The sequence below is a fragment of the Flavobacterium hercynium genome, assembly GCF_002217285.1.
GTDB classification, from domain to species: Bacteria; Bacteroidota; Bacteroidia; order Flavobacteriales; family Flavobacteriaceae; genus Flavobacterium; species Flavobacterium hercynium.
The window spans coordinates 1-115,343 of record NZ_MUGW01000026.1 but is presented as its reverse complement, the minus strand read 5'-3'; the positions used below and the strand labels follow the sequence as shown (position 1 = coordinate 115,343).

Annotated in this window: 66 protein-coding genes (1 of these 66 running past the window's edge); 34 read left to right on the top strand and 32 right to left on the bottom strand. The window is 35.6% G+C overall.

All coding sequences use genetic code 11. The annotated features are described in order from the left end of the window. The 13 genes from B0A66_RS13390 to B0A66_RS13330 all read right to left on the bottom strand — a co-directional run. Positions 1-1,734, bottom strand: the 5' portion of a protein-coding gene (locus B0A66_RS13390) for a non-ribosomal peptide synthetase (RefSeq protein ID WP_089050352.1). 2,724 nt of this gene lie to the left of the window's left edge; only the first 1,734 of its 4,458 coding nucleotides appear in the window; it begins with the start codon at positions 1,732-1,734; its stop codon lies beyond the left edge, outside the window. A 15-nt stretch (positions 1,735-1,749) separates the two neighbouring features. Continuing rightward, positions 1,750-3,390, bottom strand: a complete 1,641-nt coding sequence (locus B0A66_RS13385; RefSeq protein WP_089050351.1) for a cyclic peptide export ABC transporter — start codon at positions 3,388-3,390, stop codon at positions 1,750-1,752. Positions 3,391-3,397: 7 nt separating this feature from the next. After that, positions 3,398-4,150, bottom strand: coding sequence for a thioesterase II family protein (locus tag B0A66_RS13380; protein ID WP_244283481.1), 753 nt, complete (start codon positions 4,148-4,150; stop codon positions 3,398-3,400). A 33-nt stretch (positions 4,151-4,183) separates the two neighbouring features. Beyond that, positions 4,184-4,603 carry a nuclear transport factor 2 family protein gene (locus tag B0A66_RS13375; RefSeq protein WP_089050350.1) on the bottom strand — a complete coding sequence of 140 codons (420 nt, stop codon included), beginning with the start codon at positions 4,601-4,603 and terminating at the stop codon, positions 4,184-4,186. 50 nt (positions 4,604-4,653) lie between these two features. Continuing rightward, complete coding sequence (locus tag B0A66_RS13370; RefSeq protein ID WP_089050349.1) at positions 4,654-6,456, bottom strand: outer membrane beta-barrel family protein; 1,803 nt, start codon at positions 6,454-6,456, stop codon at positions 4,654-4,656. Positions 6,457-6,658: 202 nt separating this feature from the next. Beyond that, a complete protein-coding gene (locus B0A66_RS13365) occupies positions 6,659-19,930 on the bottom strand; it encodes a non-ribosomal peptide synthetase (RefSeq protein ID WP_089050348.1) in 13,272 nt (4,423 codons plus the stop codon). Between the two features lie 340 nt (positions 19,931-20,270). Next, complete coding sequence (locus B0A66_RS13360; RefSeq protein WP_089050347.1) at positions 20,271-22,655, bottom strand: outer membrane beta-barrel family protein; 2,385 nt, start codon at positions 22,653-22,655, stop codon at positions 20,271-20,273. 41 nt (positions 22,656-22,696) lie between these two features. Beyond that, the gene (locus B0A66_RS13355) at positions 22,697-28,261 is read right to left on the bottom strand and encodes a non-ribosomal peptide synthetase (RefSeq protein ID WP_089050346.1); all 5,565 of its coding nucleotides are present in this window, start codon (positions 28,259-28,261) and stop codon (positions 22,697-22,699) included. 13 nt (positions 28,262-28,274) lie between these two features. Continuing rightward, positions 28,275-40,211: a non-ribosomal peptide synthetase gene (locus B0A66_RS13350; protein ID WP_089050345.1), complete on the bottom strand. Its 11,937-nt coding sequence runs from the start codon at positions 40,209-40,211 to the stop codon at positions 28,275-28,277. A 21-nt stretch (positions 40,212-40,232) separates the two neighbouring features. Beyond that, a complete protein-coding gene (locus B0A66_RS13345) occupies positions 40,233-49,880 on the bottom strand; it encodes a non-ribosomal peptide synthetase (RefSeq protein ID WP_089050344.1) in 9,648 nt (3,215 codons plus the stop codon). Continuing rightward, entirely contained in the window at positions 49,877-53,107 is a 3,231-nt protein-coding gene (locus tag B0A66_RS13340) for a type I polyketide synthase (protein WP_089050343.1), read from the bottom strand. The genes B0A66_RS13345 and B0A66_RS13340 overlap by 4 nt, the downstream gene beginning before the upstream one ends. Before the next feature lie 13 nt (positions 53,108-53,120). Beyond that, positions 53,121-58,595 carry a MupA/Atu3671 family FMN-dependent luciferase-like monooxygenase gene (locus tag B0A66_RS13335; RefSeq protein ID WP_089050342.1) on the bottom strand — a complete coding sequence of 1,825 codons (5,475 nt, stop codon included), beginning with the start codon at positions 58,593-58,595 and terminating at the stop codon, positions 53,121-53,123. Further along, a complete protein-coding gene (locus tag B0A66_RS13330; RefSeq protein WP_165766616.1) occupies positions 58,583-61,099 on the bottom strand; it encodes a non-ribosomal peptide synthetase in 2,517 nt (838 codons plus the stop codon). Before B0A66_RS13330 ends, B0A66_RS13335 begins: the two co-directional genes overlap by 13 nt. Before the next feature lie 1,392 nt (positions 61,100-62,491). Between B0A66_RS13330 and B0A66_RS13325 the strand changes: the two genes are divergently transcribed. Beyond that, complete coding sequence (locus B0A66_RS13325) at positions 62,492-62,698, top strand: hypothetical protein (RefSeq protein WP_089050340.1); 207 nt, start codon at positions 62,492-62,494, stop codon at positions 62,696-62,698. Between the two features lie 172 nt (positions 62,699-62,870). Here the strand turns inward: B0A66_RS13325 and B0A66_RS13320 are convergent, their stop codons facing one another. From B0A66_RS13320 to B0A66_RS13295, 6 genes are all read right to left on the bottom strand, one after another. After that, positions 62,871-63,485: an arsenate-mycothiol transferase ArsC gene (locus B0A66_RS13320; RefSeq protein WP_089050339.1), complete on the bottom strand. Its 615-nt coding sequence runs from the start codon at positions 63,483-63,485 to the stop codon at positions 62,871-62,873. Positions 63,486-63,502: 17 nt separating this feature from the next. After that, a complete protein-coding gene (locus tag B0A66_RS13315; RefSeq protein WP_089050338.1) occupies positions 63,503-63,976 on the bottom strand; it encodes a DUF6428 family protein in 474 nt (157 codons plus the stop codon). Positions 63,977-64,065: 89 nt separating this feature from the next. Further along, positions 64,066-64,395: an ArsR/SmtB family transcription factor gene (locus B0A66_RS13310; protein WP_089050337.1), complete on the bottom strand. Its 330-nt coding sequence runs from the start codon at positions 64,393-64,395 to the stop codon at positions 64,066-64,068. A gap of 183 nt (positions 64,396-64,578) precedes the next feature. Beyond that, complete coding sequence (locus B0A66_RS13305; protein ID WP_208862582.1) at positions 64,579-65,997, bottom strand: sugar MFS transporter; 1,419 nt, start codon at positions 65,995-65,997, stop codon at positions 64,579-64,581. A 235-nt stretch (positions 65,998-66,232) separates the two neighbouring features. After that, positions 66,233-67,594 carry a HAMP domain-containing sensor histidine kinase gene (locus B0A66_RS13300; RefSeq protein ID WP_089050336.1) on the bottom strand — a complete coding sequence of 454 codons (1,362 nt, stop codon included), beginning with the start codon at positions 67,592-67,594 and terminating at the stop codon, positions 66,233-66,235. Continuing rightward, positions 67,591-68,280: a response regulator transcription factor gene (locus B0A66_RS13295; protein ID WP_208862581.1), complete on the bottom strand. Its 690-nt coding sequence runs from the start codon at positions 68,278-68,280 to the stop codon at positions 67,591-67,593. The genes B0A66_RS13300 and B0A66_RS13295 overlap by 4 nt, the downstream gene beginning before the upstream one ends. A 263-nt stretch (positions 68,281-68,543) precedes the next feature. Between B0A66_RS13295 and B0A66_RS13290 the strand changes: the two genes are divergently transcribed. Genes B0A66_RS13290 through B0A66_RS13280 form a run of 3 tightly spaced genes read left to right on the top strand, consistent with a single transcriptional unit; the run spans position 68,544 to position 70,816 of the window. Further along, positions 68,544-69,872 (top strand): hypothetical protein, encoded by a 1,329-nt coding sequence (locus B0A66_RS13290; protein WP_089050334.1) that lies wholly within the window; start codon positions 68,544-68,546, stop codon positions 69,870-69,872. Positions 69,873-69,884: 12 nt separating this feature from the next. Next, positions 69,885-70,310: a Dabb family protein gene (locus tag B0A66_RS13285; RefSeq protein ID WP_089050333.1), complete on the top strand. Its 426-nt coding sequence runs from the start codon at positions 69,885-69,887 to the stop codon at positions 70,308-70,310. A 35-nt stretch (positions 70,311-70,345) separates the two neighbouring features. Next, positions 70,346-70,816, top strand: a complete 471-nt coding sequence (locus B0A66_RS13280) for a cupin domain-containing protein (RefSeq protein ID WP_244283480.1) — start codon at positions 70,346-70,348, stop codon at positions 70,814-70,816. Positions 70,817-70,884: 68 nt separating this feature from the next. Here B0A66_RS13280 and B0A66_RS13275 read toward each other — a convergent pair whose 3' ends face one another. From B0A66_RS13275 to B0A66_RS13260, 4 genes are all read right to left on the bottom strand, one after another. Then, complete coding sequence (locus B0A66_RS13275) at positions 70,885-71,451, bottom strand: Crp/Fnr family transcriptional regulator (protein WP_089050332.1); 567 nt, start codon at positions 71,449-71,451, stop codon at positions 70,885-70,887. 4 nt (positions 71,452-71,455) lie between these two features. Further along, positions 71,456-72,265, bottom strand: coding sequence for an oxidoreductase (locus B0A66_RS13270; protein ID WP_089050331.1), 810 nt, complete (start codon positions 72,263-72,265; stop codon positions 71,456-71,458). Positions 72,266-72,364: 99 nt separating this feature from the next. Next, entirely contained in the window at positions 72,365-72,778 is a 414-nt protein-coding gene (locus tag B0A66_RS13265; RefSeq protein WP_089050330.1) for a putative quinol monooxygenase, read from the bottom strand. Between the two features lie 131 nt (positions 72,779-72,909). Then, entirely contained in the window at positions 72,910-73,350 is a 441-nt protein-coding gene (locus B0A66_RS13260; RefSeq protein WP_089050329.1) for a nuclear transport factor 2 family protein, read from the bottom strand. A gap of 129 nt (positions 73,351-73,479) precedes the next feature. On the opposite strand from B0A66_RS13260, the gene B0A66_RS13255 reads away from it, so the two are divergent. After that, positions 73,480-73,854: a winged helix-turn-helix transcriptional regulator gene (locus tag B0A66_RS13255; protein ID WP_089050328.1), complete on the top strand. Its 375-nt coding sequence runs from the start codon at positions 73,480-73,482 to the stop codon at positions 73,852-73,854. 88 nt (positions 73,855-73,942) lie between these two features. On the opposite strand, the gene B0A66_RS13250 is transcribed toward B0A66_RS13255, so the two are convergent. Both B0A66_RS13250 and B0A66_RS13245 read right to left on the bottom strand, forming a co-directional pair. After that, positions 73,943-74,353: a hypothetical protein gene (locus B0A66_RS13250; RefSeq protein ID WP_089050327.1), complete on the bottom strand. Its 411-nt coding sequence runs from the start codon at positions 74,351-74,353 to the stop codon at positions 73,943-73,945. Positions 74,354-74,425: 72 nt separating this feature from the next. Then, on the bottom strand, positions 74,426-74,824 hold the full coding sequence (locus tag B0A66_RS13245) for a hypothetical protein (protein WP_089050326.1): 399 nt from the start codon (positions 74,822-74,824) through the stop codon (positions 74,426-74,428). Between the two features lie 226 nt (positions 74,825-75,050). On the opposite strand from B0A66_RS13245, the gene B0A66_RS13240 reads away from it, so the two are divergent. Both B0A66_RS13240 and B0A66_RS13235 read left to right on the top strand, forming a co-directional pair. Next, positions 75,051-75,617: a Crp/Fnr family transcriptional regulator gene (locus tag B0A66_RS13240; RefSeq protein WP_089050325.1), complete on the top strand. Its 567-nt coding sequence runs from the start codon at positions 75,051-75,053 to the stop codon at positions 75,615-75,617. Between the two features lie 79 nt (positions 75,618-75,696). Further along, positions 75,697-76,434, top strand: coding sequence for an SDR family oxidoreductase (locus B0A66_RS13235; protein ID WP_089050440.1), 738 nt, complete (start codon positions 75,697-75,699; stop codon positions 76,432-76,434). Between the two features lie 72 nt (positions 76,435-76,506). On the opposite strand, the gene B0A66_RS13230 is transcribed toward B0A66_RS13235, so the two are convergent. Next, positions 76,507-77,139 (bottom strand): NAD(P)H-dependent oxidoreductase, encoded by a 633-nt coding sequence (locus tag B0A66_RS13230; protein WP_089050324.1) that lies wholly within the window; start codon positions 77,137-77,139, stop codon positions 76,507-76,509. Between the two features lie 203 nt (positions 77,140-77,342). On the opposite strand from B0A66_RS13230, the gene B0A66_RS13225 reads away from it, so the two are divergent. From B0A66_RS13225 to B0A66_RS13185, 9 genes are all read left to right on the top strand, one after another. Then, positions 77,343-78,464 carry an NAD(P)/FAD-dependent oxidoreductase gene (locus B0A66_RS13225; protein ID WP_089050323.1) on the top strand — a complete coding sequence of 374 codons (1,122 nt, stop codon included), beginning with the start codon at positions 77,343-77,345 and terminating at the stop codon, positions 78,462-78,464. Beyond that, positions 78,465-79,178 carry a methyltransferase domain-containing protein gene (locus B0A66_RS13220; RefSeq protein ID WP_089050322.1) on the top strand — a complete coding sequence of 238 codons (714 nt, stop codon included), beginning with the start codon at positions 78,465-78,467 and terminating at the stop codon, positions 79,176-79,178. Beyond that, positions 79,175-80,227, top strand: coding sequence for a type III polyketide synthase (locus B0A66_RS13215; RefSeq protein ID WP_089050321.1), 1,053 nt, complete (start codon positions 79,175-79,177; stop codon positions 80,225-80,227). Before B0A66_RS13220 ends, B0A66_RS13215 begins: the two co-directional genes overlap by 4 nt. 20 nt (positions 80,228-80,247) lie before the next feature. After that, positions 80,248-80,685, top strand: coding sequence for a 3-hydroxyacyl-ACP dehydratase FabZ family protein (locus tag B0A66_RS13210; RefSeq protein WP_089050320.1), 438 nt, complete (start codon positions 80,248-80,250; stop codon positions 80,683-80,685). Further along, a complete protein-coding gene (locus B0A66_RS13205; protein ID WP_089050319.1) occupies positions 80,682-81,956 on the top strand; it encodes a beta-ketoacyl-[acyl-carrier-protein] synthase family protein in 1,275 nt (424 codons plus the stop codon). Before B0A66_RS13210 ends, B0A66_RS13205 begins: the two co-directional genes overlap by 4 nt. 14 nt (positions 81,957-81,970) lie before the next feature. Next, on the top strand, positions 81,971-82,225 hold the full coding sequence (locus B0A66_RS13200) for an acyl carrier protein (RefSeq protein WP_089050318.1): 255 nt from the start codon (positions 81,971-81,973) through the stop codon (positions 82,223-82,225). Between the two features lie 7 nt (positions 82,226-82,232). Beyond that, entirely contained in the window at positions 82,233-82,733 is a 501-nt protein-coding gene (locus tag B0A66_RS13195; RefSeq protein WP_089050317.1) for a 4'-phosphopantetheinyl transferase superfamily protein, read from the top strand. 93 nt (positions 82,734-82,826) lie between these two features. Beyond that, positions 82,827-83,021 (top strand): hypothetical protein, encoded by a 195-nt coding sequence (locus tag B0A66_RS13190; RefSeq protein WP_089050316.1) that lies wholly within the window; start codon positions 82,827-82,829, stop codon positions 83,019-83,021. Positions 83,022-83,260: 239 nt separating this feature from the next. Beyond that, complete coding sequence (locus tag B0A66_RS13185; RefSeq protein WP_089050439.1) at positions 83,261-84,670, top strand: FAD-dependent oxidoreductase; 1,410 nt, start codon at positions 83,261-83,263, stop codon at positions 84,668-84,670. 132 nt (positions 84,671-84,802) lie between these two features. Here B0A66_RS13185 and B0A66_RS13180 read toward each other — a convergent pair whose 3' ends face one another. Next, a complete protein-coding gene (locus B0A66_RS13180) occupies positions 84,803-85,693 on the bottom strand; it encodes a LysR family transcriptional regulator (protein ID WP_244283478.1) in 891 nt (296 codons plus the stop codon). 59 nt (positions 85,694-85,752) lie between these two features. Here B0A66_RS13180 and B0A66_RS13175 point away from each other — a divergent pair, with 59 nt between their 5' ends. The 14 genes from B0A66_RS13175 (at position 85,753) to B0A66_RS13110 (ending at position 100,656) form a co-directional block, all read left to right on the top strand. Beyond that, positions 85,753-86,721 carry an alpha/beta fold hydrolase gene (locus B0A66_RS13175; protein WP_089050314.1) on the top strand — a complete coding sequence of 323 codons (969 nt, stop codon included), beginning with the start codon at positions 85,753-85,755 and terminating at the stop codon, positions 86,719-86,721. 311 nt (positions 86,722-87,032) lie between these two features. After that, positions 87,033-89,012 (top strand): GAF domain-containing hybrid sensor histidine kinase/response regulator, encoded by a 1,980-nt coding sequence (locus B0A66_RS13170; RefSeq protein ID WP_089050313.1) that lies wholly within the window; start codon positions 87,033-87,035, stop codon positions 89,010-89,012. A gap of 227 nt (positions 89,013-89,239) precedes the next feature. Then, positions 89,240-89,872, top strand: a complete 633-nt coding sequence (locus B0A66_RS13165; RefSeq protein WP_089050312.1) for a hydrolase — start codon at positions 89,240-89,242, stop codon at positions 89,870-89,872. 38 nt (positions 89,873-89,910) lie between these two features. Continuing rightward, complete coding sequence (locus B0A66_RS13160; protein ID WP_089050311.1) at positions 89,911-91,299, top strand: alginate export family protein; 1,389 nt, start codon at positions 89,911-89,913, stop codon at positions 91,297-91,299. Positions 91,300-91,317: 18 nt separating this feature from the next. Next, complete coding sequence (locus tag B0A66_RS13155; protein ID WP_089050310.1) at positions 91,318-92,061, top strand: M17 family peptidase N-terminal domain-containing protein; 744 nt, start codon at positions 91,318-91,320, stop codon at positions 92,059-92,061. 2 nt (positions 92,062-92,063) lie between these two features. Further along, positions 92,064-93,950 carry an amidohydrolase gene (locus B0A66_RS13150; RefSeq protein ID WP_089050309.1) on the top strand — a complete coding sequence of 629 codons (1,887 nt, stop codon included), beginning with the start codon at positions 92,064-92,066 and terminating at the stop codon, positions 93,948-93,950. A gap of 11 nt (positions 93,951-93,961) precedes the next feature. Next, the gene (locus B0A66_RS13145) at positions 93,962-94,390 is read left to right on the top strand and encodes a DoxX family protein (protein ID WP_089050308.1); all 429 of its coding nucleotides are present in this window, start codon (positions 93,962-93,964) and stop codon (positions 94,388-94,390) included. A gap of 3 nt (positions 94,391-94,393) precedes the next feature. Beyond that, positions 94,394-95,059, top strand: coding sequence for a YoaK family protein (locus tag B0A66_RS13140; protein ID WP_089050307.1), 666 nt, complete (start codon positions 94,394-94,396; stop codon positions 95,057-95,059). A 52-nt stretch (positions 95,060-95,111) separates the two neighbouring features. Next, the gene (locus B0A66_RS13135) at positions 95,112-97,388 is read left to right on the top strand and encodes a tetratricopeptide repeat-containing sensor histidine kinase (protein WP_089050306.1); all 2,277 of its coding nucleotides are present in this window, start codon (positions 95,112-95,114) and stop codon (positions 97,386-97,388) included. Between the two features lie 10 nt (positions 97,389-97,398). Continuing rightward, positions 97,399-98,754 (top strand): sigma-54-dependent transcriptional regulator, encoded by a 1,356-nt coding sequence (locus B0A66_RS13130; protein WP_089050305.1) that lies wholly within the window; start codon positions 97,399-97,401, stop codon positions 98,752-98,754. Positions 98,755-98,757: 3 nt separating this feature from the next. Next, the gene (locus B0A66_RS13125) at positions 98,758-99,048 is read left to right on the top strand and encodes a GNAT family N-acetyltransferase (RefSeq protein WP_089050304.1); all 291 of its coding nucleotides are present in this window, start codon (positions 98,758-98,760) and stop codon (positions 99,046-99,048) included. After that, positions 98,948-99,685, top strand: coding sequence for an alpha/beta hydrolase (locus tag B0A66_RS13120; RefSeq protein WP_346771154.1), 738 nt, complete (start codon positions 98,948-98,950; stop codon positions 99,683-99,685). Before B0A66_RS13125 ends, B0A66_RS13120 begins: the two co-directional genes overlap by 101 nt. After that, positions 99,685-100,035 (top strand): cupin domain-containing protein, encoded by a 351-nt coding sequence (locus B0A66_RS13115; protein WP_089050302.1) that lies wholly within the window; start codon positions 99,685-99,687, stop codon positions 100,033-100,035. The genes B0A66_RS13120 and B0A66_RS13115 overlap by 1 nt, the downstream gene beginning before the upstream one ends. Before the next feature lie 3 nt (positions 100,036-100,038). Continuing rightward, positions 100,039-100,656, top strand: coding sequence for a TMEM175 family protein (locus tag B0A66_RS13110; protein ID WP_089050301.1), 618 nt, complete (start codon positions 100,039-100,041; stop codon positions 100,654-100,656). A 5-nt stretch (positions 100,657-100,661) separates the two neighbouring features. Here B0A66_RS13110 and B0A66_RS13105 read toward each other — a convergent pair whose 3' ends face one another. Continuing rightward, positions 100,662-102,245, bottom strand: coding sequence for a sigma-54 interaction domain-containing protein (locus B0A66_RS13105; protein WP_089050300.1), 1,584 nt, complete (start codon positions 102,243-102,245; stop codon positions 100,662-100,664). Between the two features lie 313 nt (positions 102,246-102,558). On the opposite strand from B0A66_RS13105, the gene B0A66_RS13100 reads away from it, so the two are divergent. Further along, positions 102,559-103,497: a ring-cleaving dioxygenase gene (locus B0A66_RS13100; RefSeq protein WP_089050299.1), complete on the top strand. Its 939-nt coding sequence runs from the start codon at positions 102,559-102,561 to the stop codon at positions 103,495-103,497. A 51-nt stretch (positions 103,498-103,548) separates the two neighbouring features. Then, entirely contained in the window at positions 103,549-104,367 is an 819-nt protein-coding gene (locus tag B0A66_RS13095; protein ID WP_089050298.1) for an alpha/beta fold hydrolase, read from the top strand. A 92-nt stretch (positions 104,368-104,459) separates the two neighbouring features. On the opposite strand, the gene B0A66_RS13090 is transcribed toward B0A66_RS13095, so the two are convergent. Next, entirely contained in the window at positions 104,460-104,915 is a 456-nt protein-coding gene (locus B0A66_RS13090; RefSeq protein ID WP_089050297.1) for a response regulator, read from the bottom strand. Positions 104,916-104,917: 2 nt separating this feature from the next. Then, a complete protein-coding gene (locus B0A66_RS13085) occupies positions 104,918-107,605 on the bottom strand; it encodes a PAS domain S-box protein (protein ID WP_089050296.1) in 2,688 nt (895 codons plus the stop codon). A 408-nt stretch (positions 107,606-108,013) separates the two neighbouring features. Here B0A66_RS13085 and B0A66_RS13080 point away from each other — a divergent pair, with 408 nt between their 5' ends. Further along, the gene (locus B0A66_RS13080) at positions 108,014-109,108 is read left to right on the top strand and encodes an acyltransferase family protein (protein WP_089050295.1); all 1,095 of its coding nucleotides are present in this window, start codon (positions 108,014-108,016) and stop codon (positions 109,106-109,108) included. 59 nt (positions 109,109-109,167) lie between these two features. Continuing rightward, entirely contained in the window at positions 109,168-109,827 is a 660-nt protein-coding gene (locus B0A66_RS13075; RefSeq protein WP_089050294.1) for an HAD family hydrolase, read from the top strand. A gap of 107 nt (positions 109,828-109,934) precedes the next feature. Here B0A66_RS13075 and B0A66_RS13070 read toward each other — a convergent pair whose 3' ends face one another. Both B0A66_RS13070 and B0A66_RS13065 read right to left on the bottom strand, forming a co-directional pair. Continuing rightward, positions 109,935-110,906: a PorP/SprF family type IX secretion system membrane protein gene (locus B0A66_RS13070; protein ID WP_089050293.1), complete on the bottom strand. Its 972-nt coding sequence runs from the start codon at positions 110,904-110,906 to the stop codon at positions 109,935-109,937. 55 nt (positions 110,907-110,961) lie between these two features. Then, on the bottom strand, positions 110,962-115,343 hold a 4,382-nt coding region (locus B0A66_RS13065), incomplete at its 5' end, for a T9SS type B sorting domain-containing protein (protein ID WP_133063744.1).

Below are 115,343 nucleotides of genomic sequence, written 5' to 3'. Positions count from 1 at the left end.
TGCCGATATTACAACTTCATCATTCGCAGTGTTTAAGCTGTATTCTTTTTCATTAATCAATAGCTTACTTTGACTGTTCCCGATAATGTAATTGAGCCTTTCTTCAGGAAATGTGGGATCCAGCGGAATATAAGGTCTGCCCGATTTTAGTATTCCTAATAAAATGACCACCATGTTGGCAGATCGTTCTAATAATACGGCAATGGGAGATTTGTCTTTCTTACCATGAGAAGCGATCAAATATTCTGCTATTTGATTGGATACTTTGTTAAGCTCCGCATAAGAATACGAACGTAAATCATCACACAAAGCTTCTTTTCCCGGGAATTGCTCCACTTGTTGATGAAACAAATCCAAAAAGGTTTTATCTTTAGGGTAAGCGGTTTCAGTATCATTGAATCCTACCAAAATTTGATTGTTTTCTTCTGCTGTTAAGTAAGTAAACTCTTTTAGTTTTTTATCAGGATGTGCTAAAACGTGTTTCAATAGATTCTGAAAATGACTTACTACTTGTTTGATTTCTAAATCATTGAAGTAGTTTACATTGTAATCAAAATCAATTTTCACGTCTTCCTGCTCGTCAAACTCACGTATGTAAATTGCCAAAGCAACACGTTCCGATTCATGTGTTAGCGGAATAACTCGTGTTTGTGTATGGGCAAAATTGGTTGCGTAATTTTGCTTTTCGTAGGAAAGTGTGATGTTAAATATCTTTTCTTTTTCCTTAAAAGCCTGAAGTTCCTGAATCAGTTTCCCCAAAGGAAAGCGTTGATGACGGTAGTCCTGTCGCAACTGATTTTTTATCTGAAGGACTAAATCTTCGAAAGTTGCCTCAAAATCAAGTGGAATCCTCAAAGGTGAAACGCCCATAAAAAGACCTACCGTTTTTTTGTAAATCGCTTTACTTCTGTTTAATACCGGCAAACCTATCGCAAAATCATTGTTCTGGTGTTTTCTACCAAAATAGGTGTACAAAACCGCCAGAATCAAATGAAAGGAAGATGATTTGTACGCTGCCGCCAATTGATTTAATTCATTGTATAGTTCTCTTTTGATGATGAGTTCTTTGCGGGAACTTTTATTGACTTGATTTATATTTTTTATACTTGCTGATTCTTTTTCTAATAAAGCTTCCGGCAATGCTGCAAACTTTTCAACCCAATACGCTTTGTCTTCGGCAAAAGATACTGAGTTTTGGTAATCAAAATCATCTTCGGCAAAATCCTTATAACTAAACGGATATGCTGTTTTAACCTCACCAAATTCCAAAATCTCGTTGTAATTCTGTACCAGTCTTTGAAACATCAATGAAGTTCCCCAACCATCGGTTATGATGTGATGGTATACTGAAAACAAGTAATGGAAACTGTCGCTTACTTTTACCAATGTAAAAACATGCAGCAGTTTTTCATCAAACAAATCAAAAGGCTTTGTAAACTCCTTTCGCATATAAACAGCGGCTTGTTCTGCGGCATTATCAGCTGTAGAAAAGTCAACCCAGCCTAATTCAGACTGGTGCTCTTCTATTACTTTCATGCTAACATCTTCCTGATTTTTCAGCAAAATACTTCTATAGGTATCGTGCTGGTCAATCAGTTTTTTATATGCTTCCTTAAATACCGCGACATTTATGGCTCCTTTGATTTCGATCTTAGCGCCAATATTGTAAATTGGATCATTTGGAAACAGTAATTGTTCGAAATAAACATCTTGTTGAGAAAGTGTAAGTTTCATGCTAAAATGATGTTTTTAATTGTTAGTAATTTCTTTATGCCATAAACTTTCGGCATGCAGGATTTCGCCGTTTACTTTAAAATCATTTACTATTTCGCCATAATCGAATTTTAGAATTCGGTCTGCATATCTAAAATAAGCATCATCGTGTGTTACTGCAATAATGGTTTTGCCTTGTTGTTTTAACTTTGGCAATAAGTTTTCGTAAAAATACTTTCTGAAATGAGGATCCTGATCTGCCGCCCATTCATCTAAAACTAAAATTGGTTTGTCTTCTAAGAGTGCAAAAATCAAAGACATTCTCTTGCTTTGTCCTTTAGAAAAAGGTCGTCTTGCAGAATCTTCTTTGTCATCCAGAATCACCTTGTCCAATTCCATTATGCGTAACAATTCCTGATATTCTTTGTTGTTCTCCAGCGCATAATTATCATAGTTCTGAGAAAAGATATGATTGTCTGTAAAAACTGCAGAAATCAGATGTTGTACAGTACTATTGCTCTTATCATTTACTACAACTGTTCCTTCTGAAGGCTGATACAAACCTGTCAGGATGTTGATAAAAGTACTTTTTCCACTTCCGTTTCCACCAATTATAAAAATAGTTTCTCCTTTTTCAATAGAAAGATTTACAGGACCTAAAGCAAAAGACTTTTCGCTACTCTCATTTTCATAAGCAAAGGCAATATCTTTAAAAATCAATGAATTAAATACTTCTGATGTTGTGTTATCAATTACAGCAACTTCTTCAATGGCATCAAAATCTTTTAGAAAGTCTTTTATTCTGGTATTAGCTACAGCTAATCTTGTATAAATATTCTGCATGTTGATCAGGTTATTGATAGGTCCTGAAATGAATAACAGAATAACTACATACGAAATGACATCTGCTCTATCAAGCAAGCCTATTACCGGTAATAAAAACAATACAACACCAATTACTAAATACAATCCGTATTGGCTTATCAAATTGATCGATAAAAAAACATAATTGATTTTGAAATCCAAAACTTTAGCATCTTCTCTGTTAGGAGACAGGTGTTTTTTCATCAAATTTTCTCTTCTTTGTCTGCTTAGTTTAAATCCTTTAAATCCTTTTATCACATCATCTACATACTCGTAATAAAACTCATTGTACTTTCTCAGAATTTCTACTTTACTTGTCATCGTACTGATCACAAGGAAATAGGTAACGGCAATAACTACAATCAATGCAATAACGGTTAAAGCTCCTGAAACCGACAGTGTAAACAAATACGCCATGCAAAGCAACAGCATAAGTAAGGAGTTTATAGAATGTGTGACTACCTCGGGAAAAGTGGCGAACATTCTTAAATCTTCGATTACGGTGTAGAAACGCTGTGATCCTAGCTTTTCGAGCGTAATTAAGGGCGTTTTTAATATTTTGTCGAATATCTTTTTTTCATTTTCATACAATATCTCAAAAGAGTGCTCATTGATTTTCTTTTGGAAAATAATGTTGAGCAAATACGTATAAATTACTACCGATACGAATACGATACCCATGTAATCTGTCAAAAAACCTTCTGTTCCTGATATCACATTGTTCATGATATAAATAATTCCGAAACTTAGAACGGTATTGGGAATAGCGTAGAGCAAAAGGTAAAGGGCTTGTGAAAATTTTAGCTTTAGCATAGTCGTTTTAGTAGGTTAATTGTTTTTTAAATTCGTTTGCAAAAATATTTGCCAGTTCTGCTGCATTGTTATGGATGAAAAAATGATTTCCAGTCAATATCTGATGCGTAAATCTTGTATGCGTATACTTATTCCAATTCTCAATTTGATCAAAATTCTCTTCGTTAGTTCCCATCAAGGCGCAGATAGCGGTTTTTACTTTTTGATGCTCTTCTGAAAAAGGATCTTTCTCGAGACATTCAAAATCGGCTCTGATAATCGGTGAAAAATAATTGAAGAGTTCCTCGTTTTCAATAACTTCTGTTGGAATTCCGCCTAATTCTAAGAGCTCTTCTTTAAATCGTGCATCATTCAATTCGTGATACAAAAAATCTTTAGTGCTCTTAATGCCTGGTCCTGCGTTTCCAGAAACAATAAGCAATTCAGGAGCATCTTCTGCTGTTTCTAATTTTGCAGCCACAGAGAGCCCTAAAATGGCTCCCATGCTGTGACCGTAAATAATATAAGGCTCGCCGTTTCGTAAGGCTTTTATTTGATTGTAATAATCGTCTATCGCTTCACTTTTATTCTTTATGAGCGCTTCCCTATGTCTTTTTCCTCTCCCCGGTAATTCGAGTGGAATAAAATCGACATTGGGCATCTCTTTTTTAAGAAATTCAAATGAATATCGGTTCCCTCCTGCAAAGTGAAGTAAAAACAACTGGTATTTGGTTTGGTTATTCATGGTTAGCCTTGTTTTTATTCCGTTCTGTTTGTTCATTCAGTACTTGGTTGAGTACTTGTTTTACTCCGCTTATTTCACTTCGGCTCTGCCGTAAATTTTATCTACAATGTACCATTGATCTTTTAGCTTCAATAAATTAAAGTAATCTGTAATCACTACTTCCGGTGTTCTGATTTCAGATTTTACCGCTGCCGTATTTCCTGTTATATCGATGGCAAGAACTTTTCCTTCTACACCTTTTGCTTTAGGATGTGGCTGAAACCTGCTCAAATAGGTTTTTCTGTCTGTTACTACAATTTGGTCGTCTACAATATTTTTTAGCTTACAAGTAGCATGTATTACTTTTCCCAGCTTAATTGTGTCTCCAGTTTGCCAGCCATCAAGATAGGATTGCATTGCTTTTTCGATAAGGGCTTTTTCCTGACTTTGTGCGTTGATACTTGAAAATAAAGCAATAAGTACTACTAATAATGTTGTTCTAGTTCTCATTTTAAATTGGTTTTATGTATTAATAAATAGTTTAAATTTTTATACGGTTTCTATCTGTAGTAATCGTTTATGTTTTGTGATGTTCTTTCGGAGTACTCTAATTTTTTATTACCAAACTTGTAGGATATAGCGATTTTAAAAGATCTTGGGTCCCAATAATTTCTAAATTTCTGGTGCACATTATCAACCGTAGAAACCGCATACTCATTCAGAGATCTCAGGGCGTCAGTTGCGCTAAGATTAATCGTTAAATTTTGTTTAGGTAATAAGATCTTCATTCCTAAATCCAGAGCATAGCGCTCCTCATACAAAAACTCTGCATCGTTGGTTTTAGATTTGTACCAGAAATTCAAATTCGCTGATATTGTTTTGGATTTGTTTAGATTAAACTGATTGTTGAGCATTCCGTACCATCCCCAAATCCAATTATCATTAATCTCAGGAATAAGCGATTCGTTGGTTTTATAAAAACCCTGTAGCTGAGCGCTGGATTCCATAAAATCAAGAACCGTAAAACTGGCATTTGCAGTAAGCTGATAAGTACTTATATCAAAATAATTACGGATCTTATGACGTATGACATAATCGGTATCAAAAGTTGCCAGTCCACCAGTATTGTCCTTTATCTTTGTATACGCAAAACCGACATTGTATTTTGATTTGAAAGTATAGACCAAATTCAAAATATCTACGAATGATGGTTTTACAAGTGGGCTTCCCTGATAAGTTTCATAAGCATTATAAACTCCCAAAGCCGGACTTAAAAACCTGAAAGGAGGTCTGTTGATGCTTTTTTCATAACCTAAAGCCAAATTATTCTGCTCGCTAAAGCTGTATTTAACATTCGCAGAAGGAAACAGGTTGTTAAACTTACTGTCGTAATTTTGCTTTGCTACATCCAGAACGGAGCTTTTTATGATGGTATTTTCAAATTTCAATCCTGCCTGAAGCTCCCACTTCCCTACTGTTTTTTTGAAATCCGTAAAAACAGATTGTCTGTTTTCATTGTAGTCAAAAAGCGGTGAAAATGCTAAATCCAGAATATAATCGGCATCGAACTTTTGAGCTAAAGTTGTGTGAGCATCTACATCGATAAACGCCCATTTACCCCCAATAGTAAAATCAAACCATTTGGTAGGCGTACTAAATAACACGTTTGCTGTGTACACATCAAAATCAAAAGTACCATTATTGAATACGTCATAATTACGATTTGGAACCGCTGCTCCCGTTGCATCGTAATCCTGCCCGTACGTGTATTGGTAATAGGATCCTGCTTTTTGCACCCAATCTGCTTCGGCAGTAAAATATTTATTTGGCGTTTCGAAATCATGTCGCAATAAAGCATTAACTGCGTTTCGGTTATAATCGGAGTCGGATCTTCTGTTTCCTGCATAATTTCCAGTATATACATTTGAATAATTGTACATTCTGATATCATCTGTAGAACTCAATACGTCACGATTCCTATCATTAATGGTATATACATTAATTTTTGTCCTATCCGAAATCTGATACTGAACATCAACGAAAGAGTTCAGCAAATTAGAATCTAAATAGCTTTTTTTTCTCCCCACAAACAGCCTGTCAGCGTAATACGTATCTCTGTCATTTTCCCAAAAGCTTTCTTCATAATTGTAAGCCAGATTGGCGTTAATCTTCCACTTTTTATAATCGTATACGATATTTACATTGTTGTTGTAACTTGAATATCTACTTTGCTGTCTATAACTTGAATTTAAAGTAACACTATAGCGATCCTCTGTAGTATTCTGCAAAGAATCTGCTGTATTTATCTGCGAAAAACTCACAAATGGCACTAGGAGTAATAGGTATATGAAAATGCTTCTCATTATTTTTTTGTTTAATCGTTTATTTGTTGAAACCGTTTATTTGTTGGAATCGTTTATTTGTTAAATCGTGGAATCGGTTAATCGTTTGTTGTTGGATCGTTTATTTGTTTAATCGTTGAAGGCATTAATTGTTAAATCAGTTAAAATTTTCAAGTCACAACTAACATTTTCAATTCACAATTCACAATTCACAACTCACATTTCACAATCCAGAACTCATTAAATCTTTCAATTTTTCAATCTTTAAATTAGTATTCAACATCTTATTCAACACTTTCTTATTGTATTTTAGGTTATCGTCTTTTAGCATTTGATAGTGCTCTCCTTGTCCTTCCGTGTAGATAACATTTTCAAAGAATTCTTCCCATCTTTCGTGTGGAGCATCGCTTACTTTAACGAGTTCAAGGTTTACGTTTAGTTTTTGTTTGTATTCTACGGTTTTTAAATAGTTGATGTAACTCATTAGTTTTTCTTCGGCTTTTATTAATATTTCCTTCATATAGTCTTCGGTTTTTTCATCGGGATCTTGTATGGCAAAAAGAAAATCATCGTTGATTGTTTCCTTGTCGATAACAATAGAATCAAACATGATTATTCTGGATACTTTTCTATTCAATTTAGTAGTCAGCTGATTGGCAACTTCATAAGATAAAATTCCTCCTGCTGACCAGCCAAACAAAACGATATCGCCCTTTGGCTGCATTTCGTTAATTCTATTCGCGTAATATGTTGCCGGACTATTTTCGTTTTCTATGAAATTGAAGGCAATAAATTTCCAGTCGTCATTGTTGTGGAATAAATCTCTGTACCCATTTCCAAAACCTGATATTGGAGGAAATGCAAAAAGTACATTCTCCGATTTATTGTTGCCAAACTCAAAGTAATCCTTGTTTAGCGTAGCGTTTACGTGGTATTTTACCAATTCTGCAATACTGTTGTAATGAAATAAGGAATCCAGCGGATAATTGATTGAAAACTCTTTATTGATTCTGGTTGTCACATTGATTGCCGAAATACTGTGTCCGCCCAGCTCAAAGAAGTTATCTGTAATTCCTACCTGATCTACACACAGAACTTCTTGCCAGATTTCTGCCATTCTTTGCTCCGTTTTATCTCTCGGCGCTACATATTCATTGTGAATGGTATCTTCTCCTGAAATGCCTGGTAAAGCTTTTCGGTCTATTTTTCCGTTTGGTGTTAATGGCAAGCTTTCTAAGGCAACATAGAAGGTTGGCACCATGTATTCCGGTAGTTTGCTTTGAAGATAAGCTCTGATTTCGCTTTTACTGATTTCATTCTCAGAAGCAAAATAAGCAACTAACAACTTTTCACCTTTTACTTCCTTAGGCTCTACCACCACTTGTTTGATCTGCTCAGAGAACTGTAAAAGTCGGGCTTCTATCTCTCCTAATTCGATTCTGAATCCTCTTATTTTTACCTGATGATCTTTTCTCCCTAAAAATTCAATTGTTCCATCCGGTAACCAGCGACCTAGATCACCTGTATCGTACATGATACCGTTTGATTGAAACGGATTAGTAACAAATTTCTCCGCTGTTAATTCCGGTTTATTTAAATATCCTCTTGCAACGCCATCTCCTGCAACATAAATTTTACCAAATACACCACGCGAAACGACTTGCAGTTGTGCATCTAAAATATATACCTGACTGTTTGTAATTGGTTTTCCAATTGGAATTGATGGATATTCTTTTTGTTTGATTTTAAAGTACGTGCTGTACGTCGTATCTTCTGAAGGTCCGTATAAATTGTACACTTCTATCTGATCGACTGGTAATCTTTGAATTATATTTGGAGCAATTGGTTCTCCTGCCATATTTAGAATTCCCACTGAATCAAAAGAAACATTATCATCTAAAAGTTGACTTACCACAGATGGAACGGTATTGATTAAGGTATTTTTATCTTTTTCAATGTGATTTTTAAGTTCTAATCCGTTCTTTAAAATCTTAATTTTCTTGCCTATTGAAAGCGTGTAAAAGATCTCAAAAACTGACAAATCAAAGCAATACGACGTTACGGCATAAACAGTATCAAACCTTGTGGAGTCAAACTCTGCCTGCGACCAATGAATTAATGCTACAGCGTTGCTATGTTCAATCATGACACCTTTTGGATTTCCTGTTGTTCCCGAAGTGTAAATGATATACGCTAAATCATTCGCAGAATTGATTTTCTTTAAATTCGTTGTATCGTATTGATTTTGAGCAGCGTAAAATTGTTCTAAAACCTGCTGATCGATAACAATTTTAGCATTACTGTCTTTCTCGATGTATTCGATTCTTTCTTGTGGATACGCCAAATCAATTGGCACATACGCCGCTCCTGATTTTAAAATCCCAAGCAAAGTCACAATCATGTTCTCGCTTCGCTCTAACTTGATTCCGATTAAATCATCGGTTTTTATAGCATGATTGGCGCGTAAATAATGTCCTAACTGATTGGCTTTTTCATTTAATTCCTGATATGTAAGTGTTGTCTCTTCAAAAAGAACGGCGATATTGTTTGGTGTTTTCGCAACCTGTTCTTCGAACAAATCGATCATTGTTTTATCCTTTGGATATTGGGCTTGTGTGTTGTTAAGACCTTCTATTATTCCTGTTTTCTCTCCAATAGTTAAATAATCTAAGACATCTTTGGATTGCGTTGGATCACTGATTATCTGATCATACACATTTTCAAGATGCTCAAATATACTTTCTGTAAATTCAGCATCGTAGATATCCGTATTGTAAGTGATATTCAGTAGTAATTGTTCTGCTTCCACGAAAGTGAAACTCAAATCAAACTTTGCTGTATTGTTTTCAAAATCAAAACCTTCTACCTGCAATCCTGCTAAATTCGTGTCATTGTTTACATTATTCAGCTGTGCCTGGTTTTGAAGCACGACCATGACATCAAACAAAGCAGAACGGCTTAAATCTCTTTTTAGATTTAAATTCCCAACCAATTCATCAAATGGATAATTCTGATGTTGATACGCATTGAGAAGGGTTTCTTTTTCTTTGTTTAAAAGCGTTAAAAAATTGTCACTTTCTTCGAATTTTGTTCTAATAACCAGTGTGTTAAGATACAATCCGATTTGGTTTTCCAAATCCGGATGCTCTCTTCCTGCGATTGGTGTTCCGATGATAATATCGTCCTGACCTGCATATTTGCTCAATAAAACTTTGATTCCTGTCATCAAAGTCATAAACAAAGTCAGATCGTGATTTTTAGAGAAAGTCTTTACTTTTTCTAAAAATTCACTAGAAAACTGATATGCTGTGTCTGCACCGTTGTAAGTCTGCACCAAAGGTCGTTTCTTGAAAGTTGGCAGTTCCAGTGCAGGCAATTCTCCTGAAAACTGATTCAGCCAATACATTTTTGACTTTTGGTATTTTTCCTGCTGAATCGCCTCGTTCATCCAAACTGCATAATCTTTGTAATGAATGTTCAATTTTGGTAAAGCAGCTTCATTACCTTCGATTATGGCATTGTAGATTTTTACAATTTCTGAAACTAAAAGCTCCATCGACCAGCCATCGCCAATAATATGGTGAATGTTCAAGTAAAAAACATATTCGTTTTCCTTCAATTTGATCAAAGAAGCTCGTACTAAAGGCGCTTGTTCGAGATTAAAAACGATGTTATTTTGTTCCTGTAAATAGTCTAAAACGGCTTGTTTCTGTCCTGTTTTATTAGTAAAATCTTTCTCTTTTACTTTGAAAATAATAGAGTCCGAAGCTGTTATGTATTGACGAATTTGTTCGTTTTCGTCGTTTTTAAAGCTTGTTCGTAAGATTTCGTGTCTTTGTATCAGGTGTTTGAAACTTTCTTCAAATTTTTGAGTATTTAATTTCCCTTTCAATTTTATAGCCGATGGCATATTGTACGCCAAAGAACTGCCTTCCAACTGACTCAAAATCCAGAATCGGTATTGAGATGGTGTCAAAGGATAGCTTTCCATGCCAATTGCTTGTGGAATCGCTACATATTCATTTTGATTTAAAACTGTAAAAAGCGATTCAATTGTTGGATTTGCAAAGAAATCTTTGAATGAGATCGTATGATTTAATTGTTTGCTGAATCGGTTAATGACCTGCGCTACAAGCAAACTATGTCCGCCCAAATCAAAGAAATTGTCTGTTATTCCCACTTGCTCCACACCTAAAACTTCCTGCCAAATAGCTGCAATTTGCTGCTCAGTTTCATTTCTTGGTGCTGTATATTCTTTTCTAATCGTATCTTCTCCTGAAATGCCTGGTAAAGCTTTTCGGTCTATTTTTCCATTTGGAGTTAATGGCAAACTTTCTAAGTCAACATAGAATGTTGGCACCATGTATTCCGGCAGTTTACTTTGAAGATAAGTTCTGATTTCACTTTTACTAAGTTCATTTTCAGAAGCAAAATAAGCGACTAATAACTTTTCTCCTTTAACTTCCTTAGGCTCCACCACGACTTGCTTGATCTGCTCAGAAAATTGTAAAAGCCTTGCTTCGATCTCGCCTAATTCGATTCTAAACCCTCTGATTTTTACCTGATGGTCTTTTCGTCCTAAAAATTCTATTGTTCCATCTGGCAACCAACGACCTAAATCGCCTGTGTCGTACATGATCTTACCAGATTTAAATGGATTGGCAACAAATTTCTCTGCTGTTAATTCGGGTTTGTTCAAATATCCTCTGGCTACTCCGTCACCTGCAACATAGATTTTACCGAATACACCACGCGAAACGACTTGCAGCTGCGCATCTAAAATATATACCTGACTGTTCGTAATCGGTTTCCCAATTGGAATTGATGGATATTCTTTTTGCGTGATTTTAAAGTAGGTGCTGTACGTCGTATCTTCTGAAGGTCCATACAAATTGTACACTTCTATCTTATCAACCGGTAATCTTTGAATGATGTTTGGCGCAATTGGTTCTCCTGCCATATTCAGAATTCCTACTGAATCAAAAGACACATTATCATCTAAAAGCTGACTCACCACAGACGGAACGGTGTTGATTAAAGTGTTTTTATCTTCTTCAATGTGATTTTTAAGTTCCAGACCGTTCTTTAAAATCTTGATTTTCTTGCCTATCGAAAGGGTATAAAAGATCTCAAAAACTGACAAATCAAAGCAATATGATGTTACCGCATAAACAGTATCGAACCTTGTGGTGTCAAACTCTGCTTGCGACCAATGAATTAATGCAACAGCGTTGCTATGTTCGATCATTACCCCTTTTGGATTTCCTGTCGTTCCAGATGTGTAAATGATATACGCCAAATCATTCGGTGAATTGATCTTCGTTAAATTCGTTGTATCGTATTGCTCACGAACTTTAAAAAAAGATTCCAAAACCTGCTGATCGATAACAATTTTGGCATTACTGTCTTTCTCGATGTATTCGATTCTTTCCTGTGGATAGGCTAAATCAATTGGCACATAAGCTGCACCTGATTTCAAGATTCCAAGCAAAGTCGCAATCATATTCTCGCTTCGCTCCAGCTTAATTCCAATTAAATCATCAGTTTTTATAGCATGATTCGATCGCAAATAATGTCCTAACTGATTGGCTTTTTTGTTTAATTCCTTATATGTAAGTGTATTTTCTTCAAAAAGAACGGCAATATTGTTTGGTGTTTTCTCTACTTGTTCTTCGAACAAATCGATCATCGATTTATCCTTTGGATATTCGGCTTTGGTTTTATTAAATTCCAATAACAATTGCAATTCTTCAGCAATCGTTAAGTAGTCTAATGTTTCAATAGCCAATGTAGGATCATCCAACACTTCATTAAATACATTTTCCAAGTGGTTGAATATAGAAGCCACAAAAACAGCATCATACACATCCGGATTAAAGTCGATATTAAGCATTAAAGCTTCTGTTTCTACAAAAGTAAAACTAATATCTAATTTGGATGTTTTGTCCTCAAATTCAAACGGTTCTACTTGTAAACCTGTCAAACTTGTAGTGTTGTCAATATTGTTTAACTGTGCCTGATTTTGAAGCACGAGCATGACATCAAACAAAGCAGAACGGCTTAAATCGCGTTTCAAATTTAAACTTCCTACTAATTCATCAAAAGGATAAATCTGATGTTGATACGCATTCAAAAGTGTTTCTTTTTCTTTGCTTAAAACAGTGAGAAAGTCGTCTCCTTCTTCAAATTTTGTTCTAATAGCCAACGTGTTAAGATACAATCCGATTTGGTTTTCCAGATCCGGATGCTCTCTTCCTGCTATAGGCGTTCCAATGATAATATCGTTTTGCCCTGTGTAGCGTTGCAATAATGTTTTTATACCCGCCATTAGTGTCATAAACAAGGTAACGTCCTGCGCTTTAGAGAATGCTTTTAGTTTTTCTAAAAATACGCCAGAGAATTCACGGGACTGATTTTCACCATTATAAGTTTGAACCAACGGTCGTTTCTTGAAGCTAGGAAGCTCTAAAACAGGCATTTCTCCTGAAAATTGATTCAGCCAATATGCTTTTGACTTTTGGTATTTTTCCTGCTGAATCGCCTCATTCATCCAGACTGCATAATCTTTGTAATGAATTTTTAGAGGTTGTAAATCAGCATCATTTTCTTCAATTACAGCGTTATAGGTTTTTACAATTTCGGAAACCAAAAGCTCCATCGACCAGCCATCGCCAATGATGTGGTGGATGTTCAGGTAAAAAACATGTTCGTTTTCATTAAGTTTTATCAAAGAAGCACGCAACAAAGGTGCTTGTTCCAAATCAAACGTAATGCTGTTTTGTTGTTCCAGATACTGTAAAACAGCCTCTTTCTGCTGCTCCTGATTGGTAAAATCTTTTTGAGTTACTTCAAAGTTTATTTCATTTGAAGGTGTAATGTATTGGCGAATTTGCCCTTTTTCGTTGTTTTTAAAGCTTGTTCTTAAGATTTCGTGTCTCTGTGTCAAAAGTCTTAAAATCTCTTCAAATTTGCGCGTATTTAAAGCTCCCTTCAGTTTTATAGCTGCTGGCATGTTGTATGCCAAAGAACTGCCTTCCAACTGATTCAAAATCCAGAATCGGTATTGAGAAGGTGTCAAAGGATAACTTTCCATCGCAACTGCTTGCGGGATAGCCATATACTCATCCTGATTTAAAGCTGTAAAAAGCGATTCGATTGTTGGATTTGCAAAGAAATCTTTGAATGAGATCGTTTGATTCAATTGTTTACTGAATCGGTTAATGACCTGTGCGACAAGCAAACTATGTCCGCCCAAATCAAAGAAATTATCTGTAATACCCACTTGATCTACGCCTAAAACTTCCTGCCAAATAGCCGCAATTTGCTGTTCTGTCTCGTTTCTTGGTGCTATATATTCTTTTCGAATCGTATCTTCTCCTGAAATGCCAGGCAAAGCTTTTCGGTCTATTTTTCCATTTGGAGTCAATGGTAAACTTTCTAAAGCAACATAGAAGATTGGTACCATGTATTCCGGTAGTTTGCTTTGCAGATAAGCTCTGATTTCGCTTTTACTAAGTTCATTATCAGAAGCAAAATAAGCGACTAACAGCTTTTCTCCTTTAACTTCTTTAGGCTCTACCACTACTTGCTTGATCTGCTCAGAAAATTGTAAAAGCCTTGCTTCTATCTCGCCTAATTCGATTCTAAACCCTCTGATTTTTACCTGATGGTCTTTTCGTCCTAAAAACTCAATTGTTCCATCTGGCAACCAACGACCTAAATCGCCTGTATCGTACATGATACCGTTGGATTGAAACGGATTAGCAACAAATTTCTCCGCTGTTAATTCCGGTTTGTTTAAATATCCTCTGGCTACACCATCTCCTGCAACATAAATTTTACCAAATACGCCACGTGAAACGACTTGCAATTGATTATCAAGAATATACACCTGACTGTTCGTAATCGGTTTACCAATTGGGATTGATGGATATTCTTTTTGTGTGATCTTAAAGTATGTGCTATAAGTCGTGTCTTCTGAAGGTCCGTACAAGTTGTACACTTCGATCTGATCGACCGGTAAACGTTGAATGATATTGGGCGCGATTGGTTCACCAGCCATGTTCAAAATACCAACAGCATCAAAAGAAACATTATCATCTAAAAGTTGACTTACCACAGATGGAACGGTATTAATCAACGTATTTTTATCTTTTCCGATATGATTTTTAAGTTCCAGACCGTTCTTTAAAATCTTGATTTTCTTGCCTATAGAAAGCGTATAAAAGATCTCAAAAACCGACAAATCAAAACAATACGATGTTACCGCATAAACAGTATCAAACCTTGTGGCGTCAAATTCTGCCTGCGACCAGTGAATTAATGCAACAGCGTTGCTATGTTCGATCATTACCCCTTTTGGATTCCCTGTTGTTCCCGAAGTATAAATGATATAAGCCAAATCATTCACTGAATTAATCTTTTCTAAATTCGTTGTATCGTATTGATTTTGAACAGCGTAAAATTGTTCTAAGACCTGCTGATCGATAACAATTTTAGCATTACTGTCTTTCTCGATGTATTCAATTCTTTCCTGCGGATATGCTAAATCAATTGGCACATAAGCGGCTCCTGATTTCAAGATTCCAAGCAAAGTCACAATCATATTCTCGCTTCGCTCTAATTTGATACCGATTAAATCATCGGTTTTTATAGCGTGATTCGCTCTTAAATAATGCCCTAACTGATTGGCTTTTTCATTTAGTTGCTGATATGTCAGTGTTGTTTCTTCAAAAAGAACGGCGATGTTGTTTGGTGTTTTCGCTACTTGTTCTTCGAACAAATCGATTATGGTTTTATCCTTTGGATATTCAGCGTGAGTGTTGTTAAGACCTTCAATTATCCTTGTTTTCTCCGCAATAGTCAAATAATCTATGGAGTCTTTGGATTGCGCTGGATTGCTGATTATCTGATCGTAAACATTTTCAAGGTGCTCAAATATACTTTCTACAAATTCAGCATCGTAGATATCCGTATTGTAGGTGATATTCAGCATCAATTGTTCTGCTTCCACGAAAGTGAAATTCAAATCAAACTTTGCTGTATTGTTTTCAAAATCAAAACCTTCTACCTGCAATCCGGCTAAATTGGTGTCATTTGTCACATTATTCAGCTGTGCCTGATTTTGAAGCACTACCATAACATCAAACAAGGCAGAACGGCTTAAATCTCTCTTTAAATTTAAATTCCCAACCAACTCATCAAAAGGATAATTCTGGTGCTGATACGCATTGAGAAGCGTTTCTTTTTCCTTGTTTAAAAGCATTGAGAAATTGTCGCCTTCTTCAAATGTTGTTCTAATAGCCAATGTATTCAGATACAATCCGATTTGGTTTTCCAAATCCGGATGCTCTCTTCCAGCGATTGGTGTACCAATGATAATATCGTCCTGACCAGCATATTTGCTCAACAAAACTTTAATTCCTGTCATCAAAGTCATGAACAAAGTCAGATCGTGGTTTTTAGAAAAAGTCTTTATTTTTTCTAAAAACGAAGCCGAAAATGCATGTGCTATATCAGCTCCATTGTACGTTTGTGCTAAAGGTCTTTTTTTGAAAGTTGGCAGTTCCAGCGCAGGCAATTGTCCTGTAAACTGATTTAACCAAAATTCTTTTGATTTTTGGAATTCTTCTTCCTTTGTTTTCTCATTTATCCAGACTGCATAATCCTTGTACTGTATATTTAACCTAGGCAGGTCAACAGCTTGATTTTCAATACCTGCATTGTAAATCTTTACTATCTCATTAACAATCAATTCCATAGACCATCCATCACCAATAATATGGTGCATAGAAAGGAAAAACACATGCTCTTTTTCATTTAATTTTAGCAATGAAGCCCGAATCAAAGGCGCTTTTTCAAGATCAAAAGCGAAGCTATTTTGTTCATTCAAATACTCTAAAACCGCTACTTCCTGATTGCTTACATGGGTAAAATCTTTTTCGCTTACGCTAAAGTTAATTTCCTCTGTTGGAGTTATAAATTGACGCACGTTTCCTGCTGCATCAGATTTAAAACTGGTTCTTAATATTTCGTGTCTTTGAATTAATTGGGTGAAGGTTTCATTGAATTTAACTTTATCCAAATCTCCTTTTAATTTTACAACAGAAGGCATGTTATAGGCTACCGAACCATTTTCTAACTGGCTCATAATCCACAATCTGTATTGTGAACCTGTTAACGGATAACTTTCACTAATAACAGCCTGAGGGATAACCAAATACTCAACCTGACTTAAAACCTTACACAAAGTTTCTATTGTAGGGTTTGCAAAGAAATTTTTAAACGAAACGGTCTGATTTAATTGTTTGTTGATTCTGTTTATGATCTGTGCAACCATTAAACTGTGCCCACCCAATTCAAAGAAATTATCGGTGATCCCTACTCTTTCAATACCAAAAACTTCCTGCCATATCTCGGCTACTTTTTGTTCTGTTGGGTTACGTGGCGCTACATATTCTTTTCGAATACTGTCTTCTCCCGAAATTCCAGGCAAAGCTTTTCGATCGACTTTTCCATTTGGTGTCAATGGCAAACTTTCTAAGGCTACATAAAAAGAAGGTACCATGTATTCCGGTAACTTGCTTTGAAGATAGTTTCTTATTTCGCTTTTATCCAATTCAACCTCAGCGATATAATACGCCACTAATGTTTTTTCTTGATGTAATTCTTTTACCTCAACAACAACTTCTTTTATGTCTGCAGAGAATTGTAAAAGGCTGGTTTCAATTTCTCCCAGTTCGATTCTATATCCTCTAACTTTTACCTGATGATCGTTTCTGCCTAAAAATTCGATCGTTCCATCAGGCAACCAACGTCCTAAATCGCCTGTATCATACATTTTAGTGCCCAATTCAAACGGATTTTCAATGAATTTTTCTGCTGTAAGCTCCGGTTTATTCAGATATCCTCTGGTAACTCCTGCTCCGGAAATGTATATTTTGCCCCAAACATTTACTGGTGTTGGCTGTAACGTATTGGCAAGTATGTAAACCTGTGTATTGCCAATTGGACGACCAATGCTGAAAGGTGCTTTTGAATCGTATAAAAATTCTATCGAAGTAACGGTTGTTTCTGTTGGACCGTATTCGTTATAAAAATCACAAATGGTTTCCCAAGATGCTGCCAGTTTTTCTGAGCACGTATCACCACCGGACACAACACGCTTTAAACTGAATTTATCCGAAGGTTTTAATTTACTTACTACGGAAGGAACGGAATGAAAGTGCGTGATTTTATTTTCAAATATAAAATGCTCTAATGCCGTATCATCCACCAAGACTCTTTTCGGTAAAATATACAAAGCAGCTCCGTTACAAAGGGCTAAAAATATTTGCTCGACAGAAGCATCAAAGGAAAGATTGGAAACCTGCAGAATGCGCTCGGTTTCATCAATTTTAAATTCCTCTGTTTGTGTTTTTATTAAGTTGACCACGTTTCGGTGCTCGACCATTACTCCTTTTGGATTTCCTGTGGTTCCTGAAGTGTAAATGATATACGCCAGATCGTTTAGCTGAATGTTAGTCTCAGGATTTGATGCTGCATATTCGTTGCGAACCTGCTCAAATTGTTCAAAGCTATCGGCATCAATTATAATTTTGCATGCGGCATCTTTTTCTATATACTCAATTCTTTCTTGCGGATATGTAGGATCAATAGGCACATAAGCTGCTCCGGATTTTAGAATTCCTAATAAGGCCACAATCATTTTTTCGCTGCGATCTAATTTTATTCCAACCAAATTGTCTGCTGCAATAGCATAATTCTTTTTTAAATAATGCCCTAATTGATTTGTGATTTCGTTAAGCTCTTTATACGTAAGTTCCGTATCCTCATAAACAACTGCAACTGCATTAGGCGTTTTTAGTGCCTGATCGTTTAATAGATCAACAATTGTTTTGTTTTGAGGGTAATTTAGGTTTGTTGCATTAAAATCGCTTAAAAGCTGTTTTGTTTCATTCGGAGCTAAATAGTCCAATTCTGAAACTGGAATATCCGATTCTTCAATTACATTTTGCAGGATATTACTAAAATGCGTGGCGATGTTCTCTGCAAACTCAAACGTGTAGATTTCAGTATTGAAGGTCAGATTAAAATTTAATTCGCTATTGAACTCATTAAACGTTAATTCCAGATCGAACTTGCTTAGTATTTTTTCTTCAACAGCATAATCCTGAATTTGCAAACCTCCTGTCTGATGTGATTTGGTTTCGAAATTATCTATATTTTGTAACGTTAAAAGGCTTTCAAACAAAGGATTTTTGTTGGGTTCTCTTTTTAAGTTTATGTTTTCTATTAACTCGTCAAATGGGTAAATCTGATGTTCGAATGCTCCCAACGTAACAGTTCTGACCTTAGACAATATTTCGCTAAAACTGTTTTTTTCTTCAAACTGGGTGCGTAGTGCTAAGGTATTTACGTAAAATCCAATCTGATTTTGTAAATCGGCATGTACTCTTCCCGCAATCGGACTTCCAATAATAATATCCGTTTGGCTGGTATATTTGTAAAACAAGATGTTCCATACGCTTACTAATCCCATAAAGAGTGTAGCGTCCTGCGATTGGCATAAACCTGAGAACTTCTTTAGTACCTCAGCCTCAATTTTTGTATTAATTGAATTGCCTTTAGCAGAGTTGTTCAATAACTTCGAATGGCTTACTGGTAAATCTACTCTGGAAACTTCTCCTTCAAATTGTTTTAACCAAAACTTTTTATGCGCCTGATTGTCTTCTTGTGTAATCTGGTTTTGTTGCCATAAAGCGTAATCTTTGTATTGTATCGGCAAAGGTAGTAACGGGTTTTCGTAACCACTCAAAAACACATTGTATAACGTAAACAATTCGTTGACCATGATTTCCATAGACCAGCCATCGCTTACGATATGATGAATTACTAAAACAAAAACAAAATGATCTTCTGCCTTTTCCAGTAAACTTACGCGCACTAAACAATCTTCTGCCAAATCAAACGGACGCTGTATTTCTTTTTCAATAGACTCTTTCAGCATTGCTTCTGGCTGATTGCTGTAATCGATTTGGGCAATCTTAAAATTAAGATCATTCACAGCCACAATTCGTTGTCTGATTTCAGCTGATGGTGTTTCTACAAACACGGTTCTTAAGGATTCATGTCGTTCCAATAAAGCTGCAAATGCTTTTTGGAGTACTTCGGTATTCAAATCACCTTTAAATTCTAATACTCTGGAAATATTGTAAGCAGCACTCTGATCTTCATGCTGACAGATGAGCCAAAGTCTTTTTTGTGCTGACGATATGGTATAGTTTTCCTGCTGTTCTATGACAGGTATGCTGATATGATTACTGTTGGCACTTTGAGAACGCTCGATAAAATCAATTATACTTTCTTTCTTTAGTTTGATCTCTTCAAGCAGTTCCTTGGTCATTACACCTTTTGGAGCCTTTATATCTAGCTTTCCGTCATACAAAGCAAGCTTGATATGTAGTGAATTTAGTTTTTTTAGTAATACTTGCATATTTAGTTAGTGGTTAATCTGGCAGTCCGCAATGCTTACCTGGTCTGTTTTTGGTTTAGTTTTTTAGCTGGCTAATCTTTTTATGGATTAACTATTGTTTTTTTATTCTTTTAAATTCTGGCTCTACAATATCGGCCGATCCTATGGATCTTTTTTGCCTTGCCGGATTTGTTAAACTGGGTTAAAACCCGGTCCTACAATATGAACCGTTCCTCCGGAACTTTTACGTTATCCTAACAGGTTTTCAAAACCTGTTAGGTATTCTTTATGCTGGCTACATTTTGAAATATAATCGGGTCCCTACGGATCTCTTTTGACCTGATCGATCCTTAAAGATCTTTTAATTACCTGTTCTTGCTCTTTCGTCTGTGTTACCAGTTTCTCTTCTGCTTACATTCAATTTTTTGTTTCCAAATTTGTAATTCAGAGACAATTGTATCAATCTTGTATCGGTATAATAATTGGAATCGCGGTAAACGCCACTTACGGTGGAGTTAAATCTCATATTGTCTGTTTTAAAAATATTGTTTCCTCTTAGTGTAATTCTCAAATCTTTATTGAGTAATAAATACTGAAGGGAAACAGAAGTTGAACTTGATAAGTCTAGTTTGTTTACGCCATACGTTCCGACCGGCATACATTCGAAATAGACATTGAACAATACGGTTTTGCTTTTGTTTAAAACAAAATCATTATTCGTAGAGAAGTTGACATAATAACCGTCTACTGCTTGTGCGGCTGGATCAGTACTTTCAGAAGTTAAATAGTTTAAATCGAACGTAGAATAACTATTCCACCAACTGAATTTGTCGAAAATATAGATTTCAGAAATTCCATATCGGTTGATGTTGAACAAGTTTCTGTTGGTCAAACGAACATTGTACGTATCTGAATCCGGAAAACCAATCTGATTGTAGGCATTATTCTCTCTAACGAAATAAGCTTTGCTTTCTAATTTTTTATATCCAAAACTGAATTCAATATTATCCACTGTAAAAGGTCTTAAGAAAGGATTTCCTTCTACGGTCAAGAAAGGATTGATGTAGGTAACGTTAGGATTTAATTCCGCGAAATTAGGTCTGACAATTCTTCTGCTGTAATTCAATCCTAAGGTTGTGTTTTCTTTTGGCGTATACACCATATTCAGCGTTGGGAACAATTTGGTATAATCGTTAGTGATCGCTTGTGCTAAATTGGCATTGAACGATTCTGTCTGTGTTGCTTCTAATCTAAGTCCGAACTGAACTTCGAAATTATCGGCAAACTTTTTACTTCCCGAAACATAGGCTGCCTGTATGTCTTCATCATACGATGAGTTATTGGTAATTTCCGGCATATTCGTTACTGGATCAGTAACCAATCCACTGTTAAAAGCGGACAAAATGTTTTCTGTTCTTAGAATCGTAACCTTTCCTCCAAAGCTCCAATTAATGGCTTTCGTTGGTAAGTCAAAATCAACTTTACCCGAAAAATTGCTCGTTTGCTGATCGTTAGAGTTTATTCCTCTAAAGTATTGCAGTGAATCCGGGTTATATTCTGCTATTGTTCCGTCATAAGGTCTTGTGTCTTTATTCGAATATTTAAAGTAATCCAGATTTACCGTTAGCTTCTTCCCAATGGTATCAAGCTTAAAGGCATTGAACAAGTTTACTGAATGGAAGTTTGGCTTTTGATCGATGTGTGTATCTGATAATACATTTTTTACAACAGCATTGGTATCATAAGCATTTACTACTGTATTTCCTGCTCTTAAACCATCAATGTGGTTGAAATTGGTAATGTACTGCACTCCAGAAGTCCATTTTGGAGTTATTACATATTCGATATTCACGATACCGTTTCCTCTTTTGTAATCTCTTTGAAAAACCTGATTAGAGTTCCACAATTCGTCCGGAAAGTGTATTACATCTCTGTATTTAAACGTTTCTCCTCCTTCTCTGTAATTCAATGAAGCGGTTAGACTTAAGGCGTCTTTGTTGTACATGAAATTACTCGTTACTGCTCCTTCTCCATCATAAGTTCTGCGCAAGTAACTTGTTCCTAAAGAAAGGCTGGTAAGGTCTTTTTTAGCTCTTTTTAATTTAATATTAATCAGTCCGCTATTACCCGCAGCATCGTATTTGGCTGGAGGTGTTGTTATAACTTCAATACTTTTGATGTTATCTGACGGAATTGATTTTAATAAATTCGCTAGTTCTTCTTGTCCCAGCTCCAGCATTTTATCGTCCAGCAAAACCCTTACGGTACTTCTGCCGACCATTGTAATATTATCGTTTCGTACCTGAAGTCCCGGTGTTACTCTTAAAGCATCCATGGCATCACCTCCGGCTGCACTAATGGTATTTTCTACATTAAAAACAAGTCTATCTATTTTTCGTTCTACAACTGGTTTCGCTTTAGTAATGACTACGTTTTCTAATACATTAGTCGTATTTACGGTTATACTTCCCGCATCATAATCTGAATTTACCGTTATTAAATTACTGTGTAAGATTTCCTTAAACTGACGGATTTCTAACTTATATGTACCTGCCTGATGTTCTATGCTAAAATCTCCTTTTTCATTGGTAAGGCTGTTTTTTAAAGGAATGTTTGCTTCTGAAAAAAGGGTTACTTCTGCAAATTCTATTGGGCTGTTATCAAGTGTAACTACTTTTCCTGAAATTTTTACTTGTGCTGATAAGGTGCTGCTGATAATAAATACAATAAATAATAAACGATTCATTTTTTGATTTTTTTTAATATTAATATTTCAATCTGAAGAAGCTATACTGTAAAATCTTCTGTTTCTTCTATTGAAACATCTTCATTTGTATTGGTGCTGTATGCTATGGTATTTTCGATAAAAAGGGCTAATTCTTCAAGGGTAATGTTGTTGAACAAATCGACAATCGACAGTTTGACATTGAATTGCTTGTGAATGACACTAATCAATTTGGTTGCATTAAGACTATGTCCTCCTAATTCAAAGAAACTGTCTGTTGCGCCTACTTTTTCAAGTCCCAGAACTTCCTGCCATATTGTTGCCAATTGCTGTTCGGTTTCGTTTCTTGGTTCGACGTATTCTTTTCGAATAACATTTTCTCCTGAAATGTCCGGCAATGCTTTTCTGTCTGTTTTTCCATTAGCAGTTAATGGCATATTTTCTAAAACAACATAGAACGATGGCACCATGTATTCCGGTAATTTACTTTGCAGATACGTTTTGATAGCTGTTTTGTCTATTTCTGTCTGAGCAGTGTAATAAGCGACTAAAACCTTTTGGTCATTTAGTTCCTTTACTTCTACTACGGCCTGTCCAATTTCTTCTGAAAACTGAAGAAGACTAGTTTCTATCTCGCCTAATTCAATTCTAAAACCTCTGATTTTGACCTGCTGATCGTTTCTGCCTAAAAACTCTATGTTTCCATCCGGCAACCAACGACCTAAATCGCCTGTGTTGTACATCTTCGTGCCTGAAACAAAAGGATTGTCGATAAACTTTTCTGCTGTTAGTTCCGGATTGTTCAGATAACCTCTTGCAACTCCTGCTCCCGCAACATACAGTTTACCTGAAACTCCTACGTTTACAGGTTGTAAATAACTGTCTAATAAATAGGCTTGCGAGTTTGCAATTGGCTTACCAATTGGAATTGTAGTATACGCTGATGGCTTAATTTCATACGTAGTAGAAAAAGTGGTGTTTTCTGTTGGACCATAACCGTTTACAATAGTGATCGCAGGATATTGATCATACAATTTTTGTACGTGAATTGGTGATACGATATCTCCACCTACTATCAATTGTGTTATCGTTTCAAACAATTCAATTTTGTTTTCTACAACCTGATTAAACCAGGAAGCTGTCATCCAAAGACTGTTTACTTTATTCTGCTTAATAACATTTGCCAGTTCTTCTAAATCTAATTGTGTTTCCTGACGTACCAATACTAATTTTGCTCCGTTCAGTAATGTTCCAAAGTATTCTACGGTTGTAGCATCAAACGAGATTGATCCTGTGCTCAGCAATACTTTTTCCTCGTTTAAAGGAAAGTAATCACAAGGTTTAACCAATCGCACTACATTGCCCTGCTCTACCATCACGCCTTTTGGATTTCCTGTTGTTCCGGAAGTATAAATCACATACGCCAAATCATTAGGCTGATTAATGTTCTCCGGATTCAATATGGTATATTCAGCTTTAACCTCATCAAATTGCTGAAGCGTACTGTCATCCACCACTATTTTGCAATTGGTATCTTTTTCTATAAAAGCGATTCTTTCTTCCGGATAAGCATTATCGATTGGTACATACGCTGCACCCGATTTTAAAATTCCTAGAATAGAAACAATCATTCTTTCGCTTCGGTCAAGCCTAATGCCAATTAAATCATCAGCTTCGATATCATAGTTCTTTCTCAAATAATGACCAAACTGATTCGCCCGCTCGTTAAGTTCCTGATACGTTAATTGCTTTTCTTCAAAAACAAGCGCAATAGCATTTGGTGTTTTTTGTACCTGTTCTTCAAATATGGATATGATCGTTTTATCCTGTGGATATTCCGCTTTTGTATCATTGAATTCGTATACAAGCGTATTGAACTGCTCTTGATTGATTACAGCTATATCGGCTATTTTTTGCTCTGGTGTTCTTGTAAACTGTTCTAACGCATACGCAAAAGAAGTTGTCATGGAATCGATAAATTCAGAACTAAACACAGCTGTTTTGTATTCTAATTCCAATTCTATCGTATCTCCTACTTCAAAGAAGGCAAATGACAGGTTAAACCTTGATATTTCTGAAGCCTGATTGGTATCCGGCAAAATTTCAAAAGGCAAATCATTTTGAGTTAAAAGCCCTGATCTGCTGTCCTGATTTTGCAATACGACCAATACATCAAAAAAGGATTTCTTATCAGCTACATTCAAATCATTTAAGATCAAATCGTATGGATAGATTTGATATTCTAAAGCTTTGTTTATACTTGCTTTTTCATGCGTAAGACAATCTGTAAAGCGCTGTTCACCGTTAATTTCCGTATAAATTGGCAATGTATTGATGAACAAGCCAATTGTCGATTCGAATTCTTTTTTTACACGCCCTGAAACAGGTGTTCCTATAACAAAATTCTCCTGTGCCAATTTGTATAAAAAGGTTCGTACAGATGCAATTAATACTGTAAACAATGTGGTACGGTTTGTCGTAGCCAAATCATTTAGTTTTTGTCGTAAAGTGGCATCAATTGTATAGTTTATTCTGGCTCCATTAGCAGATGTTGCATTGGTATTGCCTAATTGCAGCTTCGTGTTCGCGTTTTTAAATTTGTTTTGCCAATAGGCGCTGTAAGTCGCTTTTTTATCAGCGCTTAAGTTTTCTCTTAACCAAACCAAATAGTCAAAATAATCGCTTTTGTTCACTTCAGGACTGTAGTTTTGGCTGATCAATTGCTGATACAGCGTTACAAAGTCTTTTACAAATACTCCAATAGACCAGCCATCAAAGATGATGTGATGAAAAACAAAAATAAGTTTAACATCTTCCTGACCTGATTCGATAATAGCGGCTTTAAACAAAGGTCCGTTTTCGAGATCAAATTGAAAATTCTTGAATTCTGTTCGTTTCTCTTCTGCCAATGCTGCATTGGTTTCTGAATAATGAGAAAAGAGATTATCAATATTTAAATCGGCTGTTTCTTTTACTTTTTGCAGAATTAAACCGTTTTCGTCTAATGTGAAAAAAGATCGCAACGAAGCATGTTTGTTTACCAGTTCCAGCAACGTTTCTTTAAAAACGTCGATGTTTATCACTCCTTTTACGGTATAAGACAAGTCGATATTGTAATACGATTCTATTTGCGACTCAATCCACATTCTTTGTTGTGAATTAGAAGCTTCAAAAACAGTTAGACCTGCTTTCTCTTCTTCTTTGCCTGCAACAGCTTTAGTTGTGTTTTTCCCTGATTCTTCTTTTACTAATGCTATGATGTCGTTGATCTCGTAGCAATTGAATAAGTCATCAAAAACAATTTCGATATCGAATGTTTCATTGATTCTATTGATAAACTGAACGCCTACAATAGAATTTCCGCCCAATTCAAAGAAATCATCGGTTAGCTTTATATCCGTGTTTTGTAAAACTTCTTGTAGCATCGCTACAATTATTTCTTCTTCGCTTGCATTTTGTAACTGTGGTTTGCTTTCTTCTTGTACGGTTGTTGGTGTGCTTCCGCCAAATAACAACGGATTAACAATTTCATTCCAACAGGATATTTTTTCAAAAGGATATGTTGGTGCTGCTACTTTTTGGTAAACGGCATTTGCATAAAATTTCTTCCAGTCAAAGCCCAAACCATTGTTGTATAAAGTGCTCCACAACGAATTCCAGTTTTTATCGGAAAGGGTTTTCAATAAATCAATACCAGTAATATGATCTTGCTGTAAGGTGGCAACAATGTTCTCTAACAAGGAACTGTTCCCTACTAATACCAGCAAAGTGTTGTTTTCATTACAGCTTTTGGCTAGTCCTTTTAGTTTTTCAAAGTCTAATTCGGCATTTATTTCAAAACTTAAATCAGTTGGAACAACATTGTTTCCATCAATAATCGCTTTAGAAACTTTTGCTAGGCTTCCGTTGCAAATAAGCTGATTAATCTTGAATCCTTTTTCTGAAAGGTATTTAAACAATGTAGTTTGAAATGCCAGCGTTTGCAATACACTCGGGTTCAATCCATTGCCATTAATTTCTTTTTGTTGCTTTTCGAAAATAGTATTGAACTCTGTATTACTTAAGAAATGCTCCAAATTCAAAACCTCATCAGAAAGATATAATAAAGCAATTTTAGTAAAACGTGCTGTATGGCTTTGTTCTATAGTTTCTTTTTGTGCTAAAAGAGATTGTTTTAATTCTTCAATGGTATTTCCATGTACTGCCAAACGGTATTTATAATCTGCTCTCCCTGTGTTTAACGTGTAAGCAAGATTGTTAATTTCAGTATCTTCTGTAATGAAATTGTATATATTGTCAATGTATTGTTTTAATGCATTTTTACTTTTTGCCGCTATTTTAAACCAAGTATCGTTTGCATTTAAGGATAACTGCTCTTTTTCTGACACATATTCTTCTAAGATAACATGTGCATTGGTTCCGCTTAAACCAAACGAACTTACTCCGGCTCTTCTTGGTTTATCACTCAGCCATTTATTTCCTTTTTTCTCTAAAACAATATTGTCATTTTCTTCTATAAATTTATTGACAGCCGAAAAATTAGCTAAAGGAAAAAACTCTTTTTCTTTAAGTACCGCAACCGCTTTTATAAATCCAAATAAACCTGCCATATTATCCAAGTGACCGATATTAGGTTTTAAAGTCCCTAAACGAACGGCATATTCTTCCTCGGTAGACGAAAAAGCATCTTTTATTCCTTTGTATTCGATTGGATCTCCTAATTTGGTTCCTGTTCCGTGTGTTTCAATATAACCAACAGAAGTAACAGGAATATTAGCTTTTTCACAGGCATCCAAAATCACACTTTTTTGTGCAGCGGGACTTGGTGCTGTTATACTGCTCGATCTGTTTCCGTCGTTATTGATGGCTGAACCTTTTATTACAGTCAGAATGTTATCGTTATCGCGTACTGCGTGGTCTAATCGTTTTAAAACAATGGCAGCCACACCTTCTCCTCCTGCTGTTCCTGAAGCTTCGCTGTCGAAGGCACGGCAAATTCCGTCGCTCGACATAATAGCATTGCTCTCGAAACTACCGGCACCATTAAACATAAATAACAAATGCGAACCTGCTACAATTGCGGTATTTACTGCTCCGCTATTGATATACTGAACCGCTTCGTGAACCGCAACTAATGAAGACGAGCAAGCGGTATCGATATTAAAAACCGGACCTCTGATATTTAAAATATTGGCTACTCTGCCTCCGCCAATGGAAGATATACCACCTACAAAATCTAATTCGCTATTTTTAGACTGGTAAAGCAAATTGTAAACTCCTGCCTGAGCAGTAGTAAACAATCCTGCGTCCTGCAAAGAACTATCTTCTAAACTGTAACCGCTGTTTTCTAGAGCCTGACATACGCTTTCTAACAGCATTCTGTGTCCGGGATCTATTGCATTTGCTTCTCCTTTTGACAGGTTAAAAAACTCATGATCAAAGAAATCTACTCTGTCCAAATAACCATAAGGATGAAAGTCTCCTTTTTGCTGTATTTTAGAATGTAAGATTCTTTCGGCTGTGGGCTGAACCATGCGCACTTCCTCATTTCGCAATAAATCGATGAATTGTTGTAGTGTATTTATATCGACAGCTTTCAGGCTTAATCCAATTAATGCAATATCCATAGTGTTTATTGTTTTATATTTCAAAAAATCTCATTTCTTCTGTTTCTTCTTCGGGTGCTTTTTCTTCTGCACTTTTATTGATGAAAAGCGCTATCTCTTTTATCGAATTAAATTCAAACAAATCTGAAATCACCAAACGCTGTGGCCATAACAAGTCGATTTGCTTGTGTAATTTGATGATTTGAAAAGAGGTTCCTCCTAATTCGAAGAAATTATCTGTGATTCCTATTTTTTCTATTTTCAGAATGTCTTGCCAAACTGCAACCAGTTTCTTTTCTGTTTCATTGTCCGGTGCTTCGTACTCACGTCTTATCAAATCATTTTCTGCTATAGCCGGAAGTGCTTTCCTGTCTATTTTACCATTAGACGTTAATGGCAGTTCTTGCAGTGAAACATAAAAGCCCGGAATCATATAATCAGGTAATTTCTTTTGCAGAAAAGCTCTTAAATCTGCTTTGTCAATCTCTGAAGATGCGACCAAATAAGCGACCAATACTTTTTCCTGATGGTTTTCTTTTACGGCAACTACAATTTGCTGTATGGTGTCTGAATACAAAGCAATGGCGGTTTCGATATCACCAAGTTCCATTCGGTATCCTCTTAGTTTCACCTGACTGTCGTTTCTGCCCAGAAATTCAATTTCACCTTTGTCGTTCCATTTCCCCATATCGCCTGTTTCGTAGAGTAAACTGTTATCGCTAAAAGGATTTTTAATGAATTTTTCCTGTGTCAGTTCTTCTTTTTTGTAATAACCTTTTGCTAAACCGTCTCCTGCAATATACAGTGCCCCTGAAACGCCAATTGGCATTGGAGACAGGAATTCATTTAAAATATAAAGCTGTGTATTGTTGATTGGTTGACCAATGTTCGAAGCATCTTTAGCCTGCTCAATCTTTTTCATACTCGACCAGATCGTAGTTTCCGTTGGACCGTACATGTTCCAGACTTCTAAATTGTGAGCCACCAGTTTTTCTGCTAAAGCTTCGCTTAACAAATCTCCTCCGCATAATACTTTCAGGTCTTTGCTTCCGTTCCAGTCTGCATTGAACAACATTTGGTAGAAATTTGGCGTAGCCTGAATGATGCTTGGTTGTACTTCTTGTATTTTCTGAATTAGCAACAACGGATTGGCAATAACGTCCTGACTTGTCATATACAATGTCGAACCTGATAAAAACGGCATGAAAAACTCCAGAATTGAAATATCAAAAGAATACGTTGTTACTGAAAACAAAGTATCGTTTGCTTCTAATTTTAGTTTTTGCTGCATGCTGGTTAGAAAATTCACTAACGACTGATGCCCTATTTCTACTCCTTTTGGATTTCCGGTTGAACCGGAAGTAAAAATGATATAAGCGGTATCTTCCGGTGTAATTGTTACCGAAACGGCTCCATCGTATTGATAGATTCCTTCCATAATACTTTCAACCGCTACACGCTCAATTGTACTTGTGGTGGCTACCGTGTATTCTTTTTCATATATCAGAATTTTGGTTTGGCTGTTTTCAATAATGTAAGCCAGACGTTCTTCCGGAAAGGTTGGATCTAATGGAATGTATGATCTGCCTGACTTTAATATTCCTAACAGAAACACAACCATATCTGCCGATCTGCCTAATAAAACGGCTATTGGCGACTTATCTTCCTGACCATACGTTGCAATTAAGTATTCTGCTATCTGATTCGAAAGTATGTCCAGTTCTAAATACGAATATGCTTTTTGATCGTCTTTTAATGCCTCATGATCCGGTGTTCTCGTTACTTGCTCTTCAAACAAGGCAACAATTGTCTTTTCTTTTGGATACGTAACCGTTGTATCATTAAAATCGACTAATAATTGCTGTTTTTCGGCTTCAGTAAGATAATCGGCTTGTGCAAGTAACGTTTGCGGCTGCTCTATGAACTGCGTTAACAAGTTCTCAAAATGCGCAAACATTCTTTGAATCAAATATTCATCATAAATAGCAGTGTTGTACTCAATACCCAATTCTAAGCCTTCGATTTCTGTAAAGGTGAATGTAATATCAAACTGAGATACTTTTCTGGAGAAAGGATAGTCTTTTACTTCCAGATTCACCAAGTCTTCTGTGTTGATGCTGTTTAATTGCCCTTGATTCTGCAACACTACAAAAACATCAAATAAAGCAGATCGGCTGGTATCGCGCTTTAAGTTTAACTTGCCTACTAAAGCATCAAAAGGATAGTTCTGATGATCGTAAGCCTCAAGTAAGGTTTCTTTTTGAACGTTTAATAAATCTAAAAAGTTTCCTTTTTCTTTCAGACGTGTACGAACAGCAAGCGTGTTAAGGTACAATCCGATTTGGTTTTCTAAGTCCGGATGTTCTCTTCCCGACATTGGCGTTCCAACGATCATATCATCCATTCCCGTGTAACGGTGCAGTAATGCATTTACGCCTGACATTAAGGTCATGAATAAGGTTACGTCTTTTTCTTTTGAAAATGCTTTTACCTTTTCTAAAAACGCCACAGAGAATTGATGACTAACATAATCTCCCTGATACGTGCGCACCAAAGGACGTGTTCTAAAACTCGGTAAATCAAGCACCGGTAATTCTCCCGTAAATTGATTCAGCCAATATTGTTCTGATGCTTTGTGTTTTTCCTGCTGTAAATCAGCATTCATCCATACGGCGTAATCTTTGAACTGAATGTTTAATTTCGGTAAGTTCAGTTCTCTATTTTGTACTAATGCGTTGTAGGTTTTCACTACTTCTGAGATCAACACTTCGATCGACCAACCGTCTCCAATGATATGATGCAACGATAAGAAAAACACATATTCGTTTTCTTTTGCTTTTACTAAACTGGCATTTACCAATGGCGCCTGCTCTAAGTCAAAAGGGGTGTCCATTGTGGTGCGCAGGTACGCTGCGATAGCTGTTTCCGCATCTTTTGCGGTACTGCAATCTTTTTGGGTTACTGCAAAATGCGTTTCTTCCGCAGGAATTATATATTGTCTGATATCGCCTTCTTCATTGGTTCTGAAACGAGTTCTTAAAATTTCGTGTCTTCCAATTAAAATTTGAAATGATTCATTGAATTTTTCCGTATCAATACTTCCTTTCAATACTACCGCTGCCGGCATATTGTACGCTAACGAACCGCCTTCAAGCTGACTCAATATCCACAACCTGCTTTGAGAATCGGTTAAAGGATATGATGGCGCTTCTGTGGCTTTTGGTATCGCCAAATACGTGTTACTTTGCAATTGCGTACTTAAACCTGCAATTGTAGGGCTGTTAAAAAAAGCTGTAAACGATACCGTTTGTCCTAATTGCTTATGAATTCTGTTTATGATTTGGGCCAACAATAAACTGTGTCCTCCTAATTCAAAAAAGTTATCGTTTACTCCTATTTTTTCAACATTTAAAACTTCCTGCCAGATACCTGCGATGGTTTTTTCAGCCTCTGTTTTTGGCGCAACATATTCTATTCCCGATGAGATTCTTGATTCTTCAGGGTTAGGTAATGCTTTTCTGTCTACTTTGCCGTTTGGCGTTAAAGGCAAGGCATCTATTTGCACAAAATAAGACGGAATCATGTAATTAGGTAAGTAAATCTGCAGATATGCTATTAAATTTTCCCTGTTTAGTACCGTACCAGAAATTAGGTATGCTACCAATACTTTGTCTCCCAACGAATTAGTTCTCGCTAAAACCACACAAGAATCGATATCTTTGTTTTTGTGTAACGTACTTTCTATTTCGCCAAGCTCGATACGATAACCGCGTATTTTAACCTGATTGTCTTTTCTGCCCGCAAAATCGATATTTCCGTCTGCAAACCAGCGTCCTAAATCGCCTGTTCGGTAAAGTTTTTCATTAGCATTAAACGGATTGGGTACAAATTTCTCTGCTGTTAGCGCTTCGTTGTTGAAATAACCTCTGGCTAATCCGTCACCTCCAATATAGATTTCTCCGTATACGCCGGTAGGAACTAAATTGCCGTAAGTATCGACGATTTTTATTTTTGAATTACAAAATGGTTTCCCAATTGGCGTAAATCCGTTTAGCTCTTTCTTGTAATCATCATAATACGTAGAATCGATTGTCGCTTCAGTAACACCATAACTGTTGATGATCTTAATGCTTGAACCAAATTTATCTTTTAAGGTATTGTAATCCTGATTGTTGAAACTGTCTGAACCAAAAATTACTATTTTCAGGAAGCTGTGTTCTTTTTTTTCTGTATAGATGTAATCCATTAAAGGCAACAACAATCCCGGAGTTCCTTCTAAAATTGATATTTCCTGCTTTTGCATTAATTCAAACAGATGTTCCGGATTTAACTTCACATCGTTCGAACAAATAATCATTTTACCTCCGTTTAGAATCGAACGACAAACGTCTCCAACAAATACATCAAACGAAATACTCGCCAATTGTAACAGGTTTACGGTAATCTGATCTAATTCGTAATGTTTTTTCCAGTTTTCAGAAATACTTGCTACACTAAAATGTTCTACCATAACACCTTTAGGATTCCCTGTGGTTCCTGAGGTGTAGATGATATAGGCTAAATCATGTGGCTGATTTATTTTTTCAATATTCTCCTTAGCATAATTGTTCTGAATTTGAGTAAATGCTTTTACACTTGCATCGTCCAATACAACTTTGCTTTTGCTGTCCTGCTCGATATAAGCAATTCTTTCTGCGGGATAATTTAGATCTATCGGCACATAAGCAGCACCGGATTTTAGAATTCCAAGAATAGCAATCATCATCCACTCGCTTCTGTCCAGTTTTATTCCAACTAAATCATTAGGCTGAATGGCGTAGTTCTCTCTTAAATAATACGCTAATTGATTCGCTTGTTCATTGAGTTGGGTATACGTCAATTCAACATTTTCAAAAACCACTGCGGTATGATCGGGTGTTTGGCTTACTTGCTCTTCGAACAAATCAACAATCGTTTTGTCTTTTGGATAATCAAAAACGGTTTCATTAAAACCAAGTAACAATTGTTGTTTTTCTGCAGCCGTGATATAATCTACTTCTGCAATTAATGACTCCGGTTGCGCTACAAGTGTGTCTAATAGATTTTCAAAATGAATAAACATTCTTGCAATCAGATAATCATCATAAATATCAGTGTTGTACTCGATACTCAGCTCTAATCCTGCTGTTTCAATAAAGGTAAAACTAATGTCAAGTTGCGATGTTTTTCGTTCCAATGGATACCCTTCGACTTCTAAATTTAAAAGTCCTTCATTGTTTAAATTAGTTACTTGTGCCTGATTTTGCAATACAACCAAAACATCAAATAAGGCTGAACGACTGGTATCACGCTTTAAATTTAACTTGCCTACCAAAGCATCAAAAGGATAACTTTGATGATCGTAAGCATTTAACAACGTTTCTTTCTGACGGTTTACGACGTCTAAAAAGCTGTTTTTTTCTTCTAAATGTGTTCTTATAGCAAGTGTATTCAGATACAAACCCATTTGATTTTCTAAATCCGGGTGTTCTCTTCCTGCAATTGGTGTTCCTATAATAATATCGTCTGAACCTGTGTAGCGATGTAAAAGTGTGTTCACACCTGCCATTAAGGTCATAAATAAGGTTACATCATTTTGTTTGGAGAACAATTTTAGTTTTTCTAAAAAAGCTGTCGAAAACTCATGTGTCTGATAATCTCCGTTGTAGGTTTGCACCAAAGGGCGTGTTTTAAAACTTGGCAAGTCTAAAACAGGTAACTCTCCCTGAAACTGTGCTATCCAATACGCTTCTGATACCTGATATTTTTCCTGTTGTAAAGCATCTTTAAGCCAAACCGCATAATCTTTGTATTGAATGTTTAACTCGGGCAGATTTACAGCTAATCCTTGCGTTAAGGCATTGTAGATTTTAACCACTTCTGAAATCAACAATGCTGTCGACCAGCCATCGCCAATGATATGGTGCACACACAAGAAAAATACGGATTCTTCTTCTTCCGTTTTTATTAAGCTGGCATTTAATAATGGCGCTTTTTCTAAATGGAACGGCGTGTTGATGATTGCTTCTAAATAACTTGCAATCGTGCTTTTAACATCTGCCGATGCGCTGAAATCTTTCTCTGTTATCGCAAAATTGGTTTGCTCTGACGGAATAATGTATTGTCTGATTTCCCCCGCTTCATTGGTTTTGAAACTGGTTCTTAAAATTTCATGACGATCAATTAACTGTTTAAAAGATTCTTTGAACTTTTCTGCATCAAGTTTACCTTTTAAGGTAACCGCTGCGGGCATGTTGTAGGCCAATGAACCACCTTCAAGTTGACTCAAAATCCATAATCTGCTTTGAGAATCAGTTAGCAGGTACGACAATGCTTCAGGAGCTTTTGGAATTGCCTGATATGCATTATGCTGTAAACGCTGACTTAGCCCTTGTATAGTTGGGTCTTCGAAAAAAGTGGTAAATGATACTGTTTGACCAAGTTGTTTGTGGATTCGGTTAATCACCTGAGCCACTATCAAACTATGACCTCCTAATTCAAAAAAATCATCTGCAATACCAATTTTTTCTACACCCAACATTTCCTGCCATATTGCAACAAGACTTTCTTCCTGTTCCGTTCTTGGCGCTTTATATTCTTTCTTTACAATATCCTGTTCTGATATTTCCGGCAATGCTTTTCTGTCAATTTTTCCGTTTGGCGTCAATGGTAAGGCTTCCATAGTAAGATAAAAACCCGGAATCATATAGTCCGGCAATTTATCCTGTAAAAAGCTTCGCAGCTCTGATTTGTCAATCACAACATTCGATACCAGATATGCTACCAGCACTTTATCCTGATTGGCTCCTTTTACACTAACAACAACTTCTTTTATTACTTCTGAATACTGTAAAATAGCACTCTCGATATCACCTAATTCAATTCGGTACCCTCTTATTTTTACCTGATTGTCGTTTCTGCCTAAAAATTCAATTTCGCCTTTATCGTTCCACTTACCCACATCGCCTGTTTCATAAAACAAAGTGTTTTCTTCAAACGGATTGTTTATGAACTTTTCCTTTGTCAATAAAGCATTTCTATAATATCCTTTTGCTAATCCGTCACCTGCAATGTAAAGTGCTCCTGTAACACCAAGCGCTTTTGGACGTAACAATTCGTCTACAATATAAAACTGTGTATTATTGAGCGGTTTTCCAATGTTGGAAGCGTCTTTTGGAACCTCAACCTTTTTCATACTTGACCAAATGGTCGTTTCTGTCGGACCGTACATATTCCATACTTCCTGAGTAGTGTCTATTAGTTTTTTAGCTAATGCTTCACTTAATAAATCACCTCCACAAAGTACTTTTAAAGCTTTATTCCCTGTCCAGCCTGCATTAAACAACATTTGGTAAAAACTTGGCGTTGCCTGAATAATAGTTGGCTGTACAGCATCGATTTTTGCAATAAGCGCAATCGGATCTGATAATATGTCCTGACTGGCTACATATAAAGCTGCACCAGAGATTAAAGGCGTAAAAAATTCTAAAATCGAAATATCAAACGAATAGGTTGTTACTGAAAATAAAATGTCATTTACTGTAACGCCAGGCTGTTGCTGGATACTCGTTAAGAAGTTCACCAATGATTGATGCCCAATTTCGACTCCTTTTGGTTTTCCTGTTGAACCTGAAGTGTAAATAATATAAGCGGTATCTTGTGGAGAAACCACCGTTGGTACTGCATCCTGATACTCGCTAATGCCTGCTAAAATGTTTTCCAGCGACAATACTGCTACATCATCACTGACTTTTAATTTGTATTCTTTTTCAAATACAAGTGTTTTACTTTGACTGTTTTCTATAATATACGCTAATCGGTCTTCCGGAAAAGAAGGATCAAGCGGAATATACGATCTTCCTGATTTTAATATGCCCAGCAAAAGCGCCACCATATCAGCAGAACGTCCTAATAAAACGGCAATTGGTAATTTTTCTTCTGCTGTAAAAGTAGCCGCAAGATAACCTGCTATCTGATCGGAGATTTTATTAAGTTCTGAATACGAATAAGATTTTGTATCGTCTTTTAAAGCAACATTCTCAGGTGTTGTTTTTGCCTGCTCTCTAAATAAGTCTACAACGGTTTTATCGCTTGGATACGTTACTGTAGTTTCATTAAACTCACTTACTTTGGCATTAATTTCTTCTAAATCTGCACTGGAAAGTAAAGAAACTTCTTTTACATTTACTTCTTTGTTTCCAACACATTGACGTAACAGATTCAACAGAAAATGGTGGTATTTGTAAATTGTTTCTTTTGTAAACAAATCAGTATTGTATTCTAATTCGTAAGCCAGTTCAGCTTCAGTATCAATAAATCTAAAAAACATATCGAACTGAGCACCTGAAAAATTATTTAATTCAAAGTCTCTGAATTTCAAATTATTAGTATCTAAGCTATCCAGTTCTTCTAAAATATCAATGTTTAAATGGTTCTGAACCGTAAACACAATGTCAAACAAAGGCGAACGGCTAAAATCCTTTTGCAATTGAATTTTCTCTAAAAGCAATTCCAATGGATAATTCTGGTGTTTGTAAGCCGCCTTGAAATTATTCGAGATCACTTTCAAAAAGTCTCTAAACGAAGTGTTGGTATCAAACTTAGATCGGATCGCCAAAGTGTTCAGGTACAATCCGATTTGATTTTCTAACTGTGACTGGTTTCGGTTTGTAATTGGTAAGCCCAGCGTAATGTCTGACTCTCCTGATAATTTAGACAAGAACAGATTTAAAATTGTACCTAAAAACATCGCCAGTGTAATTCCCTCCTCTTTTACCAATTCTTTGATGGAAACCGCCAATACTTCCGGTATTTTTAAGGTAACAACATCTCCGTTATAGGTTTTTAAAGCGGGTCTGTTTTGTTGCAATTCTAAATTTAAGCCACGCGGACTTTCTTTAAACTGCGTTAACCAAAAGGATTCGCTTTCTGTAAAAACAGCTTCTTTCGATTTTTCGATTTGCCACGCTGAATAATCTTTGTACTGAATTTGTAAAGGCTTCCAATGTACTTCTAGATTCGCGCATAAAGTGATGTAAACATTAAAAAACTCTTTTTGAAATAATGTAACCGACCAGCCATCGCAAATCAAATGATGCAATGTAATATTGATAATGTGCTGGTTTTCTTTTAATTTGATTAAAGTTGCACGAATAAGATTAGGGCTTTCCAGATCAAACGGTGCTTCTGTTAGATTTAGAATATAATCGTTAAGAGCTTCATTTGTCAATCCTTCTTTTTCTACGTGCTGAATTTTATTTGCTACATCCTCAAAACGATGTGTTTTTTGTTTTAATTGATCGTCAGCAAAAACAAAAGATGTTCTAAGCGATTCATGTCGCTCCAAAACCATTTGATAGGCTTTATCCAGATTAGCATTGTCCAGCTTTCCATCAATTACGATAGAAACCCCAACATTCAGACTTGATGTGTTGTCGGACATTTTGGCCAGTAACCAAAGTCTTTTTTGAGCAAAAGACACATCGTAAAGGTCTTGTTGCTTTGCTTTTTTAATAACACCAATCTCTTCTACTTCTACCTCTTTTACAGGTACTTTTACATTGCTTTTTAATTCTTCTTCAATAAGTACTGCCATTTCAAGCGGTGTCCCGTTATCAAACAAATGATCGATATTAAGGTCTAAGGAGAAGTTTTTATTGATTTTATTAATAAGTTGCAATCCGTTTAGGGAATGTCCTCCTAAATCAAAGAAATCGTCGTTTTCCTGTATCTCTGTCTTTAGCGTTTCACTCCATAATTGTTGTAACTGTTCTATAATAGGAAGATCTTCTTGTGGCGCTGTACTTTCGATTTCTATTCCCGAAGTATTTCGGCTAAATGGATTGTCTGTCGTGCGTAACCAACATCTTTTTTCGTTAAAGCGGTACGATGGCAATTCTACTTTAGAAAAATTTTCATTTTCAAAATAGCCGTTTGCATCCACATCAAAATTAAGATGGAATAAGTTTTCCAGATTATGGCTCAACGGCAATAAATGACCAATCGCCTGATACTGCACTTTATCTGTCGCTAAGCTGTCGAAAATATTTCCTAATCTACCCTGATATCCTATTCCTATTATTTTTACGCCATCGGCATATTTACTGATTAGTTTTAGTGCACGTGCCTGCAGTTCTGCTTCTGTGGTTGGATCTTGTTCAATATTCCCTGCGATTTTCAGCGCTTCTTCTAATGAAATCTCTTTCTTTAATACCTGCAATACTATTTTTCCGATCCCAATACCAATCATTTCCTTAACAGAAACACCGGATTGTACCAAAGATTGATAACTGAAATACTGGACAAACAAAGATTTTTGAGCATTTGTAACTAAAGCATCTTTGTAACTTGAGTAACTAACTAAACTTTCCAGTATTTCATCTGTTATCTTTACGGCATCATCAAATAATATTAAATGTTCCTGAACCTTTTCGGCACTATTCAGGATCATTTCGATTGTGGTATTTTCTAAAATTTCCAGCAGGTGTTTTTTGTTTTCTGCTACTATGATATATCGGTACTGAAATAAAGCTCTGCGATTGTTTAACGTAAAGGCGATATCGTGCAGACTATCTGTTGTTGTATTTAAATAGCTTTTAAAAGCAGTCAGGTATTTACTTAAACTGGTTTCGCTTTTGGCGCTGAAACACAATGTATATTCAGGATGACTGTCTTCAAAAGCGGTAAACTTTCTGGTATCGTAGGATTCTAAAATAAAGTGCGCATTGGTTCCCATTAAACCAAATGAACTTACTCCTGCTCTTTTTTTAGTTGTTTTTTGTACGGCATCCCAACTCATTGGTTCTGTAACAACGGCAACCTTCGCTTTTTCAAAATCAATAAAAGAGCTTAAAGGAAGTGCGTTAATAGACGGATAAATAATATTGTTTTTGAACGAAAGCAATACTTTTATCACGCCAACAAGTCCTGCTGTTCCGTCGGTATGCCCGATATTTGATTTTACGGCAGAAACATATACTCGTTCGTCATTGTCAAGTGCAGGACTAAAAACCTGTGCTACACCTTCGACTTCTATAGGATCTCCCAGTTTGGTAGCAGTTCCGTGAGCTTCGATAAAGGTGATGTCGTTTGGTGTAAGATTGGCTTTTTGCAGCGCCATACGAATTACGTCTGCCTGAGCTTCACTGCTTGGCGCCATAATACTTGCAGACTGACCTCCATCCTGATTTAAAGCAAAACCTTTTATAACACCGTAGATAATATCTCCATCTGCTTCTGCCTGCTCCAGCGATTTAAGTAAAACACCAGTAGCAGCTTCTCCGGTCATGGTTCCATCTGCATTTTCAGAAAACGTATTGCATCTTTCACTTTTCGCTTCAACTCCCAATACTATTTTGGAATCGTTTTCTGCAGGAATAACATTTATGTTTACACCACATACGAGTGCTAAATCTGTTTCTCCAAGTATCAGGTCTTTACATGCCAGGCTTAACGCTGTCAAGGCAGAGGAACAAGTTGTATCAACGTTTATTGCTGCCCCGCGCAAATCAAAGAATCTCGAAATTCTGCTGGCAAGCATTGCATTGGTATTTCCTGCAATCAAAGTTGGTGTTGATTCTTTGGCGAGCAAATAATAGTTTGTTGGTGCATTTGCCGCGTACACGGATGTATTAGATCCTTTTAAATCTTTTAATCGGTATCCTGCATTTTCAAAAGTTTTATACGCTTCCTGTAAAATTAAGCGCTGATGTGGCGTCATTTCTTCTGCCTCACCCAATGAAATATTAAAAAAATTATAATCAAAAAGTGTAATCTCTTCTAAATATCCTGATTTGTAATAATTACTTTCATCTGAGATTGTTGTATTGAATAATCTGGTCTTTGATATTTCTTTAATAGAACATTTTTTACTCAATAAATTCTCCGAGAATTCATTTACAGAATCTGCATCAGGAAAAACACCCGAAAATCCAATAATTGCTATATCTTTCATTTTCTGTCTTTTATAATTATTTTAAAAATCAATTTCTACAATGTTCACATTCTCCTCTTTTGTAGAACTTGATAAATGCTTGTTGATAAACTGTGCCTGCAAATGAATCGTGGTCATCGAAAATAAATGCGTCACATTTACGTCCTGCGATACGTCTTTTTTAATTAGCTCATACAGTTTTATTAGTTTTAAGCTGTGTCCTCCCAGTTCAAAGAAATCATCTTCGACACCTATTTTTTCAACATCCAGAACTTCGCTCCAAATAGCGGCCAGTTTTTCTTCAGTTTCATTTCGGGGCGCTACATACTGACGTCGGATCAAATCGTTGTCTACGATATCCGGCAAACCATTGCGATTGACTTTTCCGCTGGAAGTCATGGGTAAGTTTTCTAACTCCACATAAAAACCGGGATGCATATACGAAGGCAGTTTTTCCTGTAAATAAATACGAATGGCTGCTTTGTCGATTTCAGTCTCGTTTTCAAGCAGGTAGTATGCTACAAGTACTTTTTCATTCTTATAATTTTTAGCAATCACAACCGCCTGATTTACGCCATCATACTGCATCAATACTTTTTCGATCTCACCAAGCTCAATTCGGTTTCCTCTAATTTTTACCTGATTGTCCATTCTGCCCAGGTATTGAATGGAGCCGTCCGGTTTCCAATACGCAACATCGCCTGTACGGTATATGGCGTTGCCTGTTTTGAAAGGATCTGCTATAAAACGATCTTTTGTCAATTCCGGCAGATTCAGATATCCACTCGCGACTTGTATTCCTGAAATCAGCAATTCTCCTGGTACGCCAACAGGCTGTAAACCGAATGCATCGTTTACGATATAAATACTGGTATTCGAAACAGGTTTACCGATGCTTACACCTTCCTGCAAAACATCTACGTTACTTAAGTTTATTGCGGTAACGTCGATAGAGGCTTCGGTTGGACCGTATAAATTATGCAGTTGTGCATTTTTAAATCTTTCTTTAGATTCTGCTGCTGTAAGTACAGACAACTCTTCTCCGCTACAGATAATATGTTCTAAACTGCTGCATTTTTCTTTGTCTGCTTCCAATAGAAATGCATTTAACATGGAAGGCACAAAATGAATAATGCTCACTTGCTTTTCGCTGATAATTCCCTGTAAATAAGCGGTGTCTTTATGCCCTTCCGGCCTTGCGATAACAAGCGTGCTTCCGGTCATAAAAGGCAGAATAAGTTCCCAAACTGAAACGTCAAACGTATACGGTGTTTTTTGAAGGTACACTTCCTTCTCTCCTACTTCTAAGTACGCTTTCATCCACAACAAACGATTGTACAATCCGGCATGGTGATTTAATACACCTTTTGGATTTCCTGTAGATCCTGAGGTGTAAATGCAATACGCTAAATGATCGATTAAACCGCTCAATTTTGGAGCTGTTTTTGGAAATGATTCCTGTACTGCTCTGAATTTTACAAACTCATTTTCATTAATAGAAAGTTTCAGCTTAGCGTCGCTTGCTATATATGCGATTCTTTCTTCCGGATAAGTCACATCAATTGGTACGTAAGCACCTCCTGCTTTTAATATTCCGAAGATCGCAATGATCATCAATTCGCTTCTGTCGAGTTGTATACCAACTAAATCATCGGCTTGTATTTTGTAATTATCTCGTAAATAATGCGCTAATTGATTGGTTTGCTCATTGAGTTCAGCATAAGTTAGCGTTACATCTTCAAAAATAACGGCAACCTTATTTGGTGTTTTTGCTGCTTGTTCTTCAAATAAATCCAATACCGTTTTATCTTTTGGATAGTCGATTGCAGTAGCATTAAAATCAAACAATACTTCTTGCTTTTCTAAGGCTGTGATGTAATTTGCTTCTGCTATAAGCGATTGTGGCTGTTCTAAAAACTGGCTTAGCAAGTTTTCAAAATGAACAAAGATTCTTTCGATTAGATAGGCATCATAAATATCGGTATTGTAATCAATTTTGAGTCCTAATTCTCCTTTTTCAATAAAAGTAAAACTCATGTCGAACTGAGCTGTTTTTTTATCAAAATCATAGTCACTTACTTTCAGACTTGTCAGTTCTTCTGTGTTGAGATTATTTAATTGTGTCTGATTCTGCAACACAACCAATACATCAAACAAGGCGGAACGGCTCGTATCACGTTTTAAGTTTAATTTGCCCACTAAGGCATCAAAAGGATAACTTTGATGATCGTACGCTTTTAATAAAGTTTCTTTCTGATCCCTTAGCAAAGTCAAAAAGTTGCTTTTTTCTTGTAATCTGGTGCGTATTGCAAGCGTGTTAAGATACAATCCCATTTGATTTTCTAAATCCGGGTGTTCTCTTCCTGCAATTGGAGTTCCTACAATTATATCATCTGAGCCTGTATAGCGATGCAATAAAGCATTTACCCCCGTCATTAAGGTCATGAATATGGTAACGTCCTGCTCTTTTGAGAACGATTTTAACTGCTCTAAAAACGCTCCTGAAAATTGATGCGTACGATAATCTCCGTTATAAGTTTGTATTAAAGGACGTGTTTTGAAACTTGGCAGGTCTAAAACCGGTAATTCTCCGGCAAACTGCTCCAGCCAATAGTGTTCTGATACCTGATATTTTTCTTGCTGTAAAGCACTTTTAAGCCATACCGCATAATCTTTGTACTGAATGTTGAGCACAGGCAGGTTAACCTGTGTACCCTGCGTTAAAGCATTATAGATTTGTACCACTTCTGTTATCAGCAATTCTGTCGACCAGCCATCGCCAATAATATGATGTACACACAAGAAAAACACGTGCTGGTCTTCTTCTGTTTGAATTAAACTGGCATTTAATAATGGTGCTTTCTCTAAATTGAAAGCTGTATTGATAATTTGCTCCAAATAATTTGCAATCGCATTCTCTGGTTGTCCTATCGCTCTGAAATCCTTTTCTGTTATTCCAAAATTGATTTCTTCTGAAGGCGCAATATATTGTCGGACCTCACCATTTTCATTGGTTCTGAAACCAGTTCTTAAAATCTCATGACGATCAATTAGCAACTGAAACGATTCATTGAATTTACTACTATCTAAAGTTCCACTTAATGTTACCGCTGCCGGCATATTGTAAGCCTGTGAACCACCTTCCAGTTGACTCAAAATCCACAACCTACTTTGAGAATCGGTTAACGGATAAGATGCATCTTCCGTAGCTTTTGGGATCGCTTGATACTCATTGTTTTGCAAACGCTGACTTAATCCCTGAATGGTTGGGTTTTCGAAAAAAGCACTAAACGATACAGTTTGACCCAATTGTTTATAGATTCGATTGATGACCTGAGCGACCATTAAACTGTGTCCTCCTAAGGCAAAGAAATCATCTGCAGTTCCAATTTCCTGCGCACGCAATACTTCACTCCAAATGGCGACCAATTTTTCTTCAGTTTCATTTTGAGGTGCTGCATACTGACGTCGAATAAGGTCATTGTCTTCGATATCAGGCAATCCATTTCGGTTGACTTTACCGCTGGATGTCATTGGCAACGTTTCTAATTCTACATAGAAGCCCGGATGCATATAAGCAGGAAGTCTTTGCTGTAGATAATCACGAATTTCTGCTTTGTCTATTGTAGTATCTTTTGCAAACAAATAATACGCTACCAATACCTTTTCGTCATTATACTTTTTGGCAATAACAACAGCTTGATTGATTGCTTCGTGCTCCATCAATACTTTCTCGATCTCACCCAGCTCGATTCTGTTTCCTCTTATCTTTACCTGATTGTCTATTCTTCCCAGGTACTGAATGGAACCATCTGCTTTCCAATACGCAACGTCTCCTGTTCTGTAAATCTGATTGCCTTTTTTAAAGGGATCTGCTATAAAACGATCTTGTGTCAATTCCGGAAGATTCAGATATCCTCTTGCAACTTGTACTCCTGAGATCAGCAATTCTCCTGGCACGCCAACAGGCTGTAATCCGAATGCGTCGTTTACAATATAAATACTGGTATTCGAAACTGGTTTACCTATGCTTACACCTTCCTGCAACACATTGACTTTCGTTAAGTTTATAGCTGTAACGTCGATAGAAGCTTCGGTTGGACCATATAAATTATGCAATTGTGCGTTTTCTATAATTTCTTTGCATTTGTGAGCTGTTAAAACAGACAATTCTTCTCCGCTACAAATAACATGTGCTAAACTGCTTGTTTTTGTTGCTTCTGCTTCTACTAAAAAAGCATTCAGCATAGAAGGCACAAAGTGAATAACACTTACTTGCTTTTCGTTAATTATATTTTGTAAATAAACCGCATCTTTATGTGCTTCCGGTTTTGCTATAACAAGCGTACTTCCGGTCATAAAAGGCAAAATTAATTCCCAAACCGAAACGTCAAACGTATACGGTGTTTTTTGAAGGTATACTTCGTTCTCTCCTACTTCCAGATAGGCTTTCATCCACAACAAACGATTGTACAATCCTGCATGGTGATTTAGTACGCCTTTTGGTTTTCCCGTAGATCCTGAAGTGTAAATACAATATGCTAAATGATCGATTAAACCGCTCACTTTTGGAGCTGTTTTAGGTAAAGAGTCATTTACTACGCTAAATTTTTCAAACTCTATTTCATCAATAATAAGTTTTAGCCTGGCATCGCTTGCGATATAGGCGATTCTTTCTTCCGGATAGGTAACATCAAGTGGCACGTAAGCACCTCCTGCTTTTAGTATTCCGAAGATTGCCACGATCATTCGTTCGCTTCTGTCCAGCTTTATCCCAACCAGATCATCTGCTTTTATTTTGTAATTATCTTGTAAATAATGTGCTAACTGATTGGTTTGTTCGTTTAACTGAGCATAAGTTAAGGTTACATCTTCAAAAATAACTGCTACTTTATTTGGCGTTTTAACTGCTTGCTCTTCAAATAAATCTACTACCGTTTTATCTTTTGGATATTCGATCGAAGTAGCATTAAAATCAAATAATACTTGTTGTTTTTCTGAGTCTGTGATATAAACAGTTTCTGCTATTAGCGATTGTGGTTCTTCTAAAAATTGGTTTAACAAATTTTCAAAATGCACAAACATTTTTTCGATCAAACTGCTATCATAAATATCAGTATTGTACTCAATAGTAAGATTTAAGCTTTCTGCTTCTGCAAAAGTAAAACTGATGTCAAACTGGGCTGTTTTTCTCGGAAAACTATAATCGCTTATTGTAAGATTTACCAGTTCTTCTGTCTTCAGGTTGTTCAGCTGTGCCTGATTTTGCAATACGACCAAAACGTCAAACAAAGCAGAACGGCTGGCGTCGCGCTTTAAATTTAATTTTCCCACTAAGGCATCAAAAGGATAACTTTGATGATCGTAGGCATTTAGTAACGTTTCTTTTTGATTTAAAATTAAATCCAGAAAACTGCTTTTCTCTTTTAGTCTTGTGCGTATCGCAAGCGTGTTGAGGTATAATCCAATTTGGTTTTCTAAATCCGGATGTTCTCTTCCTGCAATTGGTGTTCCTGTAATAATGTCGTCTGAGCCTGTGTAACGATGCAATAAAGCGTTTACTCCCGCCATTAATGTCATAAACAAAGTAACGTCCTGCTCTTTTGAAAATGTCTTTAATTTTTCTAAAAGTGATTTCGGAAATTGATGTGTGCTGTAATCTCCGTTATACGTTTGTACTGAAGGTCGTGTCTTAAAACTTGGTAAATCTAGAACCGGTAATTCTCCTGCAAATTGTTCCAGCCAATACTCTTCTGATTTCTGATATTTTTCCTGCTGCAAAGCTTCATTTAGCCATACTGCATAATCTTTATATTGAATGTTTAATTCCGGAAGCTTTACTGTTTTCTTTTGTGACAGCGCATTGTAGCTTTTTACAATTTCTGAAATTAACAATTCTATAGACCAGCCATCACCAATAATATGATGCAGGCATAAGAAAAACACATATTCATCAGACGCTATTTTAATTAAACTGGCTCTTACCAAAGGCGCTTGTTCTAAATTGAAAGGTGTATTTACTGTTTCTTGAAAATAAACCGCGATCTGATTTTCCTGATGATCAGCTGTACTAAAATCTTTTTCCGCGATTGAAAAGTTTATTTTTTTGGAAGGTGTTATAAATTGTTCGACATCACCATTTTCATTGGTTTTGAAGCTTGTTCTTAAAATCTCATGACGATCGATCAACAAACGGAATGATTCATTGAATTTATTTACATCTACACTTCCTGTTAGCTTTACTGCAGCCGGTATGTTGTATGCCAATGAACCGCCTTCAAGCTGACTCAATATCCATAATCTGTTTTGAGAAGCTGTTAACGGATAGGAATTTGCCTCCTTCGTTTTTGGTATTGCCAAATAATCGTTCTTTTGCAATTGTGCGCTTAAATCACCAATCGTTGGTTTTTCAAAAAAAGCGGTGAATGATACGGTCTGACCAAGTTCTTTATGAATTCTGTTGATGACCTGCGCTACAATTAAACTGTGTCCGCCCAAATCGAAAAAATTATCAGCAATACCTATTTTTTCAATACCCATCATTTCCTGCCATATCGTGGTCAGAATCTCTTCTGTTGCATTTCTTGGTGCTTCATATTCTTTCTTTACAATATCCTGCTCAGAAATGTTTGGTAATGCTTTTCTGTTAATTTTCCCATTATGAGTTAATGGCAATACTTCCAGCGTTATGTAGAATCCCGGAATCATATAATCCGGTAATTTTGCCTGCAGAAAAGTACGCAGTTCTGACCTGTCGATCACAGCATCAGATACCAGATAAGCAACCAGTATTTTTTCCTGATTGTTTACTTTTACATCTACAACTACTTGTTTTAAAACAGCTGAGTATTGCAAAATGGCATTCTCGATGTCTCCTAACTCAATGCGGTAACCTCTTATTTTTACCTGATGGTCTTTTCGTCCAAAATACTCGATGTTACCGTCGGGCAGCCAACTGGCTAAATCGCCTGAGTCGTATAACCTTTCGCCTTCTGTAAAAGGATTTGAAATGAATTTTTTAGCCGTTAATTCAGGAAGATTAAAATATCCTCTGGCTAAACCTAATCCGGCTACATACAACTCACCTGTAACACCAATAGGAACCATACGTTTGTTGGCATCTAAAATGTAGCATTTTAGTGTTGGAATGGGTTTACCAATATTAGATTGTTCTGAATGTATTTCTTTTTCTGTTATTTCTTTGTACGTAACATGCACTGTGGTTTCCGTTATCCCGTACATATTAATAAGTTTGGCATTGGGATATTTCCTGTGCCAGTCTGATAAAAGTGTCGGATTTAAAGCTTCTCCTCCAAAAATGACATATCTAAGCGTATTACATTTTTTTTCTCCCGACTTTTCACTATTGATTACATTATAAAATGCAGAGGGTGTCTGATTTAAAACCGTTACACCTTCCTGTTCTACTAAATCTAAAAATGCCGGTGTATTTTGAGCAATTTGTTTAGGAACCATTATCAATTTCCCTCCAAATAACAATGCTCCGTTGATCTCCCAGACAGAGAAATCAAAACTATACGAGTGAAACATGGTCCAGACATCCTTCTCATTAAAGTCAAATAAGGGTTTGTCTGTAAAAAACAGCCTTACTACATTTTTATGTTCCAGTAATGTTCCTTTAGGATTTCCGGTTGTACCGGAAGTATAGATTACGTAGATCAAATCATCCGGCGAATTGATTTTTTCGATATTAGAGGCTGCATATTGTTCGTGATTTGCATAAAATAATGCTAATACATTGTCATCAATAACAAGTTTACTATTGCTGTCTTTTTCGATATATTCGATTCTGTCTTGCGGATAATCCGGATCAATTGGCACATAAGCACCTCCTGATTTTAGAATTCCGAAGATCGCAATGATCATCTTTTCGCTTCTTTCCAGTTTTATTCCAACTAAATCGTCTGGCTGTATGGCGTAATTTGCTCTTAAATAATGTGCCAGCTGATTGGCTTGCTCATTAAGTTCTTTGTAGGTCAAGGTAATATCTCCAAAAGATACCGCTACATTATGTGGTGTTCTCGCTGCCTGTTCCTCAAACAAATCAACAATAGTCTTGTCTTTTGGATAATCGACAGTAGTATCGTTAAATTCAAATAAAAGTTGTTGCTTTTCAGCCGCTGTTAAATAATCAATTTCCTCAATAAAAAGATTTGGATACGCTAAAGCTTTCGTTGCAAAAAGATGAAAATGATCAAACATGCGCTCTATCAGAGCTGCGTCATAAATATCTGTATTGTATTCTGCGTTTAATTCTAATTGGTTATTGGATTCTGAGAAATTAAAACTAATATCAAATTGAGAAGTGTTTTTGCGAAGATTGTATTTTTCAAACGAAAGATTGTCAGCATCTTCTTTTTTACTGCCTAAATTTAATGACGATTGATTTTGATATACGACCATAATATCAAACAAAACAGAACGTCGTTGGTCTCTCTTTAAACTCAATTTCTGCACCAATTCGTCCAGTGAATACATTTGGTGTTCATTGGCTGCAATCAGGTTGTTTTTTTCTATTTGCAAAAGCTCCGCAAAAGTGTTTTTTTCATTAAACTGTGTTCGTATCGCCAGTGTATTTACGTACAATCCGATTTGTCTTTCTAAATCCGGATGTTCACGCCCTGCTACTGGAGTTCCCACAATAATATCATCCTGACCGGAATAGCGGTACAGTAACGCATTTACAATAGTCATTAAGGTTGTAAATAAGGTCACACCATTGTCTTCTGAAAACAATTTTATTTTAGCGGTAAGGGTTTCTGAAAATAAATGTGATATCGTATTTCCATTAAAAGTCTGGATAGCCGGTCTTTGTCTCGAAACCGGTAAAGTAAGCGAAGTCAGATCTCCTGCAAATTTGTTTACCCAGTATTGTTCTGCTTCCTTATATTTTGGACTTTGTTTTTCTGCTTCTACCCAAACAGCATAATCTTTGTATTGAAGTCCCAGCACAGGAACTCCATGTACTTTTCCTGCCAATAACGTATTGTATCGCTGAACAACCTCAGCAACAATAACTTCCATAGACCAGCCATCGCTGATGATATGATGCATACTTAATAGAAAAACGAATTCATTTTCCGTTATCTTAATTAATGTAACACTCAAAAGAGGACCATTTTCTAAATCAAATGCTTCCTTATTTTTAGCATCAAGGTATTCTTCTATTTTTTGAGGACTATCTGCAATTGTAGAATAATCCAGCGTTTCTACACTAAAATAAATTTCGTTTGCCGGCACGATATTTTGTCTGACTTCCAGTGTTTCCTCATCAGATTTGAAAACTGTTCTTAGAATTTCATGGTGTGCAATAAGTTCCCGAAATGCTTTTTCGAAAAAATAAAAATTAAGATCACCTGTTATTTTTGTAACAAATGACATATTGTAGGCCTGCGATCCTCCCTCGAACTGACTTAGTACCCATAATCTTTTCTGAGAAGCCGTTAAGGAATAACTCTTTTGTTCAGCGGTCTTTGGAATCGACTGATTTTTTTTGAAACTGGTTTTTTCCAGTAACATTTTTTTTAATGCTTCTTTGTGTTCTTTTAGTGATCCTAAAAGTTTATCATCGATTCCTGCATCGGGTAACTGACAAAAAAGTTTGTCTTCCCGCACAGAAAGTTTTACGTTATTATCAACCAGCTCTTTTAATAATATTTCTATACTCATAATTCAATATAATTATTGCCAATAGTATCATTCTCTACTTCTACCGATCCTACTAAGTCTTTAATAGTCACTTTTGAGTCTACTAAAACCGCCAATTCTTTGATCGAGATACACTCTGATAATTCTCTAAATAATAAGTTGATTTCGAACCTGTCTGATAATTGAGTCAATAGTTTTGTAGCTAACAAAGAGTTTCCGCCTACTTCAAAATAATTGTCTAATACACCTACCGGATTATAGCCTAATATATCCCCCCAATATTCTGCTATAATCTTTTCAGTGTTAGTATCTGGTGCAACAAATACATTGCTTACATTTCTTTTTTCGCTTTGTTTCACCGCTGTTGCTGAAGTTGTTGCGCTTTCTTCCACAATCTCATCATACAATGCTTCAACTGTATTATTGATGCTGTTTTGCGATGGAAAAAGCTTTTTAATATTGTTCAGATATTCAGTATGCAGCTTGTTTAAATCGTTTAACTTTTCCTCAGAGATTTGATTTATATCATCAAGCTGAATTTCTACAGAGGAGCGCAACCTGTTTTTCTGATATTGTGTATTAGTGTAATGATACGATGCTGTGATTTCATCAAAATTTTCGTGACTGATATTGATTTTAGGCTTCCAGAATCTGTTTTTAGAAAAGGCGTAACCCGGCATCGAAATTCTTTTTCCGCTATGTACCAAAGGCAAATCAAACTGTACTCCTTTTGCTAAAAGAATGGCTTTTGAAGCATAAAAAGTATCCAGTGCATTCTTTTTTACAGATGGTTTTGGAAGTAAATTAACTGCACTAATTTTGTTGCTGAAAATAGATTTCACAAAAGACGACAAACCATTTCCGGGTCCTACTTCTATAAAAACAGGATTCGAAAAATAAGCTGCTGCATTCTTAGCTGCCTGTAAAAATTTAACCGGATGAATAATTTGGTTTAACCAATATTCTTTAGAACAAAAATCTTTCTGTTCTACCAGATTGCCCGTATAGGTTGAAAAAATTACTGCGTCGAACTTATTAAACTTTACTTCAGAAAGTACTTTTTCGTATGCCGTTAAAGCATCGTGCATCATGTGTGTATGATACGCATGCGATACTTTTAAAGTTCGGTGTAAGATATTGTTTTGGTCTAAAACAGCTGCTTGTTGGTCGATCACCGATTTTGAGCCTCCAATTACCAGATTATCATCTGTATTGTACACACAAATAGCTACAGTATCTAACAACAATGATTGTAATTCACTTTCTGTCGATTGTACTAAAAGCATAGCACCTTCCGGCATCATCCCCATTAATCTTCCGCGGTGGCAAACTAATTTTAATGCATCGTCTAAGGAAATACAACCTGAAATACAAGCCGCTACATATTCTCCTAAACTATGTCCAATAATGGCATTTGGCTTAATGCCTGATCTTAAAAGTTCTTTGGCTAAGCAATATTCTACGATAAATAAGCTTATCTGCGTATTTTCAGTCTGGTCTAAAAGTGTATTTTCTTCAGAGAAGATAATTTCTTTGAAATTAACCGGACTTAAAGCTTTTAAATAGTCAAAACAATATTCCATGTCTTTTTTGAAAGCATCATTACTCTGATACAATTCAATCGCCATATTATGGTATTGACTTCCTTGACCCGGAAACATAAAAATACTTTGTGCTGCTGCACCGAAGCCTTCGTAACAACCATCATTTTGTGTTCCGTTTAGTTGTGTTTTTAATTCTTCTTTATCCTTAAAAACAGCTGTAAAACGATGTGGCATTGCTTTTCTTCCGTAAAGACTTGTAAACTCTAAATCAGCAGACGCTACGTTAGCATTTGCATCTATATAATCGTGTAATTTTTGTTTTTGTAATTGAAGGTTTTCTTCGTTTAAAGAAGATAATGCAAGTACATGCGGATGATTTTCTACCTCATCCTGTACTATAACTGGTGGCTGTTCTAATATGATATGAACGTTTGTTCCGCCAACGCCTAATGACGTTACTCCTGCTCTGCGTAATTCAAAATGTTTTGGCCAGGCGGCATTTTTCTGACTTACATAAAAAGGAGATGTATTTAAATTTAAAGCCGGATTGGCTTCCGTAAAATTAAGACTTGGTACTAAAACACCTTTATTTACACACAAAGCTGCTTTGATTATAGAAGCTATTCCTGCTGCTGCATCTAAATGTCCAATGTTACTTTTTACAGAACCAATCGCACAGTATTGATTTTCTGTTGTAAACTCTCTAAAAGCTTCGGTTAATGCCGAAACTTCAATTGGATCTCCAATATACGTTCCTGTGCCGTGTGCCTCAATCATTCCGATGGTTTCCGGATTAATATCTGCAATAGACAAGGCTTCTAAAATGACATCACGCTGAAAATCGACACTTGGCGTTGTATAACCTTGTTTGTTTGCGCCATCGTTGTTGGTAGCACTTCCTTTAATTAAAGCATAAATATGATCATTGTCTTTAAGGGCTTCTGTGGCTCTCTTTAATACAATAGAACCCACACCGTCACCGCTAATGGTTCCGGTTGCTTTGCTGTCAAAAGGACGGCAAACACCATCTTTAGAATAAATGGATTCCGGCATGTGTATGTATCCGATTTTCTCATTCGAATCAAAAGATACACCTCCCGCCAAAGCCATATCACATTCGTAACTCAATAAACTCTGACAAGCCAAATGAACCGCCAGCAATGAAGTCGAACAAGCTGTTTGCACCGTCATTGCAGGACCTGTTAGATTTAATTTATACGATATCCAGGTTGCCAGAAAGTCTTTTTCGTTTAAGATTCTGTACAGCAAAAGATCGTTTTGTTCCGTAGGAGATATCGTTTTTAGAACGCTCATTAAATAAGAGTTGGTCGACATACCGCAAAAGTTGGCAACAGATCCTTCGAACCTGCTCATGTCATAACCTGCATCTTCGATGGCGTGCCAGCTGGTTTGCAGCAACAACCTGATTTGTGGATCCATAATTACGGCTTCGCTATTGGCTAAACCAAAAAAATCAGCATCAAAATACTTGGCGTCTTCTAATTTTGAACTCACATTAACAAAGCGTTTGTGGTTCAAAACTTCTTTAGAAACACCTGAAGCAATAATTTCTTCCTCTGTTGCGGGATTGATGCTGTTTACACCTGCAACGAGATTTTGCCAATATTGTTCAATATTCTTAGCGTCAGGAAAACGTCCCGACATTCCTATGATTGCTATATCATTCTCCGTAACTTGTTTCATCTTTTCCAACTTCTCAGTTAATTTTATTTGCTCTTGCGTTTCTTCTGGATAATCCTTTGTTTACTGCTTTCTTGATCGCGTCTTCGCTTCCTGTCTCCCCGCTTTGATTAATGGCATTCTGAATTAATTTGGCTTGTTGTGGAATACTCGGATTACGGAAAAGTTCTATTAGCGAAAAAGTTGCCTTAAATTCGGTTTGCATTTTTTCGTGCAGCAATACAATTTCGATAGAACTTCCACCTGCTTCAAAAATGCTCACGTGATACGGAATATTTTCGCGTTTTAAAACTTCGCACCAAATGCGGTAAATGTCTAATTCTAATTGGTTGCTCAATGTAGCTGTAGTCGTAGTATCTGCTTTTTGAGGCTGAATTTCCTTTAACTTCACCATGTTTACCTTTCCATTTTCCATTAACGGAATAGATGGCACCAGGATAATGTCTCTTGGGTTCATATAATCCGGTAATTTCTTTTTCAAAAATTCACTAATCACTTTTTCGTCAATTTGTGTTCCGAAACTTTGTATAGCTATCTCTTTTTCTTTCACTGAGAAATTAGGATTAACAGCGTACAACATATAGGTATTTTCATCATTCTGTGTACTGGCATCGCTCATGACCAATTCATCGACTTGTACTTCGTAGTTTTTCTCTCGAAGTAAACTTAAAATTGCGTTTAAGTTGTTGTCTCCATCTACCTCGATCGCTAGCTGATGAATCATAGGCCAATGTTCGGCTCTAATTCCTTCTAAAACCAGACATTCACTTTTTTCAGCATCGACTTTTAGTAAATCAATCGATTGAATGTTGAAATCATCAATAACTGCTGAAATGGTTGTTAATTGACATTCTACTTCTTCAGTTTGGTACAAAGAAGAAATGTATTGTTTGTACTCTTCAGACAATCCGTTTGATTCCTCAATCGTATCATAAAAAGATTGTACTACTTTATGATCTTCACCCGATAACTTGGCATCATCTGTAGATGATTCTTTATTGTATTCAATGTATTTTCCAACTGCGTTTACAATCGTTTCCTGATCGGCAAATCTTCCTGATAAACCGGACATTTCTGGATAATAGTTAAATACAACACTTTCTTTTTTGTTGGATACACCATAATTCAAAATTCGTCCTTTGATCTGGCGGTGTTCAAAGTTTTGTTTTAATGCTGAAAAAATCTGCGGGATTGGTTCAAAAGCAATAATAGAAGCGCTTGGCTGTCTTTGATTGACATCGATACAAAAACCTCCCACGTTTGAACCAACATCCAGCACCAAACCATTTTCAGGGATAGAAATACCGTGTTTAAAATAAATTCCGTCTTCAAATATTTCAGTATACAGCATCGCCAACTGACGATCTGATTGATGGTACACTACGCTTCCGTCAGGAAAATGAAAAGGTCTCGCTTGCTTTTCAGCAGGAAGTGCTTTGTAGTCTCCGTAAACAATATCTTCTTTAACCACATAAGCGGCTAAATGTGTGGCATTGTTCTCTGTAATGGCAATAACTTTTGCATCCTTAACACCTGATAATTTAGAAAGTACACTTTCTATTTCGCCTGGTTCTACACGATATCCGTTTACTTTTACCTGATTATCTTTTCTACCAATATATTCAAAAGTACCATTGGCTTTCATTCGCATTAAATCACCTGTTTTGTAGAAACGGCTGTTTCCAAAATAAGCATTTGCGACTTCTTTAAAACTTTTATTGGTAAGCTCGCTGTTGTTGTAATAGCCTTTTGCTACGCCTAATCCGCCAATGTAAAGTTCTCCTACAACACCAACAGGAACTTGCTGTTCGTATTCGTTTAAGAGTAATAAATTGGTATTGTGAATAGGTGCTCCTATTTTAAAATCATCTTTGGTTATGGCTCTCCATGCAGACCAAACGGTTGTTTCTGTTGGACCATACATATTGTACAACTTACAATCGGTTAGCGTACTTAAATTTTCCATAAGGTCTTTGTTCAAAGGCTCTCCACCTATTAACCAATGACGTACAGAAGATAAATCTCTTGCTTTTGATTGTTTTGACTGTTGATACAAATCGATCGTAAGCTTAGATTGCGATGGCGTCATTTGAACGTGCGTTAGCTGATGCGCATCAATCAGGTCTAATTCTGTTCGCTGGCTTTCAGCATCTACTATTTTTGCCAATTCAACTTGAGCGTGGTACAGCGTTTTAGCTTCAACAATTTTTTCTAATCCTGCTAATACTTTTTCGTTTTCTACACCAAAATCAACCAGGCAAGCGACTTCTGTTACCCCAATACGCTGAATATTAAACAGCATGTTCTGGCACGATTCCGGACTTCCGATCAAGGTATTGTTTTTGCTGAATTTGGTATAGGCAATGTCTATTACTTCGCTGGTTTGCGTATCTAAGTCTAAACCTAATTCTTTTGCCAAAGGCTCCATCAATTTAATAGACGATTCTAAATAGGCTTTGAATGGTTTTTCACTAGTTGTTAACGCAGTTTGTTCTGTTTCGTCGATGTAGGTATGAATCATCAGCGTCACTTTTTTATCAGCGATACTAAATCCGTTCTCCTGCAATGCCTGATGGTAGATTTTAATGTTTTCTTCTAATTGTTCTACCGATTGTCCTAATACGTGTGTCAGAACATTAGCACCAATTTCTCCGGCGTATCTAAAGGTATCCGGATTTCCTGCCGCTGTTACCCAAATTGGCAATTCTGCCTGTATTGGCAACGGTCTGATTTTTATGGTAAAATCCTTGTCTACACCATTTTTACGAACAATGGCATCGCCTCTCCAAAGGCTTTTTAATTCTTTTATTCTGTCTTTAACTTCCTGATGACGATTGTGATAATCTGAATTAGCAAAAACAAAATCATTTGGATGCCATCCTGAAGCAATACTCAGACCTACACGTCCGTTGCTAAGATTATCTACAATCGACCATTCTTCAGCAACACGAATAGGGTCTTGTAATGGCAAAACAACACTTCCTGATCGAATGCTGATATTTTTTGTAAGTACCGCCAAAGCAGCACTTAATACCGACGGACTTGGAAAAGCGCCTCCAAATTCACCAAAATGACGTTCTGGTGTCCAAATGGCTGTAAAATCGTTATTATCAATATATTTTGCTGTATCTAACAGCAAGTCGTATTTATGTTCCTGTTTGTTATCTGCCCCAAAAAACATAACACTAAAATCCAGTTTCTTTGCCGGAACCAATCGTTCGTGTGCTAATAATTTGAAAGGATTTGATTGTTGTAATACAATAGAATGTCCTCGCGAAATCGTCCAGATCAGTTCTAATACCGAAATATCAAAATTGATGCTGGTTTGTGCCAGCCATTTTTGTGTGTCCTTGCTTCCATAAGAAACATCAAGGCTATACAGTAAATTGTTTAAATTACCCTGACTAACTTCTATTCCTTTTGGTTTTCCTGTAGTTCCGGAGGTAAAAATAATGTACGCACTATCATCATCAGAATAATCTACGCCTATCAATTGCGTAGCCGTTTGCACCTGAAGATCATCAACAAAAACAAAAGTTTCCTTAGTCAGTTTGTTTAAGAATAATTCTTTTAGCGGTTTTAATGTCACGATGCTTTTTGGTTCTGCATCTTCTATAATCTGATTGATTCTTTCTGAAGAATAAACTGGATCAAGCGGAATGTAACAAGCTCCTAGTTTGAAACAAGCAAAAATAGTCGCTACCATTTCTACACTTCGTACCAGACAAATCCCTACTTTATCACCTTGTTTTACACCTTTATTGGCCAATAACGTTGCGATAGCATCAACTTTATCACCTACTTCTTCATACGTATACGCGATATCATTGCAGGTTACAGCGGTACGATCCGGTGTGTTTTTTATTTGATATTCAAAAAGACTAATTGCATTTTCATTTTTAGTAAAATCTAATGCTTCCCCTTTTAAATGTTGGTAGATTTCTGTCGTTTCATTTTGTCCGATCAAGTTGGCTTTGAAAACATTTTCATCTGGATTACTAAGCAGTGAAGCAAGTAACGTATTGAAATGATCCGCCATACTGCTGATCGTTTGCGCTTCGAAAAGATCACTGTTGTATTCCCATGCCAATGTTAAACCATTTGCTGTTTCGGTAACATTTAAACTCAAATCGTATTTGGCGCTATTGGCAACCTTATAATTAACAGGCTCCATAACCAAGTCTGCTAATGCCAATGCATCCTGATCTGTATTTTGAAGCGTCAATAAAATCTGAAACAACGGATTGTGGCTCAGATTTCTTTTTCCGTCTAATTCCTGAACTAATTTTTCAAAAGGCATTTGCTGGTACTCATACGCTGATTCCAACATGGTTTTACTTTGTCTGATTAGTTCTCTAAAGCTTGGTTTTTGAGATAAATCACTTCGCAAAACCAATAAGTTCATGAAAAAACCAACTAAATCTGCTATTTCAGCTTTCTCGCGATTGGCAATCGGGCTTCCCACCACAATATCAGTTTCGTTACTGTAACGTGACAGCAAAGTGCTAAAAGCAGCGTGAATTCCCATAAATAAAGTCGCCACTTCTGACTGACAAAGATCCTGCAATCCTTTTAGTGTATTTTTATCTAACACCGAATGATACGTGTCTCCGTTAAAGCTTTGTGTCAGCGGTCGTACTTTATCTAACGGTAAACCGTGAAGCACAGGCAAATCTGCCAATTGCTTTTTCCAGTAATTCGTTTGTTCTTCTAATACTTCGCCCTTAAACCATTGACGTTGCCAATGTGCATAATCTGAATATTGAATGCTCAAATCGTCTAGTGGATTCGGCTCGTCTTTTCTGTAACTGTTGTAAAGGATATTAAATTCTTTGATCAAAACCCCCATCGACCAGCCGTCTGATGCAATATGGTGCATGGTTACCACCAGAATATGCTCTTCGTTGCTAATCATCAATAATCGGATGCTTAGTAACACATCTTTAGAAAGATCAAATATTTTGAAGGTTTCTTGTTCTACGACTTCGATAATGTATTGCTGTGTATTTTGAGATAATGCGTTAACATCTTCTACCGCAACATGATACTCGTTTACCGTTTGAACATTTTGAATCGGTTCGCCGGATTCATCAACAAAAAAATAACTGCGTAGACTTTCATGTCTTTGCAGAATCGTATTGAAGGTTTTGTTTAACGCTTCATAATTTATTTTACCTGTAAGTTTAAAAGTCGAGGTTAAGTTATAATGTGAGCTCCCGTTATTGATTTTATCAAGAAGCCATAAACCTTGTTGGGAAAAAGAAAGTGGAAGCGAAACACTTTTAGCTACTTTCTCGATTGTTATGGTTTCTCTGGTCTGGTTTTGAATTAAAGCAATAATAGCTTCTTTGTTTTCTCTTAAAAACTGTTTTTGCTCGTCATTTACGATGCTCAAATCCCCTTTTACCAACAGTTTATCCTGAGAAACTTCAAAATTGATACCTTGTTGAATTAATGCTGTTAAGTGCTCTTTAATACTTAAATTTCCCATACTTCTAAATTCTTGTTGGTTGCTAAATCTATGGTTCTGTTGGTTGTTATTCCTTTTACAAATACGATTTCATTTTCGATCATCTTAGCCAGTTCAATGATGTTTTGCAGTGCTAAGACATTTTTAATCTGAAGCTCAACTTCAAAAGTTCTATTGATTTGGTATAACATTTTGGTAACCTTAAGCGAATGCCCGCCCAATTCAAAAAAGTTATCTGTAGTTCCAATTTTTTCTATACCTAATACGTCCTGCCAAATCGCAACTAAATATTCTTCGGTCGAATTTCTAGGCGCTACATATTCTCTTCTGATGATATCGTGACTTGCGATTTCAGGCAATGCTTTTCGGTCTATTTTACCATTTGGCGTTAGCGGTAATTCTTTTAATGCTACATAAAATGCAGGAATCATATAATCCGGTAATCGCTTTTGAAGAAAACTGCGTAAATCTCCTTTTTCAAGATTGTTATTCGCTACGAAGTAAGCCACCAATACTTTTTCTTTATTGTTTTCTCGAACTTCAACAACTGCTTGTTTTACATTTTGTGAATATTGTAAAAGCGTATTTTCGATTTCTCCTAATTCGATTCTGTAACCGCGCACTTTTACCTGATAATCTTTTCTGCCTAAAAATTCAATATTTCCATCGGCTAACCAGCATCCTAAATCACCGGTATCGTACATCTTCTCTCCTTCATGAAAAGGATTTGTTATGAATTTCTCTGCAGTAAGTTCCGGTTTGTGCAAATAAGCTTTGGCTAAACCTGTTCCGGCAACGTATAGTTTTCCTGTAACTCCTATTGGTACAGGTTGTAAGGCTTCGTCTAAAATGTAAATCTTAGTATTGGCGATCGGTGTTCCAATCGGAATAATGGCTTTGTTATGATCTTGTTGTGTTACTTTATAGATCGAAACGCAAACCGCACATTCTGTTGGTCCGTAAGCATTGTAATAATCAATTCCGGCCTCTACAACCGCTAATGCTTTACTTGCATTGGCAGGTTCTCCAGCCGTGATAATGCATCGTAAACCTGCAAGCTCCTCTTCGGACAATAAGCCCAAATAACTTGGAGGAAACGTAACTACTGTAGCACTGGTTTCTTTTAAAAACGAAACAAATTGATGTTTGTCTTTAATCACTTCTTCGGTAGGAATACATAACGAAGCACCACTGTACAAACTCATCATAATCTCTGATATCGAAGCATCAAAGGCTACAGAAGCAAACCAAACTACTTTATCACTAGCCGTAACTTCAAAAGTTTTGATTTGATCTAAGGACATATTTACATTACTGCCGTGCGCTATTGCAACTCCTTTTGGATTTCCTGTTGAACCCGAAGTGTAAATTACATACGCTAAATCATCCGCTGTAATCGCAACATTCATATTATCAGAGAAAATAGCATCAAAGTTGATTGAATTGATGTTGATATTCTTAATCTGTGCAATCGCTAAAGTGTCACAATCACTGATAACTAATTTTAAAGCACTGTCCTGTACCAAATAATCGATTCTTTCCTGAGGATAATTGGTATCAATAGGCAGATAAACGGCGCCTAACTTCATAATGGCCAATAACGTAATAACGCCGTTATCTGACTTTGGCAAAAATGCTCCCACAATGTCCCCTTTATTTACTTTGTGGTTATCATTAATATATCGCGCCAATTGATTACTTCTTTCGTTTAATTCCTGATACGTTAACGTTGTATCTTTAAATACAACTGCTACAGCATTTGGAGTTTTTTCTACTTGCTCTTCGAATAGATCGACTATTGTTTTGTCTTTTGGATAAACAGCATCGGTAGCATTAAAATCGACTAATAATTGTTGTTTTTCGTTTTCTGAAAGTACTGAGTAAGCCGTTAAAGTGGTTCCCAAATTATGTTCTAAATCAACTATAAATCCTTCAAAATACGAAGCCAGATATTCTACGATGGCTTTGTTTACAAAACCTTCTACATACGAAACCTGAATGTCTAAATCCTGATTTTCTTTGATTTTTACAGCAAGTAAAACACCATTACAAACTGCTTCACTATTTGAGTTAATGCTGATTGCATAGTGAGACAAATTACTCAAAGTTGTAAAACCTGTTTTCTCTACTATTTGCACATTACTGTAATCAGCGTATTTTAAGGTCTCCAGAATTTCCTCTTTTACCTTTTGAAGATATTCTTTGAAAGTGATGTCTAACGTTGTTGGAAATGCCAAAAGCAAAGGATTTTCCTGTCCTTGATAATGAGATACTACAAATCCATCAAATTCGCTAATCAGTTTTTTGAGCAAAAAAGAATAAATAGCGTTAATAACAGTATATTGAGCCAACAAATTAGTATTGGTAAGCTTCGTGAAATACTGTAATTCTTCTCCTTTTATAGTAATGCTTTCCAGACTAATTTGTTTGTCTTTTGTTTCAAGAGCCTGTGCTCTGTTTATTGTTTTTTTTCTCCAATATCTTGAAGTTAAATTCTCGCTGTTTAATTCAATATTTCTTTCCATAATTTTCATCTTTTTTAGATCTAAATCCTTATGTTTTTAGCAGTAAAATCAGTTGTTAGATCATTAAACCTTAACTTTTGACATATTAGCATATTGATTTTTTACGAAAATAACAGTATCATCAATCTAAAAATTACGGACTTTTGAGGTATTAATTACGGGCTTAAAGAAACCAGGCTTTGCCAAAGCTTAAAATGTAAATTAATCTGGAATGGCGTTATTATAATGTTATCAGATAGTAGTTTAATTTGTTTTTTGAGCAAAAGACAGTAACGATTCCTATTTTTCAGTTGTTATTCGTAAATAGCACAAAATATCGGTCGTTCCTATGGAACTTTCTTCCTATTCTAACGACAAAAGCCGGATTAAAATCCGGCTCTACAATATTGGTCGAGCCTATGGCTCTTTGTAATTATAATCAGTCTTGTTATTTGGAATAACTTTATCAAAATTATCGTATCAAAGTTCCGTAGGAACGAAACATTTTGTAGCAACGGATTTTAATCCGTTGATTACAATAATGACCGATATTTATCAGATTTATTCGTAAATAGCACAAAATATAGGTCGTTCCTATGGAACTTTTTCCTATTCTAACGACAAAAGCCGGATTAAAATCCGGCCCTACAATATTGGTCGAGCCTATGGCTCTTTGTAATTATAATCAGTCTTGTTATTTGCAATAACTTTATCAAAATTATCGTATCAAAGTTCCGTAGGAACGAAACATTTTGTAGCAACGGATTTTAATCCGTTGATTACAATAATGACCGATATTAAAGTTCCATAGGAACGACCGATATTTATCAGATTTATTCGTAAATAGCACAAAATATCGGCCGTTCCTATGGAACTTTTTTCCTATTCTAATAACAAAAGCCGGATTAAAATCCGGCTCTACAATATGGGTCGAGCCTCTGGCTCTTTGGAATTATAATCAGTCTTGTTATTTGCAATAACTTTGTCAAAATTATCGTATCAAAATTCCGTAGGAACGAAACATTTTGTAGCAACGGATTTTAATCCGTTGATTACAATAATGACCGATATTAAAGTTCCATAAGAACGACCGATATTTATCAGATTTATTCGTAAATAGCACAAAATATCGGCCGTTCCTATGGAACTTTTTTCCTATTATAATGACAAAAGCCGGATTAAAATCCGGCTCTACAATATGGGTCGAGCCTCTGGCTCTTTGGAATTTATTCAATCTTGTTATCAAGAACAACTTTATCAAAATTATCGCATAAAAGTTCCGGAGGAACGACACATTTTGTAGCAACGGATTTTAATCCGTTGATCATAATAATGCCACCAACTAAAGTTCCATAGGAACGACCGATATTTATCAGCTTTATTCGTAAATAGCAAAAAATATCGGCCTTTCCTATGGAACTTTTTTCTATTCTAACGACAAAAGCCGGATTAAAATCCGGCCCTACAATATTGGTCGAGCCTCTGGCTCTTTCAAATTATACTCAGTCTTGTTATCGACAACAACTTTATCAAATCAAAGTTCCGGAGGAACGAAACATTTTTGTAGCAACGGATTTTAATCCGTTGATCATAATAATGCCACCAACTAAAGTTCCATAGGAACGACCGATATCTATCAGTATTATTCGTAAATAGCACAAAATATCGGTCGCTCCTATGGAACTTTTTCCTATTCTAACAATAAAAGCCGGATTAAAATCCGGCTCTACAATATTGGTCGAGCCTCTGGCTCTTTGGAATTAATTAAATCTTATCAATTTCTAAAATTTAATTATTTCTTGATTTTAGAAAAGACGTAAAACATTTCTGTTGCTATTTGCAAACTTCTTTGTGCATATATTTCATTCTGCATTAAAGTATTATCTGAAATTTTAGGGTCTTCAAATGTAATGGGAATTCTCTTTTCAGCACCTGCAATAAAAGGGCAACCTTCATCTGCTTGTGAGCACGTCATTATAGCTGCGAAATTAGAAACAGGATTAAAAGGATTATCATACTTTTTTGAAAAACCGATTATTGGTAACGAATTATCACTGTATTTGATGGCGTAAAGAGGATTATTGGTTTCATTAATTTTAAAAATATTAAATCCCTGATTAGATAATGTTTCTGCAACTTTAGGATACAATGCTGTTTCTTCTGTGCCTCCCGAATAACAAACCACATTCTCAATACCAAAGTAAGAAGCTGCAACTTGTGCCCAAACTTGTGATAGATGACTTCTACGTGAATTATGAGTGCAGATAAAATTGATGTTTATTTGCTTTTTATCCTTGACTTTTTGCTGAATAAAATCTACAAAAGGCTGTAATGTATTTTTACGTTCACTATTATTGAATGGTTTCCATTGTAGCTGTTGAATTGTTTTTGATAATAACGGATACATACTATCTTATATTCAAATTAACAACATCCTGAATCTGGAGTACAACAAGATCCTTCATTTACAGATAATTGTATTAAATTTTTCTTCTGCTTTTCAAAAGGAATACCGCAAGCATCCTGTGCCAGACAAGCCGTCGTTTTACTTTTCAGAATAAAGGTCTTTCCATTAAATTCAAGATCGTATTTACCAATGGTTTCGCTTTGATATTCTACTTCTATTTCGTTGTCTTCAATACCCAGTTTTTCTTCGGACAACTTGATGATATTTAATAATTTTACTGGCTTCAAACGATGTTCGTAATCATCGGCATTCCATAATTGAAAGTTTACTGTTTTTTCGTTTCGAATAACACCACCACAATCAATAAAGTTTTTAATAACCTGCCCCACTTCTGTAACATGAAAGTGTTCAGGTACAAATGTTCCGTTTTCTAATTGAAATTCAACATTCTCCAATGTTGGTAGAATTTCTTTGATTTCTGATAATTTCATAATAACTCAATTTTAAAATAATATAATCGATAATTAAACTAAAAACGTAATAAAGCAATATTACGATATTAAATGTTAAAAAAATGCTTTTAGCAGCATTCATCTACTTTTACATCCTGATTGAAAAAAAAGTTAAACTCTTCCTGAAATTGTTTCCACACTTTTTCTTCGATACAATAACAAACAGATTTCCCTTCTATTGAACCTTGAATGATTCCAATGTTTTTTAATTCTTTCAAATGTTGTGAAATTGTAGCCTGCGCTAATCCTAATTCCTCTACAAGATCATTACAAATACATGCTTTTTGATTAATGATGTATTGCAGGATTGCTATTCTGGCTGGATGTCCCAAAACTTTAAGAAGTGATGCCAGTTTGTTTTGTTCATCCTTATATATTTCTGTTTTTGTAACTCCCATTGCTGTATTTTTTAATATCGCAATATTACGATATTAAAATGACTAACAAAAAAATTTCTTCGTTTATTTTATATCTATCTGTAAAATTCAATAATTATGACCATCTAATATAAACAACAATAGGATCTAAATCCGAAGACTTAAATCCTATTGCTAAAATTATTTTCAATTATAAAAAACTAATTAATGCCCTGAAACATTTTTGCTGTGTTCTACAAAATGAAGCTTTTTCGAACAATATATTCCGAAGAAAAGAACGTATAAATAGCAGAAAACAGGAACTACAAATGATTTTTGTACGCCAAATTCAGAATCGGCAATAAAACCTTGAATTAATGGTACTAAAGCACCACCAAGAATCGCCATAACCAATAACGAAGAACCCTGGCTTGTGTATTTTCCTAGACCTGAAATACTCAAGGTAAAAATATTCGAGAACATAATAGAATTAAAAATCCCTACTCCCAACACGCCATACATTGCAATTTTTCCAGTAGATAAAATGGTAAAAATTAATAAAACAGCATTGATAGAAGCGAAAATTGCTAATGTTCTTGCCGGTTTCGATTTTCCGATAATGAATGCTATGAAATTCAATACTAAGAAAACCAGGAAGAAACTCATTTGACCAAATGTAAGATCAACAACACCATAAATAACAAGGAAAACGGCTGCAGCAGTCAAAATCATGTAAAGTGTTTTTTTAGTGTCGCTTAATCCTTGGTTTAATGAAATTGCCCCTAAAAAACGTCCGATCATTGAACCTCCCCAATACATGGCTAAGTAGTTCTTACTCATAGCTTCTGTTAATCCTGCAACGGTATCTAATTCTAAAAAACTAATAATAAAACTTCCAACTGCTACTTCTCCACCTACGTAAAAGAAAATAGCAAAAATTCCCAAACGTAAATGCGGAAACTTCAACGCTCCTAAACCTCCCTGCTCTGTTTCTTCAGACTGGAAAGAAGGCAATTTTACATTATAGATTAACAAGGCTACAAGAATTAGAATTCCTGCAAATACAAGGTACGGTATACGGGTTGCTTCGGCAGTGATAATGTGTTCTCCGCCTGATCCAAAAATTAAATAGCCTCCTAAAATAGGTGCGATTGTTGTACCAAAAGCATTAAATCCCTGTGTCATATTCAAACGTCCGGAAGCACTTTCTTCTGATCCTAATAAAGACACATAAGCATTTGCTGTAATTTGAAGAATGGTAAATCCAAGTCCTAAGACAAAAAGTGCGCCTAGAAATAATCCGTATACGGAGAAAGTCGCAGCAGGATAAAACAAAACGCAACCCACAGCTGACAATAAAATTCCGGCAAGCATTCCTTTTTTATAGCCTACTTTGTTGATAGGATCTCCTTTATAGTACGAAATGGTAAAATACAATAGCGATCCCAGAAAATAAGCCCCGAAAAAGCAAAACTGAACCAACATGGATTCAACAAAAGTTAAAGCGAATAATTTTTTTAAGTAAGGTATCAAAATATCATTCATACAGGTAATAAATCCCCACATGAAAAACAATAAGGTAATAGTAACCAACGGAACCGTGTAATTTGGCGCCGCTGCATTGGTGGTATTCTTAGTATTCATAAAGTATTTGTTTAATGCTGCAAAAGTAAGCATTGAGATTTACTTCTATTGTTAATTCGGTACTTCTTTTTTTATAAGCTGTAGGCTTTAAGCTTTAGGCAGTAGGCTTTGAACTGTGGGCAATCAACTTTCAGCTTTGAGCAATCATCAATCTAAATATCTAAATATCGAATAATCGAATAATCCAAAAATCTAAAATCTAAAAATCTAAAATCTAAAATCTGAAATCTGAAATTTACTTAAAAAGCGTAATCGTAAAAGTAGTTCCATTTCCGACAACGGAAGCAACATCGATTAAACCGTTATGAAGGCTAATAATTTGCTTGACAACAGACAATCCAACGCCGTAACCGTTGTCATAATTTTTGTTTTTTCCGCGATAAAATAAATTGTAGATCTGTTCGAGATCCGCTTCGGGGATTCCGATTCCGGTATCAGAAAACGTTAGCATGATTTTGTCTGATGACGCATTGATATCGACGTGACAAGAATGATTATCTGAGTATTTACAGGCGTTTTCCATAATATTCGAAAAAGCCATTTGCAGTAAATATGGATTTCCAAAGTAGTTGTAGTTGTTGGCATCTGTATCGTCAAGGTTCGTATAACTGATACCTATTTTATATTTGACTTCTTTTTTATTTAAAAGATTTAGTTTGGCATCAACCAGAACTTCATCTACTCGAAGATCAGCCATTTTAATTTGCGATCTATCATAATTAGCCCGTGCGAAATCGAGAAGCGATGTTGAAAGTTCAGACACGTGATTGGCTTCTTCTAAAGCATTGTCTAATGATGTCTTGTAATCGTCGATCGTTTTATTAAGTTCCTTTCCGAGTTCAATTTCAGCAATTAAAATCGAAAGGGGTGTTCGAAATTCATGTGAAATAGTGGTTACAAAATTCCGATGATTGTTGAAGGATTTCTCTAATCTATTGAAGGTTGCATTAAACGTTTGGGTAAGCTCATACAATTCATCTTTCGCTTTTGGAACGACAACACGTTTATCCAGATTATGCTCTGATATGTCTCTGATTTGAACAATGATGTCTTTTAACGGTTTTAGGGTGTAATACGAAAATCCAAAACCTATAATAAATATTAAAACAATCGAAATGAAATAAACATACAATACATTTTCCTTAAAAGCATTAATATGGTTCCAACCCGATACATCAATCGCTCTTCCGATAATATAATATTCTCTGTTATCGTCTGTATACAAAATACCTCTGTATTGGTACTTATGATCTGCCCAGTTTAGTGATCCCTTTTTTTTAATTGCCTTTAGAATCTTTTTATCACCAAGAGGCGGCATATTATCCGAAAAATAAAGGTCGGAGTTGCTGTCATAAACGCTAATATCTGCCTCATTCAGTACTTTTTTGTTTTTGGTGTGCAGAAATTTGATCAGTTCTTTATCGATCTGAGCATCAAATATAAACTCGGCTCTCCAGATAATTTTATAATCCAATCGATCATAGAATTCATCTTCTCTGTTTTTTTCGGATACGAAATAAACGCTGTAGGCAAAAACAAAAAGTATAAAAGCTGTTAAAATAGCATAAGCTAAAGCGGTTCTGGTTACTAATTTCATATCTTATTGCTTAAAATAAATCCCATTCCCACTTTGGTATGAATTAGTTTTTGCTCAAAACCTTTGTCAATTTTTTTTCTGAGGTAAGCAATGTAAACATCGATGTAATTGGTTCCGGTATCAAAATTATTGCCCCAAACATTATCAGCTATCTCATCGCGGGTCAGCAATCTTTCGGGATTTTGCATCATAAAGTGCAGTAAGTTAAACTCTTTTGGTGTCAGGTTTATAGTAAGTCCATCTCTGAAAATTACTTTTGTTCGTTTATCGAGAACAAGATCATTGTAGATAATTTGAGCGCTTTCTTCCTGCGATTGAACAGCATCGCTTTTACGATGTAATAAAGCCTTTACCCTTGCATACAATTCTCTTATCTCAAAAGGTTTTACGAGATAATCATCTGCTCCGGCATCAAATCCTTCGATCTTTTCATCGATAGTGCCAAGTGCGGTGAGCATAATGATAGGGATTTTTTTTCCTGAATGCCGAATTCGTTTGCAAAACGTAATACCATCCATGCCAACGAGCATAATGTCTGTAATAATTAAATCGAAATTTACTTTCTCAACAAGTATAAGTCCTTCCTCAGCCTCTTCTACAATATATACCTGATAACCCTGACTTTCTAATCCTCGTTTTAGCAGTGCAGAAACTCTATTGTTATCTTCAACTATTAAGATCTTCATTTGGTATTTGTTCATTTAAATCGAGATCAAATTTACAACAATAATTTGTTTTTCTAATAAGTCACTGTTTGCACTCTTAACAACCATCAACTCAAAAATCATTGTATTTCAACAACTTAAAACAAAAACAAGCGATTCTCTCATAACAATCTATAGCCTTTCTAATACTTTTCTAATAACCCAAACACCATGCTGAATCTACCTTTGTCTCATCAAAAACAAGTAGTAATCACTACCAAACAAAATGTAAATTCTAACGATACATGAAAACAAGTTATTTAAAAATTGGGATCTGCTTTTCTCTGTTAACAGGGTTAATCAATACGGTAAGTGCCCAAAAAAAGAACGATTTTGGAAACGCAACACTTACACATTATTTAAACGAAGAAAAAACTCGTTCGATACAATTTAGCGGTTACACCGAAATATGGGCACGTTACGCTGAACTTAATCCGGGAAGTCTTGTAAATGGCGAACAGGTCAATAGCATTTCAGACCTATCATTACGACGCGTACGTGTAAAAATGGCGTATCAGCCTACTGATAATTTTACGTTTGTATTGCAAGGTGGTTTAACAAATGTAAATGTGGCTTCTAAAACTACACCAACATTTGAACTTCTGGATGCTTACGCAGAATACAAATTCAACAATTTTATCGCTGCCGGTGCAGGACGATCTACGTGGAGAGGTTTATCGAGGTTTACTACAGGACCTTTGAACACTTTATTATATGATTTACCTTCTTATGCTACAGGAAATGCGGGTATTTCAGATGAAACAGTACGTCAATTAAGTGTTTATGCCAAAGGACAAGTCGGTAAATTCGATTATCGTTTGGTTATTGCAGACCCGTATACCAACGTAAGTGCTGATGCAAAATACAATGTAGCAAACTTCAGTAAAACACATCCGAATAAAGATTATTCAGGATACTTTAAATATGAGTTTTTTGAAACAGAAAACAACGCTTCACCTTTTCATTCCGGTACGTATAGCGGTAAAAAGAAAGTATTGGCATTAGGTGCAGGATTTGAATACATGCACAATGCTTTATGGCACTTAAACGAAACAGGAACCACGATAAATGATGATGAAAAGAGTTTTGCGGTTGATTTATTTTATGATACACCAATAAACAAAGATCGTGGAACCTCGTTTAGTGCTTATGCAATGGCAATGAACAATGATTATGGACCAAATTATACGCGTTACTCGGGAGTAAGTAATCCTGCAAGTGGCGTAAATGCTTCTATGAGCAGTCTTAATGGTGCCGGAAATACTTCTCCTGTTATTGGAACCGGTAATACTTACTATGTACAAATTGGCGGTACACTTCCGTACTTTAATAAAGCAAAAAACAATTTACAGTTACAGCCAGCAGGAAGTGTGATGTTATCTGATCTTGATGGATTACACGACAAAGCATTAACCTACGACGCAGGAGTTTCATTGCTAATGAATGGTATGTCGTCTCGCTTGACCTTAGATGCTCAAAACCGTCCTATCTATGCTTTAAATGACGCTAACCAAGCTACAGTATCCGATAGAAAATGGCAATATGTTTTAAAATACAGAATCGATTTTAACTAAAAACATACTATTATGGAAAGAAGAAATTTTATTATTAAGTCAGCAAGTGCGGGAGCCCTTGCCCTTACAGGAACAAAAGTATTGGCTAATACGATTGATGAAACAGCAATAGAAACAAAATCTAAAACAGTTTATTTTCATTACCTGTTGTTTTGGCTTAAACCTGAACTGACTGCTGCCGAGGTGAAGGATTTTCAGAACTTTTTTGAAGGACTTAAAAAACTGCCGTATGTAAAAAATGTACGCTACGGTGGTCCTGCAAATTCATCGCCAAGACCTGTTATGGATAACTCATTTACTTATAACGCTTCAATGGAATTTGATTCTTTAGAAGATTTAGAAACGTATGGTAAACTAGAAGGGCATCTTGCACTTGTGGCAAAATACAAACCTTTCTTTAACAAAATGATGGTACACGATTCCATCTACAATCAATAAAAAATAAAAAACAAACAATTTAAATTAACATCAAAATGAAAAAATTCTTAAACGGATTTATCCTAATTGCGGCCCTTATATTAGCCAACACCAACAATGCTCAAAGTCATAATCAAGTTAAAGTAAAAGCTCTGGAAGAAGAGTCTGATATTCCGGCTTACCGCCTAATCAATAAGGCTGATGGGTCTTGTTATTTCGAAAAGGGTTCTATTCCATCTTTAAAGCACATGAATACCGCTTCTTTCTGGTACAGCAACAAAACGGAAGAATGGGAAAAAAATGCGCATCCTGCACCTAGAAAACAATATGTGGTAACAGTAAAAGGAAAAATCAAATTTAAAGTATCTGATGGCACCACTTTTATAATAGAGCCTGGTGTTGTATTATTGGCAGAAGATCTAAAAGGTAAAGGACACAGCTGGGATATGGTAGATTCTGATGTTTGGGAGCGTCTTTATATTCCGATAACGGAAAATTCAGATGACCTTTTTGTAGCTGACAAATAATTTTCAGTTTTATAATTTTTAAGTAGACAAAAGCCTTCAAAGTCAATGATTTTGAAGGCTTTTTAAGTTTAAATATTCTTGCGTATTCTGCTTAACGATGATTGTGTAATTCCTAAATACGATGCCAGATACGAAAGCGGAACACGATTTGCCAGATTGGGAAAATTAGTTAGAAATTTAAGGTAACGTTCCTTTGCATCTTCTGTCATCATGGGGCTTATTCTATTTACTTTTTCCGCCAATGCTTTTGATGTAATTTTTGAAACAATTTTATCCCATTCAATAATGATACTTGACAATTCTTTCATTGCATTCTTCGATAATACTAAATATTTGCAATCCGTAACAGACTGAATATATTCGGTGGAAGGAATCTCTTGAGTATAGCTGTTAATATCTACCAGAAAATTGTTTTCATCAATAAAATACTTCGTTATTTCATCGCCTTTATGGTTAAAATAACAAATTCGCATAATTCCTTTTGTCAAAAAAATAACTTCATCAGGTATTTTTCCTGCTTCCTGATAATATTCTTCTTTTTTGATTTCCTTAAAATCAACTTTACTCTTGATCAATTCAATTTGTTGTTGATTCAGATTACCAAACTGTAGTAAATAATTAATTAGTCTTTCCATATCTTTATTTCATTTGACTCATCACCATTTTATCAAACAATCTATCTGATAATAATTTTCGTATCAATAAAAATGGCTTTGCATTACTTGCAGCATAACGTGCTTTTGGGCATTTTGCTTCGATACTTTTCGTGATAAGCTTTGCAATTTCAACTGCTTCTATCGCTTTATCTTTTTGGGTTGTATATGATTTTATTACCGCGTTTGCTAAATCTTTATAAACCGTTTCTCCTGAGACACGTTTTAAATCATCAGTTCCGCTTTCGATCATTTCAGATTTTGTTCCGCCTGGTTCAATTACAATTACATCTATACCAAATTGTTTTACTTCGTTTCGCAAACAGTCGCTTAATCCTTCGATTGCAAATTTGCTTGCGTGGTACCAACTACCTAATGGTAATCCGACTTTACCACCAATGGAAGAAATGTTTACAATTTTTCCAAATTTATTCTTTCGCATTTGCGGTAATACCAATTGTATCAAACGTGCCACACCAAATACATTTATTTCCATTTGATTTTTTGCTTCTGCCATCGAAACATCTTCTAAAGCTCCGTAAGATCCTAAACCTGCACTATTAATCAGGATATCTATACTTCCTGTTTCACTCAAAATAGCATTAACACAACTCACTATACTATCTTCTTTTGTAACATCTAAAACAATTGGTTTTACGCCACTTGCTTTTAAATCCTGCATTTTTTCTATTCTGCGTGCGGCACCGTAAACATTATAACCTTTCTGAGCCAAATAAATAGCTGTCGCTTTACCAATTCCTGCCGAAGCACCTGTAACCAAAACCGTTTTTTTCATTTTTAATGGATTGAAATTATTACGGTTGTAAAATTATTTCAACAAAAAAGAAAAGGATTTGCCATTTGGCAAAAAGTAATTTTGTACTTCTAAAAATTATTAATCGTACTTTCTAAATAGTACTGGCATTGTTTTGACATCTAATGCATCCATTTCTACGAGTTTCAACGACTTCACCATTTTAAGTGTGGAATTTTTATAAAGTAAAAAGTGAGGCGTTTTTAAATGTGCCTGATATGCTTCTTTGTCTGCGTAGATTTCAAGTATTCTAACTCGATTCGGATTTTCTTTTTCAAACATTGGAAAAATAGCGATTACACCTGGTTCCAATCTAACAGAAGCTTCTGACTCTTCTTTTAGTATCTTTTTGTATTCATCAAGATGTGCATGTTCAATTTCTATTTCAGCAATTCGTACCATTTGATCTTTCTTTTGTGCGAAAGCATTATTACAAATAAACAAAGATGAAAATGTGACAAACATTAAAACTGTATTTTTAGAAGGTATTTTCATAATTTATTGTTTCTTTTATTTTAGTGAAAATTTAAATGGAATATCATCAAATATAAAGTAAAATCAAAAATGAAAAGCGAATAAATCAAAAAAGGTAATCAACAGTTTTGTCGATTACCTTTTTTTACCATTTAATTTTTTAACGATCGTGCCTCAATAATAATAAAAAAACCGACACGCTCTTTGATAAGCCATTTTCCGTTTTCCAGAATGTATTGGTCTTCATATTTTACACTATAATCTGTAATAGTATCAGCTCCTTCATGCTCTCTAATCATTTTAATCTGTGAAAAAGAAACTCCAGAAGCAGTATCACCGTCAATTTTTACCGTATGTTGACCGTTCAATGTAAAATATGTTTTTACCAAAGATGCATGTCCGGTAAACTCCTTTTCCAAAACATCGGTTCCTTTAGTATTAGCAACTTCTACTCCGTTCATAAAAACCTTGTAAACAGCATCTTTTATAAAAAGCTGCATTACTTCTGAAATCTTTTTGTCATCGCCTAAATAAGCATAAGCATCAATTAAATTTCTTAAATCTTCTTTTGTTTTTAAAATTTCTAGTGTCATAATTGATTGTATTAATAGTTGAAAATTTATTTGTTTCTTTTTAAATCCTGAACAAAATTAATTTACATTTGCTTACATTTTATTACTTGTTACCTAAAGGTTAGCGAGTAACCAAACAAAAACGCTATTATGGAAAAGCAAAATGAAACACCGGAAGTCAATAAAGAATTTACTCAGGAATGCAATACAATACTAACAGCAGTAAGCGATGCACTATATGTGATTGGCGGTAAATGGAAGCTTATGATTATTATTGCGATGGCAAGAGGAAACAATCGTTTTTCAGAATTGCAACGACAGGTAAAAGGCATTTCTGCACGTGTACTTTCGAGTGAGCTCAAAGATCTTGAACTCAACGGATTCATTATAAAAAAAGTAGCGGTTGGATATCCTGTAACTATTGAATATGAATTGTTACCCTACAGCCATACATTAGAAGAACTTGTAGGCGCAATGACGAGATGGGGAATTCAACATAGAGAGAAAATCAAAAATGAGGGATGATAAAAATGCATTGTGTTATAAATTTAATTATCACAAAAGAATATTATAATTAAATTTTACTATATCAAAATGAGGTAAATTAGAAAAATCATTCTGTATAGCATTGACCACTTAAATTTTGGCTAGAGAATAAATCCCATATGACTTCATTACCTTCTAATTTAATTACTGTATTACTAACTTTAACCCCTTTAATATCTAATTTTTGATGAAAATTATCCCCAAAAAAGGATTTAATTTTCAAACTATAATAATTTCCAATTCTAATTTTTTTGCAATTATTATTTATTTGCTTCATTGAAACAATCTTTATAATTGAGTCATTTCTTCTCGCATATAATAAATAAATATTATCAATTGAATCCATTTTAACAATTTCAAATTTACCAACCTTACTCAATTCATTTTCTTTTTCTTTTAATTTTACCGTTTCTTTCATCTTACTTACACATGAAATAAATATAAAAAATGACATTAATACTATTATATATTTCTTCATAAACATATCTTAAAACTATTTTTGAATTATTAAAAGGCTTTATTTGGCATTAGATTTACATTGATGATAATTTTACTTATTATCGGTTTTTTTCCAAACCAAAGCCGACGCTTCGACGTCATTAATCATAACCCTTAATTTTTTATTGTTTTTTACAGAAAAGATTAATTCTTGCTTACTATTATTGGACAAAAGAGTTAGCACTGAACCTTTGGTATTCCAAATACCTTCTTCAATTTCTGTTTCGCGAATAATATTTCTTCTTGCAAGCTTTTTTGATCCATAGGTCTGAAATATTATTTTATATGTATTATCCACATACAGAGTTAACAAGTTAATATTATATGTTCTAAATTTTGGACTTTCTACTTTTCCTTCAAATCTATATGAAGTTGATTCTGCAATTTGAGCTTTGGTGGTATTAAAAAATAACATAAAGAATACTGCGATAAAGAATCTTATTTTTTTCATTATAATTTAATTTACATCAATTTGTGATGCTAATTTATTAGCTTTCTTATAAGACAATAGTACTGTTATATTTCTTAATTTACAAAAACAAAATTATATTTCAATATAAATTCAATTCCATAATCTATATTCTTACTAGTACTAAAAAACTAAACAAAAACTATTCCTCCCAAACTTTTTACCAAATGATAATTCATAAAAAAATAATTTTTCAGAACTTGCATTTATGAAAGAACTTGATGATTATATTTTGCAATTTGGTAATTTGAATGATCAACAATTAGCGTTTATCAAAAAAAAGGCAATAGCAATTGATCTTCAAAAAGACGATTATTTTTCTGAGGCAGGAAAAATTCCAATGCAGGTTGGTTTTATTGTCGAAGGTGTTATTCGGGGTTGTTATTACAACAATAAAGGAGAAGAAATAACACGCTGTTTTATTGCTGAAAATAGTTTTGTGGTCGATTATGTCAATTTAGAAGCTAATACTTCGTCTTCAGAATATCTGCAAGCTGCTACTGCCTGCAAACTTCTTGTGTTTTCTAAACAAGATTGGGAAGAACTGGCTCAAACTATTATAGGCTGGGATGTTATAAGAAGCAAAATATTTCAAAATTGCCTGTATCTAAAATCCAGAAAAGGTCCCGTTATTTCACAAGATGCAACCACACGTTATTTAGAATTTATGACTAATTATCCATCATTAATTAATCGGGTTCCGCTGGCATACATCGCATCGTATTTGGGTGTTACGCAACAATCTTTAAGCAGAATTAGAAAAAATATCCGCTGATCTCGTTTTTTACCAAATGGTAAACCATTTCATTTTTATACGTTGCAATTTTGCTTTGTTAAATATAAAAATTATGAAAATGAAATCAGTACTAATTACCGGAGCCAACAAAGGCATAGGCTTTGAAACAGCGAAACAATTATTACAACAAGGATTTTACGTATATCTCGGCAGTCGTGATCTGACAAACGGAAACGAAGCTGTTGAAAAACTAAAGCAAGAAGGTCTTACCAATGTAGAAACTGTAGAACTGGATGTTACGAATGAAAACTCAGTAAAAGCAGCCCGTGAAGCAATTGGAAAAAAAACAACCGAATTAGATATCCTCATTAACAATGCGGGAATAAACGGAGGAATGTCTTATACTGCGCTTGAAGCTAATAGTGATCAGTTTCTAAAAACTTTTGATACGAACGTATTTGGTGTAGCGAGAGTTACACAGGCATTTATTGACTTACTAAAAAAAGCAACAGCGCCCAGAATTGTAAATGTAAGTACAAGTGTAGGTTCACTAACCTTGCAAAGTGATCCCAACTGGCCAGCGTATGATTATGCCAAATATGCTGTTTATGGTGCATCAAAAGCAGCGTTGAACATGTATACCGTTCATTTGGCTTACGAATTGCGTGATACCAATATAAAGGTAAATGCCGTTTGTCCCGGTTACACCAAAACTGATTTTACCAATCATAACGGTGGTGAGGTGTCAACAGCAGCAAAACGAATTATAAAATATGCTTTGATCGATGAAAATGGTCCGAGTGGTAAATTTTTCAGTGAAGAAACGAATCCGGAAACTGGAGAAATTCCGTGGTAGAATAGCATTATACAATAAAAAAATGTAAAAGTCTCTCTACAATTGGAGACTTTTACATTCTTAAAAATTCAATTACTTAACTTCAGTAATAAAAATTTCTTTTGGAGTTCTCACTTTTTTCATGTTTACCAACCAATCGTTAGCTTCGTCTCTGTAACCAAGTGGTAAAATTACAGCACTTTTTAATCCTTTCTCTTTCAGACCTAAAATCTTATCCAATTCTTCCGGAAGAAAACCTTCCATTGGCGTTGCATCTACTTTTTGTTCTGCAGCTGCTGCCATTGCAATTCCTAATGCAATATAAGCCTGACGTGCTGCATGATTTGCATGCCATTCTTGTGAAAGTGGCTCATACATACCCCAAAGTCTTGCTTTATAATCGTCCATTGTATCAGCAGGAAGTCCTCTTTCTTCAAGTGTTCTTGCAAAAACTTTTTCGATTTTTTCTAGAGAATAACCATCCCAGGCAGCAAAAACCAATAAATGAGAACAATCCGTAATTTGACTTTGATCCCATCCGATAGCTTTAATTTTACCTAACAAATCAGCATTTGTTACTACAAATACTTCGTAAGGCTGTAATCCTGATGATGAAGGCGAAAGTCTTGTCGCTTCTATAATATAATCTACTTTTTCTTGTGGTACGATATTGCCATTCATTTTTTTGGTCGCATAGCGCCATTGCAAATCTTCTATTAAACTCATGTGTAGTATTTTTAAAATTTCTACTGTAAATTTATGAAATAATGACGCTTCGCAGAATATCAAAACACTATTAAAATGTAAAAAGTAATGAACATTTCAGTCTAACAAAATCTTCCTGTTTTTTAATACAAATGATATAATTTTTCATATAAAAAAAATCGATACAGCACATCTTCTATTTTATTTATCTCTAAATTGCTTGTATGGAAATAAATACAGATGTACTTATTATTGGCGGCGGACTTGCAGGACTGACAAGTGCAATTCACTTATCAAAATTAGGGTTAAGCGTAACCCTGATCGAAAAATCTGCTTATCCCAGACATAAAGTTTGTGGCGAGTATATTTCCAACGAAATTTTATCTTATTTAAACTGGCTTGAACTTGACGTATCAGAATTAAAGCCAACCAAGATCTCTCAATTTGAATTTACAACGCCACATAAAATTGCAAAAGCAAAACTTCCATTAGGAGGATTTGGCATTAGCCGTTTTGAACTCGATCAATTTTTATATAAAAAAGCACTCTCCAATGGCTGTTCTGTTATAATAGAAAATGTTACTGATGTTTCTTTTGACAATGAACTTTTTAAAGTTACAACCACCAATCAAATCCTAACAGCAAAAATTGTTCTGGGAGCTTATGGCAAACGCTCGAATATAGACCAGGTTTTGTCACGCAACTTTATTAAAAAAAAATCGCCTTGGCTGGCAGTCAAAGCGCATTACACAGGAAACATCGCTAATGATACCGTTGCTTTACACAATTTTAATGGCGGCTACTGCGGTGTATCTAAAGTTGAAAATGACATTATAAACATTTGCTATCTGGCGGATTACAAAACTTTCGGAAAATATAAAAACATCGAAGAATACCAGCAAAATATTCTTTACAAGAACAAAGATCTTAAGACTATTTTTGAGAATAGCACTCCCCTTTTCGATAAACCTATTACAATAAGTCAAATTTCTTTTGACAAAAAAGCTCCTGTAGAAAATCATATCATAATGATTGGCGATACTGCAGGACTTATTCATCCGCTGTGTGGAAACGGTATGGCAATGGCAATTCACAGCGCCAAAATAGCTACTGAATTAATTTTTGATTTTCATAATGGATTGCTTTCAAGATCGCAATTAGAAAAAAGATATTCAAAAGAGTGGAAAAAACAGTTTGGCTCAAGATTGTTATTCGGTAGGACGCTGTCTAAAATACTAACGCAAAAGAAAACTACAAATCTTCTTGTTGGGCTGTTGGCATCATTCCCAAGATTATTGCCTTTAATCATAAGAAAAACGCACGGTAAACCTATAGCAATTAATTAAATGGCACTAAATACGACATTCAGAACACAAGAAACGGAGATCATGGACGATTTCATGCTCGAAGGCGAAGAATTGCGTCTCGCTTTAGATCAGATCGCAAGCATAAATCAATTTTTAGGAGGTAATACTATTACGTTAGGTGGCATTAAAAAATTACTAAAAAAAACAAACGTTTCTCAACCAATAATAATCGTAGATGTAGGTTGTGGCAATGGCGATATGCTCAGAATGCTTGCTGATTACGGCACTAAAAACAATTTAAATTTTAAACTTATTGGAATCGATGCCAATGCTTTTACAATTAATTACGCTAAAAGATTATCTGAAAATTTCCCGAATATTGAATATCAATGTATCGATATTTTTAGTGAAGAATTTAGTGCTCTGAAATTTGATATTGTTTTATGCACCCTAACGCTACATCATTTTAGCAATGAAGAAATTTTAAATTTAATTACTACCTTTAATAAGAATGCAAGTCTGGGAGTTGTAATAAACGATTTAGAGCGCAGTAAACTCGCCTACCGACTTTTTCAATTGGTATGCATCGTTTTCAATTTAAATAAAATGTCACGAGAAGATGGTCAGGTTTCTATACTAAGAGGATTTAAACGCCAGGAACTGGAAGAATTTTCAAAAAAAATAAACCTAAAAAAATATACAATTAACTGGAAATGGGCTTTTAGATACCAATGGATAATTACTAAACAATGAGTGTAAAAATAACTACAGTTGCCAAGCAACTGCCAAAATATTCCCGTACAACCGAAGATATTCTTCCGCTTTTAGACGGCTGGCTTTACGGACAAGACGAACGCTTTATCAGGAAAGTAAAGAAGATTTTCGAAGGAGCCGCAGTAGACAAACGCTATTCTATAATGGAACCGCACGAAGTTTTTACGTCAACCTCTTTTGAAGAAAAAAATGATATTTACTGTCGGGAAGTCATTATTCTGGGTGAACAGGTGCTGGAAAAAGCACTGAACAAATCTTGTTGGGATCCTCAAACACTTGACTACATCATTACAGTAAGTTGTACCGGAATCATGATACCTTCTCTGGATGCTTATCTAATCAATAAAATGAATCTGCGTCAAGACATTGTTCGTTTACCAGTAACCGAAATGGGATGCGCAGCCGGAATATCAGGTATTATTTATGCTAAAAACTTTCTGAAAGCCAATCCAAACAAACGTGCTGCCGTTATTGCAGTAGAATCACCAACGGCTACTTTTCAGCTCGACGATTATTCAATGCCAAACATCGTAAGTGCCGCTATTTTTGGTGATGGTGCTGCGTGTTGCCTGCTATCGTCTTATGAAGAAGATGCCGGACCCGAAATTGTAGACGAGCAAATGTATCATTTTTATGATGCTGAACACATGATGGGTTTTAAACTCACTAATAATGGACTGCAAATGGTTTTAGATATCGAAGTTCCAAACACAATTGCAGACCATTTTGATGCGATCATTCATCCGTTTTTAGAGAAAAACAACTTAAATGTTACAGACATAGATCACATGATCTTTCATCCTGGAGGAAAAAAAATCATTACTACCGTTGAAGCCCTCTTTTCCGGATTAGGCAAAAACATTGATGATACGAAAGAAGTTCTCAAACAATATGGCAATATGTCGAGTGCAACGGTGTTGTACGTTTTAGAACGCATCATAGATAACAATCCAAAATCAGGAGAAAAAGGACTTATGCTTAGTTTTGGTCCCGGATTTTCGGCACAACGCATTTTATTACAATGGTAAAATTATAAAAAACAGATACTATGGATTTTAAAGATATTATAGCAAAACTTCCTTACAGCGAGCCTTTTTTGTTTGTAGATGAAATACTTCAAGCTGACGAAAATGGTATTACAGGAACGTATACTTTTAGAGAAGACCTTGATTTTTACAAAGGACATTTCAAAAATAATCCGGTTACACCCGGTGTCATTTTAACAGAAACAATGGCTCAAATCGGAATGGTTTGTCTGGGCATTTATTTAGTGGGCAACGATTTACAAAAAGAAACTGTCGTAGCGTTTACTTCTGCTGATATGCAATTTCTAAAACCAGTTTATCCTAACGAAAAAGTAACAGTAACGTCACAAAAAACATTTTTCAGATTTGGAAAACTCAAATGCGATGTAGTAATGAAAAACGAAGCGGGACAAGAAGTCTGTAAAGGCATTGTTGCCGGTATGATTACAACAAAGCTATGAAAAAGCGTGTGGTCATAACAGGTCTCGGTGTTGTTGCTCCTAACGGGGTTGGAATTCCAGCATTTACTCATGCGATAAAAAACGGAATCTCTGGTATACGTCACGATACACAATTAAAAGAACTTCAGTTTTCTTGTCAAATAGCGGGAAAACCTCAAATTTCTGATGCGCTAATTTCGCAATATTTTACAGAATTAGAACTGCGTGGTTTTAATAGTACCGGAATTCTATACGGCGTTATAGCGGGTATAGAAGCTTGGAAAAATGCAGGATTAGCTGTAGAAAACAATCCTGAACCGGATTGGGATAGCGGAACTATCTTTGGTTCCGGAACTTCGGGAATCGATAAATTTCGCGAAAGCATTTATAAAATAGACGATTTACAAACCCGCAGACTTGGCAGTACCGTTGTAGCACAAACCATGAACAGTGGTATAAGCGCTTATTTGGGTGGCAAATTAGGTCTGGGAAATATTGTTACAACCAATTCTTCGGCATGTTCTACGGGAACAGAAGCTATTATAATGGCTTACGATCGCATACAATCCGGTCAGGCAAAACGTATTCTGGCAGGAAGTACCGGAGATAGCGGACCTTATATATGGGCAGGATTTGATGCGTTGCGGGTTTGCAGTTCCAAATACAATGAAAATCCTGAGCAAGGTTCACGTCCGATGAGTGCTTCTGCTGCGGGGTTTGTACCCGGAAGCGGTGCGGGAGCTTTAGTCATCGAAGATTTAGAAACCGCCTTAGAACGTGGTGCAATTATTTATGCCGAAATTCTGGGTGGCAACGTAAACTCTGGTGGACAAAGAGGAAACGGAAGCATGACCGCACCCAACAGTACGGCAGTGCAACGATGCATCACAACCGCATTAGGTGTTTCTGCTATAACTGCAAATGATGTCGACGCTATAAACGGTCATCTTACTGCAACTACAAAAGATGGTCTGGAAATCGAAAATTGGGCAAAGGCTTTAGGCCGACATGGTGCTGACTTTCCGTATATCAACTCTTTAAAGTCATTAACCGGACATTGCCTTAGTGCTGCCGGAAGTATCGAAAGTGTTGCAAGCGTATTGCAGCTTCATGAAAATTTTATTTTCGGTAATACGAATTGTGACGATCTTCATCCCGAAATTGTAACTCATATTGATCCTTCCAGAATTCCATTAAAAACAATCGAAACAAGTCCTACTATTATTGCCAAAGCAAGTTTTGGTTTTGGTGATGTGAATGCTTGTGTCATTTTTAAAAAGTTCCAACAATAAACCCCAACATTATCATGAACAAAGACGAACTTATAGCTAAGCTAAAAACAATCATTAAACCATACACAACCAATACGGATGCGTATGACAACCTTACAGAAGAAACCGATTTTATTAATGACCTGAATATCAATTCAGCGAATCTGGTAGATATCATATTGGATATTGAAGAAGCTTTTGATATTGTAATAGACAACCCAGAAATGGAACGCATGCTCGATGTAAAAAGTGCTGTCGAAATTATTGAAACTAAACTTGCTTCAAAATAAGTATCGAATGATTGGCAATGATATAATTGATCTCCAACAGTCACGACTTGAAAGTAACTGGCAGCGGAAAGGTTTTATCGAAAAACTCTTTACGGTTGAAGAACAATTGCTTATTAAAAATAATGAGCAACCCGAAATTATGGTCTGGCTGCTTTGGAGCATGAAAGAAGCTGCTTATAAAATTTACAACAGAGAAACCAAAATAAGAGCGTTTATACCTCAAAAACTGATCTGTAATATCAGACAGCAAAATGATCTATTTGTATCTGGTAACGTTACATGTGATAAAAATATTTATCACACTAGAGCCATTGTTACCAAAAATTTTATTCATACTATAGCTGTTATCAATGAAAATGAATTGAATAATGTGATTGAAATTGAAAGAAAAGAAGTTGTTAAAGATTCTAATGGGATACCATTTTTGTCTTCCTCATTCAATTGGCAAAAGCCAGTTTCCATTAGTCATCACGGACAATTTGAAAAAATAGTTTGTCTTTCCTCTTAATGTAAAAGTGATATTTTATAACTTTTACATTGGATTGTATAAGCTTAAGTGCTGTTATTCAAGTAATTTTATAAAAATTAAAATTTACACATTATGAAAACGAATAATCAAACTCCGAGAACCGATTCGAAAAATGGTTTTGACAATCGAAGCGACACGAGAAAGCATCAATACAAAGATCATGATGAAGTGTTGACAAATGATGAAAATTACGATGTAAACACTCAAAAATTTAAAGGTGAAGAACCTGATTTTGATGATAAAATGACAAACGAAGAGAAAAAATAAAGTCTTCACATTCTTTTGAAAAATTTCTACTAAAATTTGCGCGAATACACTTGACTTCGCGCAATTTTTTTATTTATAGACGCTACCAATCAATATTGTTTCTACCAAAATATTCAGGGTATTTTTACTTAATTTTGCACAAGTCCGTTTCGATGGAGAATTTTTTTTAGCATAATTTCAGAGATTAAAAAGTGAAAGAGGAAGTCAAAAAGACACAAAATGATGCCGTAAGCTGGATCATGTGCAAAGATTGTCAAGGTCGTGGCAAAAAAAGTCGTGGACTGAGCAACAAAGCAAAACGTCAATACGAACTTGAACTCGATCAATTTGAAAAAAATAAAACGGAAGGAACAGCTCCCACTCTTCCAAAAGGTCACTTATATATTTGCTCAAAATGTTCCGGATCAGGTTTAGTCCCTTCTGATATTTATCCTCTGGCTGATACAGAGAATTTTCCTCATGTCGCGATTATTGGTGGTGGTATTGGTGGTGTTGCATTGGCAATAGCTTGTTTGCACCGTAAAATTCCCTTTAGCCTTTATGAACGTGACGACAGCTTCGAAGCCCGATCGCAAGGTTATGGACTCACTCTGCAACAAGCCAGCAAAGCGATTGAAGGTTTTGGTATTTTTTATTTAAAAGACGGAGTAATTTCTACACGACATCTTGTACATACAACAGACGGTAAAGTAATTGGCGAATGGGGAATTAGAAAATGGGTTCAGAATATTGAAAAAACCTCTCCAAAACGCTCCAACATACACATCGCCAGACAATCGTTGCGTTTAGCACTACTGGAACAACTCGGTAATAACGATGCTGTACATTGGGGACATCAATTGATAGATTTTCAGGAATCTAAAGAAGGTGTAACGCTTACTTTTCAGGCAAACGGAGCAACTAAAACTACAAAAGCTGATATTCTCGTGGGAGCTGATGGTATTCGAAGTTCAGTACGACGATTGCTTATTGGTGAAGAAAAAACGCCTTTGCGTTACTTAGACTGTATTGTCATTTTAGGAATTTGTCCATTGAGCGCAATCGAAGGTCTTGATAGTCCTTTATTAGATTCTGCTACGGTATTTCAAACTGCTAATGGTAATGAAAGAATTTACATTATGCCTTATACAGCAGATTCTGTAATGTGGCAACTTAGTTTTCCTATGTCCGAAGAAGAAGCTAAGACTTTAGGTGCACAGGGAATAAAGGCACTCAAAGAAGAAGCAATCCGAAGAACACAATGGCATGATCCTATTCCGCAGATTATGATGGCAACCCAGGAAGCTCAGATTTCCGGTTATCCTGTCTACGATCGCGAATTACTTAGCTCCGAATTACTTCAAAAAGGAAATCAGACAACGCTTATTGGAGACGCCGCGCATCCCATGAGTCCATTTAAGGGACAAGGTGCAAATCAGGCGCTTCTTGATGCACTTACACTTGCACGTACAATCGTAAAAAATGTCCGCTCAAATCCTGATTGGAAAACTACTGGAGTACGTAACAGCATCCTAAACGAATTTGAAGCAGAAATGTTAACCCGAAGCGCTGTTAAAGTTAAAGATTCAGCTGACGCCGCTAATTTCCTGCACTCAGAAATCGTACTTCACGAAGGTGATGAGCCCCGCGGACGAATTTCTAAATTGTAAGTTGTGAATTGTGAATTGTGATTGGTGAGCAGTCATTTGTGGGTTAAGCTTCTTTTACATTTTACATTTTACATTTTACATTCTACATTTTACATTCTACATACTACATCTTTCGACTTTTCACTTTCGACTTTAAGACTTATATTGATTTAAGAACGCATTTAGGGCTTTAGAAGGCAGATCATCATTTCTATAGATTAATAAAGTTGTCATTGTCGCGAGTTCTTTGCTAACGGGAAATGTTTTTATATTTCTGTTTTGATAATATAAATTGACTACTTCGGCCGGAAGTATACTTATACCTAATCCTGCTTCAACAAAATTTATAATTCCTTCAATAGAATTAACAATCGTACTTTTATAACGAAGTATCCCTTTTGATCCTAGCCATGTTTCTAATCTTGCCCTAAAAAAACAGCCTTGTCCAAATACTACTATTTTTAAAGGATCTTGTTTCAGGATCGTTTCGAGATCGTCGCCATCTTTCGCAGCGATTACAACCAATTGTTCATCCCGAACAATAAGTTGTTCTAATCCCGGAATATTTATTGGAGCAGCAACAAAAGCAGCGTCAAGTTTATAGTCGATAACATCGCGAATTAGTGTTGGAAGTACAGCAGAATGAAATTCTAATTCAACAAGCGGATAAAGCTCCGCAAAAGTTTTAATAATTTCCGGCACTTTAAGCGCCATTGTCGTTTCAATACATCCTATACGGATCGTACCTCCTATTTTATCAACACTCTGAATATCGCTTTTTGCATCGTCCAGTAAGCTGCCTATTTTTTTAGCATATTGTAAAAGTGTATATCCTGCTTCAGTAAGCACTACCTTTCGAGATACCCTTTTAAAAAGTTCAGCACCAAATTCTTCTTCAAGATTTTTTATTCGCGCCGTAACATTCGATTGTACAGTAAAAGTAGCTTCTGCAGCTTTTGTAAAGCTACCCAGCGTTGCGGCAGCTTCAAATATTTTAAGGTCGTTGCTATTCATATCATCATTATTAGTGATTAATAAGATCACTATATATCGTTTTTTAATATCAAATATAGAAAGTAAATTTGTATTAAACAATTGATACTATGAAAAATATAATTAAAACCTTATCAGCAGTACTTATGATTACAGGAGCAACTACAAACGCACAAATGAAGTCTATTGCAACTTCTAAAATTGAAAAATCAGATATTGAAGCAACACATTACAAAAATGTAAAATTACATGACCTCAATATATTTTACCGTGAAGCAGGAGATAAAAATGCTCCAACAATTTTATTACTGCACGGCTATCCAACCTCTTCCCACATGTACAGAAATCTTATTCCAATTCTAAGTAAAAAGTACCATGTAATCGCACCAGACCTTCCCGGATTTGGTTTCTCAGATGCACCTGAGCACGATAAATTTCAATATACTTTTGACCACTTAGCTCATATTATGCAGGGATTTATCGATCAGCTTAAAATGAAACGATTTGCTCTTTATGTATTTGATTATGGAGCGCCAACAGGCTACAGACTTGCTCTAGCCAATCCGGAAAAGATTACAGGTATTATTTCTCAAAATGGAAATGCGTACGAAGAAGGACTAAGCACTGGATGGAATCCTATTCAAAAATATTGGAAAGATCCATCGCAAGCCAACAGAAATGCACTTAAAGACTTCGTATCCAAAGAAGCCACTTTCTTTCAATACCACGAAGGTACTTCTGATCCATCTCTTATTGCTCCCGAAGCTTATCTTCTAGATCAGCATTTTCTGGATCGTCCCGGAAATATTGAAATACAATTAGATCTATTAAAAGATTATAAAACCAATGTCGAAATGTATCCTCAATTTCAAGCTTATTTTAGAACTAAAAAACCAATGACATTAGCCGTTTGGGGTAGTCGCGATCCTTATTTTTTACCTGAAGGTGCCAAAGCATATAAACGTGATAACCCAAATGCAACAGTAAAATTTTATGAAACAGGGCATTTTGCATTAGAAACACATTACAAAGAAATTGGCGCAGATATTTTACTTTTTCTTTCAAAACTGCCTAAATAAAACATTTGTCATTAAAATAAAAAATGTAGAAACTCCTTTATTTAAAGGAGTTTTCGCATTTCTAAGCGTAGCAAAATGCAAAAAAATAATTTCATAGATTACCCAAAGCATACACAAACAATATAACACAATTCAAAGAACACAATTCATAGTTCACGATTCACAACTCACAATTAACAATTCATAATTCATAACTCATAATTAAAAACACGCCTTCTATTTCCTACAACATATTTGTTTTTAACCACTTAAACCGCCTTAGCGTTCATCTTCACTTTTTTATTCTTATTTTTGCAGTTCCTACTGTTACTATGAATTACAAAGAACAACTTATATCATCCCACGAACAAGATCGTCTAACTGCGTTAAAACGATACAATATCCTCGATACGCTCCCCGAGAATACTTTCGATGATGCCACAAAGCTAGTTTCCTATATCTGTGGTGTTCCAATTGCACATATTTCATTCATAGATGAAACCAGACAATGGATTAAATCTGAAATTGGCTTAGGTACCTCAGTCGTTCCCAGAGAAATTAGTTTTTGTCAATATACTATTTTAGACAGTAAATTGGTCGAGATTCCTGATACCTATCTAAACGATAGGTTTAAGAATGATCCCAATGTTATTGGCGGTTTGAAAATTAGATTTTATGCCGGTATTCCGCTTACTACACCCGATGGTTTCAATATAGGAACCATTTGTGCAATAGATCATGTATCAAGAGAACTTAATGATGAGCAGCGCAATGCGCTTTCTATTGTTGCAAAACACGTAATAAACCTTTTAGAACTGCGTACAAAAAACATTGAACTCGACGCTCAGAAAAAAATTGCAGAACATGCTGTGCTAACAAAAGATAATTTTTTAGCCAATATGAGTCACGATATCAGAACACCTCTTAACGCGATTATTGGTTTTACAGACTTGCTGGCGCAAACGGAACTAACTAGTCTGCAGCACGATTATATTGATAGTGTACAAAAAGCAGGTAATAACCTTTTGATATTGGTAAATGATATTCTCGACCTTTCTAAAATTGAATCGGGTCATGTAACCATTCATGAACAGCCTTTTAATGTAAAAAATACTTTAAAACACATTTACAATTTACTAAAGGTTAAGGCTACCAAAAATATTGAATTCAATCTTTTTTTAGATGCTGATTTACCTGAAATTGTAATTGGTGATCCCGGAAGATTAAATCAGATATTGGTTAATCTTACAGGAAATGCACTTAAGTTTACAGAAGAAGGTGAAGTGACGATTTCTGCAAAAATAGTAGCCGAAACAGAAAGCCAATATTCCATTCAGTTCTCAGTAAAAGATACCGGTATCGGAATTCCTGAAAACAAATTAAAAACGATATTCGAACGTTTTACACAAGCAGAAGATAGTATTACGCGACGATTTGGCGGAACTGGTCTTGGTCTTAACATTGTAAAACAATTAATTGAGCTGCATGGTACCGAAATTCATGTGAAAAGTGAAAAAGAATTAGGTTCAGAATTTTTCTTTGTTCTTAATTACAAGAAAACAAATCTTACTGATATTTTAACTCAGACAGTTCCAAAAGAAAATCTTGGTAAACTGAAAATATTACTTTGCGAAGACAATCTTCTAAATCAAAAATTGATTAAACAAGTCGTTACCAATTTCGGTTTTGAATTAGACATTGCTGAAAATGGTTCAATTGGAATCGATTTTTTAGCTCAAAATACTTACGATCTTATTTTAATGGATTTGCAGATGCCTGTTAAAGATGGCTATCAAACAACGCAATACATTAGAACCGAAATGAATTCTACTATTCCAATTATTGCTATGACCGCACATTCCCTTGTAAGCGAACAGGAACATTGTTATGATGCAGGAATGGATGGTTATGTTCCAAAACCTTTTAAACAAGAAGTACTTTTAGAAGCTATAAAAACGGTAATAAGCAAAAAAATTAAAAAGGATATCGATCTGACTTTTATAGACGAACTATCTAATGATGATCCTTCTTTTAAGCAGGATATTATTAATCTTTTTATAGAAAAAATTCCAAGTCAGGTAGCGCAACTGGAAGAAGCACTCATTATCAACGACCACGATACAGCACGAAAAGTAGCGCATAATATGAAATCGAGTCTCAACATATTTATGCTCAAAAATACCAGTGATTATATGTCACGTATCGAGGAAGAAGCCAAAACCGGTTCCTTTAGTGCAAAAACGGTAGATAAAATAAAAACTTTAAAGTTTGAAATGAGTGAAGTCGTAAAACATCTTCAAAAAATACAATAAAAAATACACACTCAAATTCTTAATAATGAATGCCGCCAGTTCAATCTTGCGGCTTTTTTTTTATTCAAAAAACAATAAAAACACCAAATACGAATAGTTGATTTAATAATTTTACGATATATCGTAATCAAAAAACTCATTAAAAAAACACAAACCCTTTGTTTATAATGATTTAAAAAAATGGCACTTGATTGGCTTACCTAATAGTAATTTTAAAATAAATTATTATGAAACCATCAGTAAACTTATTATCACCAGAAAATCATGCTTTAGTGCTAATTGATTTTGAAGGACAAATGGCATTTGCTACAACTAGTATTCCATTAAGCGAATTGCGTAATAATGTCGCTATTATTTGTGGCGCATCAAAAATTTTCAATGTACCAACAGTTGTTACAACCGTTGCCGAAGAAAGTTTTGCAGGTCCTGTTTTTCCGGAAATCGAAGAATATTACCCAATCGCAACTTCAGGATATATTGATCGTACTACAATGAATACCTGGGAAGATGAAGCAGCCTACAAAGCTATAACAGGTAAAAACAAACAAAAACTGGTTTTCGCAGGATTATGGACAGGAGTTTGCATCGTGGGACCAACTTTATCAGCAATCGAAGAAGGTTATGAAGTATACGTAATCACAGATGCCTGCGGCGATGTAAGCGACGAAGCACATGAGCGTGCTGTCCAAAGAATGATACAAGTGGGTGCAAGACCTATTACTTCTATTCAATATTTATTAGAACTTCAAAGAGACTGGGCACGTGAAGAAACGTATGTTCCGGTAACCAATTTAATGAAAAAACACGGTGGTTCTTATGGTTTAGGAATTCACTATGCACATAATATGCTAAAACACTAATAGCATCTAAATTTAATACAAATCTCTTACGCTTCATTATGTTGGAATCAACAAAATCCATATCAAAAAAGGTTCAAACCCTAATTCTTTTACTTTTTGCAAGCTGCATAGCACAGGCACAAAGTTTTAAGCTTTTGCGTTATGACGAAAATTATGAATTTCTAAAAGACTCTACTCGAAACTTTTACGGAAATTTAAAATTCATTCCATTAAACGATGATAAAGATTTTTATGTGTCCTTTGGTGGAGAAGCCCGATATGAATATGTCGATTTCAACAATGAAGATTGGGGCAGACTCAATATTGGCCGTAATAATTTCTTATTACAACGTTATGCCCTTCATGCTGATATTCATTTAAACAAAAAATTCAGGGTCTTTGCACAGCTTAGAAGTGCGCTTCAGGATGGCAGAATTAACGGTCCAAGAGGAATTGATGAAGATCAGCTCAATGTTCAAAATCTCTTTTTGGATGTAAATTTATGGCAGAAAGAAGATAAAAAACTTCTTGTTCGTGCCGGAAGACAGGAATTAGATTATGGCTCAGGACGCTTAATTTCTGTAAGAGAAGGTCCAAATGCAAGACTTTATTTTACAGGAGGAAAAATAATGTACTCCTCTGCCCGATTCTCGATTGATGGTTTTGCAATGATTGCGGATATTACCAATCCTGGCATATTTGACAATAAAATGACAGAGCAGCTAAATTTATGGGGGACTTACTCTAAAATAATATTTCCAAAGGCAGGAAATCTCGATCTTTATTACTTGGGAATCAAAAGAGACGAATCTGTTTTTGAAGAAGGAACTGCTACTGAAAAAAGACATACAATTGGAACAAGACTTTGGAAATACGGTGGCGGTTTTATTTATAATCTGGAAGCAGCATATCAATTTGGAAGTTTTGGTTCCGGTAATATCAATGCCTGGACGGGTTCTATTGACTTAGGTTATTCCTTTGAAGACATCAAATTCAAACCTACGATAAACCTTCGAAATGATTATATTTCAGGAGACAAAAGCAAAGGCGACGGAAATCTTCAGACTTTTAATCCGCTTTATCCAAAAGGAGGCTACTTTGGTTTTAGTCCGCAGGTAGGTCCAGTAAATCTAATCGACATTCATCCTTATGCCACTATGGATTTACTTCCGGAATTAAAGATGCAGGTTGATGTTGTTTTTAATTGGAGATATTCAATTCAGGATGGTGTATACAGACCAAGCGGCGTATTAAATCGTCCCGGAAACACATCAGATCAGCGGTATATTGGAACAGCTTATTTAGCTAATTTTACATACAGCGTCAACAAACATATAGCAGTCGTAAGCGGCATACAATATTTCAAAACAGGAGCTTTTATCAACGATATTATTCCAAATGCCCAAGACGGTATTTTCTTTAATGCAAGACTCGCATTCAAATTTTAACCTACTAAATTCAAAACAATGAACAATCTATTAATTTTAAAAAAATACAAACTTAGAACCGGTGTTCTAAGTCTTCTTATCAGTGTTTTATTTTCAGGTGTAACAGGCAATACTGCTTTGGCACAAACAGCTGCTATTGGTTCTACCGTAACTTGGGGTAAAGTAGACGGCGTTGCTGTAAACGGATTGGTTCAGGGACCATCTGCAGCCGAAGCAGAATTGCAAGTTGCCTGTGTATTCGAATATACAGAAGGGGATATTTTTAATCCTCCTGCCCTTCCCGCTAACCTAAACGGAATGGTACATCTTGACGAGGCTTTAAAAGGTAGTATTACCGAATTACGCAAAAGCGGAAAATTTACAGGTCACGCACTCGAAACTTTATTGATTACACCGCCAAAAGGTACACTGGCAGCAAAAAAACTATTGCTTATTGGTTTAGGCGATCGCAATAGCTTTACGCCCGAAATGATGGTGAGCGTAGGAAGTGTTGCCATGCGCGAGGCTTTACGTTTAGGAGTGAGCAATTTTTCTTTTGCAAGTGATATTAAAGATGCCGGAATCGATTCGCCAACAGCTTTAGTGGCGACGAATGTCGTTTTGGGATCTTTTGAAGCGTACAGAACACAAACGTACCTAAAACAACAAAAGTTATCGGATCATAAACCATTAACGAAAATAATTCTGCTTGCAGGACCTGCTTTTTACACTACAGCGGGTGAAGGAATAAAAACAGCAATCAACAAGCTAAATGCTAATTAATTATGAAAGCAGATTTAATTTTATTCAACGGAAAAATATACAGCTTTAATAGCGAAACACCAGATGTTACCGCTGTAGCGATCAAAGACGGAAAATTTATTGCTGTTGGAAGTGACAGCAATGTAATGGAATTCGCCAATGAAGCAACTAAGATAATTGACCTTCAAAACAAACGAGTAGTACCGGGAATCAACGATTCGCACATTCATTTAATTCGTGGTGGTTTAAACTACAATTTAGAATTGCGCTGGGATGGTGTTCCTTCTCTGGCAGATGCACTCCGCATGTTAAAGGAACAAGTTGACCGTACGCCAAATCCGCAATGGGTTCGTGTTGTTGGAGGCTGGTCTGAGTTTCAGTTTGCAGAACGCAGAATGCCAACTCTGGAAGAAATAAATGCCATAGCACCGGAAACGCCTGTTTTTATCCTGCATTTATACGACAGAGCGATTATGAACAGAGCAGCTTTAAAAGCGGTTGGTTATAACAAAAATACGCCTGCTCCTCCTGGTGGTCATATCGAAAGAGATGCTAGAGGAGAACCAACCGGACTTATTATTGCAACACCAAATGCCATGATTTTGTACTCGACTTTAGCAAAAGGTCCTACTCTTTCGTATGAACATCAGATCAATTCGACACGTCATTTTATGAAAGAACTGAATCGTTTTGGAATCACAAGCGTGATTGATGCCGGAGGTGGTTTTCAGAATTTCCCGGACGATTACAAAGTGGTTAATGAATTGAACGAAAAGAAACAGTTAACCGTTAGAATTGCGTACAACCTTTTTACTCAAAAACCAAAACACGAATTCGAAGATTTTGAAGATTGGATTGATACCGTAAAATTGTATCAGGGAGACGATATGTACCGCCACAATGGTGCGGGCGAAATGTTGGTATTTTCTGCGGCAGATTTTGAGGATTTCCTGCAGCCAAGACCTGATCTTCCTGAAACTATGGAAGCTGAACTGGAAAAAGTGGTACGCCTTTTAGTAGAAAATCGCTGGCCTTTTAGACTTCATGCTACTTATAATGAAAGTATTACAAGATTTCTGAATGTTTTTGAAAAAATAAATCAGGAGATTCCGTTTAACGGTTTACCGTGGATATTCGATCATGCTGAAACAATCGACGAACGCAATATTGAACGTGTAAAAGCTTTAGGCGGTGGAATTGCCATACAAAGCAGAATGGCATATCAGGGTGAATATTTTACAGATCGCTACGGTGCCAAAGCAGCCGAAAATACACCTCCAATTAAAAAAATGCTTGAAATGGAAGTTCCGGTTGGTGCCGGTTCTGATGCTACCAGAGTAAGCAGTTACAATCCGTGGGTTTCTATGTATTGGATGACTGTGGGTAAAACTATTGGAGGTTTACAATTGTACAATGAAACGAGATTAAACAGAACGACAGCTTTAGAACTCTACACCCGAGGAAGCGCTTGGTTCTCTCAGGAACAGGCAAAAAAAGGCGATATCAAAACAGGAATGTTTGCTGATTTAGTAGTGCTGGATCGCGATTATTTTACGGTTGAAGATGAAGACATCAAAAAAATAGAAGCTGATATGACTATTGTTGATGGAAAAATTGTGTACGCCAATGGTGACTTCTCCTCTTTTTCACCGCCACACATTCCAATTTTACCGGATTGGTCGCCAACTAATATTTACAACGGTTATCCTGCCAAAAGTACGTTGCAGCATGATATCGAAAAAAATGCTAAAGCAACGGCAAAACCAGCGCTTACTTCTCAGATTCACAGTTGTAGCGGAAGCTGCGATGTTCATGCACACAGCCATGATGTCGCCAGAATGAGCAATGTACCGGTAAATAATTATAATGCATTTTGGGGAGCACTTGGCTGTTCTTGCTTTGCTTTTTAAAACTTAAAACAATGATTGAAATTATAAAACAAATCCTTTATTCTGATTTAGGATCGTCCTTTAACAATGCAGCTTTTTTGCTGTTTAGATTTCTATTTGCATTTCAGCTGTTTAGAGTGCACGGACTTAAAAAGTTTAGATTAGAAAACGGACAAAAAGAACAAGTTCCTAATCCGCTTCATTTACCTGAAAAATTAAACGGCTTTGTAGCCTCCTTTTCAGATACGGTTATACCCTTTTTTATTATTCTGGGATTGGGTACCCGACTTGCTGTACTCCCAACAATAGCGGTAACAGCCGTAGGTTATTTTGTGGTTCATAGAAAAGATGCACTAGAAGTACGTGATGTTCCCTTTATGTATACCTTGTCCTTATCACTTATTCTGGCACTTGGAGCAGGAAAATACTCGCTGGATTATTACCTTTTAAACCTTATTTAAATTATGGAAGTACAAAAAAACATTGGGTACGTAACCCTATTGCTTACTATCATAGCCGGATATTGCGACACCGTAACTTTTGTTGCTGCTGATTCTATTTTCTCCGCACACGTTACGGGCAACTTTATTGTGTTTGCCTATCAGATCATCAAAGGTTCTGATGTACATGCTTGGATAAAATTATTAACCTTTCCCATCTTTATATTCGCTGTAATTACTGGAGGAAGAATTGCTCTCAGAAGTACCAACCGCTACACAATTTTATTTTGGGAAGGTACTATTCTGTTTCTGAGTGGTTTTGTGGTGTATGTTCTTAATTATTTGAATATTTTTTCAGAATGGACCATGTATACTATTGCTATGACAACCGTTTTTGCAATGGGACTTCAAAATGCTTTTGGTAAACTGTATAGTAAAGAAACGCATGGACCTACTACGATGATGACCGGAAATGTTACGCAGGCTTCACTTGATTTAGGAAGTCTGATAAAAAACGGTATCAAAGATGTGGAATCTCTTTTAAGCTTTAAAAAACAATTGGTTACCATTATTGGGTTTCTTATTGGTTGTTTTTTAGGAGCCGTTGCCGGAAAGTTTTTTGGACTGGGCACTTTAGTTTTACCAGGATTAGCGATGATCATCTGCTATTTGTACCATAGAAAAAACTAGACAAAACAGGATATGGATTTGCAGATTTCTTATAATAGATTACCTTTAAAAAATGAATTATAATACCGCAAAAACCAACAGAAACAGCCTATACATACTGTTTATGTTTACCATTTTATTGATGGGAAACATACAGAGCTATGCGCAGTTAACAGAAGATCCAAATCAACTAAAAATAACCATTGCAGGAGCTAAAAGTAATTCGGATAAAGCCGAATTACTTTTACGCTTAAGCAGTTTTTATCTCAATAAAGTAGGTGAATTTAAAACCGATCTTGATGAAGCTGCAACGCTGAGCAAGCAGGCAAGACAATTAAGTGAAAGTTTAAAATACAAACCCGGAATAGCAAAAGCAATGCTTCTTGAGGCAAAAATTTATCGGGAGAAAAATGATACCCTAAATGCGGTAAAAAAAGCCAACGAAGCTATTTCCTATTCCAAAAGCAATAACATGCTGGAGTTGCTTGCTGAAAGTTACGCCGAACGTTCCTTACATGAAGCTCCTATTGAGGAAAAGGCAAAATACAAAGAATTGGCAATACAGTTCTTTAAAAAAGCTGGGGCTAAAGAGAAACAAGCGAATACACTAAAAGAACTTGGTGAATTATACAGCATTAACGAAAGTGTAGAAAAAGCAGAAACTCATTTGAAGGAATCTCTAGCGCTCTACAAAGCGATAAAATATCAAAAATTACAAGGTGTTTACAATCTTTTATCAGAAGTAAATACACAAAAAGGAAATTATCCTGAATCTTTGAAATATGCGCTTCTGGCAGAAAAAACGGCATTGGCAGTCAATGATAATTCTTTGCAGTTAAGTTCTATTTACAATCACGTAGGATTGGTTTATTACTATTTGCGTCAAAATGATGATGCTGAAAAATATTGGTATAAAGCAATCGAAATTGCAAAGTATTACAAGGATACAGAATATGTGAGAACGATTGGTGAAAACCTTTGTTCTCTTCTTATCCGTCAACGTAAAGAAAAAGATGCGCTTAAGCTCATAAAGGAAATGCAGGTAAAATTTCCGACCTCTAACATTGAAAGGCAAATGAAAGAGAATTACCTGTTGTTTAATATTTACAGAATATTGCAAAACAATGCAACAGCAACAATTTATTATAAAAAACTAGCCGATTATTATGGTGAAAATGCAGATCGAAACGGAAACAGCATTGCTATTCTAAGAAGTTTTGCCTCGTATCATTATCAAATCAAAAAGTTTGATGATTTCTACAGAACGATAAAACATCTGGATGCTCTTGCAGCTGGTGCTGGCAATAATTTAATTAGAGCAGAAAGTTATCTTATTTGGTTTAAAGCTGATTCATCAAGAGGAAATTATTTGGATGCCATCAAACATTATCAACTTTATAAGAGCCTTTCGGATTCTGTTTTTAAAGGAGAAAAAAGTAAGCAGATTAACAGTTTACAAATAGAATTTGAAAGCGAGAAAAAGGATAAAAATATTGACTTGCTGAAACAACAGGCAAAGCTGCAGGAAATAACAATCAATAATGATGTAATCATCAGGTATTTATTTATTGCAAGTGTTATCATTTTAGTACTCTTTATTCTGCTTTTATACAATCGATTCAGATTGAAGAAAAAGTCAAACGAACAGCTCGAAATTAAAAGACAAAAGATTGACGAGCAAAACGAATTGAACAAGAAAATGCTGATTGAAAAAGAATGGCTTTTAAAAGAAATTCACCATCGTGTTAAGAATAATCTTCAGATTGTCATTAGTTTGTTAAACACGCAATCTGCCTATCTTGACAATGAAGATGCTTTAACAGCAATTCAAAACAGTCAGCACAGAATGCACGCCATGTCTTTGATTCATCAAAAACTATATCAGTCTGATAATCTGGCGAATATTGATATGTCGTGGTACATTTATGAGCTGATAAGTTATATGAGAGAATGTTTTGATACGGATAATCAAATCAAATTTGTACTGGATACAGAAAAAGTGTATCTCGATGTAGGACAAGCAGTTCCGTTAGGATTAATTATAAATGAAGCTATTAATAATGCTATCAAATATGCTTTCCCATCTGGTAAAAAAGGAAATGTAAGCATTGAACTTAAAAATACAGGAGCAAGTAATTATCAGCTTATTATTGCAGATGATGGTGTTGGTCTTCCTGAGAATTTTGATGATACCGAAAGAAATTCACTCGGTATGAACTTAATGATGGGGTTAACCGACCAAATTGATGGTGAGTATGATATGAAAAATGAAAACGGATTAAGAATAAAAATTACGTTTACAAAAAATACAGAATTTGAAGGAGCAGCAGAAAATGCAGAAATCATATAAATTTTAGGTAATGAAGGAAAAAATTCTAATTGTTGAAGATGAATTTATAGTAGCTAATGATCTAAAAATCATGTTGGTTAAAGCTGGTTATACCATTACCGGCATTGCTTCTTCTGTGGTTCAGGCGCGTAAATTAATCGAGGCTAAAAAACCGGATTGGGTTTTGCTTGATATTATGCTAAAAGGCGATCTTACCGGAATTGATCTTGCTTGGGAACTACGCAAAATGCAGTTGCCTTTTTTATACATTTCTGCCAATACCAATCAGTCAACTCTCGAAGCGGTAAAAGAAACGCATCCTTATGGTTTTATGGTAAAACCTTTTAGAGAGCGGGATCTTATTATAATGCTTGACATTGCAAAATACAGATACAACGAAGAAAAAGAAGTTTTTACTGCTATTCCCGCAACAGCCGGAACAGAAGAAATCGAAGGTATTATTGGCAACAGTGCTGCATTAAAAGAAGTAACAGAAAAGATCAAAATTGTAGCACCGGCAGAAACTTCTGTTTTGATTCTCGGCGAAAGCGGAACCGGAAAAGAAAGAGTTGCACACGCTATTCATGATCTTTCTGCTCATAAATCAAATAATATTGTGGTTGTAAATTGTGCTGCTTTACCACAATCCTTAATAGAATCAGAATTATTCGGTCATGAGAAAGGAGCTTTTACTGGAGCTAATACATTGCGTATCGGTAAATTTGAACAAGCACATAACGGAACTATTTTCTTAGATGAAATTGGTGAATTGCCATTAGAATCTCAGGTGAAATTATTGCGCGTTTTACAGGAAAAAGAAATTCAGCGTCTTGGTGGTAATTCTACCATTAAAATTAATGTGCGTGTTGTAGCTGCAACCAACAGATCTCTGGAAAAAGAAGTTGCAGAGGGCCGTTTCAGATTAGATTTGTATTACAGGCTAAACGTCTTCCCTATTCAATTGCCTCCATTAAAAGATCGTAAAAATGATATTGAAGCTTTAGCACATTACTTTTTAAAAAAATACGCAGCCAATGCCCGTAAAAATGTTTCGGGGATTTCTTCATCTGCTTTAGCGCAACTGATGCACTACGACTGGCCGGGTAATATTCGTGAACTGGAACACATGATCGAAAGAAACGTTTTACTGACCAGAACAAACGAAATTGAAAAATTCGATCTTCCTGCTAACATTTCTTTTTCTTCCGAAAACAACGGAAAAATGAAATCTATGGAGGAAATGGAAAAAGAGCATATTATGAATGCACTGCAAAATTGTGGAGGAAAGGTCTCAGGTGCCGGAGGTGCAGCAGAGTTACTACAAATGCAACCGCAAACATTGTATTCAAAAATGAAAAAATTAGGTATAAAACAAGGATATAATTAAGATATGGAAGCGATAAAACTAGAATTAGACGAGAAAAAACACGGTGCTTTTAACCTTTATGTTGATACTAAAAAACTGGGAGAAATGACAGTAAGTATCAAAGATGATTTGCTAACTGTTTACCATACTGGTGTTGAACCGGAGGGCGAAGGAAAGGGATATGCAAAAATGCTGCTTAACGAAATGACTTCGTATGTGCGCGCACATAACATGGTGGTATTACCTCTTTGTCCGTACGTGCATGCACAATTCAAAAAAAATCCGGAAGAATACCAAGACATCTGGAAAAAATAATTTAAAAAAAAGACGTATGAACTTAGACAATATAACAGCTGGAACACCTCTGAAAGAAGCAAAAAAAGCCTTAATCATGATTCATGGTCGTGGTGCAGGTTCCAACGATATTCTCTCAATTGCAAGATATCTAAATGTAGACGATTTTGCGTTGATTGCGCCACAAGCAGAAAACAGAACCTGGTATCCGTATTCTTTTTTAGTTCCCATTGCAGAGAATGAACCTTCATTTTCTAAATCATTGGCAACAATTGCAGATGTAGTAACGAAGATCGAGAAAAACGGAATCGAAAAAGAAAACATTTACTTCCTGGGATTCTCACAAGGCGCATGTCTTGCTTTAGAATTTACAGCCCGAAATGCTGCAAAATATGGTGGAGTTGTAGCTTTTACAGGCGGATTAATTGGTGATAAAGTATATGAAGAGCATTATGCCGGAAATTTCGAAAATACACCAATCTTCATCGGAACGAGCGATCCTGATTTTCACGTTCCTGTAGAACGAGTAAATGATACGGAAAAATTACTCACTAAAATGGGTGCAGCCGTTACTAAAAAAATCTATCCGGACATGGGACATACCATTAGTCAGGACGAAATTGACCTTGCCAACGAACTTGTTTTTACAAAAAAGTAATGATACAAATAACCCGCATTTACAGCGATACAAATGGTGAAAGCCATTTTGAAGATTTCGAAGTACCGTTGAAAAACAATGGTGCGATCGGATTTTTATCTGATGATGAACCTGTAAAATCAATCGTTTTTAGAGAAGTGATTCCATCTTATGATTATGATTTTCATAATGCTCCGGATCGTCAATATATTATTTTAATTGATGGCGGGGTACTAATCGAAACTTCTCTGGGTGAAAAAAGAACCTTTGCTACAGGATCCATATTGTTGGTAGAAGACACTACAGGCAAAGGACATAAAACTAAAAATATTGAACCGACTATGCGAAAGTCAATATTTATAAAAATATAAAAAATGGAAAAAGAAACTGTACGTATCGAGAATTTTAGCGATGCCGTTTTTGCCATTGCCATTACGCTTTTGGTGCTGGATCTTCATGCTCCCGATACCAACACTGTTAAAAATGGTATTCAATTACTGAATTACCTTAAAAGTGAATGGACAACTTATTTGGCATTTACGCTTTCATTTTTCAGTATTTTCATCATGTGGGTGAATCATCACAAGATTTTCAAACAAATTTACAGCCGTACAACCGCGCTTATGTTTGCCAACGGATTAATTCTATTTTTGGTTTCTGCTGTATCCTATCCAACAGCTTTACTGGCTCGTTTTTTTGAAGGAGAAGCTTCGGGTATCGCAGTAGCAATTTATACTGGTATTTTTGTTCTTATCAATATTTCATATAACCTTTTATGGTTTATTGCCAGTAATAATAAAAAATTGTTACGTCCCGGAATTACCAATTCCGCTATACAAAAAATCAGGAAAAATTATTTATACGGACTTCCAACCTACATTATTGCTTTTGCAATTTCTTTTCAATTTCCTGCTGTTGCATTGGCAATTAGCATGCTGTTATTGATTTTCTGGGCTATTTCTTCCGGTAAAATAAAGGTAACACAAGAATAATCAACTTAAAAATGCTTCTTTTTAATGCCTAATTTCTGCATTCTCGAAATAAGTGTTGTTGCAGGAACTCCTAATAAAATTGCGGCGCCCTGAGGACCTGAAATTCTTCCGCCGCATTTTTTTACAACTTTAAGAATGTGCTCCTTCTCTACTTCCTGTAATGTTTTGGTATAGAATTCTGTTTCGGTATCTTTTGATTCTGTTTTAAAAATTTCAGGAAAAATCATTTCCTTAATAACTTTTTCATTCGCAAATAAAACAGCGCGTTCTACCATATTTTCTAATTCCCTTACATTACCCTGCCAGCTGTTTGCAGTCATACTGTTTATTACCTTTTTAGAAAATCCGGTAATATTTTTTCCCATTTTAGCAGAATGCTTTTCTAAGAAAAATTGAGCCAATATTTCAATATCAGCCGAACGTTCGCGTAAAGCCGGAAGCAAAATTGGAAAAACATTCAGTCGATAATACAAATCACTTCTAAAACGGCCATCTGCCACTTCTTTTTCGAGTGATCGGTTTGTGGCTGCAATCACACGAACATTGATCTTCTTGGTGGTTCGACCTCCTATTCTTTCAATTTCTTTTTCCTGTAGTACACGCAATAATTTACCTTGAAGTTCAAGCGGTAATTCGCCTATTTCATCTAAGAAAATTGTTCCGTTATCAGCTTGTTCAAACTTTCCAATTCTCGAATCTAAAGCTCCTGTAAAAGCACCTTTTTCATGACCAAATAATTCACTTTCAATCAAATTTTCAGGAATCGAAGCACAATTTACTTTTACCATTTTTTCATTAGAAACCCTTGATAAAGTATGAATTGCCTTTGCTACAAGTTCTTTTCCCGTTCCTGTTTCACCACAAATCAAAACGGTAGATTGTGATGGCGCTACCTGACCAATCAATTCGTAAACCTCCTGCATTGCAGCACTATTGCCGATAATGCCATGAAAACCTGAGCTTTCTAATTTTACATTTGGTATTTGATTCTTATCAAAATTACGTTTCAAGCTGCTTAATTCTGCTAAACTATTTTGATAAGCTTCTGCTATTTTGATATTACCCACGGTTATAGATAATTGTGTGGCAATGCCTCGAAGTATTCGATTTGCTTCTCTGCTAAATCCTGCTGCATTTTTAAAAAAAAGAAACAATACATTGTGATTATTTCGATGATTAGGTAAACAAACTCCAATACCATTCTTAAAATCTTTCACATTTAGAAGATAAGCCGGAAGTGCATTTTTATTTTCTGTTAAACTTTTAATATCAAAAACCACCATATCAGCGGTATTCAGACAGACATCAAAAAAACCATCATTAGTAGAATAAATGGCATTACTTAACTTTTTTTGAGCAGTAAATTGATAGAAAACCTGATATTCTGTTTCATTTTCTTTAGACGAAGCCAAAATAAAATCTTCAAAAGAAAAATGATGCTTTAGAACATCATCAATAACATTATGAAATTCTGCACTAGTCAAAACTTCGGAAAGTGCTTTACAGATCGACAAAATAAGCATTTGCTCCTTTTCTCTTTCCTGCAATCGCTGTGTAATAAGCGCCGCCTGATCCTTTGACTTTTCCATAATAACTATTGTGGTATTGAATTGGTAATCGTGTAAATTTAAACAATAGCCTTAATAGAATTGCTATGGATTGTTGAAATAAAAAGAATCTCTATATATAAAATTACGATATATCGTATTTAAAAAATACGCCAAAACCACTTTAATAACTGATTTACAAATAATTAAACATAACGGAATGCAATTTGGATAGTAGTAGAATAACAAAAGAAAACAAGTTAGTATCACTTCTTAATCTACATTAACCGATGCATGTGGATTACCGAAGTAAATTTGTAAAAGAAAATCAATAACAATTTAATATATAGAAACCATGGAAAATAAAATTTTAGGCTTACACCATATTACTGCAATTGCAGGCGACGCTAAACGCAACTTCGACTTTTACTCCAAAATATTAGGATTACGTTTCATTAAAAAAACAGTAAACTTTGATGATCCGGGAACATACCATTTCTATTTTGGTGATGAAGTTGGAAGTGCAGGAACCATACTTACTTTTTTTCCTTGGGGAGAAGGAATTCAACAAGGCCGAAAAGGTTCTGGAATGGCAACCGAAATTGGATACTCTGTTCCTAAAGGAAGTTTGGATTTTTGGCAAAAACGTTTTGAGCAATACAATGTAATTTACAACAAACCAGCTGAAAAATTCGGCGAAAAATACCTTACGTTTTTAGATCCGGACGGTTTAAAATTAGAATTAATCGAATCTAAAACAGCAGACACAAGAAAAGCTTGGGAAACTGACGAAGTAAAGGCAGATGTTGCAACTAAAGGTTTTCATAATATTACCTTGACTTTAAACAGCATTAAAGCTACTGCGGCAATTTTAACTGAAATATTTGGTTATAAATTAATCGATCAGGATGTAAACCGTTTTCGCTACGCAACAGATGCTGTAGAAAACGCTGCCATTGTTGACTTAGTAGAATTAGCCGAAGAAAAACGCGGTCATGTGGCAAACGGATCTGTACATCATGTTGCTTTTCGTGTAGAAAATGATGCTATTTTAATGCATTTCCGTCAAAAAATAGAAGAATACGGATTGTCTATCACACCACAAATTGACAGAAACTATTTCCACTCTCTATATTTCAGAGAACCAGGTGGTGTTTTATTCGAAATCGCAACCGAAAATCCTGGGTTTATGGTAGACGAAAGTCTTGAAGAATTAGGTCAGAATTTAAAACTGCCTGCACAATACGAATCGGACAGAGCCAGCATTGAGGCACATTTGGTTAAAATCAACTAATTAAAACCTAAAAAAAAATAATACAAATTATTAATTAAAAAACTATAAAAAATGAGCACTATTACAGTAAAAGACGGAACTGAAATTTATTATAAAGACTGGGGAACTGGACAACCTATTGTTTTTCACCACGGCTGGCCCTTATCCGGGGATGATTGGGATACTCAAATGTTATTTTTTCTTGAGCAAGGTTACAGAGTAATTGCTCACGACCGAAGAGGACACGGGCGTTCCGGTCAAAGCGCCGAAGGAAACGATATGGATACTTATGTAGCAGATATTGCAGAACTAACTGCAGCACTTGATTTAAAAGATGCGATTCATATTGGACATTCCACCGGGGGTGGTGAAGTAATTCGTTACGTAGCCAAACATGGGAAAGGACGTGTTGCCAAAGCTATTTTAATTAGTGCTGTAACACCAATTATGATAAAAAATGACAACAATCCTGATGGTGTACCTGTATCTGTTTTTGATGAAATCAGAGAGCATGTTGCTACTGGCAGAGCACAATATTACTATGATTTTCCGATACCATTTTACGGATGGAATCGCGAAGGTACAACAGTAAAAGAAGGTATCAGACACAACTGGTGGCGTCAGGGAATGATGGGTTCTGCTTTGGCTCATTATAAAGGAGTTAAAGCTTTCTCTGAATCTGATTTTACAGAAGACCTTAAAAGTGTTGACGTTCCGGTTCTTGTTTTACACGGTGAAGATGATCAAATCGTACCTTACACTCAGGCTCCGGCAGCAGCTAAGTTATTAAAAAATGGAAAATTAATTACTTATCCTGGTTTCCCTCACGGAATGCCAACCACTGAAGCGGATACTATTAATAAAGATATTTTAGAATTTATTCGCTTATAAGAAGCTATTTATCAATAAACTGCCCCCAAAAGTTAAATACTATCCGGGGGCATTTTTTATATATTGAGATTTTTATTTTTAATAGTTTCTTCTTAAACAAAAGAAAAAATACTTGCAGAAGGACTAGCTTGCAAATTTGCTATAGCATCTTTTAAATCTGCTCCAAGACTTGCTGTTATAGAGTGTAATACATCTTTTAAATCTTTAAAACTATTTGGCTTAACAAAATAACAAAGAGCCCCAAGATTTGCGGCTGCTTCCATATCTTTTTTATGCGAAGAAGTCGAAATCATAATAACCGGGATGTTGTGATAACGTTTATCTTTTTTTAATGTTTTAAGACAATCCCAGCCATTCATAACCGGCATATTAAGATCCAGAAAAATAAGTTCTGGCTTAAAATCCAGAGCATCCAGTTTATTTAGTGCATCACTCCCATTATTTGCACATTCACAAACAATATTGTTATCGATCAGAGCCAAAGCTTCACAAAACATTTCTGTATCATCAAGATCATCATCAGCTAACAAAATTCTTTTTTTATTCATATTTAAATGTTGTTTTCTTTCTGCTGCAAAGGAAGTTTTATAGTAAAAACAGCTCCTTCATTTATTATTCCTGTTGCAGTAATTTTTCCTTCATGACGCTCTACTATTTTTTTGCAAAGCGCTAATCCTAAACCGGTACCTTCGTAATTATCTTTAGAATTAAGTCGGGTAAAGGTTTCAAATATTCGTTCTGCCATATCTGGTTCAAAACCAATTCCATTATCCGTTAGCGTAATTACGGCAAACTTTTTATTTTTCTCTTCTTTTATCTCAGACACAATTTTAATCTGAGGCGGTACATTTGCTTTAGCAAATTTTAAGGAGTTATTAATCAAATTATAGAAAAGTTGATAAATTAGTACCGATGCTCCTTCTAGTATTGCAAGATCATCATAATCGATTTTCCCACCTGTTCTTTGTAATGAAACTTCTAAATCAGTTTCGATATTTTTTATAACCTCATTGAGATCAACTACTGTTGGTTTTTGCAAATCTGCATTAATTTTAGAATAGGCTAAAACACCATCAATCATGTTAAACATACGATCTGTAGCAACATGAATTCTTTCGATATATCGGGTAGCAACTTCATCTAATTGCTCACTAAGGTGATCTTGTAAACGACTTGTAAACGTTTTTATTTTACGAACCGGCTCTTTTAAATCATGAGATGCTACATGGGCAAATTGTTGTAAATCTTCATTAGAACGTTGTAATTCCTTAGTACGATCGGCTACAAGGCTTTCTAATTTTTCAGTAATAGTTCGTTCTTCATGAATATCTGTGCAGGTACCAAACCATTCGATTACATTATTTTGATCATCTACTATAGGTACAGCTCTTGAAAAATTCCAGGTAAAAGTTCCATCAGCATTTAAAACACGATGCTCTAACTCAAATATTTTTTTGTTTTCTATAGATGCTTCAATAAAATGGACAGCCTGTTTACGATCGTCAGGATGAATGTATTTGTCTATCCAGTTAACAGAAGGAGCTTGCTGTTGATTAGTATCGAAGCCTTGCTCTTCTAAATTACGCAGTCCGGTAAAATCAGCGTTCATTCGGTATACTGCATCAGATGAAGCGGTTATCAAAGCACGAAAACGTTTCTCACTTTCTTCCAGTTTTTTTCGAGCCATTACATGTTCCGTTACATCGATAGCAACCTGAATCATTCCAACTATTTGTCCGTTTTGAACTAGAGGACGATAAGCCAAATTGTAATAATAATCAACTGGTACACCTGTACGGTTATGCTGTACCAGGACTTCACTTTGATAAAACGGAATTCCTTTGTTATATACATTCTGAACCTGTTTCCAAACATATTGTCCCTCAAGTTCCGGTAGCACATCGATCAATGCTTTACCAATTATTTCTTCACCGCGTCCAATCATTTGCAACATGTGCTTATTGATTTGCTCAATAATCAAGTCCTTGCCCATCAGTACCAAGGTTGGCGCAGGCGTTTGATCTATTACCGATTTTAACCTGCTTTCGCTATCCTCCAATTTCCATCTTGCCAACACCTGTTCTGTTACATCCATTGCCATGTGCAACACCGCAGAACTGTCTTCAGCATCATTGATACAATCGAAAGAAAAATTAAAATAGCGACGTTCTGTCTCACCATTAACGACTAAATCAACTGGTTGTTCATATCCTCTATAAGGAATACCGGTTTTTTGTACTTGTACAACTGTTTGAAGTATTTGCTGGTCTGCAAGTTCCGGTAATGTATCAAATGCTTTTTTACCAAGAACCTCCTTTGCTGTTTTTTTATTTATAAACTGTAGCATTGGATTATTAATGCTCTCAATTATAACATCTTCACCTTTAGACAATAACATCGCTATTGGTGCTTGTTCGATCATACTTCGAAAACGCGTTTCACTTTGCTGAATTCTTTTTTCTGCTTGTTTGATTTCTGTAATATCCCGGGTTGTTCCGGCAATGGCTTCTACCTCTCCTTCTTCATTTAAAACCGGAGCAAGAATATAATCGTAAACCCTGTTTCCTAATTCAGCATGTGGAAAAGATACTGTTCCCCTAACTGTTTTTTTTGTGGCAACGACTTCATCAATTTCACGTTCATGCATTAGAGCATGCCATTCTTCATAACCATTTTCTCTTAAACCACGTCCTATAGAATCCTCTGCTGATTTACCCCACATAGTAAGCAAAGCTTTATTGGCATAGGTAAAAATATAAGACAGATCAAATACATATACAAGATCGGGTGTATTATTTGTGATAGAATCGTAAAATCGTTTTTGTTTTTCTGCTACTGTCAATGCAGTATCAAGTGTAATTTCTGCCTGTCGCAGTGCTGTTATATCTTCTGTTGTTACTACCAGCAAATCAGCTTGTTTTACGACAGTAAATTGAAAAGAATACTTTTTATTATTAATCGTAATAATGTTTTCAAAACTAGCCGTTACGCCCGTTTTCATTACTTCAATAAATTTTTCCTCTACAGCTGCCTCTTTCATCATAGGAAAAACTTCGCTATAGCTTTTGTTTTCATAAGATGTATTGCCAATAAAATGTAAAGCTGTAGAATTTAAAAGAAGTACCAAAAAATTTACTGTTTTATCTTTTTCATCATTAATAGATTGCAGTATTGTAATGCCGTTTGGAGAGGAGTTAAAAATGGCTTGAAAGAGTTCTTTATTTTCTATTAATTTCATTGTGGCGTTTATTGTAATAAGAAAAGTGGAAACCTACAAATGTTTACTTGAAACAAATCACTAGTCGTCCACATACGAAAGCTCTAACTTTTTCTAATGTTTAAAAACATTAAAAACCAATGTTTTACGATTGATTTACGCTGTACACTTACATTTTGGCAATGCTAATATAACACTATTTTTATTACGATAATAATTTTTTCATAACAAGGATTTCAATATTAGACTACTTTAATAATTACTGATAGTCGTTGATAATTAGAAAATTACCTTGTAAAACCTGCGTAAACAAATGATAAACAGCTGTTAACACCTAATTTTGATTTGAACATTAATTTATATAATTTGCAACAGCATAAATTTAGCCAGCAGCGCCAGATTCAATTTAAATAAGATACCAAACCGTAAATGACTACAAGTACAAGCCCATCGACAATTCTCCAGACCAAACAACATTTTAAAGTTTTAGACGGATTAAGAGGCTTTGCAGCATTGGCTGTTGTTATCTTTCATTTTATGGAATGGATTTATACAGATCCTAGTCAGAATTTCATAGGACATGGCTTTTTGGCTGTTGATTTTTTCTTTTGCCTCTCAGGATTTGTAATCGGGTATGCTTATGATGATCGCATTGCTAAAATGGGTATTCGCAATTTCTTTATATCCAGAATTATCAGGCTTCATCCTTTGGTTATAGCAGGTTCTGTTTTGGGACTTTTAGCATTTCTTTTAGATCCTTTTGCTAATTATCAGGAACTGTATAGTAATGGCAAAATCTTATTGACTTTTTTTTGTTCCTTATTTCTTATTCCACTGCCTGTAATAGCAGATCGGGCATTTAATCTTTTTAGTTTTAATGCTCCGGCATGGTCTTTATTTTGGGAATATATGGCAAATATTGTTTATGCCTTTATTCTTTATCGAATTAGCCGTAACTATTTGTTAATACTAACACTACTTTCTGCCGGAGCGATTTGTTTTGTCGGATATAGTGCCGGAAATTTATTAGGTGGCTGGAGCGGTCCTACCTTTTGGGATGGCTGTGCCAGAATCTCTTATTCTTTTTTAGCCGGATTACTTATCTATCGCTCTAATTGGATTATCAAAAATAAGCTGGGATTTGCAGGTCTTTCGCTATTATTGCTTTTAGCATTCATAATGCCATTTTCAAAATTAAATTGGCTAGCCGAACCTTTAATTGTATTGTTTTATTTTCCATTACTAATCGCTTTGGGTGCGGGAACTGAAGTGACACCACATCTCAAAAAGATTTGTAACTTTTCAGGAAATATTTCTTACCCTTTGTATATGACACATTATGCTGCAATTTGGATGTTTGGAAATTACTATACAAATTACAAGCCTGATACCGCACAATTAACACTTATAGTGATTCTTGGAGTAATTTTTCTTGTAATAATTGCTTACGTAGTCATGACTTTTTATGATATTCCGGTAAGGAAATATTTAAATAATAAAAGGAATCAAAAACTTCTCAGTTAAAAACTGAAAACGTTTAAAATTCCTTAAAGCTCTATTTTATATAATTAAAAAAAAACGCAATGGTTAAAACCGTAATTTTCGATATGGATGGTGTATTAGTTAACAGTGAACCATTACATCATGAAGTAAGTCTTATTCAATTTAAGAATTTAAATATTGAAGTAACAAATGAATTATTTGCCACATTTACTGGAAATTCAAATAAAACGATCTATAAAAAAATAAAAGATCAATTTAATCTTCCTCATACAATTGAAGAACTAATTTTAGCCAAAAACACCTTATTTCTGGAAGCATTTGATAAAAAAGAAGATTTGCATTTAATGCCTGGTGTAAAAGATTTAATTATTGATCTCCACAACAATGGAGTTCAATTGATTGTAGCTTCCTCTTCTGAAATGCAAGTTATCGATAAGGTTTTTGAGCGTTTTGATCTTAATCAATATTTTTCACATAAAATTAGCGGTAATGATTTCCCAGAGTCTAAACCACATCCTGCAATTTTCCTTAAAGCAGCATCTTACTCCAGTGCACCTAAAGAGGAATGCATTGTAATTGAAGATAGTACCAATGGAATTAAAGCAGCGAATGCAGCTGGAATATTTTGTATTGCTTACAAAAGTGAAGGTGTCGACACCCAAGATCAATCGTTGGCAGATACTATTATTTATACTTATAATGACTTAAATTATGAAAGCTTAAAAAATATAAATTCATAAGATGTTATTTGATAAAATATATCTATTCGAATGTATATCTTTTAAGCTTTAAACTTTTTTTTATTGGCGTAATCTGAATGCTGGAATTTGATACGTTTTACAGCATTCTAATGTACAGGACCTTGTGTACACGGACAGTTACTGATTGATCCCAGGAAGTCCATTCCAATGGTAATCATATGAGTACCTGAGTTATGGCTTCCTAAATCATTAAACATGACCTGATACGAATAACCAAAATAGAATTTAGATTTCATAAAACCTACCATAGGACCTGCTGATAAAGGTTTTAATAACTGATCATTCAAAAAGCGGTACGATACCCCAATCCAGTAATAATCTTCATAGCGGTTATAGCGTTTGTATTTGAAATTCAAATCGGTACTCGAACGCTGATCACTGGCAAAAAACTGGTAATACACAGAAGGTTCGTACTCTATATTTCTATTTTCACCATCTCTGAAAGTATATCCGCTATAAAGTTGAAAATTAGATAGCAAATCCGGCTCTACTCCTTTATACTTATCAATGTTTTTTCTTAAAATATTATTGGCATTAAGACTGGCAAAAAAATTCTCATAACGGTACAGCATACTAATATCAAAGTTGTTATTTTGAGTATAACGGTTATCTGTAATAGACGGATCTAAAATAGGCTGATTGGGCGTACTGTTAAATTCATCAATATTGATATGAAAACTATTAAAGTTATACGAAATACCAAAAGACAGGTATTGCTTGGAATAGTAATCTAAAATCAGGTGATGGGCAAAAGAAACTTTTGCTCCTGTTTGTCTTGTATAGCCGTTTTTATCATTGTAAACTGAGATTCCAATTCCGGAGCGGTCCAGGATACGAAAATCAGCAAAAACAGATTGATTCTGAGGCGCATCTTTGATTCCCACCCATTGTGTCAGACCATTGGCTCTGATTCTCAGGTTATCGCCAATACCAGCGTAAGCAGGAGATAATATAAAGGGACTATCTGCTAAATACTGGGTAAATACCGGCAGGTTTAGCTCCTGGCTGTAACCTGATGTTACAGCCATGAATACTAAGGATATAATAAGTTTTTTCATTGTATTTTTTTTAGATGATATAAAATCTATGACTGACTGGCTTGCTTATTATCGGTTAACGATATAAAGTAAAATGCCCGACAAACTCTCTGTTATCTTTTACATCATTCAGTTTAAGAACGTACCAATAATCTCCTGATGGTAATTCCTCACCATTGTATCTACCATCCCATTTTTCTCCATAGTGGTATTTGTTAATAACACGACCATATCTGTCAAAAATTGAGAATTCAAGATCCTTATAAATATTGGTACAACCAGGTCCCCACTCATCGTAAACTCCATCACCATTAGGTGTAAAGTAATCATCAATACAAACATCAACAAACTTTGCCGGAGCAATAATACTTGCCTCGCAACCATTTTCATCTCTTACAATTATATGGTAATCTCCAGATTCGCGAATTATAAATTTATTAGAAGAAGTAAATGGTCCTCCGTTAAAACTGTATACATAATTAGAAGTTCCCCCACTTGCTATTACAGTCAATATGTTCATCTCTTGTGTTACAGTAGGTTTTAGTTCTAATGGCTCATAAGACTCCACAAAAAATTGTGTTGAGAATTGGTAACAGCCATTATCATGAACCGCAGTTATAATATGATAACCAGGTGCTATATTGGTAAAGATGTTGCTATTTTGAACAGTAGCCGGATTTCCATCTAAATCATATTTCATAAGACTTGGATCTGTATTACTTTCATCTATTATAACTTCTACTCTGTTAGCCTGTGCATTATTAACACATTCATAGCTTACTGTAACTTTTGGTTCCAATACTACTGGTACAGGCAAATTTTCCATGACCATATTTGTACAACCTTTAGCATCAAGAATATATACTGCATGATATCCTCCATTAATACCTTTAAATTCAAATACAGTCTGACCGATAGCTCCTGGTATAAAAGGACCTTTCTCATTGTCTAAACTTACACTATAAGGACCTGTACCTCCTTTAATATAAATACTAAAGGCACCATTTTTGTCGTCTTTACATAGTTCCGGAACTATAGATTCTGGAATCTCTTCCATACTTAATGGATCAGGCTGATTAACAACAACTTCAGTGATAGCATAACATCCGTTTTCATCCTGCGCAATTACCGTATAAGTACCTGCTGTTAATTTTTCAAATGTATTAGCATAATCAAATCTGTTTAATTTAGGCGAAATAGCATATTTAGTAATTCCTGTTCCTCCTGTAGCGTTGACTACAATTCTACCATCATTTTCTCCAAAACAACTTACATCTGTAGGAATAAATGCCGCCTGAATTGCTGTTGCCGGCTGGGTAATGGTAATCAGTACTGAGCTTGCATCGCAATCCACACTGCTTACTTTTACCATATAGTTTCCAACAGCTAAGTTTTCAAATCTTCCATTGGCCTGAGCTGGTCTTACAAGACCTCCTGCTCCGTCTTCAAGGGTATAAACATAACTGCCTAAACCACCCGTAGCATTTGCCACTATAACTCCTGTTGACTCTCCTAAACATTTTATTACTGCATTACTCACATCTACATTCACTGTCAGAGGCTGTAATGGATCAATTGAAATTTCATTTGAAATAATGGCCACACATCCGCTAGCATCTTTTACATAATATTGGTATTTACCTACCGGAACAGAAAATGAAACAGAACTTGCAAAGGTTACTGTACTATATGAAATGCCATCAGCACTATACGTATAAGGACCATTTCCTCCCCCAGCACTTAAAGTAAGCTCTGACAGGGTTAAACAGGTTTGTGATTTGGACAATACCAGACTGGTGGTAACTTTTGTCGGCTCTGCAATTACAATATCCGCAGAGGTAGCCGAACAATTAAATCCATCAGTCACCGTTATGTTGTACGTTCCTGCTCCCAGGCCGCTGAAAATACCACTTGATTGTGGACCCGAAACAATAAACGGATTTACTGAAACCATATTTAAGGTGTACAGATAGTTACTTCCCTGTCCTCCGGTTGGAGCAGCAACTGTAATTACAGCTGTTCTGTCTCCAAAACAAGTTAACATAGTGGTACTGGCAGCAGCGGTAACTACGATAGGCGCCGGAATAACCAGTGTTTCTGTTGCACTGATACTACAGCCATGATTGTCTTTGGCATTAATAGTATAAGTTCCTGCGCTTAACTTAGTAAAGCTTCCATTTGTACTGTAAGGCACTACAACAGCTCCATTTAACATTAATTCATACTCATACGGTGCTCCCCAGCCTGCTGTTGCAATTGCTGTTATTTCTCCATCATTGCCCGGTATACATGTTATGGCCGATGTTGTAGTACTCAAGGCTAAAGGTGCCGATGGCTGCAGAATACTAAACACTGTTGTAACGATACACTGAGGACTTGCTATAAGCGTAGCGGTCACGGTATACTGACCTGCAGGCAGATTGGCAATGGTAATTGGACCTGCGCTGGCTGCACTTCCTGTAATAGGGACTGCGCCTCCTGTAATCACATAGTTAAAAGGACCTGCTTCATCTGTTGGAACAGGCTGGTTATCCACAAAGGTTAATTCTACTATTCCGTCACTGCTTCCAAAACAAATTTCTTTGGCAGTAACATTCGCTTTGATTTCAAAAGTATTAGGATCTGCAACATAATAGGTATCCTGAATACTGCATCCTGTTACCGGATTGGTAACGGTGATCAGATAACTTCCTATTCCAAGGCCGGTGAAAACACCTGTTGTGTTCGTTTGGTTATACGGATTACCAACTCCTGCAACAGTATAATCTAACGATGCCGGTGTTCCCCCTGTAGTCGCTACAGAGACTGTAATATCTTCGTCAGCAACACAGGTAATAGGTGTTTTTGACACATTTATAACATCTAAACTAATAAACGGATCAACTGTTACTACTGTTGTAGCTGCTGCTGTACATCCTTTGTCATCGGTAACATTTACGATATAATTACCTCCTAAGAAATCAGATTCTGTATACACATTTTGTGTTCCTTTCTGAACAGCAACACCGTTTCTGATAAACTCATACGTATACACTCCTGAACCTCCTGTAACACTTGCTACTGTTACCGTTGCATAATTAGACGTATTACTTCCTGCATTACAGGCATATTGTACCACTACCGGAGTTGCCGCTACAATTAAAGCCGGCTGTGTAACCTGAATGGTAATTGAATCCTGACAAGCTCTGCCTGAGGTAACCGTTACAGTATAACTTCCTGCCTCAAGGGTATCAAAAACAGGACTGGTTTGATTTGGTCTGGTAACTACTGCTCCTAAAACTGTAGTACCTGTTAAACTATACTCATACACAGGATTATCGTTTACACCCGGTGCGCTTGGCGCTAAACTGGCTGTTATACGGCCATCTGTACCTCCATTACACGTTACATCAGTTTTGGCTAATGCAAATCCGGTAATAAGTGTTGGTGATGAAACAACTACCTGTTGATCCACACTACAATTGGTTAGGGTGTCCGTTATTCTTATAGTATAGGTTCCGGCTGCAACATTAGTAAATACAGCAGGAGTTGTCGTTATTGGCGCTCCTCCGTTTAGCGTATAACTGTAATTAGCTGCACCTGAACCTCCGGTACCTGCAGCTGTTATGCTTCCGCCATTCGCTGCAGTACAACTAGGCAATGCAGTAATAACAGCATTTAATTGTAACACTGGTAAAATAGTTACCAGAGCCGGTACTGTAACCTGACAGCCATTTGCATCTCTAACCGTTACATCGTAGCTTCCCGGTACTTTTACTGTAAAAGTATTGCTGGTTTGAAAACCACTTCCCGGTATACTATATTCAAAAGGAGCAATTCCTGATCCTACATTCACTGTAAAGCTATAATCTCCCGTTGCAGATGGACAATGACTCAATACTGTCGCTGTAATGTTACCCGGTAACGGATCTATGGCTATTGTAATGTCAATATACGTCACACAATTATGTGCATCTTTTACATACGCTCTCCAGTTCAGTCCAAGAGCAGGATCTAAAACAGCATTAAAACTGTTGGTGTAATCTGCCGGTGTTGGTGTAACACCTGCTAAAACAAAAGCATATTCATAATTAGGAGTTCCTCCTGTTGCTGCAACCGAAACCTGAGCTCCTGTATTACAAGTAGCATTTATATTGCTTGTAACTGCTATTGCTAGTGGTGTAGGCTGGCTAACTGTTATTGTAGCATCAGCTGTACATCCTGTTATAGCATCTGTTACACGAACTGTATAAGTACCTGCCGGTGCATTGGTTAAGAAAACTTCTTTTCCTGTTTGGGTTAAAGTTGCTGTAGCAGGACCTGCTATTAAAGCGCTATTATAAATTATTGTAAAATTATCTACATCAAATTTAGCAGAACCATTAGAATCTCCATTACACACTACATCATTGATCAATTGTCCTGTTACGGTAATATTCACTAAAGCAGCTACAGTATATGTTATTTCATCTGTACAGC

Bases quoted from the DNA above. Each gene is read 5' to 3' on its own strand.
- B0A66_RS13385 (WP_089050351.1), bottom strand. From the start codon at position 3,390: ATGCTAAAGCTAAAATTTTCACAAGCCCTTTACCTTTTGCTCTACGCT.
- B0A66_RS13380 (WP_244283481.1), bottom strand. From the start codon at position 4,150: ATGAACAAACAGAACGGAATAAAAACAAGGCTAACCATGAATAACCAA.
- B0A66_RS13375 (WP_089050350.1), bottom strand. From the start codon at position 4,603: ATGAGAACTAGAACAACATTATTAGTAGTACTTATTGCTTTATTTTCA.
- B0A66_RS13370 (WP_089050349.1), bottom strand. From the start codon at position 6,456: ATGAGAAGCATTTTCATATACCTATTACTCCTAGTGCCATTTGTGAGT.
- B0A66_RS13365 (WP_089050348.1), bottom strand. From the start codon at position 19,930: ATGCAAGTATTACTAAAAAAACTAAATTCACTACATATCAAGCTTGCT.
- B0A66_RS13360 (WP_089050347.1), bottom strand. From the start codon at position 22,655: ATGAATCGTTTATTATTTATTGTATTTATTATCAGCAGCACCTTATCA.
- B0A66_RS13355 (WP_089050346.1), bottom strand. From the start codon at position 28,261: ATGGATATTGCATTAATTGGATTAAGCCTGAAAGCTGTCGATATAAAT.
- B0A66_RS13350 (WP_089050345.1), bottom strand. From the start codon at position 40,211: ATGAAAGATATAGCAATTATTGGATTTTCGGGTGTTTTTCCTGATGCA.
- B0A66_RS13345 (WP_089050344.1), bottom strand. From the start codon at position 49,880: ATGAGTATAGAAATATTATTAAAAGAGCTGGTTGATAATAACGTAAAA.
- B0A66_RS13340 (WP_089050343.1), bottom strand. From the start codon at position 53,107: ATGAAACAAGTTACGGAGAATGATATAGCAATCATAGGAATGTCGGGA.
- B0A66_RS13335 (WP_089050342.1), bottom strand. From the start codon at position 58,595: ATGGGAAATTTAAGTATTAAAGAGCACTTAACAGCATTAATTCAACAA.
- B0A66_RS13330 (WP_165766616.1), bottom strand. From the start codon at position 61,099: ATGGAAAGAAATATTGAATTAAACAGCGAGAATTTAACTTCAAGATAT.
- B0A66_RS13325 (WP_089050340.1), top strand. From the start codon at position 62,492: ATGGAACTTTTTTCTATTCTAACGACAAAAGCCGGATTAAAATCCGGC.
- B0A66_RS13320 (WP_089050339.1), bottom strand. From the start codon at position 63,485: ATGTATCCGTTATTATCAAAAACAATTCAACAGCTACAATGGAAACCA.
- B0A66_RS13315 (WP_089050338.1), bottom strand. From the start codon at position 63,976: ATGAAATTATCAGAAATCAAAGAAATTCTACCAACATTGGAGAATGTT.
- B0A66_RS13310 (WP_089050337.1), bottom strand. From the start codon at position 64,395: ATGGGAGTTACAAAAACAGAAATATATAAGGATGAACAAAACAAACTG.
- B0A66_RS13305 (WP_208862582.1), bottom strand. From the start codon at position 65,997: ATGAATACTAAGAATACCACCAATGCAGCGGCGCCAAATTACACGGTT.
- B0A66_RS13300 (WP_089050336.1), bottom strand. From the start codon at position 67,594: ATGAAATTAGTAACCAGAACCGCTTTAGCTTATGCTATTTTAACAGCT.
- B0A66_RS13295 (WP_208862581.1), bottom strand. From the start codon at position 68,280: ATGAAGATCTTAATAGTTGAAGATAACAATAGAGTTTCTGCACTGCTA.
- B0A66_RS13290 (WP_089050334.1), top strand. From the start codon at position 68,544: ATGAAAACAAGTTATTTAAAAATTGGGATCTGCTTTTCTCTGTTAACA.
- B0A66_RS13285 (WP_089050333.1), top strand. From the start codon at position 69,885: ATGGAAAGAAGAAATTTTATTATTAAGTCAGCAAGTGCGGGAGCCCTT.
- B0A66_RS13280 (WP_244283480.1), top strand. From the start codon at position 70,346: ATGAAAAAATTCTTAAACGGATTTATCCTAATTGCGGCCCTTATATTA.
- B0A66_RS13275 (WP_089050332.1), bottom strand. From the start codon at position 71,451: ATGGAAAGACTAATTAATTATTTACTACAGTTTGGTAATCTGAATCAA.
- B0A66_RS13270 (WP_089050331.1), bottom strand. From the start codon at position 72,265: ATGAAAAAAACGGTTTTGGTTACAGGTGCTTCGGCAGGAATTGGTAAA.
- B0A66_RS13265 (WP_089050330.1), bottom strand. From the start codon at position 72,778: ATGAAAATACCTTCTAAAAATACAGTTTTAATGTTTGTCACATTTTCA.
- B0A66_RS13260 (WP_089050329.1), bottom strand. From the start codon at position 73,350: ATGACACTAGAAATTTTAAAAACAAAAGAAGATTTAAGAAATTTAATT.
- B0A66_RS13255 (WP_089050328.1), top strand. From the start codon at position 73,480: ATGGAAAAGCAAAATGAAACACCGGAAGTCAATAAAGAATTTACTCAG.
- B0A66_RS13250 (WP_089050327.1), bottom strand. From the start codon at position 74,353: ATGAAGAAATATATAATAGTATTAATGTCATTTTTTATATTTATTTCA.
- B0A66_RS13245 (WP_089050326.1), bottom strand. From the start codon at position 74,824: ATGAAAAAAATAAGATTCTTTATCGCAGTATTCTTTATGTTATTTTTT.
- B0A66_RS13240 (WP_089050325.1), top strand. From the start codon at position 75,051: ATGAAAGAACTTGATGATTATATTTTGCAATTTGGTAATTTGAATGAT.
- B0A66_RS13235 (WP_089050440.1), top strand. From the start codon at position 75,697: ATGAAATCAGTACTAATTACCGGAGCCAACAAAGGCATAGGCTTTGAA.
- B0A66_RS13230 (WP_089050324.1), bottom strand. From the start codon at position 77,139: ATGAGTTTAATAGAAGATTTGCAATGGCGCTATGCGACCAAAAAAATG.
- B0A66_RS13225 (WP_089050323.1), top strand. From the start codon at position 77,343: ATGGAAATAAATACAGATGTACTTATTATTGGCGGCGGACTTGCAGGA.
- B0A66_RS13220 (WP_089050322.1), top strand. From the start codon at position 78,465: ATGGCACTAAATACGACATTCAGAACACAAGAAACGGAGATCATGGAC.
- B0A66_RS13215 (WP_089050321.1), top strand. From the start codon at position 79,175: ATGAGTGTAAAAATAACTACAGTTGCCAAGCAACTGCCAAAATATTCC.
- B0A66_RS13210 (WP_089050320.1), top strand. From the start codon at position 80,248: ATGGATTTTAAAGATATTATAGCAAAACTTCCTTACAGCGAGCCTTTT.
- B0A66_RS13205 (WP_089050319.1), top strand. From the start codon at position 80,682: ATGAAAAAGCGTGTGGTCATAACAGGTCTCGGTGTTGTTGCTCCTAAC.
- B0A66_RS13200 (WP_089050318.1), top strand. From the start codon at position 81,971: ATGAACAAAGACGAACTTATAGCTAAGCTAAAAACAATCATTAAACCA.
- B0A66_RS13195 (WP_089050317.1), top strand. From the start codon at position 82,233: ATGATTGGCAATGATATAATTGATCTCCAACAGTCACGACTTGAAAGT.
- B0A66_RS13190 (WP_089050316.1), top strand. From the start codon at position 82,827: ATGAAAACGAATAATCAAACTCCGAGAACCGATTCGAAAAATGGTTTT.
- B0A66_RS13185 (WP_089050439.1), top strand. From the start codon at position 83,261: ATGTGCAAAGATTGTCAAGGTCGTGGCAAAAAAAGTCGTGGACTGAGC.
- B0A66_RS13175 (WP_089050314.1), top strand. From the start codon at position 85,753: ATGAAAAATATAATTAAAACCTTATCAGCAGTACTTATGATTACAGGA.
- B0A66_RS13170 (WP_089050313.1), top strand. From the start codon at position 87,033: ATGAATTACAAAGAACAACTTATATCATCCCACGAACAAGATCGTCTA.
- B0A66_RS13165 (WP_089050312.1), top strand. From the start codon at position 89,240: ATGAAACCATCAGTAAACTTATTATCACCAGAAAATCATGCTTTAGTG.
- B0A66_RS13160 (WP_089050311.1), top strand. From the start codon at position 89,911: ATGTTGGAATCAACAAAATCCATATCAAAAAAGGTTCAAACCCTAATT.
- B0A66_RS13155 (WP_089050310.1), top strand. From the start codon at position 91,318: ATGAACAATCTATTAATTTTAAAAAAATACAAACTTAGAACCGGTGTT.
- B0A66_RS13150 (WP_089050309.1), top strand. From the start codon at position 92,064: ATGAAAGCAGATTTAATTTTATTCAACGGAAAAATATACAGCTTTAAT.
- B0A66_RS13145 (WP_089050308.1), top strand. From the start codon at position 93,962: ATGATTGAAATTATAAAACAAATCCTTTATTCTGATTTAGGATCGTCC.
- B0A66_RS13140 (WP_089050307.1), top strand. From the start codon at position 94,394: ATGGAAGTACAAAAAAACATTGGGTACGTAACCCTATTGCTTACTATC.
- B0A66_RS13135 (WP_089050306.1), top strand. From the start codon at position 95,112: ATGAATTATAATACCGCAAAAACCAACAGAAACAGCCTATACATACTG.
- B0A66_RS13130 (WP_089050305.1), top strand. From the start codon at position 97,399: ATGAAGGAAAAAATTCTAATTGTTGAAGATGAATTTATAGTAGCTAAT.
- B0A66_RS13125 (WP_089050304.1), top strand. From the start codon at position 98,758: ATGGAAGCGATAAAACTAGAATTAGACGAGAAAAAACACGGTGCTTTT.
- B0A66_RS13120 (WP_346771154.1), top strand. From the start codon at position 98,948: ATGTGCGCGCACATAACATGGTGGTATTACCTCTTTGTCCGTACGTGC.
- B0A66_RS13115 (WP_089050302.1), top strand. From the start codon at position 99,685: ATGATACAAATAACCCGCATTTACAGCGATACAAATGGTGAAAGCCAT.
- B0A66_RS13110 (WP_089050301.1), top strand. From the start codon at position 100,039: ATGGAAAAAGAAACTGTACGTATCGAGAATTTTAGCGATGCCGTTTTT.
- B0A66_RS13105 (WP_089050300.1), bottom strand. From the start codon at position 102,245: ATGGAAAAGTCAAAGGATCAGGCGGCGCTTATTACACAGCGATTGCAG.
- B0A66_RS13100 (WP_089050299.1), top strand. From the start codon at position 102,559: ATGGAAAATAAAATTTTAGGCTTACACCATATTACTGCAATTGCAGGC.
- B0A66_RS13095 (WP_089050298.1), top strand. From the start codon at position 103,549: ATGAGCACTATTACAGTAAAAGACGGAACTGAAATTTATTATAAAGAC.
- B0A66_RS13090 (WP_089050297.1), bottom strand. From the start codon at position 104,915: ATGAATAAAAAAAGAATTTTGTTAGCTGATGATGATCTTGATGATACA.
- B0A66_RS13085 (WP_089050296.1), bottom strand. From the start codon at position 107,605: ATGAAATTAATAGAAAATAAAGAACTCTTTCAAGCCATTTTTAACTCC.
- B0A66_RS13080 (WP_089050295.1), top strand. From the start codon at position 108,014: ATGACTACAAGTACAAGCCCATCGACAATTCTCCAGACCAAACAACAT.
- B0A66_RS13075 (WP_089050294.1), top strand. From the start codon at position 109,168: ATGGTTAAAACCGTAATTTTCGATATGGATGGTGTATTAGTTAACAGT.
- B0A66_RS13070 (WP_089050293.1), bottom strand. From the start codon at position 110,906: ATGAAAAAACTTATTATATCCTTAGTATTCATGGCTGTAACATCAGGT.